General features: G+C 33.7%; 110 protein-coding genes, 1 tRNA gene and 1 pseudogene. 53 read left to right on the plus strand and 59 right to left on the minus strand.

Features of this window, described 5'->3' with window-relative positions:
- Positions 1 to 322 precede the first annotated feature (322 nt).
- The 4 genes and pseudogenes from Q5I06_RS04825 (at position 323) to Q5I06_RS04840 (ending at position 5071) form a co-directional block, all read left to right on the plus strand.
- On the plus strand, positions 323 to 1774 hold the full coding sequence (locus tag Q5I06_RS04825) for an alanine/glycine:cation symporter family protein (RefSeq protein WP_305517019.1): 1452 nt from the start codon (positions 323 to 325) through the stop codon (positions 1772 to 1774).
- 30 nt (positions 1775 to 1804) lie between these two features.
- Positions 1805 to 3247 (plus strand): amidase, encoded by a 1443-nt coding sequence (locus Q5I06_RS04830; RefSeq protein ID WP_305517020.1) that lies wholly within the window; start codon positions 1805 to 1807, stop codon positions 3245 to 3247.
- 107 nt (positions 3248 to 3354) lie between these two features.
- Positions 3355 to 4335 carry a DNA (cytosine-5-)-methyltransferase gene (gene dcm, locus Q5I06_RS04835; RefSeq protein WP_305517021.1) on the plus strand — a complete coding sequence of 327 codons (981 nt, stop codon included), beginning with the start codon at positions 3355 to 3357 and terminating at the stop codon, positions 4333 to 4335.
- A 112-nt stretch (positions 4336 to 4447) separates the two neighbouring features.
- Positions 4448 to 5071: pseudogene (locus Q5I06_RS04840) on the plus strand (PDDEXK family nuclease).
- Here Q5I06_RS04840 and Q5I06_RS04845 read toward each other — a convergent pair.
- A complete protein-coding gene (locus tag Q5I06_RS04845; RefSeq protein ID WP_305517022.1) occupies positions 5064 to 5813 on the minus strand; it encodes a methylenetetrahydrofolate reductase in 750 nt (249 codons plus the stop codon). The pseudogene Q5I06_RS04840 and the gene Q5I06_RS04845 overlap by 8 nt on opposite strands.
- A 45-nt stretch (positions 5814 to 5858) precedes the next feature.
- Here Q5I06_RS04845 and serB point away from each other — a divergent pair, with 45 nt between their 5' ends.
- A complete protein-coding gene (gene serB, locus Q5I06_RS04850; protein WP_305517023.1) occupies positions 5859 to 6488 on the plus strand; it encodes a phosphoserine phosphatase SerB in 630 nt (209 codons plus the stop codon).
- On the opposite strand, the gene mrdA is transcribed toward serB, so the two are convergent.
- The 10 genes from mrdA to Q5I06_RS04900 all read right to left on the minus strand — a co-directional run bounded on the left by mrdA (position 6480) and on the right by Q5I06_RS04900 (position 14658).
- Positions 6480 to 8270, minus strand: a complete 1791-nt coding sequence (mrdA, locus tag Q5I06_RS04855; protein WP_305517024.1) for a penicillin-binding protein 2 — start codon at positions 8268 to 8270, stop codon at positions 6480 to 6482. The genes serB and mrdA overlap by 9 nt on opposite strands.
- Complete coding sequence (locus Q5I06_RS04860) at positions 8245 to 8736, minus strand: hypothetical protein (RefSeq protein WP_305517025.1); 492 nt, start codon at positions 8734 to 8736, stop codon at positions 8245 to 8247. The genes mrdA and Q5I06_RS04860 overlap by 26 nt, the downstream gene beginning before the upstream one ends.
- Positions 8737 to 8860: 124 nt before the next feature.
- Positions 8861 to 9484 carry a ribosome biogenesis GTP-binding protein YihA/YsxC gene (yihA, locus tag Q5I06_RS04865; RefSeq protein ID WP_305517026.1) on the minus strand — a complete coding sequence of 208 codons (624 nt, stop codon included), beginning with the start codon at positions 9482 to 9484 and terminating at the stop codon, positions 8861 to 8863.
- Positions 9481 to 10101 carry a lipopolysaccharide transport periplasmic protein LptA gene (gene lptA / locus Q5I06_RS04870; protein ID WP_370690927.1) on the minus strand — a complete coding sequence of 207 codons (621 nt, stop codon included), beginning with the start codon at positions 10099 to 10101 and terminating at the stop codon, positions 9481 to 9483. The genes yihA and lptA overlap by 4 nt, the downstream gene beginning before the upstream one ends.
- Positions 10098 to 10661 (minus strand): hypothetical protein, encoded by a 564-nt coding sequence (locus Q5I06_RS04875; protein WP_305517027.1) that lies wholly within the window; start codon positions 10659 to 10661, stop codon positions 10098 to 10100. Before Q5I06_RS04875 ends, lptA begins: the two co-directional genes overlap by 4 nt.
- Positions 10636 to 11130: a KdsC family phosphatase gene (locus Q5I06_RS04880; protein ID WP_305517028.1), complete on the minus strand. Its 495-nt coding sequence runs from the start codon at positions 11128 to 11130 to the stop codon at positions 10636 to 10638. The genes Q5I06_RS04875 and Q5I06_RS04880 overlap by 26 nt, the downstream gene beginning before the upstream one ends.
- On the minus strand, positions 11127 to 11711 hold the full coding sequence (gene hisB, locus Q5I06_RS04885) for an imidazoleglycerol-phosphate dehydratase HisB (RefSeq protein WP_305517029.1): 585 nt from the start codon (positions 11709 to 11711) through the stop codon (positions 11127 to 11129). The genes Q5I06_RS04880 and hisB overlap by 4 nt, the downstream gene beginning before the upstream one ends.
- A 2-nt stretch (positions 11712 to 11713) precedes the next feature.
- On the minus strand, positions 11714 to 12673 hold the full coding sequence (locus tag Q5I06_RS04890) for a septal ring lytic transglycosylase RlpA family protein (RefSeq protein WP_305517030.1): 960 nt from the start codon (positions 12671 to 12673) through the stop codon (positions 11714 to 11716).
- Complete coding sequence (locus Q5I06_RS04895) at positions 12670 to 13785, minus strand: lytic transglycosylase domain-containing protein (RefSeq protein ID WP_305517031.1); 1116 nt, start codon at positions 13783 to 13785, stop codon at positions 12670 to 12672. Before Q5I06_RS04895 ends, Q5I06_RS04890 begins: the two co-directional genes overlap by 4 nt.
- A 102-nt stretch (positions 13786 to 13887) precedes the next feature.
- Positions 13888 to 14658, minus strand: coding sequence for a TatD family hydrolase (locus Q5I06_RS04900; protein WP_305517032.1), 771 nt, complete (start codon positions 14656 to 14658; stop codon positions 13888 to 13890).
- A 112-nt stretch (positions 14659 to 14770) separates the two neighbouring features.
- Between Q5I06_RS04900 and ribE the strand changes: the two genes are divergently transcribed.
- The 7 genes from ribE to Q5I06_RS04935 all read left to right on the plus strand — a co-directional run bounded on the left by ribE (position 14771) and on the right by Q5I06_RS04935 (position 20255).
- Positions 14771 to 15391, plus strand: coding sequence for a riboflavin synthase (ribE, locus tag Q5I06_RS04905; protein ID WP_305517033.1), 621 nt, complete (start codon positions 14771 to 14773; stop codon positions 15389 to 15391).
- On the plus strand, positions 15392 to 15670 hold the full coding sequence (locus Q5I06_RS04910; protein WP_305517034.1) for an EscU/YscU/HrcU family type III secretion system export apparatus switch protein: 279 nt from the start codon (positions 15392 to 15394) through the stop codon (positions 15668 to 15670).
- A 180-nt stretch (positions 15671 to 15850) separates the two neighbouring features.
- Entirely contained in the window at positions 15851 to 16861 is a 1011-nt protein-coding gene (locus Q5I06_RS04915) for a methionine ABC transporter ATP-binding protein (protein WP_305517125.1), read from the plus strand.
- The gene (locus tag Q5I06_RS04920) at positions 16851 to 17495 is read left to right on the plus strand and encodes a methionine ABC transporter permease (protein WP_305517035.1); all 645 of its coding nucleotides are present in this window, start codon (positions 16851 to 16853) and stop codon (positions 17493 to 17495) included. The genes Q5I06_RS04915 and Q5I06_RS04920 overlap by 11 nt, the downstream gene beginning before the upstream one ends.
- A gap of 10 nt (positions 17496 to 17505) precedes the next feature.
- Positions 17506 to 18276 carry a MetQ/NlpA family ABC transporter substrate-binding protein gene (locus Q5I06_RS04925; RefSeq protein WP_305517036.1) on the plus strand — a complete coding sequence of 257 codons (771 nt, stop codon included), beginning with the start codon at positions 17506 to 17508 and terminating at the stop codon, positions 18274 to 18276.
- 57 nt (positions 18277 to 18333) lie between these two features.
- On the plus strand, positions 18334 to 19113 hold the full coding sequence (locus Q5I06_RS04930; RefSeq protein ID WP_305517037.1) for a MetQ/NlpA family ABC transporter substrate-binding protein: 780 nt from the start codon (positions 18334 to 18336) through the stop codon (positions 19111 to 19113).
- On the plus strand, positions 19113 to 20255 hold the full coding sequence (locus tag Q5I06_RS04935; RefSeq protein ID WP_305517038.1) for a DegT/DnrJ/EryC1/StrS family aminotransferase: 1143 nt from the start codon (positions 19113 to 19115) through the stop codon (positions 20253 to 20255). Before Q5I06_RS04930 ends, Q5I06_RS04935 begins: the two co-directional genes overlap by 1 nt.
- 19 nt (positions 20256 to 20274) lie before the next feature.
- Here the strand turns inward: Q5I06_RS04935 and luxS are convergent, their stop codons facing one another.
- The gene (gene luxS / locus Q5I06_RS04940) at positions 20275 to 20772 is read right to left on the minus strand and encodes an S-ribosylhomocysteine lyase (protein WP_305517039.1); all 498 of its coding nucleotides are present in this window, start codon (positions 20770 to 20772) and stop codon (positions 20275 to 20277) included.
- 94 nt (positions 20773 to 20866) lie between these two features.
- On the opposite strand from luxS, the gene Q5I06_RS04945 reads away from it, so the two are divergent.
- The 3 genes from Q5I06_RS04945 (at position 20867) to Q5I06_RS04955 (ending at position 22292) form a co-directional block, all read left to right on the plus strand.
- On the plus strand, positions 20867 to 21385 hold the full coding sequence (locus Q5I06_RS04945) for a hypothetical protein (protein WP_305517040.1): 519 nt from the start codon (positions 20867 to 20869) through the stop codon (positions 21383 to 21385).
- A gap of 20 nt (positions 21386 to 21405) precedes the next feature.
- Positions 21406 to 21579, plus strand: coding sequence for a hypothetical protein (locus Q5I06_RS04950; RefSeq protein WP_305517041.1), 174 nt, complete (start codon positions 21406 to 21408; stop codon positions 21577 to 21579).
- A gap of 209 nt (positions 21580 to 21788) precedes the next feature.
- On the plus strand, positions 21789 to 22292 hold the full coding sequence (locus Q5I06_RS04955) for a ferritin (protein WP_305517042.1): 504 nt from the start codon (positions 21789 to 21791) through the stop codon (positions 22290 to 22292).
- Between the two features lie 55 nt (positions 22293 to 22347).
- Here the strand turns inward: Q5I06_RS04955 and Q5I06_RS04960 are convergent, their stop codons facing one another.
- The 5 genes from Q5I06_RS04960 to Q5I06_RS04980 all read right to left on the minus strand — a co-directional run bounded on the left by Q5I06_RS04960 (position 22348) and on the right by Q5I06_RS04980 (position 24515).
- Positions 22348 to 22830 carry a hypothetical protein gene (locus Q5I06_RS04960; RefSeq protein ID WP_305517043.1) on the minus strand — a complete coding sequence of 161 codons (483 nt, stop codon included), beginning with the start codon at positions 22828 to 22830 and terminating at the stop codon, positions 22348 to 22350.
- A gap of 40 nt (positions 22831 to 22870) precedes the next feature.
- A complete protein-coding gene (locus Q5I06_RS04965) occupies positions 22871 to 23605 on the minus strand; it encodes an LEM-3-like GIY-YIG domain-containing protein (RefSeq protein WP_305517044.1) in 735 nt (244 codons plus the stop codon).
- Between the two features lie 340 nt (positions 23606 to 23945).
- Complete coding sequence (locus Q5I06_RS04970; protein ID WP_305517045.1) at positions 23946 to 24140, minus strand: hypothetical protein; 195 nt, start codon at positions 24138 to 24140, stop codon at positions 23946 to 23948.
- A gap of 10 nt (positions 24141 to 24150) precedes the next feature.
- The gene (locus Q5I06_RS04975) at positions 24151 to 24354 is read right to left on the minus strand and encodes a hypothetical protein (protein WP_305517046.1); all 204 of its coding nucleotides are present in this window, start codon (positions 24352 to 24354) and stop codon (positions 24151 to 24153) included.
- A gap of 5 nt (positions 24355 to 24359) precedes the next feature.
- Positions 24360 to 24515, minus strand: coding sequence for a hypothetical protein (locus tag Q5I06_RS04980; RefSeq protein ID WP_305517047.1), 156 nt, complete (start codon positions 24513 to 24515; stop codon positions 24360 to 24362).
- Positions 24516 to 24661: 146 nt separating this feature from the next.
- Here Q5I06_RS04980 and Q5I06_RS04985 point away from each other — a divergent pair, with 146 nt between their 5' ends.
- The gene (locus Q5I06_RS04985; RefSeq protein WP_305517048.1) at positions 24662 to 24913 is read left to right on the plus strand and encodes a hypothetical protein; all 252 of its coding nucleotides are present in this window, start codon (positions 24662 to 24664) and stop codon (positions 24911 to 24913) included.
- On the opposite strand, the gene Q5I06_RS04990 is transcribed toward Q5I06_RS04985, so the two are convergent.
- The 12 genes from Q5I06_RS04990 to Q5I06_RS05045 form a co-directional block, all read right to left on the minus strand.
- Positions 24906 to 26240, minus strand: coding sequence for an MATE family efflux transporter (locus Q5I06_RS04990; protein WP_305517049.1), 1335 nt, complete (start codon positions 26238 to 26240; stop codon positions 24906 to 24908). The two genes, Q5I06_RS04985 and Q5I06_RS04990, sit on opposite strands and share 8 nt — an antisense overlap.
- The gene (locus tag Q5I06_RS04995) at positions 26237 to 26788 is read right to left on the minus strand and encodes a class I SAM-dependent methyltransferase (protein ID WP_305517050.1); all 552 of its coding nucleotides are present in this window, start codon (positions 26786 to 26788) and stop codon (positions 26237 to 26239) included. Before Q5I06_RS04995 ends, Q5I06_RS04990 begins: the two co-directional genes overlap by 4 nt.
- 80 nt (positions 26789 to 26868) lie before the next feature.
- Positions 26869 to 27870 (minus strand): glycosyltransferase, encoded by a 1002-nt coding sequence (locus Q5I06_RS05000; protein WP_305517051.1) that lies wholly within the window; start codon positions 27868 to 27870, stop codon positions 26869 to 26871.
- Positions 27867 to 28760 (minus strand): glycosyltransferase family 32 protein, encoded by an 894-nt coding sequence (locus Q5I06_RS05005; protein WP_305517052.1) that lies wholly within the window; start codon positions 28758 to 28760, stop codon positions 27867 to 27869. The genes Q5I06_RS05000 and Q5I06_RS05005 overlap by 4 nt, the downstream gene beginning before the upstream one ends.
- On the minus strand, positions 28751 to 30055 hold the full coding sequence (locus tag Q5I06_RS05010) for a glycosyltransferase family 4 protein (RefSeq protein ID WP_305517053.1): 1305 nt from the start codon (positions 30053 to 30055) through the stop codon (positions 28751 to 28753). Before Q5I06_RS05010 ends, Q5I06_RS05005 begins: the two co-directional genes overlap by 10 nt.
- The gene (locus Q5I06_RS05015; RefSeq protein WP_305517054.1) at positions 30052 to 31500 is read right to left on the minus strand and encodes an O-antigen ligase family protein; all 1449 of its coding nucleotides are present in this window, start codon (positions 31498 to 31500) and stop codon (positions 30052 to 30054) included. The genes Q5I06_RS05010 and Q5I06_RS05015 overlap by 4 nt, the downstream gene beginning before the upstream one ends.
- The gene (locus tag Q5I06_RS05020; protein WP_305517055.1) at positions 31463 to 32227 is read right to left on the minus strand and encodes a glycosyltransferase family 2 protein; all 765 of its coding nucleotides are present in this window, start codon (positions 32225 to 32227) and stop codon (positions 31463 to 31465) included. Before Q5I06_RS05020 ends, Q5I06_RS05015 begins: the two co-directional genes overlap by 38 nt.
- A 66-nt stretch (positions 32228 to 32293) precedes the next feature.
- The gene (gene glf, locus Q5I06_RS05025; protein WP_305517056.1) at positions 32294 to 33394 is read right to left on the minus strand and encodes a UDP-galactopyranose mutase; all 1101 of its coding nucleotides are present in this window, start codon (positions 33392 to 33394) and stop codon (positions 32294 to 32296) included.
- Between the two features lie 2 nt (positions 33395 to 33396).
- Positions 33397 to 34701, minus strand: coding sequence for a Na+/H+ antiporter family protein (locus tag Q5I06_RS05030; protein WP_305517057.1), 1305 nt, complete (start codon positions 34699 to 34701; stop codon positions 33397 to 33399).
- A 12-nt stretch (positions 34702 to 34713) separates the two neighbouring features.
- On the minus strand, positions 34714 to 35595 hold the full coding sequence (locus Q5I06_RS05035) for a carbon-nitrogen hydrolase (protein ID WP_305517058.1): 882 nt from the start codon (positions 35593 to 35595) through the stop codon (positions 34714 to 34716).
- Positions 35596 to 35760 (minus strand): hypothetical protein, encoded by a 165-nt coding sequence (locus tag Q5I06_RS05040; protein WP_305517059.1) that lies wholly within the window; start codon positions 35758 to 35760, stop codon positions 35596 to 35598.
- A complete protein-coding gene (locus Q5I06_RS05045) occupies positions 35760 to 36419 on the minus strand; it encodes a ThiF family adenylyltransferase (protein ID WP_370692174.1) in 660 nt (219 codons plus the stop codon). Before Q5I06_RS05045 ends, Q5I06_RS05040 begins: the two co-directional genes overlap by 1 nt.
- A 94-nt stretch (positions 36420 to 36513) precedes the next feature.
- Here Q5I06_RS05045 and Q5I06_RS05050 point away from each other — a divergent pair, with 94 nt between their 5' ends.
- A complete protein-coding gene (locus tag Q5I06_RS05050) occupies positions 36514 to 37482 on the plus strand; it encodes an ABC transporter substrate-binding protein (protein WP_305517127.1) in 969 nt (322 codons plus the stop codon).
- A gap of 797 nt (positions 37483 to 38279) precedes the next feature.
- Positions 38280 to 38888 carry a phosphatase PAP2 family protein gene (locus Q5I06_RS05055; RefSeq protein ID WP_305517060.1) on the plus strand — a complete coding sequence of 203 codons (609 nt, stop codon included), beginning with the start codon at positions 38280 to 38282 and terminating at the stop codon, positions 38886 to 38888.
- A gap of 4 nt (positions 38889 to 38892) precedes the next feature.
- On the opposite strand, the gene dcd is transcribed toward Q5I06_RS05055, so the two are convergent.
- Positions 38893 to 39462: a dCTP deaminase gene (gene dcd / locus Q5I06_RS05060; RefSeq protein WP_305517061.1), complete on the minus strand. Its 570-nt coding sequence runs from the start codon at positions 39460 to 39462 to the stop codon at positions 38893 to 38895.
- Positions 39463 to 39572: 110 nt separating this feature from the next.
- Here dcd and accB point away from each other — a divergent pair, with 110 nt between their 5' ends.
- The 6 genes from accB (at position 39573) to Q5I06_RS05090 (ending at position 43882) form a co-directional block, all read left to right on the plus strand.
- Positions 39573 to 40031 carry an acetyl-CoA carboxylase biotin carboxyl carrier protein gene (gene accB / locus Q5I06_RS05065; RefSeq protein WP_305517062.1) on the plus strand — a complete coding sequence of 153 codons (459 nt, stop codon included), beginning with the start codon at positions 39573 to 39575 and terminating at the stop codon, positions 40029 to 40031.
- Between the two features lie 4 nt (positions 40032 to 40035).
- Positions 40036 to 41394, plus strand: a complete 1359-nt coding sequence (locus tag Q5I06_RS05070; protein ID WP_305517063.1) for an acetyl-CoA carboxylase biotin carboxylase subunit — start codon at positions 40036 to 40038, stop codon at positions 41392 to 41394.
- 40 nt (positions 41395 to 41434) lie between these two features.
- The gene (locus tag Q5I06_RS05075; protein WP_305517064.1) at positions 41435 to 42118 is read left to right on the plus strand and encodes a hypothetical protein; all 684 of its coding nucleotides are present in this window, start codon (positions 41435 to 41437) and stop codon (positions 42116 to 42118) included.
- Positions 42118 to 43239 carry a UDP-4-amino-4,6-dideoxy-N-acetyl-beta-L-altrosamine transaminase gene (gene pseC / locus Q5I06_RS05080; protein ID WP_305517065.1) on the plus strand — a complete coding sequence of 374 codons (1122 nt, stop codon included), beginning with the start codon at positions 42118 to 42120 and terminating at the stop codon, positions 43237 to 43239. The genes Q5I06_RS05075 and pseC overlap by 1 nt, the downstream gene beginning before the upstream one ends.
- Positions 43240 to 43287: 48 nt before the next feature.
- Entirely contained in the window at positions 43288 to 43761 is a 474-nt protein-coding gene (locus Q5I06_RS05085) for an HP1233 family protein (RefSeq protein WP_305517066.1), read from the plus strand.
- 43 nt (positions 43762 to 43804) lie between these two features.
- Positions 43805 to 43882 (plus strand) — tRNA-Met (locus Q5I06_RS05090).
- 27 nt (positions 43883 to 43909) lie between these two features.
- On the opposite strand, the gene Q5I06_RS05095 is transcribed toward Q5I06_RS05090, so the two are convergent.
- Both Q5I06_RS05095 and Q5I06_RS05100 read right to left on the minus strand, forming a co-directional pair.
- The gene (locus tag Q5I06_RS05095) at positions 43910 to 45079 is read right to left on the minus strand and encodes a CynX/NimT family MFS transporter (RefSeq protein ID WP_305517067.1); all 1170 of its coding nucleotides are present in this window, start codon (positions 45077 to 45079) and stop codon (positions 43910 to 43912) included.
- Between the two features lie 131 nt (positions 45080 to 45210).
- Positions 45211 to 47379, minus strand: coding sequence for a TonB-dependent receptor (locus Q5I06_RS05100; protein ID WP_305517068.1), 2169 nt, complete (start codon positions 47377 to 47379; stop codon positions 45211 to 45213).
- A 481-nt stretch (positions 47380 to 47860) separates the two neighbouring features.
- Here Q5I06_RS05100 and ileS point away from each other — a divergent pair, with 481 nt between their 5' ends.
- The 5 genes from ileS (at position 47861) to flgG (ending at position 53704) form a co-directional block, all read left to right on the plus strand.
- Positions 47861 to 50647: an isoleucine--tRNA ligase gene (ileS, locus tag Q5I06_RS05105; RefSeq protein ID WP_305517069.1), complete on the plus strand. Its 2787-nt coding sequence runs from the start codon at positions 47861 to 47863 to the stop codon at positions 50645 to 50647.
- Positions 50648 to 50670: 23 nt separating this feature from the next.
- Positions 50671 to 50811, plus strand: a complete 141-nt coding sequence (locus Q5I06_RS05110) for a hypothetical protein (protein WP_305517070.1) — start codon at positions 50671 to 50673, stop codon at positions 50809 to 50811.
- 304 nt (positions 50812 to 51115) lie between these two features.
- Complete coding sequence (locus Q5I06_RS05115; protein WP_305517071.1) at positions 51116 to 52099, plus strand: FecCD family ABC transporter permease; 984 nt, start codon at positions 51116 to 51118, stop codon at positions 52097 to 52099.
- Complete coding sequence (locus tag Q5I06_RS05120) at positions 52096 to 52863, plus strand: ABC transporter ATP-binding protein (RefSeq protein ID WP_305517072.1); 768 nt, start codon at positions 52096 to 52098, stop codon at positions 52861 to 52863. The genes Q5I06_RS05115 and Q5I06_RS05120 overlap by 4 nt, the downstream gene beginning before the upstream one ends.
- Positions 52864 to 52915: 52 nt before the next feature.
- On the plus strand, positions 52916 to 53704 hold the full coding sequence (flgG, locus tag Q5I06_RS05125) for a flagellar basal-body rod protein FlgG (RefSeq protein WP_305517073.1): 789 nt from the start codon (positions 52916 to 52918) through the stop codon (positions 53702 to 53704).
- 59 nt (positions 53705 to 53763) lie between these two features.
- Here flgG and Q5I06_RS05130 read toward each other — a convergent pair whose 3' ends face one another.
- Both Q5I06_RS05130 and Q5I06_RS05135 read right to left on the minus strand, forming a co-directional pair.
- A complete protein-coding gene (locus tag Q5I06_RS05130) occupies positions 53764 to 55971 on the minus strand; it encodes an AAA family ATPase (protein ID WP_305517074.1) in 2208 nt (735 codons plus the stop codon).
- Positions 55972 to 55980: 9 nt separating this feature from the next.
- The gene (locus Q5I06_RS05135; RefSeq protein WP_305517075.1) at positions 55981 to 56280 is read right to left on the minus strand and encodes an ATP-dependent Clp protease adaptor ClpS; all 300 of its coding nucleotides are present in this window, start codon (positions 56278 to 56280) and stop codon (positions 55981 to 55983) included.
- Between the two features lie 68 nt (positions 56281 to 56348).
- Here Q5I06_RS05135 and bioD point away from each other — a divergent pair, with 68 nt between their 5' ends.
- The 5 genes from bioD to Q5I06_RS05160 all read left to right on the plus strand — a co-directional run bounded on the left by bioD (position 56349) and on the right by Q5I06_RS05160 (position 61667).
- Entirely contained in the window at positions 56349 to 57008 is a 660-nt protein-coding gene (gene bioD, locus Q5I06_RS05140; protein ID WP_305517076.1) for a dethiobiotin synthase, read from the plus strand.
- Between the two features lie 55 nt (positions 57009 to 57063).
- The gene (locus Q5I06_RS05145) at positions 57064 to 58392 is read left to right on the plus strand and encodes a DUF3440 domain-containing protein (protein ID WP_305517077.1); all 1329 of its coding nucleotides are present in this window, start codon (positions 57064 to 57066) and stop codon (positions 58390 to 58392) included.
- A gap of 13 nt (positions 58393 to 58405) precedes the next feature.
- Positions 58406 to 58933, plus strand: a complete 528-nt coding sequence (locus Q5I06_RS05150) for an IbrB-like domain-containing protein (protein WP_305517078.1) — start codon at positions 58406 to 58408, stop codon at positions 58931 to 58933.
- 353 nt (positions 58934 to 59286) lie between these two features.
- Entirely contained in the window at positions 59287 to 60969 is a 1683-nt protein-coding gene (locus Q5I06_RS05155) for a methyl-accepting chemotaxis protein (protein WP_305517079.1), read from the plus strand.
- A 17-nt stretch (positions 60970 to 60986) separates the two neighbouring features.
- Positions 60987 to 61667, plus strand: a complete 681-nt coding sequence (locus Q5I06_RS05160) for a DNA/RNA non-specific endonuclease (RefSeq protein ID WP_305517080.1) — start codon at positions 60987 to 60989, stop codon at positions 61665 to 61667.
- Here Q5I06_RS05160 and mqnF read toward each other — a convergent pair.
- The 5 genes from mqnF to Q5I06_RS05185 all read right to left on the minus strand — a co-directional run bounded on the left by mqnF (position 61660) and on the right by Q5I06_RS05185 (position 66016).
- Positions 61660 to 62907, minus strand: coding sequence for an aminofutalosine deaminase family hydrolase (gene mqnF / locus Q5I06_RS05165; RefSeq protein WP_305517081.1), 1248 nt, complete (start codon positions 62905 to 62907; stop codon positions 61660 to 61662). The two genes, Q5I06_RS05160 and mqnF, sit on opposite strands and share 8 nt — an antisense overlap.
- On the minus strand, positions 62904 to 63731 hold the full coding sequence (locus Q5I06_RS05170) for a mechanosensitive ion channel family protein (RefSeq protein ID WP_305517082.1): 828 nt from the start codon (positions 63729 to 63731) through the stop codon (positions 62904 to 62906). Before Q5I06_RS05170 ends, mqnF begins: the two co-directional genes overlap by 4 nt.
- Positions 63724 to 64944 carry an amidohydrolase family protein gene (locus tag Q5I06_RS05175; protein ID WP_305517083.1) on the minus strand — a complete coding sequence of 407 codons (1221 nt, stop codon included), beginning with the start codon at positions 64942 to 64944 and terminating at the stop codon, positions 63724 to 63726. Before Q5I06_RS05175 ends, Q5I06_RS05170 begins: the two co-directional genes overlap by 8 nt.
- 80 nt (positions 64945 to 65024) lie before the next feature.
- Positions 65025 to 65276, minus strand: coding sequence for a hypothetical protein (locus Q5I06_RS05180; RefSeq protein ID WP_305517084.1), 252 nt, complete (start codon positions 65274 to 65276; stop codon positions 65025 to 65027).
- Positions 65276 to 66016: a cytochrome c biogenesis protein CcdA gene (locus Q5I06_RS05185; RefSeq protein ID WP_305517085.1), complete on the minus strand. Its 741-nt coding sequence runs from the start codon at positions 66014 to 66016 to the stop codon at positions 65276 to 65278. The genes Q5I06_RS05180 and Q5I06_RS05185 overlap by 1 nt, the downstream gene beginning before the upstream one ends.
- 301 nt (positions 66017 to 66317) lie before the next feature.
- Between Q5I06_RS05185 and Q5I06_RS05190 the strand changes: the two genes are divergently transcribed.
- From Q5I06_RS05190 to Q5I06_RS05210, 5 genes are read left to right on the plus strand one after another with little or no spacing between them, the layout of a single operon-like run.
- A complete protein-coding gene (locus Q5I06_RS05190) occupies positions 66318 to 67874 on the plus strand; it encodes a DEAD/DEAH box helicase (protein ID WP_305517086.1) in 1557 nt (518 codons plus the stop codon).
- 59 nt (positions 67875 to 67933) lie between these two features.
- Entirely contained in the window at positions 67934 to 68851 is a 918-nt protein-coding gene (locus Q5I06_RS05195) for a branched-chain amino acid transaminase (protein WP_305517128.1), read from the plus strand.
- A 12-nt stretch (positions 68852 to 68863) separates the two neighbouring features.
- Positions 68864 to 69982 carry a prohibitin family protein gene (locus tag Q5I06_RS05200; protein WP_305517087.1) on the plus strand — a complete coding sequence of 373 codons (1119 nt, stop codon included), beginning with the start codon at positions 68864 to 68866 and terminating at the stop codon, positions 69980 to 69982.
- On the plus strand, positions 69983 to 70687 hold the full coding sequence (gene hisIE, locus Q5I06_RS05205) for a bifunctional phosphoribosyl-AMP cyclohydrolase/phosphoribosyl-ATP diphosphatase HisIE (RefSeq protein WP_305517088.1): 705 nt from the start codon (positions 69983 to 69985) through the stop codon (positions 70685 to 70687). It abuts the gene before it with no gap.
- Positions 70688 to 71209 (plus strand): DUF2393 family protein, encoded by a 522-nt coding sequence (locus tag Q5I06_RS05210; protein WP_305517089.1) that lies wholly within the window; start codon positions 70688 to 70690, stop codon positions 71207 to 71209.
- Positions 71210 to 71217: 8 nt separating this feature from the next.
- Here Q5I06_RS05210 and Q5I06_RS05215 read toward each other — a convergent pair whose 3' ends face one another.
- Together Q5I06_RS05215 and Q5I06_RS05220 are read right to left on the minus strand one after the other, a co-directional pair.
- Positions 71218 to 71889, minus strand: a complete 672-nt coding sequence (locus tag Q5I06_RS05215; RefSeq protein WP_305517090.1) for a 16S rRNA (uracil(1498)-N(3))-methyltransferase — start codon at positions 71887 to 71889, stop codon at positions 71218 to 71220.
- Positions 71890 to 71904: 15 nt separating this feature from the next.
- On the minus strand, positions 71905 to 72318 hold the full coding sequence (locus tag Q5I06_RS05220; RefSeq protein WP_305517091.1) for a hypothetical protein: 414 nt from the start codon (positions 72316 to 72318) through the stop codon (positions 71905 to 71907).
- Positions 72319 to 72416: 98 nt separating this feature from the next.
- On the opposite strand from Q5I06_RS05220, the gene hemH reads away from it, so the two are divergent.
- From hemH to Q5I06_RS05240, 4 genes are read left to right on the plus strand one after another with little or no spacing between them, the layout of a single operon-like run.
- Positions 72417 to 73370 carry a ferrochelatase gene (gene hemH, locus Q5I06_RS05225; protein WP_305517092.1) on the plus strand — a complete coding sequence of 318 codons (954 nt, stop codon included), beginning with the start codon at positions 72417 to 72419 and terminating at the stop codon, positions 73368 to 73370.
- A 1-nt stretch (position 73371) separates the two neighbouring features.
- Positions 73372 to 74010, plus strand: a complete 639-nt coding sequence (locus tag Q5I06_RS05230) for a SoxW family protein (RefSeq protein WP_305517093.1) — start codon at positions 73372 to 73374, stop codon at positions 74008 to 74010.
- A gap of 8 nt (positions 74011 to 74018) precedes the next feature.
- Positions 74019 to 76883, plus strand: coding sequence for a cytochrome c biogenesis protein (locus Q5I06_RS05235; protein ID WP_305517094.1), 2865 nt, complete (start codon positions 74019 to 74021; stop codon positions 76881 to 76883).
- Between the two features lie 13 nt (positions 76884 to 76896).
- Complete coding sequence (locus Q5I06_RS05240) at positions 76897 to 78915, plus strand: hypothetical protein (RefSeq protein WP_305517095.1); 2019 nt, start codon at positions 76897 to 76899, stop codon at positions 78913 to 78915.
- 36 nt (positions 78916 to 78951) lie between these two features.
- On the opposite strand, the gene Q5I06_RS05245 is transcribed toward Q5I06_RS05240, so the two are convergent.
- Positions 78952 to 79365, minus strand: coding sequence for a Fur family transcriptional regulator (locus Q5I06_RS05245; protein WP_305517096.1), 414 nt, complete (start codon positions 79363 to 79365; stop codon positions 78952 to 78954).
- Between the two features lie 150 nt (positions 79366 to 79515).
- Here Q5I06_RS05245 and ffh point away from each other — a divergent pair, with 150 nt between their 5' ends.
- The 6 genes from ffh (at position 79516) to rplS (ending at position 83079) form a co-directional block, all read left to right on the plus strand.
- On the plus strand, positions 79516 to 80850 hold the full coding sequence (ffh, locus tag Q5I06_RS05250) for a signal recognition particle protein (RefSeq protein WP_305517097.1): 1335 nt from the start codon (positions 79516 to 79518) through the stop codon (positions 80848 to 80850).
- Between the two features lie 134 nt (positions 80851 to 80984).
- Positions 80985 to 81218, plus strand: a complete 234-nt coding sequence (gene rpsP / locus Q5I06_RS05255; protein ID WP_305517098.1) for a 30S ribosomal protein S16 — start codon at positions 80985 to 80987, stop codon at positions 81216 to 81218.
- Positions 81219 to 81221: 3 nt separating this feature from the next.
- Positions 81222 to 81473, plus strand: a complete 252-nt coding sequence (locus Q5I06_RS05260; protein WP_305517099.1) for a KH domain-containing protein — start codon at positions 81222 to 81224, stop codon at positions 81471 to 81473.
- The gene (rimM, locus tag Q5I06_RS05265) at positions 81457 to 82020 is read left to right on the plus strand and encodes a ribosome maturation factor RimM (RefSeq protein WP_305517100.1); all 564 of its coding nucleotides are present in this window, start codon (positions 81457 to 81459) and stop codon (positions 82018 to 82020) included. Before Q5I06_RS05260 ends, rimM begins: the two co-directional genes overlap by 17 nt.
- On the plus strand, positions 82020 to 82733 hold the full coding sequence (gene trmD, locus Q5I06_RS05270) for a tRNA (guanosine(37)-N1)-methyltransferase TrmD (RefSeq protein WP_305517101.1): 714 nt from the start codon (positions 82020 to 82022) through the stop codon (positions 82731 to 82733). Before rimM ends, trmD begins: the two co-directional genes overlap by 1 nt.
- The gene (gene rplS, locus Q5I06_RS05275) at positions 82723 to 83079 is read left to right on the plus strand and encodes a 50S ribosomal protein L19 (RefSeq protein ID WP_305517102.1); all 357 of its coding nucleotides are present in this window, start codon (positions 82723 to 82725) and stop codon (positions 83077 to 83079) included. Before trmD ends, rplS begins: the two co-directional genes overlap by 11 nt.
- Before the next feature lie 53 nt (positions 83080 to 83132).
- Here the strand turns inward: rplS and traF are convergent, their stop codons facing one another.
- From traF to Q5I06_RS05345, 14 genes are all read right to left on the minus strand, one after another.
- Positions 83133 to 84395: a conjugal transfer protein TraF gene (traF, locus tag Q5I06_RS05280; protein ID WP_305517103.1), complete on the minus strand. Its 1263-nt coding sequence runs from the start codon at positions 84393 to 84395 to the stop codon at positions 83133 to 83135.
- A 55-nt stretch (positions 84396 to 84450) separates the two neighbouring features.
- Complete coding sequence (locus Q5I06_RS05285; RefSeq protein WP_305517104.1) at positions 84451 to 84867, minus strand: universal stress protein; 417 nt, start codon at positions 84865 to 84867, stop codon at positions 84451 to 84453.
- Between the two features lie 12 nt (positions 84868 to 84879).
- A complete protein-coding gene (locus Q5I06_RS05290) occupies positions 84880 to 86106 on the minus strand; it encodes a molybdopterin molybdotransferase MoeA (protein WP_305517105.1) in 1227 nt (408 codons plus the stop codon).
- Between the two features lie 10 nt (positions 86107 to 86116).
- The gene (gene fliR, locus Q5I06_RS05295; protein WP_305517106.1) at positions 86117 to 86881 is read right to left on the minus strand and encodes a flagellar biosynthetic protein FliR; all 765 of its coding nucleotides are present in this window, start codon (positions 86879 to 86881) and stop codon (positions 86117 to 86119) included.
- Positions 86881 to 88083 (minus strand): HD domain-containing protein, encoded by a 1203-nt coding sequence (locus Q5I06_RS05300; protein ID WP_370690928.1) that lies wholly within the window; start codon positions 88081 to 88083, stop codon positions 86881 to 86883. Before Q5I06_RS05300 ends, fliR begins: the two co-directional genes overlap by 1 nt.
- Before the next feature lie 98 nt (positions 88084 to 88181).
- Positions 88182 to 90326 carry a TonB-dependent receptor family protein gene (locus tag Q5I06_RS05305; protein ID WP_305517108.1) on the minus strand — a complete coding sequence of 715 codons (2145 nt, stop codon included), beginning with the start codon at positions 90324 to 90326 and terminating at the stop codon, positions 88182 to 88184.
- Between the two features lie 146 nt (positions 90327 to 90472).
- Positions 90473 to 92626 carry a TonB-dependent receptor domain-containing protein gene (locus tag Q5I06_RS05310; RefSeq protein ID WP_305517109.1) on the minus strand — a complete coding sequence of 718 codons (2154 nt, stop codon included), beginning with the start codon at positions 92624 to 92626 and terminating at the stop codon, positions 90473 to 90475.
- Positions 92627 to 92799: 173 nt separating this feature from the next.
- Positions 92800 to 93501 (minus strand): hypothetical protein, encoded by a 702-nt coding sequence (locus Q5I06_RS05315; protein WP_305517110.1) that lies wholly within the window; start codon positions 93499 to 93501, stop codon positions 92800 to 92802.
- A 56-nt stretch (positions 93502 to 93557) separates the two neighbouring features.
- Positions 93558 to 95321, minus strand: a complete 1764-nt coding sequence (locus Q5I06_RS05320; RefSeq protein ID WP_305517111.1) for a peptidoglycan D,D-transpeptidase FtsI family protein — start codon at positions 95319 to 95321, stop codon at positions 93558 to 93560.
- 10 nt (positions 95322 to 95331) lie between these two features.
- The gene (gene fliE / locus Q5I06_RS05325) at positions 95332 to 95634 is read right to left on the minus strand and encodes a flagellar hook-basal body complex protein FliE (RefSeq protein WP_305517112.1); all 303 of its coding nucleotides are present in this window, start codon (positions 95632 to 95634) and stop codon (positions 95332 to 95334) included.
- 24 nt (positions 95635 to 95658) lie between these two features.
- A complete protein-coding gene (gene flgC, locus Q5I06_RS05330) occupies positions 95659 to 96153 on the minus strand; it encodes a flagellar basal body rod protein FlgC (protein WP_305517113.1) in 495 nt (164 codons plus the stop codon).
- 14 nt (positions 96154 to 96167) lie between these two features.
- Complete coding sequence (flgB, locus tag Q5I06_RS05335; protein WP_305517114.1) at positions 96168 to 96605, minus strand: flagellar basal body rod protein FlgB; 438 nt, start codon at positions 96603 to 96605, stop codon at positions 96168 to 96170.
- Positions 96606 to 96675: 70 nt separating this feature from the next.
- Positions 96676 to 97878, minus strand: coding sequence for a hypothetical protein (locus Q5I06_RS05340; protein ID WP_305520915.1), 1203 nt, complete (start codon positions 97876 to 97878; stop codon positions 96676 to 96678).
- Positions 97879 to 97941: 63 nt separating this feature from the next.
- The gene (locus Q5I06_RS05345) at positions 97942 to 102864 is read right to left on the minus strand and encodes an autotransporter outer membrane beta-barrel domain-containing protein (protein WP_305517117.1); all 4923 of its coding nucleotides are present in this window, start codon (positions 102862 to 102864) and stop codon (positions 97942 to 97944) included.
- Between the two features lie 251 nt (positions 102865 to 103115).
- Between Q5I06_RS05345 and Q5I06_RS05350 the strand changes: the two genes are divergently transcribed.
- Positions 103116 to 104276 (plus strand): FtsW/RodA/SpoVE family cell cycle protein, encoded by a 1161-nt coding sequence (locus Q5I06_RS05350; protein ID WP_305517118.1) that lies wholly within the window; start codon positions 103116 to 103118, stop codon positions 104274 to 104276.
- On the opposite strand, the gene tpx is transcribed toward Q5I06_RS05350, so the two are convergent.
- Positions 104277 to 104774: a thiol peroxidase gene (gene tpx, locus Q5I06_RS05355; protein WP_305517119.1), complete on the minus strand. Its 498-nt coding sequence runs from the start codon at positions 104772 to 104774 to the stop codon at positions 104277 to 104279.
- A gap of 123 nt (positions 104775 to 104897) precedes the next feature.
- Between tpx and Q5I06_RS05360 the strand changes: the two genes are divergently transcribed.
- Positions 104898 to 106295, plus strand: a complete 1398-nt coding sequence (locus Q5I06_RS05360) for a PhoH family protein (RefSeq protein WP_305517120.1) — start codon at positions 104898 to 104900, stop codon at positions 106293 to 106295.
- Positions 106296 to 106299: 4 nt separating this feature from the next.
- Here Q5I06_RS05360 and glyS read toward each other — a convergent pair whose 3' ends face one another.
- Positions 106300 to 108345, minus strand: coding sequence for a glycine--tRNA ligase subunit beta (gene glyS / locus Q5I06_RS05365; protein ID WP_305517121.1), 2046 nt, complete (start codon positions 108343 to 108345; stop codon positions 106300 to 106302).
- A 56-nt stretch (positions 108346 to 108401) separates the two neighbouring features.
- Between glyS and Q5I06_RS05370 the strand changes: the two genes are divergently transcribed.
- Positions 108402 to 109106 carry a hypothetical protein gene (locus tag Q5I06_RS05370; protein ID WP_305517122.1) on the plus strand — a complete coding sequence of 235 codons (705 nt, stop codon included), beginning with the start codon at positions 108402 to 108404 and terminating at the stop codon, positions 109104 to 109106.
- Between the two features lie 27 nt (positions 109107 to 109133).
- Entirely contained in the window at positions 109134 to 110612 is a 1479-nt protein-coding gene (gene gpmI / locus Q5I06_RS05375; RefSeq protein WP_305517123.1) for a 2,3-bisphosphoglycerate-independent phosphoglycerate mutase, read from the plus strand.
- A gap of 459 nt (positions 110613 to 111071) precedes the next feature.
- Here the strand turns inward: gpmI and Q5I06_RS05380 are convergent.
- On the minus strand, positions 111072 to 111533 hold a 462-nt coding region (locus Q5I06_RS05380; RefSeq protein ID WP_305520916.1), incomplete at its 5' end, for a hypothetical protein.

A 111533-nucleotide genomic window follows, 5' to 3' on the forward strand; every position in this document is an offset into this window, starting at 1 on the left:
GCAGCACTAGCAAGTCCTACACCCACTGCACCCATTGTAGCTATAGCTTTTCTTCTTGTTATCATTGTATTTCCTTTCAAACTGGTATTAAATCTTTCAATAACAATCAATATATCTAAAATTAATCATTTATGCCAAACATTACTCTTATAAAATAAGAATATGTAACAAATCGTTATTTATCTTAATTGATGTATATAAATGTAACATATAAGAACATTTTTATGTATTTTTTGGATTATAAAAAGGATAAAAATAAATATTATTTGTAGAATGAAAACTGAAATACTTAATTGACTTAATTTTAATTTTAGGAGAAAATATGGATACGGAAACTCAAAGCTCTGGTTTGATGGATATGATTTCTGCTTTTATTAGTCATGCAGACAATTTTATCTGGGGATACTATTTGGTAGCACTCTTGTTATTGGTAGGTATTTTTTATAGCATCAGACTAAAATTTCCTCAAGTAACTCTCACAAAAGCAGCTTTTCACCTCATAACAGAAAGAGATGCAAATGCAAAAGGCAATAAAGAACATATCTCACCTTATGAAGCACTGATGATTTCTATGGGGACACGCGTGGGTATGGGAACGATTGTAGGCATGGCAGTTGCAGTGGTATCAGGTGGTCCAGGAGCTATTGTATGGATATGGATAGCAGCATGGCTCAATGGTGCTATCGCGATAGCTGAAAACACACTCGGTCAAATTTATAAAAGTAAAGATGGTGGTGCCTTTAAGGGCGGACCTGCATATTATCTCACCAAAGGTTTGAATGCAAAAAAAGTAGCTATTCTCTATAGCTGCATCACCATTGCCATTGGTTGGGCATTTATAGGATTATATAGCCAAACTATTTATAGCTCATTTGAAGGCTATGCAGCAGTAAAAGAAATTCCTAATATGAGTGTATATGTTGGATTGGTATTGGCTATTTTTTCTGGAATCATGTTTTTTGGTGGGGGGCGATATATAGCTAAATTTACAAGCTATGTAACACCTTTTATGGCCTCAGTGTTTCTTATCATTGCTCTTATTAGCATTGGTATGCATTACCATAAAGCACTTGATGTTATTCATGAAATTTTCAGAAGTGCCTTTGATTTCAAAGCAATCTTTGGCGGTTTTGCTGGAAGTGTCATCGTAATAGGTATTCAAAGGGGACTTTTTGCCAATGAAGCTGGGCTAGGCTCTGTTCCTGGTGCTTCTTCTTCTGCACACACCACGCATCCTGTAAAACAAGGTATTGTTCAAGCATTTTGTGTATTTATAGATACAGTAATCGCTACTTTAGCGGTACTTTTTATACTTTTTAGCGATGCTTATGGAACAATCGATCCTGATACAGGTGATAAACTTACTGCCATGCCTCTTGTTCAAGCTGCAATGCAAGAAAGCTTTGGTATATGGGGTAATTACTATGTAACATTTCTTATTGTGGTACTCACCTCAACTGTTATTATCGGCGCGTATTATATCGGGCAGATGAATATGAAATATATCAAAGATAATCCTACTATTGTAGCAATCTATCGAATCATCACCATAATCGTCGTATATCTAGGGGCACAAGCATCATTAGGTCTAGCTTGGGGAGTGGCAAATGTAGTGATGGGTATAGGGGCAACTATCAATATCATCACGATATTCTTACTTGCCAAAGTTGCAAAAACTGCCCTCAATGACTATGTCAAGCAAAGAAAACAAGGCTTAGATCCAACCTTCAGTGCAAAAAAACTAGGTATCAAAAATGCTGAATGCTGGGATTGATAAAATTAAATAAAAATATTAGGATAAAAAATGAAATTTGACAGAATCAAAGAGATTAAAAAAACTCTTCCTACAGTGCCTATTTGGCAATGGAGTGCTACAGATGTAGCACTAGGCATAAGACATAAGGCCATTAGCTCAACAGAAGCTACAAAAAGTGTACTGCAAAGGATAGAGAAAGTAAATCCAAAATACAATGCCATCATCAATCTAATGAGTGAAAAAGCCCTTAAACAAGCAAAACAAGCTGACGAACTTATTGCTCAAGGAATTATTCTCTCTCCATTGCATGGAGTGCCTGTTACTATCAAAGATAATGTAGATGTAAAAGGCGAACGCAACACAAATGGTGGGGTTTTTAAAGATAGAGTATGTGAAGGCGATAGTACGATTGCTACAAATTTTAATACTGCTGGGTGCGTAACTATAGGAATGACAAATCTTCCAGAATTTGCTATCAGATGGTTTAGTGAAAATCCACTTTTTGGTAGAACGCTCAACCCATGGGATGAGTCACTCACTCCGGGTGGAAGTAGCGGAGGAGCAGCTTCTGCAACTGCAAGTGGAATGTGTTTTATCGCTCATGGAAATGATATTGGTGGCTCTATTCGTTATCCTGCATATGCCTGTGGTGTTGTAGGACTTAGACCCACTTGGGGCAGAATACCACAATTTGATCCTAGTAGTCCAGGTGGAAGAACATTTGCTAGTGAATTCTTTTCTATTGAAGGACCTATTGCTAGAAATGTAAATGATATTAGACTAGGATTAGAGGTGCTTTCAAGAGGAAGTATCTATGATCAGGTTTGGGTTCCTGCACCGCTCACTTATGATGATTGTAGAATCAAACGTATTGCTATTGTGACTGAAATTGATGGAATGAGCATCGAGCCATCTGTAAAAGAAAATCTGAAGAAAACAGCTAAATGGCTCATAGAAGATGGTTATGTCGTAGAAGAAATCAAACTCCCTGAATTCAACATCGCTGCAGAAGTATGGGGCAAAATCCTCGTCGCAGAAAAAACAACAACAATCGGACATTATGTAACAGACTATGGCTCAAAAGATGTGAATCAAGCTTGGGAAGGAATGATATATGGAGCACCTGGTGCTAAAGATATGCGTGAGTATATGTTAGCTATTGCAAAAAGAGATGAACTAAGAAGAATCTATAATGAAATTTTAGATACCTATCCGGTAATAATGCTCCCTGTATCTGGAAAAGAACCCTTCAAACACGGAGATGATCTAAAGGGGAATGATTATTTTAAAGAAGTGATTATGCCCGCTCAAATTCCACTCCTTGCACTCGTATGTCTGAATTATCCAAGTATGAGTGTCCCAACAGGACTCAAAGATGGGCATATTCCTCAAGGAGTGCAACTCTTTGCTTCAGATTATCGTGCCGATCTCTGTCTTCAAGTCGCTGAAGATATTGAGCGACATGCAAAAATGCCTTTTAAATTTGATTGATTTTTTGCCTTTCAATCTCTTAGGGTTGCCAAAAGGCAACCCTACAACCTTACTAACTTCAATATTTTTTATGTATCATTTTCAAATTGATTACTCAATGAGGTTTTATGCTTAAATTTATTGATTTTTGTAGTGGGATTGGTGGAGGAAGGTTAGGACTAGAACAAAATGGTTTTAGATGTATTGGTTTTAGCGAAATCGACAAAGTAGCCATCCAGACTTATGAGAGTTTATTTGATACCAAAGAGCCAAATCTAGGAGATTTGACCAAAATATCTGCTGAAAAACTTCCAGATTTTGATGTGATGATTTCAGGATTTCCTTGTCAGAGTTTTAGCATTGTGGGCAAAAGAGAAGGCTTAGCAAACAAAGAAAAAGGTCAAATCATTTACCATCTAGGGAAAATATTAGAAATCAAACAGCCCAGATTTTTTATCCTAGAAAATGTAAAAGGTATCATCAATCACGACAAAGGCAAAACTCTAAAAACAGTACTAGAGATTTTAGAAAAATGTAATTACAATGTATCTTATGAAGTGCTAAATAGTTGTGATTTTTCTCTTCCGCAAAAACGAGAGAGAGTCTATTTTATAGGGATTAGAAAAGATTTCAATCAAAATTTTGATTTTTCTAAAATGCAGCTTAAGCACAAACAAAACATTCCAAAAATTCAGGATTTTCTCACTCCAAATGAGGATAATCTATTTGAAAAAACCTTGCCATCTTATGAGACTTTTTTGAGATATTTACACAATAAGTACAATCTCAATCGCTTCAATCTCAAGAAACTTTTGCAAGAAGATTTTCTTATTTTGGATACTCGTCAAAGCGATTTAAGGCTATATAGGAATACTACTCCAACCCTTAGGCGCGATAGACAGGGAATTTTGTATGTTTATCAAAAAAAACTCTACAAGCTAAGCGCAATAGAAGCACTAAAACTACAAGGTTTTGGAACAATAGAGAACTTAAAAGAAAAAATAAGTCCTCTAAAAAATACAGATATCTTAAGACAATGCGGGAATGCAATGAGTGTGAATGTCATAGATACCATAGCAAAACAATTACTGGAGCAATGCAATGGATAAAATAGCCTTAGGATCAAAAACAGCAAAAGATGGTTTTAGAAATGAATATTTTGTAATAGATATTTTTAATAATTGGAAAAAAGAAATATTGGCTCAAGAATGGCTAGAAGCAATGGGGTACAAAATAGAGGAAATAGAAAATGTGAATGCCCAAAAAATAAGAGGGTTATATAAAGCAGATGTTCAAGTCATTATTTCTATTCAAATCAAACTTCAAAAACTTCAAGATATTCAAAACTTACAGGTCAAGCTTGTTTCTAATCCGCAAGGATTTAATCAAATCGATAAAAGATGACTCAAGTCTTATAAGGATTTGTGGAATATTCCTGAAGATGTACTTGAAATTCTACAACGCTTTGTCGGAGAGCTAAAACCTAATATCAAAAACCCTAAAGATGAAAGAAGAATGTTTTTTGATGAGTTTTCATTACAAGATCAAGATAAAATCTTAAATTTTTTTAGAGAGAATCAGCCATTGATTTTAAATGATATTCTGAAAGGAAGAGGGCAATTTGCTAGTGAATGGTTTTTGGTTATCTTAAAACTATCGGATATAAAATGGATTTTAAAACCTATCAATGAAGTAATTGATTTCTATAGTGGAGATGTCGCTTTTTCTCCAAGAGGAAGTCTTCTCATAGGAAAAATCACTATGCAAAGAAAAGGCGGGGATGGAGGAAGAGAAAGTGCAAAAATGTTGCAGTTCAAAATAAATCCCGCTGCATTATTTAACTAAGATTATCAAAAAACTCTTGTAAAAAAATATTTTTCGCTCCTGAAATATGAATATTTTCACCCAGAGATACAAACGCTTCATAAAGCTTGAGATTGGCTTTTATTGGATTATCTCTGATATTTTGCAAGTAGCTCATAGGAATTTCAAAACCAAGATTATTTTGCATAAGCCTTTCACAAAAACCACTCTCATAAATAGGAAAAAAATTTATCATCGCTTTAGCCTTGCTTCCTTGTGAGATTTTTTCAAAATCATCTAAAAATTTTTGTGCGGTTTTGAGTTCAAAAATAGGTTGGGTAATGATAATATTAGCTCCATTTTCTATCTTTGCTTGTAACTTTACCTTCTCTTGAGTATCTAGCATAGCTTTACTTCCCGAAATAACCACACATTCTTGTCCCAGTATTTCTTTTGCTTTTTTTATCATCTGTATTCCACTTAGATTCCCTTCAATAGGACAATCACCGCCAATAAGGGCAACTTTTTTGACCTGAAGATATGCTAATGACTTCAAAAGACTCTCCACCCTCTCTTCTCTCCTTCCTGAACCCGCAATAGAGGCAATCACATCTAATTTAAGTTCTTTTGACCACAAAGGAGCTAAAACAGAGGCCTCAGGAGTTGGTTTTAGATTTGGGCTATCGGGCAAAATAATAAAATCAGGCTTGATTTTATCTATCCATTTTGAGATAATCTTTATATCAGTATCTTTTTGTTTAGGGATGTATTCTAATCCAATCATTTTTGCCCTTTTTGGCTAAAATTATAACACTTTAGGAGGCAGGAAATGAAACTAGCAGTATTTGATTTTGACTCTACATTAATGGATGGAGAAACGATTGATTTTTTGGCTGAAGAAATGGGAGTAAGCCAACAAATCGCTCAAATCACAAAAAAGGCAATGCAGGGCGAACTTGATTTTTATGAAAGTCTAAAAACTCGTGTAAAGCTACTAGAAGGAATGCCACAAAAAAAGGCTGTGGAAATTTGTCACAACTTGCCTTTGAATCTTGGAGCAAAAGAAACCATCGCTGAATTAAAAAAAAATGGTTATAAGGTGGTTTGTTTCAGTGGAGGATTCAAATTTGCCACTGAATATTTTAGAGATATTTTGGGGCTTGATGGGGAGTTTAGCAATACCCTTCATTGTAAAAATGGCAAACTTACTGGAGAGGTTGGCGGAGAAATGATGTTTGATTTTTCAAAAGGCACTATGCTTTCAGTCATTCAAAGGCTTCTAAACGTATGTCCAAAAAATACTCTTGTTGTTGGAGATGGTGCAAATGATATAAGCATGTTTGCTTATGCAGAGAAAAAAATAGCTTTTTGTGCAAAAGAAATTCTCAAACAACAAGCAAATATAATTATTGATAAAAAGGATTTGCGAGAAATTCTATCTCACATAAAATCACTTTAGATAGCCATTATCATAAAGTGCATTTGCCATTTTTACCAAAATAGGACCCCCTCGTCCTCCACTTTGACCATGTTCGAGCAAAATCGTAATAGCATATTTTGGATTTTTATAAGGAACAAATCCTGTAATCCAGCCGTGCGATCGATGAAAATATTCCAAATCACTCTCTTTGATCCTGATTTTTATTTCTTGTGAAATTTGCACAACTTGAGCTGTTCCTGTTTTACAGGCAATTTTTACCTTTGCTCCCCTCGTCCTCCAATATGCCGTACCTCCCATTGTGCTACAAGCCTCATACATTCCCTTTTGAAGCACAGGTAGTTTTGATTTTTGAAAATCACTCAAAACATCTTTTGGCTCTGATTGGTAATCTTCTTTTCCAAAGGTTTTTGCAAAATGAGGGGTGGGCAACTTTCCACTTGCAAGAAGTGCGGTATATCTAGCAATCTGCATAGGTGTAACCAAAAAAGCTCCCTGACCAATAGAGGTTACAATGGTATCACCTGTATACCAAACCTTGCCATATCGCTTCATTTTCCATTCTGGATCAGGCACGATACCCAAAAATTCATTAGGAATATCAACTCCTGTTTTCTCACCAAACCCAAGCTCCCTAAGAACATTGGCGATATTAGTCATACCCGCATTTTGAGAAAGTTTATAAAAATATACATCTACGGATTCACGAAGCGCTTTTACCAAATCAGTTTTTCCGTGCCCATCAGCCTTCCAATCCCTAAACTTTCTTCCTCCTACTTCAATATAGCCCGGAGTGTCTATTTTGGTATTTTCATTAATACCTGCATATTCCAATAATGCTAGACCTACTCCCATCTTCACAACCGAACCAGGTGGATAGAGTGCATTTACAAATCTATTTAAGAGTGGATTATAAATATCTTCTCTTAGGGTATTCCATTTTTTATAACTGATGCCCCCGACAAAATCATTCAAATTATACTCAGGATAACTCCCGGCAACAAGTATCTCTCCAGTATGGACATCCATTACTATAACACTACCTGTTTTTCCCTCAAACTCTTTGTCTGCAATCTGTTGAAGTTTCATATCAATACTCAAGATCAAATCATTTTGAGTCTCAGGCTTAGATTCTTCTAAAACTTCAAGCTCCTGATTAAAAGCATTTACCGCAACAACCTTATATCCAATTTGACCTTGCAAAAAAGAGTTGTATTCTTTTTCTAATCCTGTTTTCCCAATAATGCCTGTATATTTACTCACTGGGTCTTTTAAAATATCATTTTCATCAGACGAACCTACATAACCGATAATATGTGAAGCAGCTAAATTATTTGGATAAAGTCTTTTGGTTGCTGGTTGTATGAGAATATTTTTATTTTGAATGATTTGAGGATATATCTTTTGCATATCTACATAAGAAATATAATCCACCACTTTAATAGGGGAGTGATTATAGATTGAATTTTGTTTTTTATAAGTTTTGATGATATTTTCTGTATTAATTGAAGGAAAAAAACCCTGAATAAGTTTTATTTGATCATTTAGAACATCATTTTTTAATAAAGGCTGAAGAGAGATTGAAAAACCCAATTCATTGATAGCTAATGGCTCTCCATTTCTATCAAGTATTTGTCCTCTAGCAGGAACCAAAACCTCTTTTTTAGTCATATTTCTTTGGGCTAATTGTTCAAAATACTGGTGGGATTTGACTGTAAGAACAAAAATCTTGGTGAGCAAAACAACCCAAACTATCGTAAAAAAAGCGATGGCGATTTTATATTTGATATTTAATTTTTTCATACACGATTCCCAAACAAGCTTCATAAAAAACATAGGAGATAAAAATAGGTTCTAAATTCGAACTAATGCCCCCTGCAAACATTCCAAGCAAGTACAACACAAAAAAATAAACCGCGTAAATCAATGGCACATAGATGAAAACAAAAAATATATTTTCTTCAAAAAGCAATCGCAATCTTTTTACAACCAACCAATTTGTAAAAACAAATATAAGAGGCAAAATACCTGCTCTCTCATCATGATCGTATTCAAAAAATATCAAACAAGCAACAATAGAAATGCTCACTACCCATCGATTTTCCCTTGAAGTCTGCATATAAAAGATAAACAACAACCCTAACATAGGAGGGAGATACAAATAAATATCGCTCACAGAAATATAAAAGCTAAACCCAACTAAGAGCAAAATAGCTTTTATAAATTCTCTCAAGGTATTATTTCGTTTCAAATTAGAAATTGTCTGCATTCAATATATTCCGTCCCTATTTTATCGTTTGAACTATCAAGGAAATCTTATTTGATTCTTCAAAATACGAAAAATCGCCCTTATCTTATACAAAAAATAAACCTCTAATGACTTAAAATAAGGATTAGTTTGTTTCAATCCCAAGCACACTATCAAGAATCATTTCTCGTATTTTGTCTTTGCCTCCGTATTTTTTATCAATAATTTTATCATTATTTGATGCAACTAATTTACCTTTTTGATAAAGCTTATGCTGTTCATTTTTATTAAGTTTGTCAAATTTGGTATAAATGCTCAACATTTTTTGATCAGGTCTTAGAAGTTTTTGAATAATCTCGCATACATATTCATCACTTTGCAATCCTATGTGTCTAGCATCTATAAGATGGACAAAAAGCTTTATGCTTGTACGATGGTTCAAAAAATTCCAAAGATTGCTCTCCCAGTCCTTCTTGGTCTCTTTAGAAACTTTTGCATAACCAAAACCTGGCAAATCAACAAATCTAAAAGGAATGCTTTGAGAATTCTCTGTTTTTCTCTCCCAAACAACGTTAAAAAAATTTATCAACTGAGTTTTGCCTGGTGTTGAAGAACTTTTTGCAAGATTTTTTTCCAAAATAGTATTGATAAAGGTGCTTTTACCTACATTGCTTCTACCTAAAAATACAACTTCCATCATATCAGGTGGAGGACATCCTGCTAGATTTCTAGCAGAGGTAACAAATTTCGATTCTTTCGCAATAATCATTGCTTTCCTTCTATGGGAGAATTTGTAGTTTGTGTCATATCTGGAGCATCTTGAGTATTTTGGCTTCTTTGAGAATTTTGAGAATTCGCATTGGTTTTATTTTCATTTGAACTAGGGGGTAGTTCGGATTTAGAAGGTTTTGATTTCTTATCTTTGGAGAGATCATCAAGATTGAATATGAATTTAGCAGGTTTGCTATCACTTCCTAATACATTTGCATATCCGCTCTCATTATTAACAACAATCTCTTCTCCTCTGATAGTGTTATCTTTTCCCACTTCCTTGAGTACTGCATTTTCTAAAAGCCTATATTCCCCACTTTTGGCATCATATGTAAGTCTATCAGAATGCCCTTTTATTTCTCTTCCATCTTCCATAAAAATATGAAACTTGACATTTCCTTGTGCTTCATAAGATATCGGCTTCCTATCTTTATCTGTGTAGATGATAACACTATCTGCCTCAAGCGTATCTTTGGATTTTTTAATATGCACATCTCCTTGAATACGTGTAATTCCATTTTTATCATCGCTAGAAAATTTTTTCGCCGTAACTTCGAGAGTTTCTTGAGCAAAAAGCCCTAAAACTAAAAAAAACAAGCACATTACTTTTCTCATTTTTGCTTTCCTTCTTTTGTCTCTAAAATAATCTTTGAAGAGATGTCTTTGGCTTTTATCATTTGAGTTTTTTTGTTATAAATAATATCTTCTCCTTCGAAATAACCTTCGGTTGTGTTGAAAATAAAATCTCCCTCACCTTTAAAAATTTCTTTGCGATAATTATAAACTCCTCCTTCACTCCAAAAACTCCCTCCATCACTTTTGATATAAATAGCTCCTCTTGGAAAGTGATACATATCTCCTTTTTTTATCACTTCATCACCGCTAATATATTCATAAGTGTTTTTAGATTGAGTATTATATCTACTAGCTAAAAATCCGTATAAAATCTCACGATCAGAAAATTGGAATGCCTTAGAACCTTCAATTTTCATATCCACAAAGTCATTATTAACCTGATACATATTAAAGTTAGTCAATTCAATTTTTGCAATATCATTATTTTTATTTTCTTGGAGATATTTTGAAGGTGCGAAGAAAAAAAATGAACACAGAGTAATAACAAGCAATACTAAAAAAAAATTCAGGACGCTATTGGTAGATTTTAAGTACTTCATCTTTGAGCCCATATTCTATCAAGATATACTCAATCATCTCCCTAACCGCACCTTCACCGCCCTTGCTTTTAAGCACCACATCTGCATATTCTTGCAACCATTCATTGCCATCACTTGGAGTAAAACACAAACCACATTCAGCAAACATTGGCAAATCATTGAGATCATCACCTATACAAGCGATCTGTGAAGATTGCAAATCAAAATCTTTTTTGAGTTTTAAAACAATTTCTTTTTTATTTTCTATCCCCATATATAAACATGAAATACCAAGTTCTTTTGCTCTAAACTCAGTGATAGGAGAGTTTCTTCCTGAAATGATGGCGACCTTTTTGCCGAGCTTTTGCCAAGTAACTAGCCCTAATCCATCTTTAACATTAAAAACTTTACTTTCACACAAGTCTTGGTTATATATTATTTTTCCATCTGTGAGCGTTCCATCTACATCAAGTAAGACCAGCTCGATCATAAAACTCCCTTTGTGCTAGGGATTTGATTATTCTTATTAGGAGTGAGAGCTCTTCTAATTGCTAAAGCAAATGCTTTAAAAGTGGCTTCTATAATATGATGAAGATTTTTTCCTCTTTTTAGATAAATATGCACACATAGTCCAGCATTCATACAAACGGCACGAAAGAACTCCTCAACAAGCTCAATATCAAAGTCTCCTACTTTTCCTTTAAAATCTCCATAGCAACTCATATCAAACACCAAAAAAGATCGATTGCATACATCTATATCACACTCCACACAAGCTTCATCCATCACTATAGTAGCATTACCAAAACGTTCAATTCCAATAGCAGGATAGATTTCCTCTTTGAGTAATCCCCCTAAGACGATACCACAATCTTCCACGCTATGATGATCATCAATATGTCTATCACCTTCACAAATCATCTGTAAATCCATCATAGAATGCTTAGAAAAAGCTTCTAGCATATGATCAAAAAAACCTATTTTAGTATCAATATTTCCCCTGCCTTCACCATATATTTGCAAAGTTGCACTGATTTTTGTCTCTTTTGTATCGCGTTTGACTTCTTTCATTTTCACTCCCTGATAATCACACCAACTATGTTTTTGGATTTGGCAAAATCAAGTGCCTCATCCTCACTTTTAAATCCTTCTACAAATACTCTGTAGATAGGCTCTCCATTGCTAGTTTGTTCTTTTATTTCAACTTTATAATCACCCTCTATTGATTTTTGAGTTTGATCTTTTAAAGACAATGCTCCCTCTTTCTTTCTAAATGCACCTACTTGAAGGGAGAATGTCCCCCCTTCAACACTATTTTTAGAATCACCAATTTTAAACTCTTCTTTAAGGGCTGAAGATTTTTCCATGTCTTTTGAAATAGATTTTTCATAATTCTTTGAAATCATTCCACCAAAGCCAAGCACTTCAAGTCTGACTTTAGCTGTACCTTTATTCACCATATCAATATCTCTAGCTGCAGCATTAGAGAGATCGATAATCCTGCCATCTACAAAAGGTCCTCTATCATTGATTCTGACGATAGTTGTTTTGCCATTCTCTTTATTATAAACCTTCACGATAGTATTCATCGGCAAGATTTTAGAAGCAGCTGTATGAGCATGCATATTATAAATCTCGCCATTAGAAGTCTTCTTGGAATGAAAATTAGGTCCATACCAACTCGCAATCCCATCAAAAATTTCTCCTACATCTACACGGGTGGGATAATACCACTTTCCTCCAACTTGATAAGGTCTCATGGTTGCCCTCTGAATCGCTGCTGATTCACGCATTCCATCTAACATAGAATCAGAAGGATTCCCAAAAAGATCGCTCGAAAGATTCCCACTATCAAAACTACCTTCACTATAAGATTGATTAGTATAATTTGAGGTATATTTTTTTGATCGATATGCACTCAAACCTTCATAATCATTAAAAGCACCAACACCGCCCTTATAAACGCTTTGTGGAGAGCAACCCAAAAGCAAAATCGCTCCTAAAACTAGCCCTGCTTCAAGCGAAAATTTCAATTTTTTATCTCATTTTGGACTAATTTACGATAATCTTTTCTAACAACTGGAACAATAAGTTTTTGATTAATAGATAAAAAAGAATTTTTGAGTTTATTGGTAATTTTTATTTCTTGAACGCTAACTTTATATTTTTTTGCAATTGAAGTGAGTGTTTCTCCTTGCTTTACCTTGTGCAAAACAAACATTTCATTTGGATTACGATCTTCCTCAAAATTTTGTTTGAAATATGCTAGTTTTTCATAAGGAATATAAACCGTGTATTCACCATAGCCTGGCGGCAAAAAATTATACCTAAATTGTCGATTGTATTTTTTTAGATCTTCTAGACTCATTCCAGCACCCTCAGCGATTACTGCTAACATTGTTCCAGCCTTTATATTCACACTAGCTAAAGTATTCATCGCCCCACGATTGAGCAAATATTCTCTATCGTCACTTTTAAATCTATCGATGTTGTTAAATGCCAAAGACATACTCAAAATCATTCTAATATAATTTCTTGTCTCTTTGGGAAGATATCTTTTGTGTTCATCGAGCAAAACATCAATATCTGTACTTTTTGCTTGTTTGATAGCTTTTTGAAGTCTTCCTACGCCACAATTATATGCCATCGCTGCTAGATACCATTTTCCTGTAATTTTATACAGAAACTGAAGATACTTGATGGCTGCTTGGGTGCTTTTGATCGGATCGCGTCTCTCATCAATATAATCATTGATTTTAAGACCAAGCTGTTTTGCCGTAACAGGCATAAGCTGCCAAATACCCGAAGCTTTTTTTGGACTATATGCACGGGTAGAAAATTCAGATTCTGCCATCGCTAAAAATAAAAATTCCTGCGGAATTCCAGCTTGTGCCATCATACTTTTAAGAATGGGAATAAATTCATAACCAGAATCAAACTTTTGCACAAAATAATCCCATCTAGCTTCTGCACTGCCAGATTTAAGAGAATTTTTTGCCCTAAGTTCTGCTAAAAAAGTGCCACTCACACCAAAGGAGTTCAATACATTCTCGCTAAATCTGTCATAGATCAAACTATTAAAATCTGCTCTTAGGTTATGAGCACAAAGCAGACAAGCAAACAAAAACGTGGTCTTAATCTTCATCTAATTTCCTGATCGATTTTTTAAATCCAATAGGTGATTGTACTTGAAAAATACTTAAAGGCAAAATCATCTCCACAAATAATATCTTAAAAATACTTCTCATCAAAGTTGTCCAAACAGATCGTAAGCATTTTTTGTGCTCAAATCCTCAATATCTAAAGTATCCATTCCTAACACCTCAGAAAGCTTTGTTACTATGAGAGAAATATAAGAAGGCTCATTGCGTTGTCCTCTATGTGGATGAGGAGTCAGATAAGGAGCATCTGTTTCAAGCAAAATTCTATTTTTGGGTATTTTTGGAAGAATTTCAACAATTTTTCTAGCATTTTTGAAAGTTGAAACTCCTCCGATTCCATAATAAAACCTATCTGCCAACCCCAATAAAATCTCATCAGCGTTAAAACAGTGTAGTACTCCTTTGAGATTTTTATAAGAATTAAGTATCTCAAAAGCATCATTACTAGCTTCTCGGATATGTACGATCAAAGGAAGATTTAATTTAAGTGCAAGTTCAATATGAGCAATAAACATTTCCTTCTGGGCTTTTTTGTATTCATTTCGTTCTTCTAATTCAGGAAGACGATAATAATCAAGCCCACATTCCCCTATAGCTACACATTTTTTATCTGTAACAAAGTGTTCTATATCAACCAGACGATTATTATGTATTTCATAAGGATGGATTCCTAGTGCAAAATAAACATTTGGATAAACTTGTGTTATTTTTATAGCATTGTCAAGATCTTTTGGATCAGCTCCAGGTATGATGAATTTTTTTACTCCATTTTGTTGTGCTCTAAGAATAACCTCTTGAAGATCATCTTGGTAACATTCATTATCCAAATGGCAATGTGTATCAATCAAACAGCTCATTTTTACCTCACCTTTTTATGGTAAAATTCTAGGAATTTAAAGAGAAAATATTCTATTCCAAAAATTTGAGTATTTGGCAACATAAAAAACTCTTATCTCAAAGGACTTGATTTTGTTTAGTGGGTTGGTGCGTGAAATAGCAAAAGTAAAAAAATTTCAAAACAACATTCTTTATATTCAAACTCCCTATAAACCAAAACTAGGCGATAGTATTGCCGTAAATGGAGCTTGTCTCACAGTTGTAACAATCACTTCTGATGGTTTTGGAGTAGAGCTTAGCAAACATACTCAAAAGTGTGTAGCTATGGAAAATTATCACGATTTAGTACATATTGAACCGGCATTATTGGCAAACTCTAGGCTTGATGGACATTTTGTGCAAGGACATATTGATAGTATTGGAACAATTGTAAATATTATTCCAAATGCAAATCAGACCGATTTTATCATCAAAGCCCCAAAAGACACACTCAATCTAATTATTCCTCAGGGTTCTATCACGGTTGATGGCATCAGTCTGACTATCTCAGAGGTTTTTGAGGATAGTTTCAAACTCACCATCATTCCTTATACTATAAAACATACACTCATAAAAAACTACAAGGTTAATAGACGTGTTAATATTGAAACAGATATACTTGTAAGAAGTATTGCTCATCTACTAAAAAAACGAGATAAAAATCTCAAATCAAATTCTTGGAAAGAGATTGATTCGATATTGTTAGGATATTAGATGAAACATAAAACACTCAAAGCTATCGCTCTAGCTTACAACAATCAAACAGATACATCACCTAAAATTCTAGCCTCTGGACTTGGAGAAATCGCTAAAGCCATCATCGAAAAAGCCAAAATATTCGATGTACCTATTTTCGCAAATCCTACTCTAGCAAACTCCCTAGCAACATTACAGATTGATGAGAATATTCCTGAGGAACTCTATAGTAGCGTCGTAGAAGTTTTTATTTGGCTAGATCGCACTCAACATTCCGCACAACTAAGCAAAAACTAAAAACCTTCTCGATTGTTTAGACAAAAATACTCCGAATGATAAAAATAAATTGAGAATAATTGTAACATTTTATAATGATTTATATAACATATTTTATAAATACATATCGTGTTTATAAAATATCTAGTAAAATTCATTCCAAAATTCGCATATAGTATTTAGGCATTATTCAAGGAGGCTATCATTATTACACTAAAGAACATTACAAAAACCTACCCCAATGGCTTTTGTGCAATAAAAACACTAGATCTTGAAGTAAAAGCAGGGGATATTATGGGAATCATAGGATATTCAGGAGCAGGTAAATCTACTCTTATTCGTATTATCAATCGTTTAGAAGATCCTAGTTCTGGAGAAGTGATTGTAGATGGGTGTAATATTTTGGATCTGAATTCAAAAAAACTTCAGAAAACTCGCCAAAAAATCGGAATGATATTTCAACATTTTAATCTACTTAGTTCTAGAAATGTATTTGGAAATGTTGCTTTTGCCTTAGAAATAGCAGGTTGGGATAAACAAAAAATATCTACTCGAGTATATGAGCTCCTTGAATTAGTAGGATTGAAGGAAAAAGCAGACTTTTTTCCATCCCAATTGAGCGGAGGACAAAAACAAAGAGTGGCTATCGCTAGAGCATTGGCCAATCATCCTAAAATACTCCTGTGCGATGAAGCAACGAGTGCCTTAGATACAAAAACAACGAAGTCTATTCTTGAACTTTTAAAAGACATACAAAAAAAATTCAATCTCACTGTTGTGCTTATTACGCATCAAATAGAAGTTGTCAAAGAGATCTGCAATCAAATGTGTGTGATGAGTAATGGTGAGATTATCGAAAGAGGTGTGGTTCACCAAGTTTTTGCCAATCCAACTCACGAAGTAACTAAAGAACTAATCTCATATTTGCCTCCTAGTGATAAAAGTCATATCCTATCTCATATCAAAACTCAAAATCAGGTTTATAAAATTATCTTCACTGGAGAGAATGCTGATGAGCCTCTCATATCCGACGTAATCAAACGTTTTGGAGTAGATGCAAATATTCTTTCAGGAAATATAGAAGAACTTGCTACAGAAAATGTAGGGCATCTTATTATTGAATTCAGTGGCGAAAAAATCGCCCAATCATTAGAATATCTAAAGCAAAAAGGCTTGAGTATTCAAAAACTGGAGAAAAAAAATGATCTTTGATATGATTTATAACTCTACGCTTGAAACCCTCTATATGGTATTTTGTTCTTGTATTTTTGCTGTGATTTTTGGGTTACCACTAGGAGTTTTTTTGTGCATCACAAAAGAAGGATCAATTCTTCCAATGCCATTAACAAACAAAGCACTGGGAGCTATTGTAAATACAGCAAGATCTTTTCCTTTTATTATCCTGATTATTCTACTTTTACCATTATCTCGACTCATTATTGGCACAAGTATTGGCAGTACAGCAGCTATTATTCCACTATCTATCTCTGCGATTCCATTTGTAGCACGACTTTTTGAAGGAGCTCTTCAAGAAGTGGATAAAGGTCTTATTGAGGCAACTTTGAGCATGGGTGCAAATAAACTAACTATTGTAAAAATGATGATAGCTGAGAGTCTTCCTTCACTCACTAACGCTCTTATTATTACAACTATTTCACTTATCGGTTATTCTGCTATGGCTGGGGCAGTTGGTGCTGGTGGATTGGGTGATTTGGCGATTCGTATCGGGTATCAAACTTACCGCCCTGATGTGTTATTTTATTCTGTAATTACCATTATTATCTTAGTTCAAATTATCCAAACAAGTGGTGATTTAATCGTCAAAAAATTGAGAAAAAACAAATAAAGGATTCAACATGAAAACATTAAAAATCATCGCATTATCAACCCTTCTAAGTTCAAGTATTTTTGCAGGGGATTTAAAAGTTGGAGCTACTCCTGTTCCTGCTGCAGAAATATTAGAATTTGCCAAACCGATCCTAGCAAAACAAGGAGTAAATCTCATTGTACAAAGCTTCACAGATTATGTAACCCCTGATATTTCACTCAATGAAGGATCAAGCGATGCAAACCTTTATCAACATAAACCATTTTTAGACAAAATGAACAAAGATAGAGGATTCTCTCTTGTGGCTATAAAACCAATATATATTGTTCCTTTGGGATTTTATTCCAAAAAATACAAAAGTATTGCAGAGATAAAAGATAAATCCACAATTGCTCTTCCTAATGATCCTACAAACTACTCTAGGGCACTGATACTGCTAAATGATAATGGGCTTATTAAACTCAAAGATCCTAGTAACTTAGACTCCACAGAATTTGACATCATAGAAAATCCCAAAAAACTCAAATTCAAACAAGTTGAAGCCGCTATGCTCCCAAAAGTGCTTGATGGAATAGATGCAGCTGTCATCAATGCAAACTACGCACTTCAAGCTGGAATGAGTCTAAAACAGGCATTTTTTCACGAAAATGGAAAATCAATCTATACTAATGTTTTAGCTGCTAGAAAAGATAACGAGGATAATCCTGATATCAAAAAACTAACAAAGGTCTTAAGTAGCAAAGAAGTAAAAAATTTTATACTCAAAAAATACAAAGGTGAAATCATTCCGGTAGAATAAAATCTTTGTTTTTGCGATTTTTTGACATTATTTAAAAAACTACATAAAGGAAAATAAATGAAGAAATTCAAATTAATCATCAGCTTTTTGGTTTTATTTAGCGGTTTTCAGGTGGCTTTCGCAGAAGTCTTAAAAGTTGGAGCAACACCCATTCCACACGCACAGATTTTAAACTTTATTGTTCCTGCGCTGAAAAAAGAAGGGATTGATCTTAAGGTTATTGAATTCACTGATTATGTAACACCAAACCTTGCCTTAGCAGACAAATCTCTGGATGCAAACTTTATGCAACATGAACCCTATTTGAAAAAATTCGACCAAGATAGAGGGCTAAATCTAATCGCCATTGCAAAAATCCATGTAGAGCCATTGGGATTTTATTCCAAAAAAATAAAATCTATTGACGAACTCAAAGATGGGGCAACTATTGCCATTCCAAACGATCCAAGCAATGGCGGGAGAGCTCTTATTTTGCTTCATAATCACGGGCTTATCAAATTAAAAGATCCTACTAATCTTTATGCAACAGAATTTGATATCATAGAAAATCCCAAAAAAATAAAAATTCGCCCCCTTGAAGCAGCAATGCTTTCAAAATCTCTGAATGATGTTGATGGAGCCGTTATTAATGGTAACTACGCTCTCCAAGCTGGACTTAAAACCAAAGATGCTATTTTTACAGAGGGTCCTGAATCTCCCTACGCCAATGTTCTAGTAGTAAGAAAGGGTGATGAGAATAGACCTAGCATAATCAAACTAAAAAATGCTTTACAAAGTGAAGAAGTGCGAAAATTTATTTTGGATACCTATCAGGGCGAGATTGTTCCTGCATTTTAATGAATATCAAATTTTTAGATCTCGCCAAAGAATATCAGGACTTGAAAACTGAGCTAGACTCAGCGATATTTAAAACCCTCAAAAACAGTTCTTTTGTTGGTGGAAAAAATGTAGAGGACTTTGAAGTTAATTTTGCTAATTTTTTAGGTGCGAGGGGTTGTGTAGGAGTCGGCAATGGTACAGATGCACTAGAAATTGCACTCAGGGCTTTGAATTTACCAAAAGATAGTGAAATTATCTTACCTGCAAACTCATTTATAGCATCTATAGAAGCTGTTCTCAACAGTGGATATAAAGCTGTATTAGTTGATTGTGCGGATGATTTTTTAATCGACACTGATTGCATAAAAAATGCACTGACCTCAAAAACTACTGCTATATTGCCAGTACATCTTTATGGAAGAGCATGTAATATGCAAAAAATATTAGACATTGCACATGAAAATCATCTCAAAATCATTGAAGATTGTGCTCAAGCACACGGAGCAAAAAGCATTATAAATGAAAAGCTCCGAAACGTTGGTCATATAGGTGATATAGGATGCTTTAGTTTTTACCCGGGTAAAAATTTAGGAGCATACGGTGATGCTGGAGCTATCAGTAGCAATGATATAGAATTGCTTGAAAAATGCAGAAGCATAGCCAATCACGGCGTCAATACAAAAGATAGATACAATCATAGGTTGCTTGGTCGGAATTCTCGTCTTGATGGGATTCAAGCTGCCATACTTGATGTCAAACTCAAATATTTATCTACTTCAAATCAACATCGCAGATATATTGCTCATCTTTATACCCAAAAACTCTCTGAAATTCCATACATCATAACTCCACCATCGCCATTATATGAAGATCATTGTGTATGGCATTTATATACCATTATGATTCCTAGCACTTCTGAAAAAAGAAATCAACTCCAAGAATACTTACAAAACAATGGCATATCCACAGGCATCCACTATCCAAAATCATTAAGTCAAATCAAAGCAATTTATGAAAATCCTAACTGTATTTTACACCCATCTCCTAAAGCCGAACAATATGCACAAAGCACTCTAAGTCTTCCTATAGGAAACCATATCGAGGAAAAAGAGGTAGATTATATTTGTAAGGTGATTGAAAGGTTCTGCGAGACTAATTAAATCCCCGCAGAATGAATGATTATTTAAAATCTTTGAGCAATAAATCCTGTGTATTCATTACACCAATGCCATGATCTAAAAGTTTTCTAGCAATATCTTGAGCTTCTTTTAAAGAGTGCATTTTTGCTGTGCCGCACTGATAGATGTTGAGCTCTGGAATATCCTTTTCATCTTTTACCCTCAAAACATCTCTCATACTTGCCTCCCAAGCATCTCTAACATCATAAGAATCAGGTTCTCCAATAAGGCTCATATAAAATCCTGTGCGACATCCCATTGGTGAAATATCAATAATTTCTACTTTGGAATTATTCAAATGTTCCCTCATAAATCCTGCAAACAAATGCTCAAGTGTATGGATTCCTTTTTCACTCAAGATATCTTGATTTGGCTTACAAAAACGCAGATCAAAAACTGATATTTTATCCCCCTTTGGGGTTTGCATACTCTTTGCAAGTCTAACTGCAGGAGCTGGCATAATGGTATGATCAACCTTGAAACTATCTAATAAAGGCATAAAAACTCCTTTGAAATAATAAAATAATATCACTCTCAATTATATCAAAATTGAGATATAATTGAACCCTACTAAGTAAGACAAGGAGAAACTTATGAAACATTATTTTTTTAGCATATTAGCACTATTTTTTGCGTTCGGTTGTGCTCAGATACAAAGTCCTCAAATCACTCAAACAGAACCAAAATGTCCCGCTCCACTTGCAAAAATCCATATTGAATCTATCAAAGCTGGGCAAAATGATCTCAATATAGCTCCTGATCAAATAAAAAAACTACTTGATGAAAATCTAAAAGATAATTGCTTTGTATTAGAAGATAGCGATGATGGATATATTGGAAATATTTCCTATAGCACATCGTTAAAAAGCTCTTCTGAAGAAAAAATTGCTAGTTCAAAACAACAATCTCAAGCAACTTCAGAGGTCAAAATCTCACTTAAAAAAGGTGGGATCACTAGAACTTTTTCAGGAAAAAGCAATATTGAGCTTAGTGGAAAAAAGATTCTAAGTATTGGTTCTAATGCAAACATAACTCCAGAAATCAAAAATGAATCTATTTCTAAGGCACTAAAAGCAGCTTATGAAAGTGCCATTAAGAGTTTTGAACAGTAATTAAAAAATAAGGACAAAAGATGAAGCCTTTCAAGATCTATTTTTTAGTAGCTATCTGCACAATCCTTGTATTTATAGGATGTGCAGCTAAAAAACCAAAACCTCAAACAACCTACACAACAATAAAATGCGAGACTATCTGCAAAAATAATCATTGCAATCAAAAATGCATAGGAGTTGAAGAAGTCAAATAATTAAATAGATTTTTCTCTTTAATTTAAAAATTACTTATTTTTCAAATCTTTTCAAAAAATAAAACCGCTTTTTAAAGCCCAAAAAGCGGGTTTTTCAATATTTATTCCAAAAAATTATCCTAAAAAATCACAGAATTTTCTTCTCATTTACTTTTCTATTCTCATTTTTGATACAATTATGATACAAATTTAAATTACAAGGAGTTTTTATGTTATCAAAAGAAGTTATTAAATTGTTGAATTCTCAAGTTCAGAAAGAAATGTTTTCTTCAAATCTTTATCTCAGTATGAGTTCTTGGTGTTATGAAAATAGTTTTGATGGTGCAGGGTTATTTCTCTCAGATCATGCAGAAGAAGAAAGAGATCATGCAAAAAGAATCATTACTTATTTAAATGAAACTGATTCACATGTAGAGTTGGCAAAAATAGATGCCCCTGAAAACAAATTCAAAAGTTTAGTTGAAGTGTTTGAGAAAACTTATAAACACGAAAAAGAGATTACTCTTTCTATTAATGAACTTGTAGATCATATGCTCAAAAACAAAGACTATCCAACTTTTAATTTTTTACAATGGTATGTCAATGAGCAACATGAAGAGGAGGCTCTTTTTAGAGGTATCGTAGATAAACTAAAACTTATCGGCGACAATGGAAATGGTCTTTATCTTGCAGATCAATACATCAAAAATATTGCTCTTTCAAGAAAAAAATAACCCTTTTGAGATGGCTAAGCCATCTCGCTTTCTGAAAAAATTCTCTACCTTATTTTCAAAGAAATAGACGACGGAAGAATGTATGCATTTTGTGAAAAGCATTTGCAAAATCAAAACTTACTTTTACCTCTACAGATTTTCCTTGTAGTGCCGTTCTTTTTGCCTCATCAAGAAGATAATCTCCTTTTATAAAATATTCATAGTAATGGTCATTATCAGAACCGTTTAAAAGCTTCAATCCATGCCCCAAATCAATATCTTTATTTAAAAAATCCTCTCCAAAAATATTAGGAGACATCAAATAGTTGTAGTTAGATTTTTTGATACCAACTGATAAATGGGCGTTGAAAATATCTTTTTGATGAGATAAAAGAATGCTCACGGCACTTTTATCTGTTTTTATAGGCTTAATACAACCTTTTGCTTGGTCATTAGAGAGAGTGCAATAGAGATTATTTTCATTTGTTTGGCTACCAAAACCATCTTCTACAGAAATAAAAAATGTCACTAGCAATAAAATAAATATTTTATTATTCATAGCATTCTCCACTTATTTTAACGATTATATTACATTATCATCAATATAGATATCTTATAGGATTGGCACTTCCTTTGAGTTTGTCTGGAAGTTTTTTATCCAAATACAACTCACAAATCTCTTTTTCTTCAACTCTATTGCCTTCAAAACAATATCGATTATATTGATCTTTTGAATAAAAATACCATCCCCTACTATTAACCTTAAATATAGCCCGAATAATCCCTTTATATTCTGCGACAACATAATCTGCCTCATTTGCCTTATCAGGATTTAACACCCAACTTTTTCTTGTGGCTTCATAAATATCAGTATATCTATGATAGGTCTTATTAATATTAATACAGAGTAATTTATGGGGCTTATTGTGTATATCTAATAATTTGCAATTGTAGATTTGTTCTATTTCTCCAACACTTTTAATGCCCTTGTCCCATTGATGATGCCCTGCTATTATGTTTGTGATATTGGCGACAGATTTAAAATCCCTGAAAGTCAAAAAATCAATAAAGCTTGACTCCACAATAAAAGCCTCTTTTTCGCTTAGTCCATGTCGCAAAATATAATATTTTACCTTTTGCCCTTTAGCAATAATCTCTCTAATAATGTCAAGCTTATCATTTGTTTCCAAATCCAAAAGAGACGCTTTTGCATGTTCAAAAACTCGATTTTTTTGTCCCTTTCCAACATAAAAAATCTTGTTATCCAAAGGATTTATTAAAAGATACACATAAAAACCTATGCTTTCTTGAGTTTTTTGAGAAAAAACCTCCAACTTGAACTCCTTTCAAAGTTACTTTCAATCAAAAAGAATATCTAGTGCGAGATAAAATGTTCCTGAGGAGAGCTTTTTTTTGCTTTTGTATGGATTCTCTCATATCTTGTTGAAGTGGCTTGTTTTACAGATTCTAATTGATAAGCTCCATTAAAATACCTATAAAACAACAACTATAACCCAAATCAATACGTACTCTTCTTAGGATTGTTTGAGAGATTCCTAAGTTCATATATACACCTGAATTGCTCGTATTTGTGCTATCTTTTTCTTTGATTTTTTTAAAGATTTCTCCGAAATTATAATCATATCCTATACCTAAAAATACCCCGAAAGGAGATCACCCCTTGGTAAAATCAAAAAGATAATCCACTCCAGCAGAAACGGTATAATGGGAATTATCGCTAGAGTCTTGGAATAGAACGTATTGATTTGGAGTGATTTTTAAATTTTCCATCTGAAACATAGAAATAAATCTTAATCCATTTCTTGGAGTGAAAAAATAGTTATAGCCAAATCTTCCTCCATAACTCATTGATGATTCGCTAGTAAAAATTTTTCTGATAAGGTTGTAGTACTAGTTGAACTCCCACCACTAGTAATGTAACTCCTCCTGTCGATGAACAAACGGTTTCTCCAGTAGGTTTTTTTGTGCAAGTGAGTGTGCTTACACTTCTAGGTGTTGTATTTATTTCTTCCTTAAATCGATCTACCGACAAATCTTCATCAAAAAAGGCAACCCCAAACATACCCCCTATAAAAACCCACTTTTATCCCTAGCAATACTTCCATTGCCTATTGTTTCATCTGCAGACTTACCGGAGTTTAGCATACCAACAAAATCTTCAGTATTTTCTGTTGCTGATAAAAGTAATACGATAGATAAAATAATTACTATCTTTTTAAGCATAAAAACATCTGATATATTATTTTTTAATACAAAATTATATTAAAAATACAATTAATATTTTCTTATTTTGTTTAATTATTTTTATATGGATTTATCATAAAATAATGGTTAATATATGTCTAAAAGATAATTCAAAAAGGAGATTGATGAAAAGAGTTCTGTTGTTTCTGTTTATATGTTCGATTTTATCAGCAAATAGTTCCATGCCAATGCCCATTCAAGGAAAATTTCCCAAACATCTTGATGAATGTATAGATGGATATTTATATCGCGTATTTATTGATGATAAAGGGCAAATTATTCCAAGTTCCATTCATCAGGTCTTAGAGAAAAGCTCTTTGCACGAAAAAATTCTTCCAAAAACTTGCAAGATAGAAACACAAAAACCTGTTAAATAGTCTTACCTGGACGTTTCCAGGTTCCTTTAGAAAAAACTACCCAAAAGATAATAGCTCTAATATAGGTTTCAATAAATATCATCACAAAAATCCATTTCACGCCAAAACCTAAGTACAGCAACACCCACATAGGAAGGATTCTAAATACCCAAATACTTACTGCATTTATACAAAGCGAGATCTTAGTAATCCCAGCACCTCTAAGTGCCCCATCAAGCACAAAAACCCATATTAAAGGTATCTGAGAAAGTCCTACTGCCAAAAGATACATTTTTGATACATGTATTACTTCCTCTCCTGTGGCAAAAATAGATGAAAAAAATCCTGCGAAAATAGCCATCACCAATCCCAAAATGCCCATAATAAAAGAAGAAATTTTTAAAATCGTTTTAACAAAATCACTTGCAATATCCACCCGATTTGCACCTAGGCTCTGTCCAACTAATGCCATTGCTGCTACCATAAACCCAAATCCAGGCATAAATGAAAATGCTTCGATCCTTGTGCCGATCTGTGAACCTGCCAAAACATTATCTCCATACTCTGATAAAAATTTCGTTGTAAGCACCAAAGAAAATAGGGTTAAAAGTCTCTCGAGTCCTGCTGGAATACCAATCCTTAAAGCGTTTCTAAAAAATTTAAAACAGAATTTAAAACAGAAACTTAAATAAGCTTTTTTCCGAAACATTAATCCAAATAAAATAGCTAATTCCAGATAGGCGATGATAACATTAGAGTAAGCTGCTCCTACAATTTCCAATCTAGGAAAACCAAATTTTCCAAAAATAAGAACATAGTTTAATAAAATACAAAATGATGTTGTAAAAACTCTCATCAAAAAAGGTGTGATCGTATCCCCAATAGCTGCAAGTGCTGAAATCATGATATTTTTCAAAAACATTGCAGGTAAAGAATAGATAACAATTTTTAGATAAATCTCTCCTAATCTTCTAGCCTCTACTCCCATGCTAATCCAATCCAAAAACTTTGGATACCCCCAAATAGCAATCCCAACCATAGGGATACAAACAAAAAATGAACCTATCAACAAAGTAGAAAACACTAAATTAGAATTCTTTTTGTCCTTTGCCCCAAAAAATCTTGATATTTGTGCATTTGTTCCGATGTAAAAAATCGCGTTGATAGTGTAAAACAGCATAAAAAAATTCAGGCCTACCCCCACTGCAACGATATGTTCGCTCGAGAGTTTGCCCATAAAAAACATCGAAATGGCGATGACAAAAATATCCAAAAAAGAATTTGCCCCTGAAGGAAGGGCAATATTCATAATTTTTTTTAGTTTTTGCTTGAAAGTATAGTGAATCATTTTGATTTCTTTCTGGCACAAAATTGCAGTGCTTTAGTCTTCTCTCCCAAACGTTTTATGTATATTTCGTCATGAAATAAAATTTCAAAATCATTAAATATTTCTTCAAGCTCACCCTTATATAAAATTTTTTGTTCAGAAATATCAATAGGATAATCCTTATCTGCAACAAAAGTTTCCATCAAAAATACACCTCCTCTTTTCAAGCCTCTCTTGATACCATCAAAAAGTCTTCGATCTAAAAAATAAAAATCTAAAATCACATCATAGCTATCAGGAGTAATTTTATATTCATCTAAGTCAAGGCATACAGGAATGATTCCTTGTATATTCTGAAGTTTTTTAATAGCTACAGATGAAATATCCACGCATTCGCAAATAAAACCTCTACTTGCTAGGAATCTTGAATTTCTACCATTTCCACAAGCAATATCCAAAACCCTCCCTAATGGCAAAATATCCACAAATTTTATCAAAAGATCACTCTGTAAGATTGGCATAACATCATCAGTATGCCTTTTGTTCCACTTAAGTGCATCTTCTTTCATTTTTTGCCTTAGATATTTTAAAAATCATATCGCTAATTAAATTTATACTACCTTAGAAATTTTGACCAATCAGACAATATTCATTTTAAAAATCTATATTTTATCCATCTAAGCACACTATATAAATGATAAATCACTCCTAATGGAAAAAATCGTAGCGACAAAAATCGAAGTTTGAGCATTTTTGGCATTTTAAAATTTTCGATGATATTATCAATCAAAATATAAATTTCAGATTCTATTCTACTATCGGGTATTTTTTGATTTTTGGCTATATAAATACTTAACAATAAATATCGGATATATTTTTTTAAAATAAGTACAAAAACTAAAGTTGGCATCTCCTTGTGATGAATCAAAAATTCATTCATATCTCTCATTCGCTCTAAGGGAACTGAAAAATTTATCAAATTGCTTGAAGAATTAGGATTGCTTTGTCGATAAAAATAATAAGGCTTTGTTGTATAAGAAATTTTTTTGGCTAAACACATTGTTTGTATAAAAAAAGGATTATCCACCCAAGATGCGCCCTTTGCCTCAACAAATCTAATATTATTTTCCATCAAAAACTCTCTTTTATACACCCCTGCCCAAATACTAGGATGATAAAAAAGCAATGAAGGAAATTCTTTTGTATCAAAAACTTCATTCGATGGGGTTATGTTTTGAGTCCATCGTGGCAAAACCATGTAACTATCTTTTTGTTTTGTTGAATCAAAATATTCATAATAAGCACATTTTACTATATCTAAATCAGCTCTTTGAGCTATTTTTATAAGATTTTCATACATTGATAAATCAATAAAATCATCAGGTTCTAAAATAGCTATATATTTTCCCAAAGCTTTATGGATTCCAATATTACAGCTATGGCCATAGCCTGAATTTTTTTTATCAACAACTTCGATTCTTGCATCCCTTCTAGCATATTCTAAAATTATAGACAGGGACTTATCAGTTGAACCATCATTGATACAAATAATCTGAATATTCTCAAGACTCTGGGAGATAACACAATCCAAACATTCCCTCAGATAATCTTCCACATTATAAATTGGAATAATCACACTCAAATCAATCATTTTATACCCATATGAACTATTTTTTGAACTAGATTCTTTATCCAAAATCTACGTTTAGAGCCTATAGGAAATAATATTTTTATCATAAAATTTTTGAACCCTTGTTTGAACTTAAACTTTAGGGTTTTTTGTTCCTGAAGATAGTCTTTTATCATTTTTCTGCGCTTACGCATCGCTTGTTTTTGAATAAAAAAATAAGAATCCCTTTCCCACCAAGAATTTCCATAATGATGAACCAAAACTGATCTCTCAGTAAGATCTTCTAAAATTGGAGTTTTACCATAAGAAATAGCTGAAAAATAATCTTTGGGATAGATTTTCACCCTATTGGCAATAATAGGATCTTTAAAACCAAAAATATAACCTTTTGTTTGCGTAAAACTTCCATTGTCCAAAAAATATAAAGCTGTGATTTTTGGTCCTATAAGAAGCTCTTTACGAGCTAAATAGATTTTTCCCAAGTTTTCATAAATTTCACACATAAAATTAGAAATTGCGGAATTAGGTTTGCTCGCCATAGAATGACTCGTATAACCTCCTTTTTCGTTTGATTCTATTCCAATAATAGCATCATATTCTTCTGAGATACTAAGCTTATCAAGCAAAATATCTAATGCTTCCTTATTTATAATCTCTATATCTCCATCTAAATAAATCCCTCCATATTCTCTTAAAACCCACCACCTAAAATAATCACTCAAAAAAACCCCATCTTGAAGTTCAACCATCGCTTTTACATAAGGATTGATATCCAAAGGAAGATTATTTGCATTCCAATGTCTAAATTCATAGCCTTCAAGTTTTTCTTGCCAGTTTTGAAAATACTCTAAATAAATATCCTTCTCTCCACCAAAGCCGAAAAATATTCTATGGACAACTTTTAAAGACATTTTGAATCCAAATTTTTTTGCTCCAATACAGCTTTCATTTTTTCTATCATCTGTGTGGCACATTTTTTCCAACTAAACTTTTTGGCTTGTTTGATCCCTTTCAAAGATAACTCCTTGGCAAAAGCAGAGTCAAAATAGATTTTTTTAAAAGCATCTTGCAATGCCAAATCATCACTTGGGGAAATAAGCACTCCCCCATCTCCAACAACCTCAGGAATAGAGGTAGCATTAGAAGCTATCAATGGTGTCCCACAAGACATCGCCTCAAGTGCTGGTAATCCAAATCCCTCATATGTGGAAAGATATACGCTACATAAACTATGTGAATATAAATTTGCAAGATCTTTATCATCAACATAACCTGCACGAATAATTTTATTTCCATACTCCCCTAAGTCTTGAATTTTGTCTTGTAGTGTTTTGATAAACTCCTTCCAATGTGCACCACTAAGAACAAAAACAACATCATTAATTTGATATGTTTGAACAAATCTTATGAAATTTTCCACTGCAAATAACAGATTTTTTCTAGGCTCAATAGAACAAAGGCTAAAAATATATTGTTGGTCTTGTGGGATATGATATTTTTCTTTGATGAGTCGATTTTTTTTCTCATCTTTATTGGGATAAAAATTTTCATTCGCTCCTAGATAAGTCACTGTGATCTTATTGGCATCAATACTAGAGCAGTATTTGATAAAATCTTTTCTGGTATAAACTGAGTTGGCAAAATAATAATCATTTGGATTTATAGAATCAAATAGCTCACAAAACCAATCATTTTTTTTGAGAGTATAGTGTTTTTGACCTAGTATAGGAATCACATCATGCAATAGGGTAAATTTAATCACTTTGTCATTATTGTGGAAAAAACTAGGGATTTTCTCCATAGGAGAAAAAAATACATATTGTTCATTTTTAGATAAATTAGACTTATCGAAAATACAAAACATTCTTTTGAGTATCAATAACACTAAAGTAAAAAGCTTAGCAAAAAAGATTTCTATGATGTTTTTGGGCAAAAATCGCATACGCAACCAAAACCCATAAGAGACCCATTGCGTGAGCTTAGAATATTTGAATACATTCTTAATATCTCTAAAATTCTCATCATATTGAGAATATTTTTTTATCGCATAAAATGCCTTGACATCAGAATAAAGCAATACTTCTATATCTTTATTTCGCGACATTTCTAAAAATAAATTATAAGCACTAAAAAAAATTCCTGTTCTAGTCATATTTTTGTTCTGGATATTTCCCAACACCCTCCCATCAAAAATAATCTTCATCATTGGCAACTATCTCTTCTGTGAGAAATGCCTAAAAATATTCCCAAAAGAGCGAAAAATGTATAATTTGTGTTTGAGAAACTGATTATCGAATCAAAAAACATACTGATCCAAAAGCCTACTAAGAATAAAATGCCAGAAGATACTAAAAGTTTCTCATATAGATTATTTGTTCTATGTAAAAATAAAATAAAGCTTCTAAAAATCGCAAAAAAAATAGCTATGATGAGCAAAAATCCAACTATGCCCAACTCAAATAAAAACGATAAAATCATATTGTGCATATGAGTATAATACCCTGCATTAGTATATTTATCTCTAGGATAAAAATAATCCATCGAATCTGGCTTGATAATATTAGAAAGGTTTTTATTAAAAAATCTTGAATAAAAACCATTAGGAATTAAGGGGTTTTTCATAATCGCCACATAAGCACTCTTCCACAAGCTTAAGCGATTCAAAGAGTTTGATTCAAAACTAAATCTTTCATCTAGCTTGTCTCCGCTCAATTTTGAACAATTGTAATCCGAATCTTCTTTGAAGCAATTTTTATCAAATCGACCCATCTGTGCAGGAGCATAACTCCAAACAGTCCCTATATGACTAAATATTTTTTTAAAATTAAAACGTTCGCCAAAATATGTACTACTAAAATACCCTCCTAATAGCACTAAAAACATACTTAGAGAAATAGCCACAGAAATCTTTTTGTTTATTTCATTTCTAAACAAAACCATCATTGCAAAAACCATCACCACAACACACAAAATCAAAGCACGTGTTCCATTGGCATACATAGCAAACAAGCTCACACACAACAATAAGCAAGAGAAAATTTTGAATCTACCTTTAAGATAAATTATCATTGAAACACAAAGAGCAAAGCTAAGAAGCAAAAATAAGCTATAAGGAATAATAGAAACATCTCCAAAGCCTACAACTCGATCTGAATTTATCGTAAAATAATGATAAATCGTAGCAAAAGGTTGCGAAAGAATAGCTACACTAAAGAAGAAGGAAAATAAATAGAAGGCTTTTTGTTCTAAATTTTTCACTAAAACATAAAAAAATAACATCAAAAAGAAAGGTAGAATCAAAAAAATTTCGATCTTATCTAATGTGCCAAATTTATCTGCAGAAAAATAAACCGAAAGCAAAGCCATAAAAAGAACACCTATATAACTCAAAATGCCAAACCAAATGACCGAAATATCTTTTAAAAAAATTCCAAAACAAAAACGATGATGACATAAATAAATAATCATTGCTAAAAAAACAAAAAATGCCCCGAATCGAAAAGAGACCACTCCAAGCAAGAAATAGGCAAGAGTGGCTAAAAATGAAATTGCAAAAAAATAATTTTTCTGTAATAATGAAACTGAGTTGTGAAAAAATCGCTTTAAGAACATATCATCGGCCAAAATAAGAAAATCGCTTCTTAACCCCATAATAGGCATAATTAACGAAATAATACAGACTTTTGAAAAAATCGATTTTTTCTATTTGGCGATAAACCTGCCATTGACGTTTGCAAGATTTTAATTTATCATAGGTATCGCTACCCTTTCGAATGCGAACAGAAGCTAGAAAAATTATATTAGCAATGGGGGGGGGGGTGAAGGATTTGTGTTTTTTGAGAATTTTTAACCAAATTTCATAATCATGTCGTATGCTTCCACTATGTATTTTGCCTAGAATATGGCTGTCATAAATAGCTGTTGAATTTCCTATATCACAAGTTTTGAGCGTATCTACATAATCAACAGCATTTCTTGGCATAAAAGATCCGAGTTTATTGTTTTGCTCATCAATTACAAGATAAGGGGTGTGTGAAAATACAATATTTTTGGAGAGCATAAATTCTATTTGAATCTTAAGTTTATCTCTATGCCACACATCATCTGAATCCAAAAAAGCAATAAACCTCCCTTTTGCCTTTTCTAAAGCAATGTTTCTGGCCTTAGAAACGCCAACATTTTCTTGAAGCAAAACACAAAAAACTCTACTATCTTTTTTGACAAACTCTTGAATAATATCTGCACTTCCATCATTTGAAGCATCATCTACAATCAAACATTCAAAATCTTCAAAACTTTGAGAAATTACCGAATCGATCGCGTAACCTATAAAATCAGAGGTATTATAACTAGGAATAATAACCGAAACTAATGGCATTAAATGACCTTTTGAAATTTTTGTGTTAGATATTGTTATTTGTCATTACTATGTAGTTATTATACCCTATTTTCTTTTCAAGATAACCTCAAACAAATCCAGAGCCTTCAACACGGCTTGATCTATATCATAATATTGATATTCTCCAAGCCTACCAACAAAATAAACATCTTTTAATTGCTTAGCTTTTTTTAAATATCTCTCATATAATTTTCTATTTTTATCATTGGGAACTGGATAAAATCTCTCCATACCTCTTTGGTAATTTCTGGGATATTCAAACCCAACGATCGTTTGCGGATTCTTTTGATCTAAAAAATATTTATATTCAATGATTCTAGTAAAATCATAATTATTAGGATAATTTACAACGGAATTGGTTTGGAAGTATTCTTTTGCGAATTTTCTGATATCAAATTCCAAACTCCTATAAGGTAATTCTCCATAACAATAATCAAAATACTCATCAATGCCCCCACTATAAAACACTCTGTCATATCCAATATCAGACATATTTTTAAAATCCTGATTCAAGAGTAATTTAATCAAAGGATTATCAATCATTTTTTCACACATCTTGGTATATCCATCTATGGGAATACCTTGAAATATATCTTTAAAATATCTGTTATCTTTTCCTATACATACAGGAACCCTACTCATCACAGATGCGTCAAGTTCCTCTGGTTGACACTGCCATTGTTTCAATGTGTAGTGATAAAAAACATTTTGATAGATAAAATCACTCAAAAATTTTAACTCTCTAACCTTAGAGAGTTCTAAAATAGATACCTTACTCTCATAAGGATAGAGTTTAAGAAGCTGTCTTTCTAGTTTTTTATACAAACTTTTAGGGAATAAGATAGCTAATGAGTTTAAATTAAAAGGAATCGGAGCAAAATGACCATTTATAAAAGCTTTTACTTCATGCATATAAGGATAAAATCTAGAAAATGAATTTAGATATTCCCATACCCTATAAGAGTTTGTATGGAAAATATGTGCTCCATATTTATGCACCAAAATCCCTTCACTTTCGTAATCATACAGATTTCCACCAATATGATCTCTCCTGTCAATAATCAACACTTCTTCATTGAGTTGATTAGCCAATCGCTCTGCTAAAACCAGACCTGATATTCCTGCACCAACAACAAGATTTCTCATCATTATCCTAAAATCATCGCACCAACAACACCAAATATCATTAAAGGGATATTATAAGCAATAAAAGTTGGCACACAAGTATCCCAAATATGATTATGCTGACCATCAACATTCAAACCTGAAGTAGGTCCCATGGTGCTAGATGAAGCCGGAGAACCTGCATCCCCCAATGCTCCTGCGATACCCAAAAGTAATATCGTAGCACTCATCCCAAACCCCAACTCCACACACAAGGGACAATAAAAGGCTGCGATAACAGGAATAGTCCCAAATGAAGTCCCAATGCCCAAAGTTACCAAAAGCCCTATAACTAGCATCAAAACAGCTCCTCCAAGCTTTCCTCCAACCATATTTGCCGTAGCACTCACAAGATCGCCTATCGCCCCACTCTCTTTGAGAACTTCTCCAAAACCAGCGGCGATAAGCATTACAAAAGCGATGAAAGCCATCATCTTCATCCCTTCATCAATCACCATATCCATTTCATTCCATTTAATAACCTTCCCCACAAGCATCACGATAAGCCCAACAAATGCACCGAGCGGAAGAGAACCTGTATATATCTGCACTCCAAAGGCAATGATAGCCCCCACCATCGTAAAATAATCCGAAATTCCCAAATGGGCATTTTGCAGTTTAACTTCTTCTTTAGCAAAAATCTCTTCTCTATATTCTCTGGGCTTTCTATACAAAATGAGTATCGCGACCACAAGCCCTACCAACATGCTCAATCCACCTATCCACATCACACTAGCAATATCTGAAAGAGAGACTTGCATACCATTTTGAATCATTTGATCTCGTAAAATAGTATGAAAAATAAGTCCAAATCCTACTGGTATGCAAATATAAGGTGCTTCAAGTCCAAAAGTAAGAGCACAAGCTATAGCTCTTCTGTCAATTTTGAGTTTATTCATTATTCCTATCAAAGGAGGAATTAAAATGGGTATAAAAGCAATATGGACAGGAATAAGATTTTGAGAGAAACAAGCAATAAAAGCAATAAAAAAACACAAAAACAAAGCTCTTCCGTTGATAAGTTTGGTCATTTTAAAAATCAAAACTTTTGTGAGATTTCCTCGTGCTATCGCTACAGCTAGAGCACCTAGCAGAATATAGCTCAATGCGGTCTCAAGATTTCCCTTCATTCCAGCTATCATAATATCAATAGTCTCAATCACTCCCATACCTGATACAAGTCCAGCAACTATGGAAGCACTAATAATAGAGAGCAAAACATTCATACGAAATAAGCACAAAATACTCATCACAAATACAGCGACTACGACCGGATTAAATAAAATCAAATATCCCTTCCTCTAATCACAAAATCTTTTTAAAATATCTGCATACGCATCAATACGTCTATCTCGCAAAAAAGGCCATATCCGACGAACTTCTTCGCATCTATCCATATCAATTTCAACACTTAAGATTTCATCATTTTCAACGCTTCCAAGAGCAAGTAACTCCCCTTGAGCCCCAAATGCAAAACTAGAACCCCAAAACCTAATTCCAGCTAGAGTTCCGCTAGAATCCTTTTCAAATCCAGTCCGATTTACAGATACTACCGGCAGAGAATTCGCAACGCTATGACCTCTTTGTACTGCAATCCAAGCATCTCTTTGACGTTCTTTTTCTCTTTCATCATCTCCATCAAACCAACCAATAGCAGTGGGATAAATCAATATCTCTGCTCCTTTGAGTGCCATAATCCTAGCAGCTTCAGGATACCACTGATCCCAACATATTAGCACCCCAAGTCTTCCAACACTTGTATTGATAGGTTCAAAGCCCAAATCTCCGGGCGTAAAATAAAACTTTTCATAAAAACCTGGATCGTCAGGAATGTGCATTTTTCGGTATTTTCCTGCTATGCTGCCATCTTTTTCAAACACAACTGCTGTGTTGTGATACAATCCACTACTACGTTTTTCAAAGAGCGAAGTCACTAAGACAACTCCACATTCTCTAGCAATCTTTGCAAAAAATTCCATATCATCGACATAGTCACGAGCATAATCGAACAAACCAACATCTTCAGTTTGACAAAAATACTCCCTAGAGTGCAATTCTTGTAATAAAATAAGTTGAGAACCTTGTGCAGAAGCGTCCTCTATCATTTTTCGAGTGTGCTCAATAGTAGCAATTCTATTGCCTTTAAAGCTATGCTGCAAAGCAGCGATTTTTAATTTTCTCATTTATTCTTCTTCATATTCTTCATCTGCATTTTGATAGTCATCATCATCATACCCATTATAAGAGGGAACTTCATCTTCATCATCACAATCTTGATATTCATCATCAAAGCCTTCATCTTCTATTTCATCATCTTCATACATTTTATAGGTATATGTCTCTAACATTACTTTCTCCTACTCAAAATATCTCTAATCACTTCACTGCCTATTTGCAAACCAAAACTTCCTGTCACTGCACTAAAACTACCTAAAGGCTTACATCTAGGATTTTCAGGACTAAATATTACCTTAAAATCTCCAGAAAAATTCTCTTTTTTTAGTAAATCTCTAAATTTTCTAGCAAATTTATCCCCATAGCTTTTCCAAACACTATCTACTTTTATCTCTAAAGGATTGAGTTTTTTTGCACTGCCCGTAGAGCTAATATAAGTTCCATATGGCATTTTTGAACATTTCTTTGCTAATAGTACCTTTGCAGGAATATCATCAATCGCATCAATAACATAATCATATTCTCTCACATCAAAATCATCTAAAAAATCCATATCTACAAGTTTTTTAATAGGAGTGATTCCTGGATAAATTTCAGCTAAAACTTCAACCTTATCTTCTCCAACCTTATGTGATCCAATCTGCCTATTTTGATTTGTAATATCAAAAGAATCTTTATCTACAATAGAAATATGACCTATCCCTGTGCGATAAAGACAATCTAATGCAAATCCACCCACGCCCCCTATACCAAAAATAATCACTCTCTTATCTGTAAAAAGTTCAAAATCTTCTCCAAACAAAAACCTTGTTCGTGTAAATCTATCTTCCATTGTCTTTTCCATCATTTTTTTTCATTATTCTATCATAAGCTATGTTCTTAAGATACCATTAATCAAGGATTTATTTGTGAAAAATCATCTCCTCATAAAAATATTAGTGTCACCGATTTTCATACTGACTCTAAGTTATGCATCAAAAGAAGTTGAAGTTAAAGACTACTTTGGCGTTCAAAAGATTTCACAACCTATCAATAGAGTTATTTATCTAGGAAGTTTTGCAGAAGTTCCTGCAATGCTTGGAGACTGGGATAAAGTCGTCGGAATGGCTTCTTATGGATTCAAAAGTGATATTGTCAAGCTCACTGCCAAAAATCTAAAAAACATCAAAGAACTCAGTGATGACCACTATGCTGCCCTGAATATAGAAAAACTCAAAAGTTTATCCCCTGATCTCATTATCACTTATGTGGGAAACCCTCAGGCAATAGAGTTTGCAAAAAAATTTGGTATTGAATTCCTTTCTTTTCAAGACAAAACCGTTCAAAATGTGATAGATGATATTTCTATTCAAGCAAAAGTGCTAGGGGAGGAAGTATCATCAAAACCAAAAATAGCTAAAATGCAAGAAATACTCGATTTTATTCGTAATAAAACCCAAAATATCTCTGAAAAAAAACGCGTGATCGAAATCTTTCACCAGCCTAATGAAATCAGCGGTAAAAATAGCTTAGATTCAGATATTCTAGCAAAGGCTGGGGTGGAGAATATAGGACTAAAATATATCAAAAATACTCGAGCACAAATCAGTTTGGAAAAAATTGTTTCTGAAAACCCTGATATTATTTTTATATGGTGGCTCAGCCCTTATAGTCCAAAAGACATTATAAACAATCCGCAATTTCAAACTATCAATGCAGTCAAAAATAAACAAGTCTATAAACTCCCTCCTATTGACATAGGAGGACCTAGAACGCCTCTTATTTCTTTGTTTATAGCTCTGAAAGCTTATCCAGAAGCATTTAAAACTACAAATATTAACAAAATATTGATTGATTATTACCAAAGCATCTTTAATCTCAAGCCTTCAGAAGTAAATGCTTTTTTGTGGAAATAATACAAAGAGATCAAAAAAAATATCCATACTATTATTCATCGCAAATATTGAGTGCAAACTTGCCAATAAAATAATAAGTGCAAGAGTATGGATCGCCTCTTTTTGAGAAATACCTCTTCCAAATTCTTATTTCAAAAAACTACAAAAGAATTTTAGAAAATAATATGCTAAAATTAATTTTCTTAATAATTATGATCAATCATTGTTGGGCTAGTGCTTGTGGATTTTTTGGTGGAGATTTAATAAAAATCCCATCAATTTAAAAATTGAAACAAAGGATATTATTGCAGATTTAACCATAAATAATAAGGGATTTTACTGCGGAAATATCAACTACCAAATTCTATCGAATAAAAATATCGATCTTTATATAATGATTATGAAAAAATATTTCAGCTTCAATGATATTAATTTATTCTTTATATTCAAAACAATCCTTAAAACTGAATCACAAGTATATCTTCTTATCTCCTATTCTATCCTATTTATACCCTTATGCTGGATATTGTTTCTCATCAACATAGTTGCCCAATATAAGAATTCAAAAAAGAGAAGAGAAAAAGAAGAATCTAGCATAACTTCACATTAAGAAGAATCTCCATAAAGTTAAAGCCCCTAAAAATATCTTCAAGAATGCTTGGGAAAATACTACAAAACAAAGCAAGGATAAATTAGATGAATTTGCACACAAGGTGGTGTGGGAGTAGAAAAAAAAGGGGGGGGGTTAGAGATGAAATCTCCATTAAAAATCCGAATAATTATGCGATAATTCTAAAAATATAACTCTTGGAGGTATTATGAGAAAGTATTCTAAAATATTTTTGTTTATCTTCCTTTTGGTATCTCTGATATCTCAAGCACAGGCAAGAAAAAGAGATGCTTTTGAAATCTATGGGGATATCTTTCAGTTTTTGCCTCTAGCTGCGGCAGTTTATACCCTTACACAAAAAGATTATGAAGGATTAGCTCAACTTGCCATAGGATCAGGAAGTGTTCTAGCAACTACATTTGCTATCAAATACAGCTTTGTGGGTATTTCTAGAAATCACCCCAATTGGGCAAAAATCAGTCAAAGACCAGACAATAAGGACTCTTATGAAGGTTTCCCATCAGGACACACTTCGTTTGCATTTTCAGCTGCAGGTTTCATGCAAAGACGTTATGGTTGGCAATGGGGAGTTCCCACGACAGTTTTAGCAACTTTGGTGGGAATTTCTAGAATCACATCAAAAAGGCACTCTGTCACTCAAGTTATTGCTGGAGCAATACTTGGATATGGAGTTTCTTTTCTAGTCTCAAGCAAATTAGATAAAAACATAAACATAGATGTAGATGTGGGTGATCAAGAGATTTCAAGAGGAGTGTATCAAAATACATATGGATTATCTGTGAGCTATCGATTCTAAAGTTTTATTTCAAAATCCTTGGCAATGTGATTCCTTTTTGACCTTGATATTTTCCTTGTTTGTCTTTATAGGTAACTTCACAGGCCTCATCTCCTTGCAAAAATAACACTTGTGCGATGCCCTCATTAGCATATATTTTTGCTGGCAATGGCGTTGTGTTAGATATTTCTATAGTAATATGTCCTTCAAACTCTGGCTCAAAAGGTGTTACATTTACAATAATTCCACATCTTGCATAAGTGCTCTTTCCTAAACAGATCGCAAGAGTATCTTTTGGCATTCTGAAATATTCCATTGTCCTAGCAAGAGCAAAAGAATTTGCAGGTATAACGCAAAATCCATCTTCTGAAGCATCGACTTCTATCACATTGCTTTGATGAAAATCTTTTGGATCCACAATCGTTGCACCAATATTTGTAAAAATCATAAACTCGCTTCCAACCCTAATATCATATCCATAACTACTAAGCCCAAAACTTACGACATTTTTGCCCATCTGCTTTTCACAAAAAGGATCTATCATTTTATGCTTGAGACTCATTTCTTTTATCCATTTGTCAGATTTTAAGCCCATAAACACTCTCCTTTATATTTAAATTAAACTTATGGTATTATACCAAAGACAAAAAACAACCCTCAAAAAGTTAGGGATTTTAAAATTCAAACAAAAAGGATAGGTGCATTATGAATCTTGCAGAACTAAAAAAACTCATCGAAATGTTTGATAATTCAGACATTGCTAGGCTCTCTTTAAAACAGAGTGATTTTGAAATAAAATTAGACAAGCAACCTGGCTATATCCAATCAACTCCGATTGTTAATACCCAAATCATACCTTCAGAATCTTCTATTCCAACACAAACAATCTCTTCTACTCCTGTCTCTAGCTCAGGGAGTGAAAAAGGGGATTTCATTACTTCTCCTATGGTTGGAACTTTCTATAGATGTCCTTCTCCAGATTCTGCACCATATATCAATGTAGGTGATACTGTAAAAAAAGGTCAGACTATAGGGATTATTGAAGCAATGAAAATTATGAACGAAATTGAAGCGGAATACGATTGCAAAATAATTGCCATAGAGGTGAATGATTCCCAGCCTGTAGAGTTTGGAAGCAGACTTATCAAAGTAGAGAAAATCTAGCACTATGAAACAAGTAGAAAAAAAATCACTCCAAAGAATCCTCATAGCTAATCGAGGAGAAATAGCCCTAAGAGCTATACGTACTATTCAAGAAATGGGCAAGGAAGCTATAGCGGTGTATTCAACCGCCGATAAAGATACGCATTATCTAGATATTGCAGATGCAAAGGTTTGTATTGGAGGACCAAAATCTTCTGAAAGCTACCTGAATGTTCCTGCAATTATGAGCGTAGCAGAACTATTTGATGCAGATGCGATTTTTCCTGGATATGGATTTTTGAGCGAAAATCAAAATTTTGTAGAAATTTGTTCTCATCACGGAATAGAATTTATAGGACCTAGCTCTGAAGTGATGATAATGATGAGTGACAAATCCAAAGCAAAAGATGTGATGAAAGAAGCTGGAGTTCCTGTCATACTAGGAAGTGATGGTGCACTCAAAAGTTACAAAGAAGCTGAAAAAGTAGCTGAAGAAATCGGTTATCCGGTCATTATCAAAGCTGCTGCAGGTGGTGGTGGCAGAGGCATGAGAGTGGTTGAAGATCCAAAACTTCTAAAAAACCTCTACTTGGCAGCTGAAAGCGAAGCACTCAGTGCTTTTGGGGATGGCACAATCTATATGGAAAAATTCATTCGCAATCCTAAGCATATTGAAGTTCAAATACTAGCAGACAAGCACGGAAATGTTATCCACATAGGAGAGAGAGACTGTTCAGCACAACGAAGACAACAAAAGCTCATCGAAGAAACCCCAGCTAGTGTTCTTACCCCTGAAGTTAGAAAGGCCTTACTAGAAACTGCTGTAAAAGCAGCAAAATACATCGGTTATGTGGGTGCAGGGACTTTTGAGTTTCTTTTAGATGCAAATTATAGAGATTTTTACTTTATGGAAATGAACACAAGACTTCAAGTTGAACATACAATCAGTGAAATGGTCAGTGGTCTAGACATGGTAGAATGGATGATAAGAATTGCAGAGGGAGAAACTCTCCCAAACCAAGAAGAAATTACCTTTAAGGGTCATTCTATCGAATGCCGAATCACTGCTGAAGATCCTGAAAAATTCTATCCTTGTCCAGGAAAAATCACTAAATGGGTAGCACCTGGTGGAGCAAATGTGAGAATTGATACACACGCTTATGCTGGATATGTTGTACCTATGTTTTACGACTCAATGATTGGAAAATTAATCGTGTGGGGAGAAGATAGAACCCGTGCTATAGCAAAGATGAAAAGGGCTTTACGAGAATTTTGTATTGAAGGAATCAAAACCACTATTCCTTTTCATCTTAAAATGATGGATAATGCCGATTTTAAACATTCAAAAATACATACCAAGTATTTAGAACAAAATATGGAATAACAAGTGCTTATCACTTATAAAATAAGCCAAAGGACTGGTAATGAAGATCACTCCGCACAATACTAGTATTAATGATAAGACTTCCACTAATCAAAGCCTAAGCAAACGTTTGGAAAGCCAAAATAATTCCCCAATAGGTTCCAAAGCAAAGCCTTTGGCAAAAAATGAGGATTCTGTTGTTATCAATGAAAATGAATTGTCAAAATCCACAAAAGAAATCAACAACACCATTGGAGCATTACAAATAGCTATAAAAGGTATGAACAAAATCAGCCAAGACGCCGAAACATTGCTCAAAAACTCTAAAGAAATTCATTCAAAAAACTCTCAGGTGTCTCAAACTGCTTTGAAGGAATCTGAAAATATCAAATCAGATATTTCAAAAATTTTTGATACTTCAACCTTTGGTGGAGAAAATGTATTCTCAAAAAAATACAGCCTAATAGAACCAAAAATAAAGTTTCAAGCCAATTCTATCAATCCTGATAGAATTGAAATAAAAAACACTAAAAATCTAGCAGATTTTATCAAAGATCTCAATCTACAAAAAAAATACGCTAAAGAGGCAATCGAAACATTGAGCGATAAAGTCGGAAATGTTCTTCCAGCAACTGATGAAAAATATGAAGCCCTTGATAAAAATGCTCTAAACAAAGATCAATTCAAGGCTTCACACAACACAGAAGGAATCACTTTAGAACGTTTAACAAAGTTGCTTGGCTAATGAACCCATATAGCACTCAATTTATCGAAGATGATGATATACAAGCCGTTATAAATGCCTTACAAGGACACTCTCTCACTCAAGGTAATCTCACACATGAATTTGAACAAAAAATTGCTGATTTTATAGGAGTAAAATATGCTCTTGCATTCAACTCCGCTACAAGTGCATTATACGCTAGCTACAAAGCTATCAACTTAGATGAAAATCACCGTGCAATTACATCACCTATTAGTTTTGTTGCCACTGCCAATATGATGTTAGAATGTGATTCTAAGCCAATATTTTGCGATGTAAAAGCAAATGGAAATATAGATGAAAAATCCATAAAGTCATATATCAGCAATGAAACAAAAGCGGTTGTAAGTGTTGATTATGGTGGAAATAGTGTAGAAGCTGATGAAATACAAAAAATTTGCAAAGAAAATAATCTCGTATTTATTTCAGATAGTTCTCATGCCTTTGGAAGTCGATATAAAAATCAAAAAGTAGGCACACTTGCAGATATAACTATTTTTAGCTTTCACGCAATCAAACCTATCACTACAGCAGAAGGCGGAATGCTAGTAACCAATGATTCTCAAATTTACGAAAAAGCCAAACTCATTAGATCTCATGGAATGATCAAAAAAGAGCTATGGAATTGTGATGTTAAAAGTAGTGGTTTTAACTTTCGTATGACTGAACTTCAAGCAGCACTTGGAATGTCCCAACTTAATAAAATTGATAGATTTTTGAACATCCGCGAAGAAATTGCAAAATTTTACGACAAAGCATTTGAAGGAAATCCTTATTTTTTTACCCTTCATCAACATATCAAATATTTTAGCACAAATCATCTCTATCCCATCATCCTTGCTCCAGAATTTTGGTGTTCAAAAGAGGATATTTTCAAATCCCTACAAAAAGAAGGACTTGGGGTGCAGGTGCATTATAAACCCATCAATGAGTTTAGTTTATATAAAGATATTTTAGGAGAAACTAATCTCTATAATGCAAGAGATTTTTATCGTGCAGAGATTTCCATTCCCTGTCATCAAAAAATGAATCTTGAAGATGCAAGAGTGAGTGCTGAAAAAATCTTGAGTGTATTTGAAAAATTCAAAGTCCCATCACACTAAAAAGGAATAATTTTTGCTAGATATTCCAAAACAACTTGGAGTTCTAGCGTGGAAATCAATTCACAATTACCGCAAACATCATTATACAATCTATTCAATGCACAAAAAGAACAAAATGAGACTGCACAAACTCAAACAACCCCCACAGAACCTATAAAAAAAATATCTTCGCCTATCAAAGAAGATAATACCCCTACAGATTCTCAATCAAAGCAAAGAGAAACCTATGGTCTTCTTGTGCTTGAACTGATGAGCAATGATGAATACAATGCCTTCAAAAGAGCGACTGCTGGAATGAGTGAGGGAGATAAGATGTTAGCTGCTCAATCCTTGTATAGTTTGACAAATTTTTACAATGGAAAATACAATCCCGAACTACAACAAAACACAAAAATAAGTACCAATCCTTATGAAAAAAATGCACAAAAAGCATTTGGCATACAAACTCAAAACCTCAACAGTTTTTTAGAAAGATACAAAAATGCCTACCAAAGCTCTAATGAATTTGATATCATGCTTTGATTATTGACTTTTTAGGTGTTTTCTCTTATAATTACGAGCTTTTGTCAAGGTAGCTCAGCTGGTTTAGAGCGCTGGTCTCATAAGCCGGAGGTCGGGAGTTCAAGTCTCCCTCTTGACACCAAATCTTCATTTTTTAATTATCTTCCCCTCAAATAACTTTAGAATTATTCGCTTTGTATCCAAAAAATATTAGCAATAATGTCAGACACACAAATAATACCAATGGTACATTCCAAGAATGTGCCAAATCATAGACAAAGCCAAGCAAAATAGGTCCAATAGCAGCTATTAAATACCCCAAAGACTGTGCCATACCAGACAATCTAGCTACCTTTTGAGGATGTGAAGCTTTTGTGGAGACAAACAAAAGAGCGATTCCGAACATCCCCCCCATGGGAAAAGCCAGAAAAATCGTTGCAATAACCATTGACCATAATCCATCACAAAAAAACAAAACACCAAAAGCAAATGCATACATCAAGCACAAAAAACCTGTCAAAAGATGTTTATGCTTATTTCTAATTCTAGCCACCATCATCGGAGCAAATAAAGCAACAGGCATCGAGCATATTTGATATAAAAGTGTCATATTTGAAGCAAAATGAATATCAAACCCTTTATCCATCAAAATAGAAGGAAACCAAGCAATGACACTATAAAAAACAAGTGATTGTGTTCCCATAAAAAATGTTATCCACCAACTTGTAGCATATTTATAAATAGGAACAGAGGCACTAGAGTGTGTTTTATTATTTTTATACCTTCTTCTGCCACCCAACTGTGGTATCCACAAAATAACTGCAATAAGTGCAACAATCGACCAAACCGCTAGAGTATTTTTCCATCCCAAATTAAGAGAAAGTGCTAATGGCACAGAGATTCCCGCTCCAATAGCTGCAGAGATGACCAAAACCAAAGAATAAATAGACATAATTTTTCCAAAAGTCTTAGGAAATCCTGATTTGATAATGCTAGGAAGCAAAACATTAGCAACTGCAATCCCTACCCCCATAATAGAAGTCCCAACAAAAAGTCCCACTTCTCCAAAATACGATCGTATTATTTCTCCCAAAAATATCAATAACAACCCATAAAACATGGTAGTAATATATCGAAATCTCGCAACGATTGGAGAAAATATAGCAAAAGCCAAAAGAGGTAGAGTTGTAATAAACCCTGCAAGAGAGCTTGATAGATGGTACTGTTCTTTTATGAGTTCTATAATTGGACCTACGCCCGTGATAGGTCCTCGTAAATTCAAAGTAATCAAAATGATGCCCAATAAAATGAACAACTCTATCTGTTTTTTGCTATGCATTTATAACTCCAAAATTAAAAAATGAATTATTTTATCAGAATAGATTTAATTCTAAAGTTTATTTTCATAATCTCATATCGCTTTTATCAACAAATACTCCACATTTCTGACATTTTAAGAAATATAGGAATTTAAAAATCATATCGAAGTTCAATATAATAACTCCTACCTGGTGCTGGGATATAGCTCGCAGGAATAAATGAATCAGAACTAAGTGCTAAATGGTAGTCAAAATATTGCGTATTAAATAAGTTCTGCACCCCCGCATCAAATCTAAAATGCTTGAAAGAATAATTCAATCCTAAATTGTTCAAAATGTAAGCATCTACTTTTGAATAACTATTATCAACAGAAGGTCCGTAAAAGGCATTATTGAACATCACGCTCAAAAGTTGATTATCACTCTTGACAACATCAAAAGCAAGATTTAAGGTAAATTTATAATCCTGCACTAAAGGAATATGTTTGCCCTTATTGATACCTTTTAATATTTCATTATATATATAAGAAATAGATTCATTTAGATGAAAGCGATCGCTAAATAAGTCTTGATAAGCTACGATTTCAAGTCCTAGTCGTTGTGTTTGATCTAAGTTGTTGTATTGCCAATTTGATCCATGCTCAATTTGATTATAATAAATCTCATCTGAAGTAAGGGTATAATAAAGCGTTGCTTGAAGATAGCTAAAACTATATTCGTCCCTATAGCCTAACTCAAAAGTATCATAGTTTTCTGGCTTCAACCCATTATAGCTAAGTCCATTTTTGGGATCTGAATTCATCATTTGATTAGGAGAAGGCGTGATGAAGCCTCTTTCGTATTTTAAATACACATTTCCAGTATCAGAATATTTAAAATTTGGAGTGAGTTCTAGTGCATAATTATTTCGATTAGTATCCACCGTAAAGTGAGGCGAAGATCCACTTTTGATACTCTTGCTAAGAGGGCCACTTGCTTGTGTATTTTTATCATCATATAAGTCATAAAGACTATTTTCATATCTTGCTCCTCCACTCAGCTCAAACCAATTCGTAAATTCATATTTATCAAACACATAAATAGCATTTGCAATTTTACTAGCTTCCAGATCGGTTTGCCAAGCGTGATCTAAGGCAGTTGTTGGTGTAAAATCCATAGCTTTAGGTGCAGGTTTTGAAGCACTCATAGCAGCTACTATTTTATCAAGAACAAATTTGGGCATTTTAACTACGTAATGGTTGTTTGATTTTCTACTTGTATTTTGATAAAGAATATCATATCCCAATATCAAAGTATTTTTATTTGCACTATATTTGAGTTTCAGATTGCCTCCAGCTCCCTGATTAAAAAATCTACTCCCACTCTCATCAAATGGCACAGTAGAACCTCTTTGGGTTACACTGGTGATTTCATATGGGTAAGCAGTATTATTCATCTGATAAAATCCTAGCAAATCAAAGTCCCATTTATCAGATAATTTTGCTTTATAATTCAACGAGGTGTTCACAAAATTATTCTCAGAAGTGATTCTTCCTTTCCCTGCACTTCTTCTATTTGCTTTGAGTTCAGCAAGGCTGATGCCAGGTGATGTGTTTTGTTTGGAATAAGAATAGCCCACATTAACATCCAAAGATTGGTTCTGATTAAATGAATATAAAGCCTCGCCATTAAGGTAATAATTAAACAAACTATCGCCTATTCTATAGCCATTAGTATTAGCAACACTCGCATCTGCTTTTAAAAATAAATGTCCTATATTTTTACCTACAGAAAGATCAGCTCTACCAAAAAGACCATCACTCACCTCATAACTTCCACCTTTTAAATTAATATTGACAGAATCTTTTTTATTGGACTTAGTAACAATATTCACAACTCCGCCCCTAGTGCCATTTCCATAAACTACTGCCCCACCACCAGGAATAATTTCTATGGACTGCACATCTTCGAGATTGATTTCACTCAAAGGTGTAATACCATGACTTGAATCCAAAAGGTTAATAGGGACACGATTTACTAAAACCTTTACAGCTTGATTTGCACTCCCTCCTTGTCCTCTCAAATCTATGTTACCTCCAAATCCATTGTTTGAAAAAGTAATCAAAGGAGACATCTTCAATGCATCATCTAAAGTCTGATAACCTTTATTTGTCAAAGTATTCTTATCTATTAGTACAACATTTCTTGCTTCATCTTTAAGAGCCATATCAAATCCAGTAGCTGAAGTGATAATCTTATTGAGTGTAGTACTAGATTCATTTTCTGCATTTAACCAAGTATAAAACAGCAAAACAACAAAGAGAATTTTATATATTTTCATCATTTATCCTTAATTTTAGTAATTGTTATCATTATATTTTATATAAACTTATAAATTGTTTAATAGAAACTTTTAATTAAATTAAATAATATATTTGATTTTTTATGCGATTTATTTGTATTAATATGATGAATAAATATAAATAGTAGTGAAAAATATTCACTTTTTTGAAATCAAACATAACCTTAAGAAGATATTAAAAACCTAATCACAATTGACATGGTCTAATACAATATATCAACTCTAGCATTAAAGAATAATAGGCTAGAAACAAATAATTTAATAACTGAAATAAGGCTTTATTTATATTCATATTTGTATTTATATATAATTATTGATCGCATCAAATAAAATGTTGTCACCATTTTATTGTTTCGTTCTAAAAATCTTGTGAGATTTCGATAGAATATTTTTAGAATAAATAAATCTTTCAGTGCATTTTTTGTACAATCGGACATAAATTCTATCCATAAGGATTCTGATGGACTACAAAGACACCCTTATACTCCCGCAAACAGATTTTCCAATGAGAGGAAATCTACCTGTTAATGAGCCCTTGCGATATAAAAAATGGCAAGAAAACCAAGTCTATAACACAAAAATGAAAAAAAATCGCTCTAAAGCAAAAGAGAGTAACCAAAACTTCAATCTTCATGATGGCCCTCCTTATGCAAATGGACATCTGCATATCGGACATGCTCTAAATAAAATTCTAAAAGATATCATCATAAAATATCATTATTTTCAAGGGTATAGTGTTCGCTATACACCCGGATGGGATTGTCATGGACTTCCTATCGAACAGCAGGTAGAAAAAAAAATCGGTAAAGAAAAAAAAGATACTCTCCCTAAACAAAAGATTCGAGAACTTTGCAGAGCACACGCTAGTGAGTTTATTGCTATACAAAGTCAAGAGTTTCAACAACTAGGAATTTTAGGAGATTTTGAAAACCCTTATAAAACGATGGATTTTAGGTTTGAGAGCGATATTTACAAAGTCTTATGCGAAGTGGCTAAAAATGGATTACTTTGCGAACGCAGTAAGCCCATCTATTGGAGTTGGGCTTGTGAAACTGCACTTGCGGATGCAGAGGTAGAGTATAAAGACAAGGAATCTGATTCTGTTTTCGTAGCTTTTAGTCTTAAAGATGATGCATTAAGGGCTTTGGGGATAGATAATGCCTCTATTGTGATTTGGACAACAACCCCTTGGACGCTTCCTGCTAATGCCGGGATTGCATTAAAACCAGGGGAGAGTTATGTTTTAACCAAAAAAGGCTATATCGTTGCCAAAGAACTTCACAACAAGCTCTATAAAAATCAAATCATAGATGAAGAAATATCAAAAGAATTCCTCGCTGATACTCTTGAAGGGCTTAAAGCTATCAATCCTCTAAATGGAAGGGATTCTCTGATTATATTAGGCGATCATGTGAGCATGAATGATGGAACTGGAGCTGTTCATAATGCTCCTGCACACGGCGAAGATGACTATCATGTAGGATTAAAATACAATCTACCTATCATTATGGCTGTAGATGACAAAGGTTGCTTTAATGAAGTCATACTCAAGGAAAAAATTCTTCCTGAAGAATTTGTCGGTATACATATCTTTAAAGCACAAGAGAAGATCATTAAAATGCTAGGAAATGCTCTTTTAAAACATAGCAAAATCACTCACTCCTATCCACATTGTTGGCGATCTCACGAACCTGTTATTTATAGGGCAACAACTCAATGGTTCATCTCAATGGACAAGCCCTTTAAAGATGGAAAAACACTGCGAGAAGTGGCTTTAGAAGCGATTGATGAGACCAAATTTTATCCACAAAGCGGAAAAAATAGAATCAGGACAATGGTGCAAAATCGCCCAGATTGGTGCATTTCCAGACAGAGGGATTGGGGAGTACCTATCGCATTTTTTAGAGATAAGAAAAGCGGTGAAGTTATCTTTGATACAGAAGTTTTGGAACATTTAAGTGATATTTTTGAAAAAGAAGGTTGTGATGCTTGGTGGAGCAAGGAAATAAAAGAACTGTTGCCAACTTCTTGGGCACATAGGGCTGATAATCTTGAAAAAGGGAAACATATCTTAGATGTATGGTTTGATAGTGGTAGCACTTGGAGTGCTGTACTCAAAAATACAAAAAATAATCCCAAATATGATGCGGGAGATTATCCTGCTGATGTTTATTTGGAGGGAAGTGATCAGCATAGAGGCTGGTTTCAAAGCTCACTTCTTTTAAGCTGTGCACTCAATGGAAAAGCTCCTTTTAAATCTGTCGTGACACATGGATTTACAGTGGATGAAAATGGCGAAAAAATGAGTAAATCTAAGGGCAATGTAATCGGCCTAGACTCAATCCTCAAAGAGTATGGAAGTGATATTTTGAGGCTTTGGGTGGCGATGAATGACTATCAAAGCGATCTCACTGTATCGGTGAATTTTTTCAAACAAATCGCTGAACAATACCGAAAAATACGAAATACCATTAGATTCCTACTCGCAAATATAGATGGGCTTGAATCACTTGTAGAATATAATAATCTTGGCGAAATTGATCGCTGGATAGTTAAGAAAGCTGATGAAATATTTTCCCAAGTTCAAGCTTCTTTTGATGAATATGAGTTTGTAAAAGGCTTGAGTTTGTTGATGGGATTTTTGACCAATGAACTCAGTGGAATTTATTTAGATCTATGCAAAGATAGTCTATATTGCGATGCGAAGAACTCTCCTGAGCGTCAAGCTCATCAAAGTGCTATGACCATTATCACAAGAAACTTGCTTCATCTTTTAGCACCTATTTTGACCTATAGTGTTGATGAAGTTTTGGAATTTGCTCCAAAAGTTCTAAAAGGTGATATTAACGATGTCTTTGATTTAGAAAAACTCGATCTAAAAAAATCATTTAATTTAGAGCTTAAAACTGATTTTGAGGAACTTTTGAAAATCCGCGAAGGATTTGGAGAGGCTGTTGATGGACTTAAAAAAGATAAAATTATCAAATCATCCCTGGAACTTTGCATCCAAACAAAAAACAATGTGTTTAAAGAACTTGACAAATGGCTCATTATAAGCGAAGTGAAAAATGAGGATAAAAAAGATGAACCACTCAAAAGTTTTAAAATATCTAATAATGGAATTGAAAAAACATTTTTGATATTCAAAACCTCAAAACACAAATGCCCAAGATGTTGGAGATATCTCTGCAAAAGTGAAGAAGAACTTTGTGTAAGATGCCAAGAGGTATGTAAAGGTGCAGTATAGATTTGGAGCATTAGGAGTATATGATGGGATTTGAAGTTTTTGGATTGAGAGTTTTTGATTTAAGCCAACCTTTTGGCTATGTTGAAGCGTTTAGCACAATCATTGTAGTCTGTGTGTTAGCTTATATCGGATTTTGTATTCTAAAATTTAAGGCCAAAAAATAAAAAACTACTGGCCAAATAAAGTTCTCACAAGAAATAACTTATTAAATCCCACTTTTAATATCTATATACCCTCTAAACTTTATGAATACAAATCATAAACCTAAAAATACCAAGATTTATATTTTTTACCATTGCTATATTGCACATTTACAACAATATAGATTTAAAATTTTTTAAAAGAAATAGCATTTGAATGAGTGTTACCAAAATACCGATATTAAGATTTTCTAGGTATGATTTTTTAAATGATTACATTGAAGGGTTTTTGTGAAATTTTTGAATCCCATTTCTGCTAGGCTATAAAGTGAAAAAAATATCCGTTTATGCTTTGGTAGTTATACTCGCTTTTATTGTGCTTTTTCTAGGTGCTAGTGATATAGCATGGAATCATGTGTGGGGCAATATTTATCAACATATTTTTTATGGCGTACCATTAAACTCTGATGGGGTGATAGTGTATGAAATACGATTACCTAGAGTGATTTTGGCTATCATTGTTGGTGCAATTTTATCGGGTTCTGGAGCCATAATGCAAAGTATGTTCAAAAACCCCTTAATTGATCCTTTTTTACTTGGAATATCTTCTGGAGCAGCTTTTGGATGCGCGTTATCTATTGGACTGTTTGAAAATCTACCACTTGGGATTTTAGCATTTGCTGGAGCGTTAGGGACTTCTTTGCTTGTGATTTTTATTGGGAAATTTGCAGGAGGTTCTAGTGTTTCTTTGGTCTTATCTGGGGTAATTCTTTCGGCATTTCTGAGTGCTCTAAGTGGAAGTATCAAATTTTTTGTCGATCCACAAAAAGCTCAAGCGATTGTTATTTGGCTTTTAGGAAGCCTTTCTCTTGCAAGTTGGGATAATGTAAAAATTGCCCTGCTTGGAGTGGTGATAGGGTTTGTACCTTTATTTTTACTTCGCTGGAAAATCAATATTTTAGGACTTGGAGATAGCGAATGTCTCTCACTGGGCATCTCACCTTATAAAATGCGCTTTATCTGTATTGTTTGTGTAAGCTTTGCTTGTGCTTTGGCAGTAAGCGTAAGTGGGACCATTGGATGGATTGGTCTTGTTGTGCCACATTTAGGACGTATACTTTTTGGATCAGATATGAGAAAATTATTACCCGGATCTCTAGCGCTAGGTGCCTTGTTACTTTTAGGAGCAGATACCATCGCTAGGACATTAACTTCATACGATCTACCAGTAGGAATAGTAACCGCTATCTTGGGGGCTCCCTTCTTTATATTTTTACTCAGTCAATTTTCAGCCAAATGGAATGGTCGATGAATGTTTTAACCATCAAAAATCTTAGCTTTAATTATCCAAAATTAAGCATTTTAAATGATATTTCTTTGATTTTAAAAGAAAAGAGTATCACGGCTGTTTTAGCACCAAATGGCACAGGAAAAACAACTTTATTTTACAATATTTTAGGAATACTTAAACCCACTAAAGGTCAGATTTATACGCAAGAGTGTGATATACTCGCTCTCAAACCAGAACTTAGAGCTAAATATATCTGCTATGTGCCTCAAGAATGGCAAAGTCCATTTAATTATAATGTTGTAGATGTTGTGATGATGGGTAGTACTCGAAAAATGCGGATATTTGGAACACCTCAATACCAAGATGAAAAAAAAGCCTTAGAATTAATGGAAGAAATGGGAATCATTCATCTAAAATTTCAAGGTATCAACGAGATAAGTGGGGGACAAAGACAAATGGTTCTTCTTGCTCGAGCACTCCTACAAGATGCTCCAATCTTGTTGCTTGATGAGCCTACCTCCCATCTTGATATTAAAAACCAAGCATTACTTTTTAGAGAGCTCAAAAAACAAGTTGATAAAAAAAATCTCTCGGTTTTGATAAATATTCACGATCCAAATCTAGTGAATATTTACGCTGATGAAGTCTATATGCTCAAAGATGGAAAAAATTTCCGCAATGGACAAGTTAATGAAGTGATGAATGCTAAAAATTTGAGTGAATTGTATGGGCTTGAAGTTAAAACAGGAATGATTGATTCTCGATCTTTTGTATATGTTTATTAATTGGTATTATTTTTGCTTGAACCTCAATAAGATTCTTATTAAGGATATAGAAATGATGCGTTCATTATACACTGCAACAACAGGGATGTTGGGGCAACAACTTCAGATTGATACCACTTCAAACAACATCGCCAATGTGAATACGAGTGGTTATAAGAAGCAGAGGGCAGAATTTAATGATTTATTTTATCAGGTATTACAATACGCAGGAACAGCCACAAGTGAAACAACACTTTCGCCTACCGGCATAGAAGTCGGTCTAGGGGTACGTCCAGGAGCTGTAAACAAGATGTTTTCTCAAGGTAGTCCTAAGGAAACAGAAAATAATCTAGATATTGCTATCACGGGCAAAGGATTTTTCCAAATTCAACTTCCAGATGGAACAACTGCTTATACAAGAAGTGGGAACTTCAAGCTCGATGATCAAGGAAATATAGTTACAAGCGAAGGTTATTTACTGCTTCCGCAAATTACCGTCCCCCAAGATGCAACTCAAATCAACATTGGAACAGATGGAACAGTAAGTGTAGTTCAGGGTAATCAAGGCTTGAGCAATGTATTAGGACAAATAGAAATAGCTAACTTTATTAATCCCGCAGGACTTCACGGACTAGGAGATAATCTTTATATGAATACAAGTGCTTCAGGAGATCCCATTGTGGGTGTAGGCGGTACAGACGGACTAGGTCAATTAAGACAAGGGTTTTTAGAACTTAGTAATGTCAAACTTGTAGAAGAAATGACCGATCTTATCACCGGACAACGTGCTTATGAAGCAAATTCTAAATCCATCCAAACAGCAGACTCAATGCTCCAAACAGTGAATAATCTCAAGCGATAATAAGCTACTACACTCAAACTAAACTCTCTTGAAACTAAGAAATTTCGATCACTATATAACTATAGTGATTTTTTCAAAAAATTGACTTTTAACCCATTCTTATCGGTAGTTATCTTTACCTCTCCTCCATTTTTAAGCCTACCAAATAAAATTTCATCGCTAAGTTTGCGTTTGATTTCATTTTCAATAATTCTACGAATTTCCCTAGCCCCTAGTGAATTATCTAAACTTCTTGAAGCAATATTACTCAAGCCTTTAGCATCAATACTCACGGAAATATTCTTTTCTTTTAGTGATATGCTAATATCTTGAATATATTTATTAGCAATCTTTTCAAATTCTTTTTTGCCCAATGTAGCAAAATCAATCACGGCATCAAGCCTACTTCTAAACTCTGGACTAAAAATATCCTTCAAAGCCTTTTGATGTTTGCTACTCTCGACTTTATTAAACCCTAATATATTTGCTTCCTTGCTCCCTGCATTAGAGGTCATAATCAAAATAACATTTTTAAAATCAGCTTTATTGCCACTATTATCAGTAAGTGTAGCATTATCCATTACTTGCAAAAGAATATTATAAATATCGCTATGAGCTTTTTCAATCTCATCAAGCAATAAAACACAATGAGGATGTTTTTTAATAGCATCAATAAGCAGACCCCCTTGTTCAAACCCTACATATCCAGCAGGCGATCCAATAAGCTTAGAAACGCTGTGAGATTCCATATATTCGCTCATGTCGAACTTTTCAAAGTGAAGCCCAAGAACTTTTGACAATTCTTTGCTAAGCTCTGTTTTTCCCACTCCGCTGGGACCTACAAACAAAAAACTCCCAATGGGTCGATGTACCTCTCCAAGACCTGCTTTGTTCATCTTGATAGCATCAACAAGAACATCAATAGCTTTATCTTGGGCATAAATTCTAGTTTTTAATTTTTGAGCTAGTTTTTTTAACAATCCTCTTTCATCGCTACCGATCTGAGATTTTGGAATATTGACACTTTTTGAAATAATATTCTCGATGTCTTCTTTAGTGATGAGTTTAGGCTTTTTACCCATATGAGCATGAATTTTATAATTAGCTCCGACCTCATCCATCAGATCAATGGCCTTATCTGGAAGATATTTTTCACTAATATAACGATCAGATAAATCTACACATGCCTTCAATGCTTCAGGGGTATAGCTAATATGGTGGTATTTTTCATAAATAGGTGCTAATTCTTTGATAATAGCATAAGAATCAGTAAGGCTAGGCTCATTCACTTCGATCTTTGTAAAACGTCTTGAAAGTGCCTTGTCTTTATCAAAATGAGTTTTGTACTCACTGTAAGTGGTAGCTCCAATACATCGCAATAATCCATTAGCTAAAGCTGGTTTGAGCAAATTAGAAGCGTCCAAAGAACCTCCGGAAGTAGATCCCGCACCTACAATTGTATGAATCTCATCAATAAACAAAACAGCATCTGGAATCTGTGAAATTTCATTCAATATACCCTTAAGACGCTTTTCAAAATCACCTCTGTACTTACTTCCTGCGACCATATCTCCAATATCAAGTGCAAATATCTGGGCACTATGCAAAGCCTTAGGGGCTCTTTTATGTGCAATCTCTAATGCAATCCCTTCAGCAATAGCAGTTTTACCAACACCAGGCTCACCAATTAAAATAGGGTTATTTTTCTTGCGGCGACATAGAATTTCGCTTACCCTCTCTATTTCTTGTCCTCTTCCAATAACTGGATCTATTTTCCCTTCTTTGGCAAGTTGAACAAGATTTTTGCTATATTTTTTCAGATAGCTATCGGCATTTTGTTGAATATCTTGATATTTTTCTTCATTAGCAATCATCTCTAAAATATCCAATCGGGTAATACCTTGTGCATTCAAAAGTTTTGCACTATAGCTTTCCTCTTCTTGAAGAATAAAAACCAATAAATCCGCAATTTCTAAAATCTTTTGATTAGAATTTGCAGCATGTTCAATCATAGAACTAAAAACTCTATCAAGAGCTGGCGTTTGGGTTGGCAAAGACACTTCTTGAGCCTGCGATATAGGGATATGATTGGCAAGATAAATACGAATGAGTTTTTCCATCTGTGAAGTATTTGCACCAAAAGCTTTTAGCAACTCTTCGCCTTTTGCATTGTGCAATATGGCTAAAAATATATGCTCTATGGTGAGCATCTCGTGTTTCATTTCCCTAGCATTTTCAACAGCTGTATTGATAGTTTGGGTGAGATTGGGGCTGATAAGATGGTTCAAATTTTTCTCCTAATTTAAATCTTGCATAATAACTCTAAGAGGAAAACCATTTTTTTTAGCTTGCATCCTAGCTTGTTTTGTCTTGAATTCTGCAACATCATAAGGATATACTCCACACACAGCACTTCCATTGCGATGCACACTAAGCATAATCTCCGTAGATTCATTATAGGTTTTTCCAAAAATTTGCATCAAAATTTTTATCACAAATTCCATTGTTGTGTAATCATCATTGAGTAAAATTACTTTAGACATTTTAGGTTCTTGAAGCAAAAGATCAGTTTCAACTTGTGTGCTATTTTGAGGCATTAAATTCCCTAAAAATTATTTTGGTTTGAGTATAATTTTACCAAATTTTATTAATTTAAAGGCACTTTTTGAAAAGCTTATTTATCACAGCAACAAACACGAATATTGGTAAAACTTACAGCACACATCTTCTAGCAGATTATATGAACTCCCAGGGGATCAAAACCATCATTGCTAAGCCCATTGAAACAGGTGATAATGGGAATGAAATACTAGATTGCCAAAGACACTCCCAATATAATCTTAAAATCGATCAAAGTCTATCTATAGAGGATATAAATTTTTATCGTTACAAACTACCTGCCTCACCTTTTGTGGCAAAAAAATATGAAAATATTTCTACAGAAATTGATTTTGATATGATTTATCAAAAGCTCTCTAACTTGGAATCAAAATGTGATGTGTTACTAATAGAGGGTGCAGGTGGATTAATGGTGCCTATTAATGAAGAATATAATATGTTAGATCTGGCTAGATTTTTGAAGGCTTCCATGTGTCTAATAAGCTCTGATAAGCTAGGAATGATTAATGATCTGGTATTGAACATAGAATTTTTAAAATCCAAAAATATTCCCTGTATTTATGCCATCAACCTCATCAACGAGGAGAATTATAATACTATCAGCAAACCATATATTGAATATTTAAACACAAAACTTCCAAATCCTATTTATATACTGCAAAAAGATATTTCTAAAATCACTCATGATTTTTTGTCTTTTAGCTAAATTTTATTTTTTTATTATACGATAATGCTCGAAAAACTAGGACAAAGGAACTAAAATGACTCAAGCTGTTGGCAAAAAATATCGCAATATTGATGTTTATCTTGCTTCACAAGAAAGACTTGATGTTATATTTGCAAACTTTAAACGCATTATCTTGAGTTTTTCAGGTGGAAAAGACAGTGGTGTGATGCTTAATTTGGTGCTAGATTATATGAAAACTCATAAAATCCGCAAGAAAATAATTCTATTTATTGTAGATCTTGAAGCACAATACTCTTATACAATCGAATATATCAAAAAAATGATTAAAAATAACGAGAAATATTTGGAGGTTCATTGGTGTTGTTTACCACTAAATCTTAGGAATGCCACAAGTGTTTTTAATCCCTTTTGGACTTGCTGGGACAAGGACAATATGGATAAATGGGTAAGGGAATATCCTCAAGAAATGCACAATCCCAAAAGAAATTCTTATGTTTGGACGCTCGAAAATCACCCTTTTGATTTTTTTAGCTACAAAATGGAATTTGAAGAATTTACCAATGCCTTTGTACGTTTTCAAGCCAAAGAAAGTAAGAGTACTGTTTGCCTTGTAGGAATTCGAGCTGACGAAAGCTTTAATCGTTTTAGGACAATTGCCAATGCTGCCAAACGCACTTTTGAAGGCAAGAAATGGACCACCCAGATAGGTAAAGATTCTGAAAATGTATATAATGCCTACCCAATATATGACTGGACTACAGAGGATATTTGGGTCGCAAATTATAAATTCAAATGGGATTATAATGAACTTTATGATTTATTTTACAAAGCGGGGATGTCTTTGTCAGAAATGAGAATTTGCCAACCTTATGGCGATGATCAAAAAAATGGCTTAAACCTTTTTCGAGTAATCGAGCCTTATACTTGGGTAAGTGTCGTAAATCGAGTTAGTGGTGCGAATTTTGGCAATATTTATTGCAAAGACAAGATAATGGGGTATTATGATGTAAAGCTCCCTGAAGGGCATACTTGGAAGAGTTACACAAAAATGCTCTTAGCAACACTACCTGTAGAACTTAGGAATCATTATGTGGAAAAATTTATAAAATTTATCAGATACTGGAACAAAAAAGGTTGCTATATAAGCGAAGAAGGAAGAAAGGTTGAAGGGGTAAAACCTCTTAATAGGTTAAGCAATAAAGGCAAGGAGCTCTTTGTATTTACAAAAATCCCAGATACTGCTCCTAGAAAAATAGAAGCGAACAAAGAAGTCCCCTCATGGAGACGAATGGCAGTTTGTATCATAAAAAATGATGTACTTTGCAAGGGATTGAGTTTTGCACAAACAAAAGAGCAAAGAAATAAAATTGCCAAGATAATGGAAAAATACAAAGATTTCTAGTTAAAGGACTCCTATGAAAACTAAAGAAAAAGATAATTTTAAGTCTCCTGTGTATAATGTAATATCTGTTCCATTTGAAAAGATACGATCAAATACCTACAATCCCAATCATATTGCCACCCCAGAAATGGAACTTTTATACCAATCTATTTTAAATGATGGCTACACGATGCCTATTGTGTGTTACTATATAAGCGATGAAGATATATATGAGATTGTTGATGGCTTTCACCGGTATATCACAATGCGAGAACATAGAGATATATATGAACGAGAAAATGGATTTTTACCAGTTGTTGTGATAAACAAAGATATTTCTCATCGTATGGCTTCTACAATTCGCCATAATCGTGCTAGAGGAAGCCACTCCGTAGAATTGATGCAAAACATAGTAGCTGAACTTGTAGAGTGTGGCAAAAGTGATGAATGGATTATGCGAAATATTGGTATGGACCCCGATGAATTGCTTCGTTTAAAGCAAGTTACTGGATTAGCATCTTTGTTTGCAGGAAAGGATTTTAGCAAAAGCTGGAATGCTTAAAAGCCTATATTGCCAAACTCTCCTTATTGATAATATACCTATAAATCCATTAAAAAATAAACCGTACGGATTTTATTTTATACCGTAGGTTTGCCTCTATCTAATATACACAATATTTTTTTCTAATTCCTATAGCCATTCTTATAAAAATAACCATTATTTTTCCATCTATTCCCTTATTTATTCTTTCTATATCCATTATTGAAAAAATATATCTTTATATAATTTTTATTAAATATTATTTATTATTCCTAGATACTTTCAAGGGTGGCAATTCTTCGCTTAAATGGCAATTTTATTCTGAGTTTGTCTTATCCAAAGTATTTATCTTAATAAATTTTTAAGGAGTAATTATGACTATATCATCTCGCATCATTGCTATGATTTTACTAGCACTTTTTGTCCTCTCGAGTATTATTATTTATTCCTCATTTTCTATGGCAAAAAATTTAGAGGGATTTTTTGCCATGAAGGTGAGAGATGGAAAGATACAAGAGAGAAAACAACAGCTCAAAGATACTTTTGAACTGCTCACTTTAATCCAATCTGTAATGAAAGATTCATATGCAGAAGATGGAAGATTAAAAAAAGTCAATAGTGATATTTTAAAATTCCTGCAAAAGGTTCAAGATGGCGAGAATGGTCTAAATGTAATGGTTGTTACAGAAGATGGAAGATTAGTCTTTAATCCAATTTCTCCAGAATTAGTTGGGAAAAACGTATTAAATCTAAAATCTGCTGACAATATTTTTATTGCTAGAGAATTTATCAAAATCGCCAAAAATGGTGGAGGATATATTGAATATAAAATGCCTAGAGAACATGGAAGCATCCCTGAAAGCAAAATTGCGTATGTAAAACAGGATAAAGCCGACAATATAGTTGCAATTACAACTTATTTTAGCGACATTCAAAGAGATGCGGAAATCATTAAAAATAATGTCGCCCAGAGAACCAAAAACAACTTTATAAACTTCTTTTTGGTTGCAGTTGTAGTTGTATTGGTAATTTTGGTGGTTTCATTTTTTTATATTCGACTTAACCTTGTGCGTCCTATCAGAGATCTTATCACACGTGCAAAAAATCTCTCCAGCGGAGATGGTGATCTTAGTAGAAAACTAGAGATAAAAGGAAGGGATGAAATCGCACAAGCTAGTAGTGCTATCAACAGCTTTATAGAAAAAGTTAGGGTGCTAATTGTGGATGCCAAGCAACTTTCTTCAGAAAATTCTTCGGTGGCACACGAACTTAGCTCAACATCATTAAGCACAGGAAAAAGAGTAGAAGATTCTACAGCTATCGTAAGTGAAGTAACACACAAAAGTCAAAAAATTGAATCTGAAACTCTCTCTTGCATTGAGATCGCCCAAGAAGGCAAAGAAGACTTACAAAAAGCCAAAATTTATGTGGAAGATACAAATGAATCTATCCGTATCTTAAGCAATCAAATCATAGTTTCTGCAAAGACTGAAGCAGAGTTATCCATAAAAATTGAACGTTTGAGCCAAAATGCTGAAGATATTAAATCTATCTTATACATTATCGATGAAATTGCCGAACAAACCAATCTTTTAGCACTTAACGCTGCTATTGAAGCTGCTAGGGCTGGAGAACATGGTAGAGGGTTTGCTGTAGTTGCTGATGAAGTAAGAAAACTTGCAGAAAGAACCCAAAAAAGCTTGAGTGAAATTAATTCCACCATCAGTGTGATTGTTCAAGAAATTTCAGATGTAAGTACAGAAATGCATCTAAACTCCAAAAAAATCCAAGAATTAACCTCCGTATCAAGTAGCGTTCAAGAAAAGATTTCGCACATGGACGATGTAATGACCAAAGCATTAACGACAACTGATAAAACTCTAAACAATTATGTAGAAACAGGTAAAAATATCAAAGAAATCATAAAAGGTATTTCAAATATCAATGGTATATCTACTGAAAATGCTCGAAGCGTTGAAGAAATTGCGAGCGTATCTGAACATCTAAACAAAATGACAGAAATGCTCAATAAAAAACTTTCAGAATTCAAGACTTGAAAAATAGGGGATAACTTATGAAAATAAAATTTTTTGTTTGTTTATTCTGTTTGGGAGTGTCGATTTGTTGTGCACATTTTATCTATGAGTATTATAAACTTCATAAAGCCTTTGAAAAATATTTTACTAAAGATAATTGTTCTTTGGTGATGGATAAATATTATTATATTAATTGCTATAGCTTTGAGCACAAAGGCCCAAAGGCTATAGCCTACGAGCTTGAAGAATCTATACTTAATCTTCGAGAAACAAGCGAACGTTCTAAATATAGATACGATTTAGAAGTCCCTGCGGCTTATAGAACCTACAAGGAAAATTATATTGATAATAAATATGAAAAAGGTCATATTCTCTCAAGCAAATCGATGGCTTCTACCTCTCACTCACAAGATTCTACATTTTTGATGAGCAATATTGTCCCTCAAAATTATCAAGTCAATCAAGGTTTATGGGAAAAAGCTGCTCAAAGGGAGAGAAGGGTTGCAAAACTTCAAGGAAGTGCTCATATTCTAAATATCATTTTATATCCAAAAGAGCCATCAGAAATACAATACATCAAAAACCGCATCGCGATACCTAAATACTTTATAAAAATTATAAAAACTACAAACACTGAAGAATGTTATGCAATACCCAATGAAAATTTACAAAATCAAGATCTGCAATTTTACAAAGTGGATTGCAAGTGGTTTATTTAATGATATCTTTACCATTTATATACAATGTCTTAACCTTTTGAGAATGCAAGAGAAACTGCAATGGCGACTGGGAGCTTTTATCTATCTGCGGACATTGAAAAACAGAAATATCAGCAAGTTTTCCCATCTGCAGTGTCCCGCATTCTAATCCCAAAGCCCTAGCTGGGTATAAGGTTGATCCTAGTATTAAAATTTTGCTCAACTCATCTATATCGACTGAAAAATAACCAAATAATGCACTTCTAAGTTCATCAAGCATATTCAAATTATTATTAGAACTTTTGCCATCAGTAGCAAAGATAGGATGAAGATTACGGGAAGCTAGAAGAGAAAAGTCAATATAAGCATTATTCAAAAGACGATTTGATCTTGGGCAAGAGATGATATGACCATTTTTGGATATAAAATCAAGATCAGAACCACTGGCAAAAAGGCAATGCACAAACAGGGTATCTAGCCCTTCAAACATCTCAAGAAATTCGGTTATATTATAGAGAGGTTTTGGTGATTTGATACCCAAAACTTCCTCATAAAAACTCTTGAACCATCCATTGGAAGATTCTAGCCATTCTCGTTCAAACTTAGATTCCAGAAAATGCACAGATGTTTTTACATTATCTGCTTTTGATATCTGTAAAACTTTTTTTGCCAACACCTTATGAACAGAATATGGCGAATGGATCGCAATAGCAGGAATAAACTTATTTGATTGTAGTTCTTTAGAGGCATTGTATCTATTTAAAAAATCGCTGTACAAAAAATCAATCGCTGAAGGTGTGCTACCAATAGCCTCATTAAAATATATCACTCTCAAAGGAGAATTTGCCAAAATCTGCATATCATTCCCATAGCTACTGATAGCTCCTACGCTTCCTACACCACTTTGGAGCTGCTCATCAACACCTAATTTGACACATTCTGAAATATTACTAAGCACATCCTCGCGTTTTTTCATAACACTGCCTAACCATCTATCAAAGCCTCCATATTCAAAGCTTGAAATATTATTACCAAACTCAAAATGGATATGTGCATTTACAAAACTTGGAAGAATAATTGCGTCTTCATAAAATAAGGCATTGGGGTATTTTTGTTTGAGATCTTTATATTTTCCAATTTCAATGATAAAATTTTGTTCATTTTGTGTATTAAATGCAACTCCGCCATCATCAATAATCGTAAAACCCTCATCACAAACAAAAACCTTACTTCCGCCAATAAGCCTAATTTCTTGATTCATTTTTCATCCTTGATTTGACTTAGTATGGTTATATCAAGCTTTTGAGGAGGAATCTGTATATTTTTTTTATCAAGGGCTATTTTTGTATTTTCTATAAGCTCACTGCGAATTCCAAAGACATTATCCTGTAATTTTGCCCATATTCTAATAGTAAAATTCAAAGAATTTTGTCCAAAGTCTGTAACCCCTATAAATGGTGCGATGCTCAAATCAACCTTGTCCATTTTGGCAATGACATCTTTGATGATATTGCGAATTTCCTCAATATCGTTATCATACTTTACGCCAAAAACCCATTCTATACGACGTTTATGGCTATCAGTACAATTAATAATATTAGCATTGACCACATTTCTATTGGGCAAAATGGCGAGTTTATCATCAGGCATTCTAATCATCGTATTAAAAAGATTTATCCCTTCAACATTCCCTGTTATAGAACCTAACTCAATAGTATCATTTTTTCTAAAAGGTCTTAAAACAATCAATATAATCCCCCCTGCAATTGAAGAAAGAGAATCTTTAAGAGCTAGAGCAATAGCAACCCCTGCAGTCCCAAGAACAGCTAGAATTGATCCTATTTGCACCCCAAGATTTGCCAATATGGTGACAATGGTAATGATAAGAATAGCTATAGAAGCAACCTGAGAGGTAAAATTACCCAAGATTTCATCTTTTTTGCTGATGACCTTTGCTATTTTTTTACGTGCAAAATGTGCTAGAAAAAGCCCTACGACAAAAATAAATCCCGCCTTTAAAAGAAGCAAAAAAAAGCTTTCTGTAAAGGGCAAAGCAATCTCCAAAAAATCTAAAAATCTATTCATAAATTTTTCCGCCAATAATGACTGAATCTATCTTTGAAGATAATGTTTGATTATAGTAAGGAGAAAAACTATCAGTAATCTGAGTATGTCCATGTAAATCTATGATCGCCAAATCCGCATCTTTTCCCAAACTAATCTCTCCTTTATTTAAACCTAAAAAATCAGATTGGTTTTTTGAACTCATCTTCACAAAAGAACTCATGTCCAAGACCCCTGTCTTAATAAGATAAGTATAAGCAAGAGGAAAATAATAGCTGATTGCATCGATTCCAAAACTTGCTAATTCAAATACTTGATCTTTTTTTGAATTAAAATCCGCACACTGAAGACTTGTGAGCATATCTATTTTATTATTTTTTAGTGCTTCTAAAAGCTTTTGTTTAGAATCATCATCTTTTAGTGGTGGATTGAGTTTAGCTCTAGTATTATATCTTTGGATAGCACTTTCATCCAGAATTAAATGATGAATAGAAGTTTGAACATTGATATTTGCATTTTTATTGTTCCTAAAATAATCAACAATTTCCAATCCTTCAGGCTCTGTTAGGGTACTGAATAAAAACTGCGTATTTGTATACCGTGCAACTTCAGAAATTTTTGCGATCTCCTTAGTCTGAGAAAGTGGAGAAATGCTTGGTAATCCTAATTTTGAGGCCAACTCGCCCTCATTGACAACACCATTAGCAATCTGTGAATCTTGAGCAAAACAAATAATTGGAATCTCCAACATATGTGCATATTGAGTGATTCTAAGCAAATTATTTCCATCAATAGAGCTATCAATATAAATCGCCCTGCCTCCTTGTGAATGAAGAATAGAAATATTGTTGAGCTTTTCCTCAGCATTAATTGGCTTGATGCTTGGAATAATATTAACCTCTATGGTGGATTGGATGCTTTTTATAAGCTCTATTATGGCTTCATTTTCACAGGCAGGAAAAGTATCAGGTAAAACAAGCATAGTCGCTACCCCGCCCTTGATAGCCTTTTTGGAGAGAGAAGTAAGAGTTTTTTGAGAAAGAGTCTTTGTCTTTGGATATACATTCAAATCAATAAGTGCTGGGATAATGATTTTTTCTGCACAATCAATCACTTCTTCTTGTATTTTTGCAGAAATTTGGGCATCAATCTCTACAATCTGACCTCCCTCTATACGAAGATCTGCTTTTTGATTGTGAGAAAAGTCACAAATAAAGCCATTTTTTAACAACATTATTTATCCTTAAAGTGCTTTTTGCTATTTTAACCAAACTCTATTTAAAAAATATCCCTAATTCCGCCCACAGCAATAAATCATTTTGAAGAATTCACAAAGTTTTTTAGATCACTAAGCTTTTTTTCCTCATTGGGAGATGTTGATGATGCACTATCATCAAAACTTTGAACTCTATTTTCACAAGATTGACCAACTAGTTTATCTTTATTTAAAAAACTTCCTTTAAGCAACGAAGAATTTTCACTCTTATCATCACAACTTTGGGCTTTGATATCTGTTGCGAAAACAAAAGAACTCATCAAAACCAAAAATAAAAATATAGCCTTCATTAGATACCTCCTAATTTTTGCATCAAAATTTCGCTAATATCTCTCATAGAACCGCTCAAAATAATGATACCAATAAAAATCAATAAAACACCTGATATGATTTCTATAGTTCGAGCATATTTTTTTATCTTATTTAAAATTCCTAGTGCCCTATTGAGCAATATTGCAACAAGTAAAAATGGAATTGCTAATCCGAGTGTATAAGCACTCATCAACCCTAAAGCATATCCTTCTTGTGTCCCCCCTAAAAATAATATACTTGAAAGTATGGGGCCTACACAAGGCGTCCATCCTAGTGCAAAACTTATTCCCAAAACAATCGGAGCAAGGAAGCCCAAAAATTTATTTTGAGTGGATTTGATTTCAAAATTCACCTTCTTGGTTTTATATAAAAATCCAATCCTGAAGATACCTAAAAAATGTAGTCCAAAAATAATAATAACCGCTCCAGAGATGTAATTAAGCCAATCTCCTGCTTGATGGATCAGTTTAGCTAAAGGAACTCCCAAAAGTATAAATGTAAGCCCAAAACCCAAAATAAACAAGATAGACTTAAAAATAACTCTCCATCTATTTGCTGATCCAGACTTAATATCCTCTAAAGAAACACCTGATATATAAGACATATAAGCAGGAATCAAAGGCAAAATACAAGGACTAACAAAAGTCAAAACTCCCGCAAAGAATGAAACACTAAGAGGGGCGGAATAAAAAAATTGTAGCAATAAATGATCAAACATAACAACCTCACTAATCTCTATTAATTTCCTATTAACTTTATGGATATTTTATAGAAAGAAAAAGTAAAACATAAAAAAATAAATATATAGCATTCATTGTTACATTGATCAACCTTCTTTGTTTTCTGTAAAGATTTATCTTAATAAACCTATACATATTTTAAATTTCAAATAGTTGTAAAATCCCTATATATTTCAATTACTCCAATAAAACTGAAATACTCTGTTATAATGTCAGAGCAAAAAGTCTGGTTGAGAGATTTTTGGCTTTTTGCAATCAAACTAATTCAAGAGAGCAAAAATGCCAAAAGAAAATTTAGACAATTCAGAAATCCAAAAAGAGGAGTTAAGCTTTGAACAACTTGGACTAAACCCTCAAGTGCTAAAAGGTATCCAAGAAGCTGGTTTTACAACTCCTAGCCCAATCCAAGCAGATGCTATTCCTGCTGTTTTACAAGGAAAAGATGTAATCGCACAAGCACAAACAGGTACTGGAAAAACAGCGGCTTTTGCACTACCTATCATCAATATGCTTACAAATGATAAAACCGTTGAGGCGCTCATCATTACTCCCACAAGAGAACTTGCGATGCAAATAAGCGATGAAGTTTTTAAGCTTGGTAAGTTCGCAAAAACTAGAACTATCTGCGTCTATGGAGGACAAAGCATCAAAAAACAAATTGAGTTTATGCAAAAAATGCCTCAAGTTATGATAGCCACTCCCGGAAGACTACTTGATCATCTTAAAAACAACCGATTTGAAAATTTTGTACCTAAAATTGTGGTTTTAGATGAAAGTGACGAAATGCTTGATATGGGGTTTTTAGATGATATTGAAGAGATTTTCAGCTACTTACCTAGTAACGCTCAAATTCTTCTTTTTTCAGCGACAATGCCCAATCAAATTCGCTTATTAGCTGACAAAATATTAGAAAATCCTATCAATATCAAAATAACCCCCACAAATATGACTAATGTAGATATTTCTCAAAGATTTTATGTTATCAATGAGGCAGAAAGAAATGATGCGATTACAAGACTTCTTGATACACAATCGCCCTCTAAAAGCATTATTTTCACACGAACAAAAAAAGAAGCTGACGAGTTAAATACTATTCTTAGCTCTAAAGGCTACCGATCCATAGCCCTGCACGGAGATATGGAACAAAGAGAAAGAAGAGAGGCTGTAAATGCATTTAAAGCAAATAAATCAGATATTCTTGTGGCTACAGATGTGGCAAGTAGAGGACTAGATATAAGTGATGTAAGCCATGTATTCAATTACCATATTCCCCTAAACCCAGAAAGCTATGTACATCGAATAGGCAGGACAGGAAGAGCGGGTAAAAAAGGTGTTGCTATAACACTTGTAACGCCTCTAGAATATAAAGAACTCAAAAGAATTCAAAATGATATTGGATCTAAACTTGAACTATATGAAATACCTACAATGAATTTAGATGGCGATAAAGTGCTTCAAAATATCCTAAAGGTAAAAGTAAGCGATGAAGTTTTGAACATTTATGAATCACTCAAAGATAAAACAGAGCTTTCTCAACTCTGTCTAAAACTCCTAGCGCTCCACCTAAAGGGAGGTAAAATAGGATTAAGCAAACAAGAGATTCAAAAAATCGAGGAACAAAAATCTAATCCAAAGACAACTAGAGGTAGAGATCGTTCAGGCTCTAGTGATAGAAATAAAAGATTTTCAAAACCTTCAGGAAATTCAAGAAGAGGGTCAGATTCAAGAGGATCAGGCTATGGTTCAAAACCTTCAGGAGGCTATGGAACTTCTAGCACTAGGAGCAGTTCGACTGGACAAGGTCGAGGGGATTACAAAGGAAATAAAAAAAGATAAAAGCTAAATTAAATTAGCTTTGATAGAATATTCATATCAAAATTCGGAGAAATCAGATGATAAAAGAAGCTAAATATATTTGGAAAGATGGAGAATTAGTCCCTTGGAAGGAAGCCACCATACACATTCTCTCTCACACTCTTCATTACGGAAATGCCGCTTTTGAAGGTGTGAGGGCGTATATGACCGAAAAAGGTTTGGCGATCTTTCGTCTTAATGATCACACCAAAAGACTATTAAATTCGACCAAAATCGTTGCAATTGATTGCCCTTATAGTGAAGATGAATTAAATCTTGCACAGATCGAATTGCTTAAATCAAATGACTTTCAAAACAATGTCTATATTCGCCCTTTGGTTTATTTGGGATATGGTGCGATGGGTGTAAGCCACAAACAAGCCCCTGTAAATGTAGCTATTGCCGCTTGGGAATGGGGTGCTTATTTGGGTGAAGATGGTATTATCAATGGCATCAAGGTCAAAACAAGTTCTTTTACAAGAAATTCCATCAAATCCACAATGGGAAAAGCGAAAATCGCCGCTAATTACCTCAACTCACAAATGGCAAAACACGAAGCACTAAACTGTGGATGCGAAGAAGCTTTGTTGCTTGATGATAGTGGTTTTATTGCCGAAGGAAGCGGGGAGTGCTTTTTTATTGTTAGGGATGGGGTTCTTATCACTCCTCCTTATGACAATTCGTTAGAATCTATCACTCAAGAAACCGTGATAGAAATTGCAAAAGATCTAAATATACCTGTAGTGCAAAGACGCATAACAAGAGATGAAGTATATATTGCCCAAGAAGCTTTTTTTACAGGAACTGCTGCTGAGATCACCCCTGTTAGAGAGCTTGATTTTAGAGTTATTGGATCTGGAAAAGCAGGGCATATCACTCAAAAACTTCAAAAAGAATTTTTTGATCTCGTAATGGGAAAAAACCAAAAATACACTCACTATCTAACTTATATTAAATAAACAAGGAGAAATATGCCTATTGATTTAAATGAACACCTAAAAAGAAAAAATGAGCAAAGAGGGAACGATAATAATTTTAAAAAAGAAAGCAAGGAAGACAAACCAAATTCAAGCAATTCTGGAGGCTTTAGACCTCCAAATATTCCTCAAAATTTTTTTACAAATAAAAAAATTACAGGTCTTATTGCAGTTATAATTATTGTTTTGATATTTCTGATAGCCAAACCCTTTGTTGTTATCAAATCAGGTGAAGTAGGTATCAAAGTTACTGCAGGGAAATATAACAATATTCCTCTGCAGCCTGGTATCCACTTTTTCTTACCCATTATTCAAGATGTAATTGTGGTAGATACAAGAGTTAGAACAATCAATTTCTCTCGCACAGAAGATATGGGAGTCGTGGGCAAGAATCAAGGAATTTTCAGAAATGATGCCATCAATGTAATGGATTCTAGGGGTTTGACAGTTTCTATTGAACTCACTGTCCAATACAGACTCAATCCTCAAACTGCTCCGCAAACTATTGCAACATATGGACTGAGTTGGGAACAAAAAATCATAAATCCTGTTGTACGAGATGTGGTTCGAGGTGTTGTAGGTCGCTATCCTGCTGAAGATCTGCCTACCAAACGCAATGAAATCGCTACACTTATAAGTGCAGATATCAGTAAAGAAATGGCAAAATTCCCAAATTCTCCTGTAGAGCTAAGCTCTGTACAACTTAGAGAGATTGTTTTGCCTCAAAATATCAAAGAACAGATTGAAAAGGTACAAATCGCCAGACAAGAATCAGAGCGAGTGCGATATGAAGTTGAACGTTCCAAGCAAGAAGCCGAAAAAGTCGCTGCTTTAGCAAAAGGTGAGGCACAAGCCAATCGCATAAAAGCACAAGGTGTGGCTGACGCAATTGTAATTGAAGCAAAGGCAAAATCTGAAGCCAACAAAAGCATCGGTCAAAGCTTGAACGATAAATTATTAAGGCTAAGAGAAATAGAAACTCAAAATAAATTTAACGAAGCACTCAAAACAAATAAAGACGCTCAAATATTTTTAATGCCCGGAGGAGCCGTGCCTAATATATGGGTGGATTCTAAAACAAAACAAAAAAGTGCAGTTACTGGCACAAAGTAAATGACTCAAGCTCAAATACAAGAAATAACTGCTAAATTGGATTGGGGAAAGTCTCCCCTTATTCCAGTGGTTGTTCAAAATTTTGAGGACAACAGTGTTTTGATGTTAGGTTTTATGAATCAAGATGCCCTAAGGTTGAGTTTTGAAACAGGTTTTTTACATTATTTTTCACGTACGAAAAATCGTATTTGGAAAAAAGGTGAGCAGAGTGGTCACACCCAAAAAATAATAGAAATCTTCTTAGATTGTGACAATGATACTCTCTTGGCAAAAGTAATTCAAAAAGGCGTGGTTTGTCACACAGGAACACAAAGTTGCTTTTTTAAAAAAATAGATATTCAAGATAGCTCTATAAGTAGCATCTATGAATCTCAAGATATAAACGAAAAATATAACTTTATAGATATTCTCTATCATACACTGCAAGATAAAAAAACTCAATCTCCACAAACTTCTTATACCGCTTCACTATACGCAAAAGGGGACAATGAAATTTGCAAAAAAATCATAGAAGAAGCTGGGGAACTAACTTTTGCACTTAAAGATAATGAAAAAAAACAGATTATCTATGAGTGTTCTGATCTTATTTATCATATTCTTGTAGCACTGAGCTATAAGAATATTGATCCTGATTTAATCATAACTGAACTCAAAAGACGATCTGGAATGAGCGGTATTGATGAAAAAAATAGCAGGAAACTCTAAATGCAGGAGATCAAAAAAAATCTAATAAATGTTTTTTATCATTTGGGCTACATAGAGATTGGAATCTTCTTGGCGATATTTGTTTTGTTCTTGCTTATTTTTATACTCACACTCTTTTCTTATCAAAAAAAAATACTATTTACTTTTCTATTTATTCTGTCTTTTTTTGTCCTTTTTTCGACGCCTTTTGTTATCCAAATTGCTATGGACAAAGGTTTTTATAAAACCTTAATTTCATACAACAAGGCCTCTCCGCTTCAATATGCAAATGCATTTTTAATAGATATGGATGTCAAAAATATCGGGAAAAAAGATATTTCTAAGTGTTTGGTAAGTGTAAATGTTTATCATCCAAGCAAAAATACCTTAGAAAAACTAAAAAACCTTATTCAACCAAAGGCAATTTTTAAACATATGATTTTTACAGCATTAAAAACAAATCAAACCAAAAACTTCGTAGTGATGATTGATAGGTACTATTACAGAAATTATCCTTATAAAATAAGCGTAAATTGCCATTAGAATTACCATTAATAGCCAATACTTGAAAGAAATAATGCTCCGCATTCACTTTTGAGAATAAAATCTTCGTTCGTGGAATAAATTAATCGATCTTTCATTAATTCTTTTTCCTCATTATTGAAACCACCTTCTGGACCCAAAAAAATGCCTCTTGAAAAATTCGGAATACTGTGATAAATATTTTTACCACCAAAATCAAATACACAGGCGTCTGGATAGAGTTCAAGTGCTTTGGAAGTGTTAAGAATAACCTCCAAATTCATAAAATCAGTCCTTCCGCATTGCTCACAAGAGTGGATAAGAATTTTATGCAGTCTTTCCAAGTTTATTTTTTCATTTTTCTGACTTCGTGCGGCATAAAAAAAGCTGATTTTCATAACTCCAAGCTGATTAAGATAAGGCAATGTTCTTTCGATATTTTTTCCCTCAATAATCGCCCAAATAAGATGTATCTTTTTCTTTGATGAATTTGGACTTTCTGAATGATTCACAAGCCTTAGATCTGCTTGTTTTTTTGAAATCTGAACATGTTCATAAGTATAAATATTTTCATCTCTAAGATTCCTCATTTGCAGATTTTCTTGAAATTTTGTGCGTCTGACTTGATAAATATGATTATAGAGCTCCCCTTGAATGCTTATGAAATCATTTCCAGCATCAGGATGATAGGTAAAACGCATCACTACCCTTACAAACTAACCAAATATCAGGAGAAGACAAAGAAGCAAATCTATAAAATAAAGTACTTTGCAAAATTTCAGATAAGCAATCATAAATTCTTCTTTTGTTTTGGCAATTTTTAACCGTTTAATCCGAACTATCTCCCCCACAAAAATCACAACCGTAGCAATCACCATCAAAATAACCTTGGCATTGAACATAAAATGTCCCATTGCCATCAAAAAAATCCCTGTAAAAAAAGCAACCGCTATCAAAAAAAAGATGATAGGCATCACAAACCAAATTTTTCTATTCACCCTAACATAGTCCCTCTGATTAAAAAGCGTATAAAGATTGATTATAAATGGAACAGGCATAAAATACATAAAAAAGCTATGAAAAAATACTGAGTCATTGAAGGCTTTAGCAATCGTATTTATTTCTTCCATAAAAACTCCTAATGTGTATTATTATAAAGCAATTCTAGCATTATTAACTTTATTTGAATATTATTTCTTACTTACAAAACTAAAGGATCAATCTCAAAATGCCTAAAGAAGCGGTGTTGCTATTAAATATGGGGGGTCCTAGCAGTCTTTATGAAGTGGAAGGGTTTTTGACTAATATGTTCTATGATCCCCACATTCTTTCAATAAGGAATAGTTTTTTTAGAAAAATGATAGCAAACTTTATCGTATCAAAAAGATCTGAAAAGTCTAAAAAAATATATTCTGCTATCGGTGGAAAATCTCCTATCACTGAGATTACTTTTTCCCTAACTCAAAAACTACAACAAATGGATGAAAGCAGACTATACACCTATGTAATGCGCTACACTCCTCCATATTCAAAAATGGTCTTAGAAGATCTAAAAAATAAAGGAATTAAATCACTCGTACTTATAAGTATGTATCCGCAATACTCTAAAACAACAACTCTTTCTTCAATCACAGATATTTATGATTCGCTCAAAGATTTGGATTATCATCCTGATATTAGGATTATTGATAGATTCTATGCAAACCCAGCATTTAGTCAAGCTGTTTTAGAAGACATTAAAAAATCCTTGAACGGAAAGGATAGTACTGAATTTACATTGATTCTCTCTGCTCATGGTATTCCAGAAAGTGTCGTGAAAAGAGGTGATGCCTACCAAAAAGAATGCGAAGAAAATTTTGAAATTATAAAAAACAAACTCCAAGAACAAGGTATTATTTTTAAAGATATTTTTCTTTCATACCAGTCAAAAGTTGGTCCTATGAAGTGGATCGGTCCTGATACTGACCAAATAATCCAAAAATGTAAAAAAAGCAAGATTATTATCTATCCTATTTCATTCACTATAGACAACTCTGAAACAAAATACGAACTCTCTATACAATACAAACAACTCGCCCAAGAAATTGGGATCAAAGATTATATTGTGTGTCCTTGTCTGAACGATTCAGATTTGTTTGCTAAAATGATTTTACAATACGCTCAACCAAACCGAAAGGATTGAAATGAAAAAAATATTTTTGATGGCAATAACTCTAGTAATTTTAGGTATGTTTTCCATATCTTTATCTGGCTGTAATAGTGATAATAAAGTCGATTCAAGCATTATTTCTGATGGAAGTAACACATCTTCAAAAGTCAGTCAAGAGAGCGAGAATCTGGATAAAAATAGCTATGCAGGACTTGAGGATGTGTTTGGCGATACAAAATTCATAACTCCAAATGGAAAATATATGATGATGGTATTTGGAGCTAATGGTTGCCCTTATTGCGAAGCTCTTAAAAAAGATATTAAAGACACACCTAGTTTGAAAAAGTATATCCAAGATAACTTCACTGCCTATTATATCAACATGAGCTACTCAAAAATACATGATTTTAAAGTCGGAACACCTAATGATCCAAAAGAAATTCAGGTCTCAACTGCACAACTCTCTCGGATGTATGATATAAGACCTACTCCAACAATTGTTTTTTCAGATACTGATGGCAAGACTATTTTAGAATTTCCTGGCTATATGCCTGAAAAACAATTTATGGCGATGCTTGAATTTATTGCTACTGGTGAATGGAAAAAAGCCAAAGATCAAAGACAAATCAATCAGCTACTGCAAGAATATGTTATGAAAAAATCTAATTCATAGGGGTTTTTATGAAAATATTCAAATTATTGTTTTGTTCGTTTTGGGTAGCAATCCCCCTATTAGCAATATATGCAATTGCTTGTGCTATTGCTACTTTTGTTGAGAATGACTATGGAACTGCTTTTGCAAAATCCGTAGTGTATGACACTTGGTGGTTTAATTTTATTCACGCTTATCTCTTTGTGGTACTTATAGGAACTTTAATTGTTTCAAAAGCTTGGAGTCGCAAAAAATACTCTAGTATTTTATTTCACTCTTCCTTGATTGTAATTATATTTGGTGCAGGGGTTACTAGATTTTTCGGCTTTGAAGGCACAATGCATATTCGGGAGGGACAATCAACCTCAATCATTAAAAGTGCTGATAGCTCTATAAACATCACAGCAGTTTCCTTAGATGGAAAAATACAAAAAGTATTTTTCAAAAATCCTATTTTTAGTCATTTTTCTTGTAAATCAGATGAAGTTTCAAAAGAACCCTTGCTAGGATATCCTAAAAAATCTGTGAAGATTTTTGGAAAACCTCTAGAACTCAAATTCATAGCTGCTTGTAAAACCACTCAGGATAAAAACAATAATACTTCATATTTGGTTGTTGAAGCTACTTATGATGGAGTTTCAAAAACCTATAACATTGTCGGAGGACCAGGAATACAAAGTGCTGATGTGCAACTCTCATTTGGAGATACTCTTATTTCGATGAACTGGGGAGTCAAAAATATACATTTACCTTTTGCACTCAAGCTAAATAAATTTGACCTAGAACGTTATCCAGGGTCTAATAGTCCTTCTTCATATGCCTCTGAAGTAGAAATATTAGACACGCAAGGAAACATAATTATGCCTTATAAAATCTATATGAACCATGTCCTTGACTATGATGGCTATCGATTTTTTCAATCCTCTTACGACATGGATGAAAAAGGAACTATTCTTTCTGTTAATAAAGATCCCGGAAAGCGTCCAACGTACATTGGCTATGGAATGCTAATATTAGGTGCTATTTGGATGCTCTTTGCTCGTGAAGGTCGGTTCAAAAAACTGGCTAAATTTTTGCAGAGTCAAAAAATCGCTGGTTTTGCACTAGTGATACTTTTAAGTATGGGCAGTGGATTGTATGCACAAGAAGGAAAAATAGACACTCACGGATCAGCAAACTCACAAACCCTTCCAAACAGCTCGAGCATAAACAGTTCAAATATGCAAAATGATCTGTTTTATAAGTTGCCAAAAGAACAAATTCTTCAAAGATTTAAAAATCTTAAAGAAAACTCTCTAGCACATACAAGAAAATTTTCCCAACTTCAACTTCAAGATTTTGGAGGCAGAATAAAACCTGTAGATACGGTAGCTATGGATATAGTCCATAAGATAACCAAATCAGATGGTTTTAAGGGACTTAGTAACGATCAAGTATTTTTAGGGATGATGCTCTATCCTGATGATTGGAGAGAAATCAAAATTATCTATACAAAAACTCCAAAAATTAGAGAGATATTAGGCACTCCTAGCAATGAGAAATACATTTCCTTTAATGATGTATTTGATTCTAACGGATACAAGTTGCAAAATTATGTCGAAGAAGCAAACCGTAAAAAACCTAACGAAAGAAGCACTTTTGATAATGACATTTTACAAGTAGATGAACGTGTAAATCTTGCTTTTATGGTCTTTACTGGACAAGTTTTAAAAATATTTCCTGATCAAAATTCTCACAAATGGTTAGCTCCTCTAGAAGCAATGGAACATTCCTCGCCTTCTGTCGCAAAAGAAATTCAAAGTATTCTAAATGACATCTATACAGGCTTTGATTTGGGGATTGAAAAAAATGAATGGAAAAATGCAGATATTGCTCTTGATAGACTTGCAAAGTACCAACAAGTTTATGGAAAAGATCTCTATCTTACTAAAACAAAAGTAGATTCAGAAATATTCTTAAACCATATGAATTTTTTCAATAAGCTGACTTTACCTTATATTATTTTAGGGGTTGTTCTTTTTATAGCTGTTCTTGTTAGTATTTTGCGTGATAAACCCATAAATATCTGGTTTGCTCGTGCTACATATACACTAATGCTTATATGCGTAGGCATTCATAGTATAGGACTTATTTTACGCTGGTATGTAAGCGGTCATTCGCCTTGGAGTAATGCTTATGAATCGATGCTCTATATTGCTTGGGCAGCAGGGATAGCTGGAGTGATATTTTTCAGAAAATCAAAACTTGCATTATCAGCAGCAAGTTTTCTAGCAGGAATTGCTCTTTTTGTTGCAAATTTAGGATTTATGGATCCTCAAATTGGAAATCTAGTACCTGTTCTAAAATCCTATTGGCTCAATATTCACGTTTCTATTATTACTGCAAGTTATGGATTTTTAGGGTTATGCTTTATTTTAGGTGTTATCACTTTGGTAATGTTTATTTTTAGGAATCCAAAGCATCCTAACTTAGACTCAACTATTTTATCTTTGAATGCTATTAATGAAATGAGTATGATACTTGGTTTATTGATGCTAACTGTAGGAAATTTCTTAGGAGGAATATGGGCTAATGAATCTTGGGGAAGATACTGGGGTTGGGATCCAAAAGAAACTTGGGCATTAATTTCCATTGGAGTTTATGCTATTATTTTGCACTTAAGATTTTTGAAATTTCGGTTTATGCCATATGTTTTTGCAACTTCTAGCGTGATTGGGTTTTATTCTATTTTGATGACTTATTTTGGTGTAAATTACTATCTATCTGGTATGCACAGCTATGCCGCTGGAGATCCTGTGCCTATTCCTGTATTCTTATATTATTTTATAGCCTTAACTATCATCTTGATTGTTCTAGCTTCTTTGAAAAGAAAGCTAGAGATGCCAAAAATTTAGTGAGGAAAAATAATTGAAAAAAATCATTTTTTTCATTCTGCTTATATTGATTGTATTGCTTATTTTTGGGTATGTTGTAGCATTTACCCAGATTGGCAACAATCTCTTAAAACCTTTTCTTCAATCAAAAATTAATCAATACTCTCCTATCTCTTTGGAACTGAAAGATTTTTCACTCAGACCTACTTATATTAAAATTTCTGCAATCCACAATCATTCTATGGATGTCAAATTAAAAGCCCACTTTTCTCTTTGGAATCAAAATTTTCAGGGCAATCTTCTTGCCAATGGAAAAATTTTTTTTGAATCTGAAATAAAAAATTTCAATATAAAATCAAACTTCAAGGGAAATATTCGGAATTTTATTATTAACGCATCTAGCAATATTGCAAACTCTAACAGTCATATTCAAGCAAAAATAGAATCCTTCAGACTTGAAGAACTTAAAGCTAAAATAATTGGATTAAAAATAGATGATCTCTTAAGTTTTCTAGAAAAATCTCCCTATGTTGGGGGAAATATAGATATCAATGCAGACCTCAAGGGAAACTGGCATACTGCAATGAGTGGAAAAATAAACGGCCAAATTCAAAAAGGCACAATAAACTCAGAATTAGCAAAAAAGAACCTTCACATTAATATTCCTAAAGATACTTTTTCACTAGACCTAAATGCAGATTTTGAAAATCAGACAATCAAAAATAATTTAAAATTTACTTCAAATTTTGGAAATATAAGCACAGATGGCGAAATACAAATTCCAACTTTTGAAATCAACAACCACTACAACATCTCTTTAGTAGATATAGCACCGCTAGGATTAATTCTATCTCAAAACATCAGAGGTGGTTTTAAATCTACAGGGATTTTAAAAGGTAATGAGAAAAATCTTCTTATTCAAGGATATACCGATATTGCAAATTCTGATAGCAAATACTCTTTTAACCTAAGTAAATTTATCCCTCAAAAATTTCAATTTGATGTCAAAAAAATCTCTGTTGATAAAATGCTATGGATGTTTTATAAACCACAATACATACGTGGTGTTGCAACTTTTATGGGGAATATGAGCAATTCTAGGAGCTTAAGCATTTCTGGGAGAGTAAAAGCAAATACTAACCCCAGTATCATCAAAAAATACACTCAGGTAAATATTCCTGATGTCTTTTTTACAGTGCAAACTGGGGCTATGATTACTGATGGGATAGGAAATTTTGATTTTAATGTAGAATCAGCACTTGGATATTTTAGGTTAAAAAATGGAGACATTGATTTCAATAATGCCTATGCAAATGGAAACTACGATCTGCTAGTGCGAGATTTGTCAAAACTAAAAGGACTTATAGGAAGAGACCTAAATGGAAAAATAGAGGCTGATGGAATTATAAAATACGACAAAGGCATCAGTGCTAAGTTTCAAACAACAAGTTTGGATGGAAAAATAAATGGAAGAATCAATCCAAAAAATCTGTACGCTAACTTTGATGGTGTAAATATAGATAAACTCTTTGATATGCTTAAGATCCCAGCTATATTAAATGGAGATATTCAAGGAGATCTGAACTATGATATCACATCTGAAAAGGGTAAAATTTCAACTTCCATTAAAGATGCCAAAATCACTCATCCACAAATAACTAATATTTTTAGAAAATATAGAGGCATTGATACAGATGTACAAGTTTTTGAAGGAGCAAATTTCTTCTCAAACATTGATAAAGGCAACCTTGATGCAAAATTAACGATGCAAAGCACTGATATAAATTTAGATTCACAATACCTAAAAATAGATATTATAAAGAATAAAATCTCTTCTAAATTCAAAATTTCATCTCATCAAGATTATATATATATGTTCATTGATGGAAACCTAAACGAACCTATAATACAACTAGACCCAAGTGAGCTCATTAAAAAAGCGACTATGAAGAACATCCAAAAAAATGCTGATAAAGCTATCAAAAAAATACTCCGTCCAGATAACCAAGAAAAAGTAAAAAAATTTCTTGATGATGTGAGGAAAAACTTTTAAATATCCCAATAGCTTTGGAAATCTAAAAGTTTCAAATTATTTTTTGTTTCTGCTTGCACATTCTGGGCATAGACCAATAAATACAGCTGATGCATCATGTAAAATATAGCCTGTCATCTTCGAACATTTATCTGAAACTTCAGAAACATCTACCTTAATATCTTCAAGTTTTCCGCACTTCTCACAAGCTACATGCAAATGATGATCATAGCTAAGCTCGTAACGTTGCTTTTGAGCTGGGGCTTTTATTTCGCGTAAAATATTCACCTCATACAATGCCGTGATATTTTTATACACCGTTGCAAGGGAGATGGAAGGATAATCCTTTTTGATGTTTTCATAAATATCATCCACTGCAATATGCCCATTTTTCTGAATTTCTCTCAAAATGGCTATCCTTTGGGGTGTAACTTTAAGATTTTTCTCTTTTAAACTCATTTCAAAGTCCATAATCATATCCTCGTTCAACTAAATCAAATTTTTAATTTAAATATGACGGATTGTATCAAAAAATTTTTAATGGATTTTTTAGATTTTTACAAGTTGTTTTCTTGTAAAATAATCCAAACAATCAAATTGCAATACACAAGGAGTTTTGAGTTGTTTGATACATTAAGTGAATCATTTAAAACTGCATTGAACAAAATACGTTTCAATGATGATGAAAAAGCTCTCACAAAAGCATTAGAAGAGCTGAAAAAATCTCTTTTAAAAAATGATGTTTACCATAAAGCCACCAAAGATTTATTGAAAAATATCGAGACACAGACCAAACAAGCTGGAATCGGTAAACAAAATTTCCTAAATGCTCTTCAAAATGCACTTGCACAAATCTTGGAATCTAATGGAAACTATGGCTTTAACTACTCCAATAAACCTCCAACTATCGTTCTTATGACAGGCTTACAAGGAAGCGGAAAAACAACCACCTCTGCCAAACTTGCAAATTATCTAAAAACACGAAATAAGAAAGTTTTGCTCGTAGCCTGTGATCTAGTCCGTTTGGCAGCAGTAGAACAACTAAAGCAATTAGCTTCACAAATTGAGGTTGATGTCTTTTATCTTGAAAACACATCCGCTTTAGAAGTAGCAAAAGCAGCTAGAGAAAAGGCAATTGCTGGGCAATATGATGTAATGATAGTAGATAGTGCTGGAAGATTGGCTATCGATGAAGAGCTCATGGATGAACTTAAATCAATCAAAACTACACTAGAACCCTATGAAACCTTTTATGTTGCAGATTCTTTAAGTGGTCAAGATGGGATAAGGAGTGCAGATACTTTTAATCAAAAAATAGGTATTACTGGAGTAATTTTGAGTAAATTTGATAGTGATACAAAAGGGGGTATCGCACTTTCTATTGCCTATCAACTAGGTATTCCGTTGCGTTTTATTGGAAATGGGGAAAAAATCCCCGATCTTGATGTTTTTATGCCCGATAGAATTATATCTAGACTTATGGGTGCTGGAGACATTGCCTCTTTAGCTGAAAAAACAGCCACTATATTAGATGAACAAGAAGCAAAAATTTTAAGTAAAAAAATCAAAAAAGGTCAATTCACATTCACTGATTTTCTAGCACAAATAGAAAACATCAAAAAACTAGGCTCAATGAGTTCCATTGTTTCTATGATTCCTGGTCTTGGAAATATGGCAGGAGCTCTAAAAAATGTAGATTTGGATAATTCTGGAGAAATTAAAAGGATCAAAGCTATGGTCAATTCAATGACCCCAAAAGAAAGAGATAATCCGGATTTACTTAATGGAAGTCGCAGAAAAAGAATAGCACTTGGAAGCGGACTAGAAGTCAGTGATATAAATCGCATCATCAAACAGTTTGACAACGCTGCTAAAATGGCTAAAAAACTCAGTTCCAAAGGTGGAATGCAAGATCTAATGAGTATGATGGGGCAAATGAAAGGAAAAATCAGGTAGTTTAAGAATTTTAATTTAAAATAGAGTTCTTTTTGGTTATAATTCAGGTTTTTTAAAAGTTGAAAGATAGGATATAGTCCGAAATCTTAAATTTAGAAGTATCAAAATATTACAAAGTCTTCAAGGAGAAACATATGGCAACAGTCATTAGATTAACAAGAATGGGAAGAAAGAAAAAACCATTTTATCGCGTTGTAGTTACAGATTCTAGAAAAAGAAGAGATGGTGGCTGGATTGAATCCATCGGCTTTTACAACCCACTAGAAGAACCTGCCGTAGTAAAAATCGACACTGATAGATTAAACTATTGGAAAAGCGTAGGTGCTAAAATGAGTGAAAGAGTAGCAAAACTATCCTCAAGCAAGTAAAAGATGGTAGAACAATTCTTAGAAAACTATGTAAAAAAAATAGTTCAACATCCTGATAAAGTGAGTATCTCTGTTGCCCCTACCATGGATGGGTGTAGAAGTATCGTTATTTATACTTCACCTCTTGATATTGGTCGAGTTATTGGTAAAGATGGGAAGATGATAAGTGCCTTGAAAACTTTCATATCTGGAGCAAAAGCAAAAGATGGTCTAACCTACAAAATAGTCGTTCAAGCTAATGATTCCAAAAAATGATTCATCTTTAGTCCAAGTAGGCAAATTAGGTAGAACGATTGGTCTTGATGGTGGATTAAAATTTATTTTAAACACTGACTTTCCTCAAAGCATTCAAAAGGGACTGAATCTGACTCTGGTATTTCCTGATAATTTTTCATCTTCTGATTCTTCTTATACAATCAAAAGCTTTAATCCAAACAAATCTGTTGTATTTTTTGAAGGTATTGATGAGATAACTCAAGCAAAAACACTCACGAATGCTATAGCATATGTAAGCATAGAAGATACCAAAAGGCTATGCAAACTAAATGAAAATGAATATTTTTGGTTTGAACTCATTGGTTATACGATCGATGAAAACAACGAAATATTAGGAAAAGTAGTAAATATTGAACGTATTGGAGCAATAGATTATCTCATTATAGAAACTTCAGAAAAACTTGTCTTAGAAAAATTGCCAAAAAAATTTTTGATACCCTATATAGAAGTATTTATAATACAAGTCTCAAGGGAAGAAAAAAGTATTTTTGTCAAAGGTGCAAAATCTATATTAGAAGCAAGTTAATGCAATTTACTTTTCTTACACTTTTTCCAAATCTCATCAATTTTTATTTTGAAGATTCTATCTTAAAAAATGCTGTCTCTAAAAACCTTATTAAAATCAATATTGTCAATATCAGAGATTATTCAAAAGACAAGTACAAAAAGGTCGATCATGCACAAATTGGAGGAGGAGCAGGACAAGTCCTCTCTCCTGATGTCATAGAACATGCCATAAGAGACTTAAAAAATCCTAAACACACTATTTTTTTATCTCCTGCAGGAAAACCCTTCAAACATAATGATTCTGTGAGATTAGCTAACAAAAGTCACATTGTGCTTGTTTGTGGTCGATATGAAGGGTTTGATGAGAGATCTATTGAAATGAATGCTGATGAAGTCTTTTGCATGGGAGATTTTGTGCTAACAGGTGGAGAACTACCGGCTTTATGTATCTGTGATAGCATTTCTAGACAGATACAAGGGGTGCTTGGAAATCCAAATTCACTTGTTGGAGAGAGTTTTCAATCCCATCTTTTAGAAGCACCCAATTTTTCCAGAGTGATGAATTTAAAAAAAGAATTTCAAAATTTTATTCCACCTTCAGAGTTTTCAAAGGGAAATCATAGTAAAATTGCCGACTTGAAAAATAATTTGGCAGTTTCAAAGACAAAGTACTTTAGGCCAGATTTATACCAAAAATGGAAAGCAACAAAAAGGGTGCAAAATGAAAAATAGATATATTGAAAGCTTTGAAAAAACTCAAATTGGCGACAAAAAAGTTCCAACATTCAAGGCAGGAGACACTGTAAAGCTAGGTATTAGAATAAAAGAAGGTGAAAAAAGTCGTATTCAATATTTTGAAGGTATTTGCATTTCTATTAGAGGAAATGGCGTAGATAGGACATTTACTGTTAGAAAAATGGGTGCAAACAATATTGGTGTGGAAAAAACCTTCCCTGCTTATAGCGAAAGTCTTGATACAATCGAGGTTCTAAGAATCGGTAGGGTCAGAAGAGCTAAGTTGTACTACCTAAGAGATAGAAAAGGAAAATCTGCTAGAATCAAAGAATTACGAAAATAAAAAACTTATTAAGAGAAGATGCAATCATCATTTTCTCTTAATTTTTCATTTTATCAGAATGAAAAACTCCCACCTAGCTTCAAATCTAAGTATCTTGGGATTTTGTAACCTTTGGCTTCTCCTATTTTTGTTCCTGTTTGTATAGAAATATCAAAAAGCCCTAGTATATTAATCCCTCCTGTCAATATCACCCCATCATCTTGTCTAATATCCTTCATAAGCCCTGCTCTTAAATCAACATATTTCAGATCAAATTTAACCCCGCCCCCAATCATCTGGCTTTGTTGTTTTTCATAGCTGAAATTCAACATATCATTGGGCAAAATATCTGCATCCAAAGCAAGTGTAAAATAACGTTCATTGTAAGCTATACCAATTCGATACTGAGGCTTTATCATAATATTTTCGGTAGAATATTTAAAAATTGGACTATTGACATTTTTTGCTACAATTCCAAGTGTAAGATAACGAAACTTCGGAAAATCAATTTCATACATCATCCCCAAATCAACCCCAAAGTTTGTAGAGGATTCATAGCTTCCTTTAGAAAAGGGGTTCTTAAAATTATCTTGGCTAAATGAGTTGCCTAGATAAATATTATCTACGGAAAATACACCATTCATCAACTTTAATGCAACTCCAAAGTTTAAATTAGAATTTTCCAGATATAGAGTTTTTGCATATGCAATCGGTATTTCAGAAAGAACAAAAGTAGAGGTCACAAGCTTATGCACATTCCCCTGCTGAAGTGCATAAACAAGAGAATGAGCCTGATAATCAGCTTGAGTAGTGGGCACTGAATCATAACCCCCCATTCCATTTGTTATAAGTTTGTGATAATTGGCACCATCTTGGACAATCAAATCCATACGATCAGGATCTGTTGCAACAGAAAGATTTGCATAAGCTGATCCAAAATACGCTAAGGATACAACACCAAATTCTTCCCTAATAACAGAAGATGAAAGTTGAAAAACAATTCCATTTTGACTGATGATGCTTAAATTATTATCAGTCAAGATATCCTTAAAAGATTCTAGGCTCTCAGGAGAAGATGCGATATTTCGAAAATCTACATTAGCGAGTTTATCTATATTCTTTTGCCTATACTGAACGCCAATGCTATACCCAAATTTTGTTTTATTATCAGCACTCAAGAGTGCGGGATTATAATATATCCCATAAGGAGAAGAGCTCAATGCCACTCCCGCTCCACCCATACCAGCAGAGACATTTCCCATTCCCCCAAACTCAAGTGCAGCAACATTTGAGAAAAATGTTCCTAAAGCACCTAAGAATATAAGGATCTTTTTCAATGAATACCTCTAATTGAGTATATATATTTCATAAAAACTCAAGGCTTTATCAAATTTATTTTGCAACCAAAACAGGAATAGGCGATGAGTTGATAAAACTATTTTGATGGGAGCTGAATATTCGATGCAACAATGATGACTCACTCGCACCAATTACCAACAAATCATATTGATCGGCAATCTCCAAAACAACATCAATAGGATTACCTGTTTTAAGAATCTTTTCACATTTTAAGCCTTCTTTTTCAAAGGTTTTTTCAAACTCATCAAGAATCTCATTTGATTTTTCTTTTTCGATATTTTCAATTGTTCCATAATCCACAATCCCACTTTCAGCATAGACCAAAACTTCAGGAGTTACATGCAAAAGAGTCAGAGCAACTTTATCCTGACTACCAAATATATTAATAATGGTTTTTATGGCTCTCCTGCATTCTTCTGTATCACTCACACCAAATAATAGTTTTACCATTTTGAACTCCTCTTATTCATTGATAATATCAAATATTGTATCAGAAAATTCCATAACATAAGGCAAAATTTTTATGTCCTCTTGTATCTGAGAAATCTTCTCTCCTATAATTGCAATACTGTCGCATTCATTAATCACACTAATAGCATTTGATCCATAATTTCCACCCTTATAAACTTCAAACTCTCCTTTAGTATATCTACCTAAAACCATATTTACTCTTCCATTTTTTAGCTTAATAGGGGCTTTTAACTTTGCAAAAATGGGTTTTGGATAGATTTTATTTGCTCCAGAGAGTTTTTGAATCGTTGGCAAAATAATAGTGTTGAGAAGAGTGATTGCACTAAGTGGGTTTCCAGGTAAAGAAAAAATCGTAGAATTTCCCAATACGGCTAACATAATAGCACGTCCAGGCTTGATATTTATTCCGTGATATTTGATTTGAGCACCAGAATTTTTCAGAGATTTTTCGAAAAAATCAGCCTCCCCAACGCTCACTCCACCACTAGTAATAACAATGTCGTATTTTTGAAACACTTCAATTTCTTTTTTTAAAACATCAAGATCATCCTTCAAAACACCTAAATATTCAGCCACATATCCATAAGCTCGTAATAAAGCTATGATAGAGACCGCATTGATATTATATATTTGATGTTCTTTTGCACTCTCCCCAGGTTCAATGATTTCATTTCCGCTAGAATACACGGCGATTTTAAGTCTCTTATAAACCTCCACATTTTTGACACCCTGAGAAGCTATGAGGCCAATAAGTCCATGAGTAAGTCTATCCCCCTTTTTTGCTATTAGATCTCCTATAGATTTTTCCTCACCTTTAAATCGAATATTTGCATTTGGTTTGAAATCTTTTACAACTCTTATATAACCATTATCCTTGAGTTCCACATCTTCAAAAGGAACAACTACTTCACTCCCCTTAGGTAGCATCCCCCCTGTCATCACTTTTATACATTCTCCATCTAAAATCTCTAAATCTCGTGCATCATCTCCAGCTAAAACCCTGCCATTAATTTTAATATTCTTTTTGATGTCTGAAATTTTCAGTGCATAGCCATCCATAGCAGAATTATCAAATGCTGGAAGAGATTTTTCACAGATAATATCTCTTGCCAAAATCTCTCCAAAAGCCTCATAAATACTTTTTTGTATAACTCCTAGCACTACAGCACGAATGGATGAATTGATTTCTTGTGCTTGTTTTAAAGAAATTGCATCCATATACTTCCTTTCAAAATAATTTTTTTAATGCTAAAAATGCCAAATTCAATTCATCTTTAAAGCGAATCATAATTGCAGGAATAATCAATATAATCACTACCAAAGCAATACCTATTTTTACAGGAAAACCAATTGCTAAAAGATTGAATTGTGGGTGAGTTTTCATGATCATGCCAAAAATAATATCACTCAAAAGCACTAACCCCAAAATAGGAAACGCCATTGCAAAACCGATTAGAAACATATCTGTGAATGCCTTTGTCAAATAAGATACAATATCATTACTCAATACAAACCCTCCTAGAGGAATACTTGAAAGAGTATGTGCGACAAACATTAACACAAAATGATGAAAATTAGCACTAAGTGCGATAACAATTGCCAAAAGAGAGATTGCTTGACCTACAATAGGTTTTTGAGATCCACTCATTGGATCATATGCACTTGCCATCGTAAGCCCCATCGAGAAACTAATAGAATCTCCTGCAAAACTAATCGCTCCAAATACAATCTGCAAAGCCAATGAAGCCACAAAGCCCAAAAGTATCTCCATCGCTCCAGCTATAAGAAAAGTATCTATAGTAAAATTAAATGCAGGATGTGGAAGAAGAGGAAAAAATAACACTGTCATAAAAAAAGTCAAAGCTCCGCGAACAGAGATCGGAACAAGCTGATTATCAAAGAATGGGAAAAAAGTAAAAACTCCTGCAAATCGCAACAATAGTAAAAGAAAATTTCCCACATTCCCATCAGTGAGAGTGCTTAGAAGTTCCATTATTCAAAATCCCTAAAAATAGACCCTATATCTACATCAGCAACAACATAACTAGAACATTTTTGAAAAATACTCTTTGCCCCATCACTAAGTTCAAGGCTTGATATACCATGAGAAATAGATATTTTTGCTTCCAAAAAGGCACTCAGATTGTCGCATATTTTCAAAAACTCTCCATAAACAGGGCTATACTCATCATAATTATAATTTTCCATTAAATCTTTTGCGTCTTTGGCAACTTTGGTAAAACACTCCACCTTATAACGATTACTAAACTCATTTTGGGTGAAATATACAATATCATCAGCAATATTATGAGGCACAATAGACAATATCTTACTCCTAACAGCTTCTTCTTCTATTTTTTTAATATGATCATCTAGCCCCATCACATTGCGCTTGATAGGTGAAATAATATCCCTTGTGAGTATCTCTGGAAGATCATGAAAAAGACCTCCTAAGAAATGGTTGATTCGCATTTGTTTGCAGGTTTTAATATCTAAACTGAGCAAATATGCACTGATTGCCACTATCAAGGTATGTCCCAAAACACTTGTAGCAGGAACTCTTGGAGTTTGACTCCAACGTTTTTGAAATCTAAGTTGTCCAAACATTGTGACAAGCTCACGTACCTTCTGAAACATCACAATCTTTTGTACTCCAGACAAATGATAATGTTCCTCAACCTCATCATCAATAATTTTTTTGATATTTTTCATATCATACATATAAGGATTAAAATTATATATAATATCAAACTCCCATTTAGAAGCATAAAAATGTGCCGCTCTAAGTATCTCAACTTCTATAGAAACAGTAGAGGTGGATAAATACTGCTCCATCTCAACAAAAAACTCATACTCGCCTAGCTCTTCTTGTAATTCAGCAATAACATAACGGGCAAGTTCGGTTTGATGGTGTTTTTGGAGTTGATGAAAAACAGGGGGTTTAATATCAGTAAGAACTACACGTGCAAAAAATTCAAAACAAAAGTATTTAATAAGCTTTTCCCAATCAATACAAATCCCTCTTTCTTGTTCTTCATATCTTGCTAGAAGATAGGCGATGACCATTTTATGGGCTTGTTTGTCAAGCTCGACAAACTCCACTGGACAAGCCTGATCATTCCATCTACGTATAGAAGCTGCTACAAAAAGCCGACGTAAAAGCTTTGATTTCAAACGAGGTTTTGAAAGTTGCATAGGTATTTCCATATATTAAATATTGTTTAATTTTACCATAGTTTTATAAGGCATAAGAAGTGCTAGAGATGGAAGGGGCAAAAGCCCCAAAAAAAGATTTAGAAATTATAACTTACATACACACTTACAGATCTTCCAGGTGCTGCTTGTCTTCCCACAGGAGAAGTACCAATACCCCTAAAATAGTACTTCATGTTAAAAATATTATTCATAGCCAAACTTCCACTGATGCTTTGTCTTCCAGACTTCCAAAGAGTTCTTGAGACTTGAGCATTCCATACCCAATACCATGGGAGTTTTCCGGCACTGCCTGAAGAATTTTCAGCAACTGTATTTAAAATATCTGTATATGCAGGACTATAAAAATAACTAGAAACTCCAAAACTTGTTTTTCCTAATGTATAAATTCCATCAAATACAAACTGATGAGGAGAAACATAAGGAAGCTCTTTGCCTTTGATATTTACACCTGCTTTATTTGCTTTATTATTTGCAACCGCAGCATTTGTATAGGTATATGCTGCATGGAGAGTTAGATTTTCAATAGGTGAATAATATCCCTCTAATTCTACCCCTTGAGATATAGCAGATATAGGTTCTGTAGCGAATTTTCCAGTGCGATAATTATCTGCAAAAACTGCAAAATAATTCACATTCATAGATAACATATCATTTAGAGCATATCGTGTCCCAACTTCTGCTGTTTGAAAGGTGGTTACATAATTTGTATCTGTGCCGTCAATATCGCCTGTTTGAGGTGGAATAAAACTTCTTGTATAATTGGCATAAAAAAGTAAGTCTTTGATGGGCTTGAACCCGATATTAATCGCAGGGTTGAATTGATTATCAATTCGATGATAAATACTTGTAGTAGATTTTGATTTATCGGTTTTTTCGTTTGTATAGTTTAAAAGTTCATAACGCAATCCAGGAGTTACGCTAAACATACCATCTAAAAAACTAAGCTCATCGCTGAGATAAAGTGCTGTATAGTTGTTATGCAACACATAAGGTTTGGGATCTGTTATCGTTCCTGTTGCATAGGTAGTCTTATATCCATGTCCATAGATATCTTCAGTGAGAAATCTTGCTCCAGCAATGATGTTTTGCTTCAATACACCAGAGTTAATCGTCATATTCACTTTAGGTTCCACTCCATTAACTACAAATCTTCGAACATTATCTGAAACATCTGCCGGATTTTTATCATAACCTGCAGAAATCTTATTGTAATTAGAGTCAATAGTAAAATTTCTCGTCATATCGTGGTTGAAATAGGTAAAAGTAAAGTTTCCACCGACTTTGTCTATATCTCCAAAATAATTCGTATAAGTCACTCCAAATCGCTTTGCCACGCCATCATCACTATTGTTTGGACGTTTATTTTGGAATCTATCAATTTCATAATCCTCTACGCTCAAAGAACCTGGATCCTTAGCAAAATAGCTATAGTATTGGTAATACATTTTGATATTATTTTCTGCATTGATCTTATAAATTGCATCTAGCATATAGTTCTGCACACTTGTATTGCTATTTTCACGAAAACTCTGACCGCCTACATAGTTTGCTTGTGCCTGGATACCAAAATGTTCATTTATCATTCCGCCCGTTTTGAGATAGGTATCAAAAAGCATATTGTTTGCCACAGGTTCGCCATTTTTTCTAAAAGGTGAGCCCGTGTCTTTTCCCCAAAATGTAATCCTTTCAGAGATCTGATTTTGCCACTGCTCAGGTATATCTTTGGTGATAATATTAATAACCCCACCAAAGGTGTTAGGTCCGTATTGCACACTTGCCCCCCCCTTGATAACATCGATGCGATCAACGGCTTCAAAAGTAACAGGAAAAATAGCTAATTCAAGATTGGAATAAGGACCCCCGTAAATAGGAATACCATCTAAAAGAATCATACCTGTATTGCTATGTCCATTTCCAGCACCACCAAAACCTCTAAAACTTATCTTTGGCAAAACGCCTGTTCCACTATAATCCCTAATCTGAACACCAGGTATATTCTGCAACGCCTCATCTACAGTTTGATTTGCAGTTTCTTTGAGTTGTTTTCCTGATATAACAGTTCTAGATCCCATATAGTTTTTGACCTCATCAGAACGCCAACTCTCTGGAGCACTATCAACTCTCTCAGCAGAAGCCTCAACCTTTTGGAGAGTATAATCTTGTGTAGAATCGTCTGCATTAAGCCCTACCAATAACCCTAATCCTAGAAACACTAGTTTCATTCTCATATAAATCCTTAACTATAATTTTGATAATTGATTTTGAAATAATATAAAAATGAAAATTAATATCAGTTTAAAAATTAATCACTTATAAGAAGAATCGCCTATTGCAGATTTTTATAGGCGAAATAAAATGCTAGGATAGACTAAAAATTCATACTCAATGATATCCAAAATCTCCTGCCCTCTTGGGTAACATTGTATCGATTTACAATAATATCGTGTTTTTTACTATCTTGTTTTACATAAGTGTAGTCTTGGAAATTTTTATCAAATAGATTATAGACTCCAAAACTTCCTCGCAAGTTTTTGCTAAATGAATAACTTGCAACCAAATCAAACACCGCATAAGGATTATAATGCCCAATAGCTGTTGCAATCTCTGAACCTTTTGCACCATTTATTACTGAAGTGGTAGGCAAAATTGCTCTTGAGGATTTGTAATTTCCCATAAAATAAATATCAAATGCCTTGTATGTATAATCAAGCTTTCCATAAACTTGATGTCTTGGAGTATCTACAAGCGGAGAATTTTTATACACGCCACTTGTATAATGACTGTCTAAAAATGTATAAGATGCCTGAAGAGAAAATCCAAAAAAACTTTGCGAATCAAAATGTAGCTCTACACCCTGCACATAAGCTCTATCTTGATTGGAGAAAAGAAAACAATAATTATAAGATGTCGTGTCATAAGGCACGCAAGTAGGATTATCAGATGGACTGACTGAAACTTTTGCTATCTTATCTCTAAAATCATTATAAAAATAAGTCAAACTAGCTTGTCCAGCTTTTGGAACATCAAATACTGCTGAGATTTCATAGTTGATACTGTGTTCGGGTTTTAGATTTGGATTACCTATATAAGGAAATGCTCCTTGTGATCCATAGCCATTGACACCATTTACAAGTTCATTAATATAAGGAGCCTTGTAACCTGTAGAAATTCCGCCCTTGATAGTAAAAAAACTAACAGGCGTATAAGCTGCATAAACTCTAGGAGAAAAATTTGAATGGTAGGTCTGATTATAATCATAACGCAAACCTAATGTAATAGCAAGAACATCTAAAGGATCCCATTCATCTTCTACAAACAAAGCTCCTGTATTTTGTGCAAACTCTGAAGGCTCTACTAGCAAATCACGCATCCATTGAAACCAATATCTTCCCCCAACAGTGAGATTATTACTATACCAATCCTTACCAAGTGCAGAAACAAGCTTGGTATCTACAATAACATCGCGTCCCTCTAGTCCTCTGTTGTTATAATTTTTGGTTTTACCTGGCTTATGCCCTATAATACGACCTTTGTTAGCCGTATCATTGTATTGTATGGAGGTATTCCATTTTCCAAAATCATAACTCCCCTCGTGTGCTAATATAAAATTTGCCCTAGCATTGACATAATCTTTTGTAGCACTCAAAGCCCCTCCTAGCTGTTCATTAGAGTTATCATAGTCATCATAAAAATACTGGGCATCTATATAAGTATAGTTTTTGTCATCAATTTGATAAGCCAATCGCCCACCAATATCATAAATATTTGATTTTGTAGGAAGTCCTATATAAACAGGCGTAGTGGGTTGTCTTATGAGGGTTTGATCTCCTTTGGTATAAGGCACACTCGTATCCCAAGCGGTACGAAAATATTCTCTGCTTCTAAGTGAGAAAGAAAGCTTGTCTTCAATGATGGGTGCAGATAAATACATATCTTGAGAATATTGTGAACCATATTTTTCAAAGTGCTGGTTTTGCACACTTGAAAGATTCATTGCTCCTTCAAAATGTTTCATATTGGGTTTTTTGAGGATAATATTCACAATCCCTCCAATCGCATCGCTACCATAAAGAGTACTCATAGGTCCTCTAATAACCTCTATCCTATCAATAGAAGATGTCGGGGGAATAAAACTTGTAAAGGCTTCTGACCATCCCACATTATCTGTAGCTACATTGCCTCCAGCATCTTGTCTGTGTCCATCCATCATTATAAGTGTATAATCACTAGGCATACCACGAATACTAATATTAAGTCCCCCTGTTTTTCCCATCTCCGTACCAATATCAACGCCCGGTACTCCATTTACTGCACCAGCTAGATCAAAAAACTGCTTTTGGGTTAGAGATTTTCCAGTAATGATAGAAATACTTGCTGGAGCCTCTTGTATGTTTTGTTCAAATCCACTTGCAGATACAACTGATTTACCTAATGTGTAAGTCTGTGTATCGCCCACTAGATTATCCTCAGCAAATAATAAAGATAATAAAAATAAAAACGATAGCCATACCTGTTTTTTCATAAAAAAACTCCTTCAAAAATTAAAATTTTTGAATACTATAATAACAATTCTTATATTCAAATTAATTTATCAAGAAATTATGGATAAAATATGAGGAAATTAAGAGTAGGAATAACAATAATACTATGTGTAGATAGTGGAAGATTGACCCAAAAATGGGTCAAAATATAAGATTATTTTTTTATGATATAAGGAACAGCATTCACTCCAGCTTGAGCAAGTTCTCTGCCAATAATCATCATTTTTGAAATATCCACACCTCCTTTTGGTTTGTAGCTCTTCTCAAAAGCTTCATGGATTAATTTTATTTTATCTTTTTGAGATTTTTTATCTTTTATTTCCTCATAAAAAGTTGCGGCTTTTTTTACAGAATCCATTCCTAATGCCCCGATAACAAGCATATAAACGTTTGAATTTTCCAATGTCTCACCAAGCTTTTGAATTTCTTGATGGCAATAAGGACAATTAGGATCAACCACCATATAAGTAATTTTTGATTTATTTTTTCCTTCAAGCTTTATAACTTTATCATTGTGTTTTTTGAAAACTTCTAATACTGATTTTTCTCTAATATTATCGTTATGTTTAGTTATTTCTTCATAAATTTTCTGCAAGGTATCTTTAAATTTTTCGTTCCCAGAAATCAATAAATCAGGAATTCCTATAACCGTTTTTCCATCTTTACTCGATAACACAGGTATGCGAAAACCATCAGGTTGTTCCAAAGTGGTGATGTTAAGTCCATCTACCCCACTATCAACAGAATCTATGACTTTAATATCAATACCCTGATCTTCCTTGAGAGTCTTTTCTATAGGAAGATTTGCATACAATACACAAAAACTGATAAGTAAAAATACGAGAGTTTTTTTCATTTTTGTCCTTTTTAAATTGATAAATCAAATCATATTCAAATTTGGTAATCAAAACTTCATTTTGATACTTTCAAGTAGCCTTGTGATTTTAAAAGCTCCACGATTTCCTTAAAAATTGGGGCAGCGGTTTTGCCTCCATAATAGTCCTCGTTTTGATGAGAACCAAAGGCCACCACTCCAATTGTATAAATATTTTCGCTGTCTCTAACAAAACCAAAAAATGATCCATTATATAAACTATCATATTTTCCTTGTTTTGCAATTCTTGCCGTACCTGTTTTTCCTCCCACAATAAGCCCATCTACCTTTGCAGGTTTTCCTGTTCCAACATTCACCACTTTAATAAGCGTATCTTGCATTTTTTTAGCCGTAGCAGAAGAAATAACTTGTCTATTTGGAGGGAGTTTTGGAATATAAATATCTCCATTAGGTGCTTTGAGATTTTGTGTGAGATGCGGGGTAATGAGATAACCACCATTGGCAAATACGCTATATGCTCTCAAAAGCTGTATAAAAGTAGTTCTCAGTCCATAGCCATAAGAAGCACTAGCCTTATAAGTCTCTCCACTCAATAATCTAACACTTGGAATCAGACCATTTTTTTCATAAGGCAAGTCAATCCCAGTATTTTCAGATAGTCCAAAACTCTTGAGTCCATCATAAAATTCCTTGCCACTCAATCGTTGTGTGATTTTTATCATTCCTACATTGCTTGAACGAATCAAAATATCCTCAATAATAGGATTTTTTAGAGGAATAGTATCATCACGAATTGTGTATTTTCCAAGCTTATACACACCTTTATTTAAATCGATGCTTTGCAACGGGTTGATGAGATTTTTATCTAGCAGTATCGAATACACTATAGGTTTTATGGTGCTACCAGGCTCATAAGAAGTTTCAATCGCATCAACATTCAAAGAAGAGTAATCTGTTTTTTTGATATTTTTAGGATCAAAACGTTTGGTCGTTGCCAAAGAAAGAATCTCCCCTGTTTTGGGATTAATAATACCCACTACAATTTCTTTAGATTTATATTTTTCATTCGCATTATCCAAGATTTCCTCTACCCTTTTTTGGAGCTTCAAAGGAATGCTAAGCTGGACATCAAAACCATCTTGACGAGCTTTATATTTAGAATCTTTATTTTGAATGATATTAAATCCTATATCACGTTTCCCCTCAAGTTTTCCATCTTGTTTGGGAGATAAAATCCCATCGCGATATTTTTCAATACCCTTCACGCCTTCTGTTGTAGTAATCCTTCCATTTTCGACTTTTTTGGTGTAGCCTATTACTGGTTCAAGAATATTTCCATAAGTGTAAATACGGCTCACCCCACTTACCTCAATTCCGATGCCCATTTTTTGTACAATCCGTCCATTTTTATCCTCATATTCTCTAAAAACATCATAAGCTAGAAGCTTAGAATTCAGCTCTCTTAGATTTGCAGCGGTATTTGGACTGATGTTATAGGAAATCACAATATAGCCTTTTTGTGATATTTTCTCTAAAATAATAGGCTTTGGAATATCACTATAAATGGAAAAAAGATTTACAAAAAGCTGTTTCTTATCAGGATCGATTGATTCGGTATTCACACTGACTTTATAAAGTTTCTTGCTAGAAGCGAGATCAAAGCCATCTTGACTATAAATAGAACCTCTAGTGGCAACATCAGTTTTTGTAACAATAAGAGTGGGAATTTTACGGGGAATGATGATTTTGGTATAAACGATAATGGCAAAAATACCAAAACACAATACGAGAACTAAAAATACAAGGAGGACTTTTTCTGATTTTCTTGATCTTTCATCCATCTATATAAACTTAAATTTGTGTCCTCAATATCTCTTTGTATGCACTAATAGCTTTATTTCTTACTTCTAGCATCAACTTCATGCTTGTCTCTGCCTTGCCAATAGCTATGGCAGCTTGATGCAAATCTTTTATCTGACCACTTGCCATATCAGCAAGAGCCTTATCAGAAGTTTCTTGAGCTTGATTAAGTTCATCAATAGACTTCTTCAAAAGCTTGGAAAACTCTCCGCCCTCATCTGGCTTCACAGGAGAGCTAGAAGAAACACCTGACAATGGCTTGGTAAGAGAGATATCATTTTTGATATTTTCCATTTTGCTTCCTTAAACTTTAAATTCTCAAGCTTGTAACATCACAATAGCGTTACTTGCCATATTTTTAGCACTTTGAAATGCAGCTACATTTGCCTGATATGCTCTTGTAGCTTCAATCAAATCAGCCATTTCGACGACGGGATTGACATTTGGATATGCCACATAACCTTCGGCATTTGCATCGGGGTTACTAGGATCATACTTCATCAGAGGCTCTCTGTCGTCTCGAACGATTTTATCAACATACACACTCATTATAGCAGGTTTTGGCAACTTTCCAAAATCTCCCTCATCAAGAGGATCTTCATACTCTGCATTATTGTTATTCTTAGCAAGTTTTTCATTCAATACTTTATTAAAATCAAATGCCCTAAGTATCACTTCTTGTCGTCTATAAGGTCCTCCCTCATCAGTTCTAGTAGTATTAGCATTAGCAATATTTGAAGAAATAACATTGACTCGAAATCTTTGTGCAGATAATCCATACCCACTGATATCAAAACTAGATAAAAAAGCCATTAAAACCCCTTTAATTATAAATTCTTGCCTGAATCGATCGCATAAGCAAAAATTCCTTTATGCTTCTTCAGTGCCACTGTAAGTGCTTGATACATCACGCTGTTTTTTCCCATCTCACTTGTCTCGACATCTAAATCTACGCTATTGCCATCATTTCTAGCTAAATGTCCATCACGAAAAAACATTGAGGCTCTATTATCTTCAAAATCCTTCCCCTGAAGGTGTTTTGAAGAAGTTTGTGCCATCTTGAGTTCTAGATCTGGCTTGGCTTGAAGAATTTTTGCCTCCTCTTTAGCGAGATAGGATTCAAAATCAATATCTTTAGGTCTATAAAAAGGAGTATCCACATTTGCGATATTACTTGCTATTAAATCTTGCCTAACAGATCGATAGTCAAGTGCTTTATACACAAGAGGATATATCTTAGAAGACTCAAAATAAGACGAATTCATCACAAACTCCATAGATTTTATATCCTCTTATCAAGCATTTTTTATTCCATTTTTTATGATTTTTTAGAGACTATTTAGATTCTTTGAAAAAATTTTCGATATGTTTTTTGTCTTTTTTGAAATTCAAAAAAAGATTATCCCAAAATCCATCATAATCACTTTTATAAACTGCTTTGGTTTGTATTTTTGGCTTTAAATCTTCAAAAGTGGCATTCAAAAAATCTCTCAAATTAATATAATCTTGATAATATTGTCCTGAAACAAAATAATTTCGCTTGATCATTCCTAAATGAAACCAAAAATAACCCAAATTCCTAAAACCTGCATTTCCGACTAAATTCTGCATTTCAACGCCATGATCTTTGAAGTAACAAAATAAATTCTTAGAGTTTGGAGCAAATATACAAGTATCCACTCCACCATTTGTGCAGTAAAAACGATTGTAATGAAGAGATAGAGGGATAAAATAATCAAAGAGTTCTTTTTTATAAGTTTCTGATCTAAGGGTTGTTAGAGTTTTATTATTTGCACCAAGTTGCCCCCCCCCCCCCCGCAAGGTAAGCTGGAAACCACTCATTCCAAATAAACATTTTTTATTAATCCAAGTCACAAATGAAATATACACTCTAGTAGGCAATATGGAATAAAGAAAATTATAAAAGGGTCTAAAAAGTCTCCCAATAACTCTATTGATAAAACTCCGATGTGATTTAGCAAATCTATCTGCATACAGAATATTATCTCTTAATTCTTTGAGTTTATCAGTCCAATAGATTTGATCTGCATCAATTTTCATATAGTATTTATATGAAATCTCTTTTAAACCAAAATTAGTGTAATGGGAAAAACTATGGATGGAATTATTTGGAATATCATCTTTCAAATCATTGGTATCATAAATATCAGTATCTTTAAAATGAGCAATAGTGGCAACTTCTGGGGTGTAATAAAATAATTTTATTTTCTCTGGATATTTTTGTTTCTTTTGTTTGCAAATTTCATAAGTTTCATCTATACCCCCATCATTGATATATGGCTGAACAGTTATAATAAGCTCATCTAAGGCAGGAATAGCAGTTTCTATCGCCTCTGAAACGCTATAGCTTTCATTTTTTGCTCTCAAATGGCCACTAATACCTAATTTTCTAGGATTATCAAGTCTTCTTATCTCTTCAGTTCTTATGCTAAATGGAGAGTTTTCCTCAAGAGAAAAATATTCCTTATTTAAATCATACTCATCAAAGACTAAATTAGGACTCTTCTTTAATTCCATCTCATCTCTCCGCTCAGATTATTTCTCAAGCCAATTATATCAGAAATGAGATTTTTGAAAAACTTACTTTATCTCTTTTAGTATCGCTTTTATATTTTTCTTATTCAAAATTTCTGCAATTTTATTGGCGATATTTTGATTTTTTAACGCACCTTCTTTTGTTTTAAACCCACCCAAAAGATAATATCTAAATAGGATTTTTTTTGATTTCCCTGAAGCATCTTTAATGGTTTGATATTCATAAGAAACTTTATAAGGATATTTTCTTATGAATTTTTCCTGATTTGGAGTGAGTTTTGAATTGTTTTCCAAAGCATATACTACCCAATAATACCCCGATGGAAGTTTTACATCATTGGAAGATGTTTCTTTTTGAGGCTCTTGCATCTGTTTGGCTTGTTTTATTTTAACGCTCTGTTTATTTAGAGTTTGTTTTCCAAAAGCATATCTTCCACCCACAGAAACAAGGTAGGTTTGATTGTAATATTTACCTAAAAAAGAAGTATCAATATCTGCATACACTCTCCACTTTTGAGAAAGTATAGAATTTACTCCAAAACTTAGCATTGCCATTTGATTGGATGATACGCTCTGTTGTGCTTGTGAAAAATTTGTTTTTAAATAAATATTCCCTCCACCTGCAACATCGCCCACATAAGAAAGGCCGAGCCTAAAATCTGTTTGATTTGAAGCGGTTTTGAGAGCATAGCCTACTACTCCCCCCACTCTTCCTCTGAAAGCAAGAATATTATCAATCTTTGAATTCAAATAAGATCTTCCATTGATTTGATCAAATGATCCATTACCTACATATCCGAAAACAAATTCTGCTTGAGGCTCTAAATATAAAGAATGTCTAGAAGTTTCTAAATCCTTAAGCAAAAAATTCCATCTGTAGCCAAATTCTTCGCCCAGAGAAATCGTAGAAGAATTCAAATTATTATCAATATTTTGATTCTTTGGTAATGAAAGTTTATTCATAATGAATGCGTATTTCAAAATAGTGTCAGTATAAAACCCTTCTTCAGAAACAAACGAATAATAAGCTCCCAATTCTATAGACTGAGCCTTTCCTGTAAAATCAGTGCCATTTAAAACATTATAGCCATAAGAGAGTGCTGCACCAAAATAAGATCTCGCACCACTATGAGGAATAGAAAAATCATAACCCCCCTGTATATTTGTAGCGTAAGTTGTAACTTCCTCGCCTCTATTGCTCGTACTCATTCCATTAAATATTCTTCCCCAAGCACCCTGTGCATTTGAATTCCCCCTGAGTTCACCAAGTCTTTTATTTAAATCATTGATATTAGATAAGAAAATATTATAGTTAGTGCTAATAGCTGCTTGTGTCATATCCTGATTGGCTTTGTTGATATGAACATCAGCAGACTTTATATAATAGTTCGTCCAAGGAAGAATAACAGGAGTTTTATCCGGGGAATCTGTTGATTCATCTGTGGGTGATGTTGTAGCATCTGCTCCAACTAACATTTTCGCTGAAGAAACTGCTAAATCGGTACTTTCAGCAGGGGGGGGGGCTATAACAGGATCACCACTAGAAGAATTTTCTTGTTTTGATTGAAATGTTGTATAAATAACATCATAACCTTGTTGAACACTAGAACTCTCGTTAAATTTTATATTTGGATTGCCCGTACTAGAATCATTAGCAACAGATAGAACAATGATATTTTTCTTACTCAAATCACCTACCAAAAAATGTTCAGAATTTTGAAATACTTGAAGGTAATTTGTCAATTCTTGATCTGTTGAATTACTGACCTTATCGATAATAATATGATCGGCTTTTTTATCTGTGGTTTCACTCGTATCTACATTGGGATTGTATGCCAAACGAAACACCGTATGACTTAGATCGTCGACTTCTTTTATATTCAAAGTTGAAAATGAAGTTCTGATATTTGAAGTACTAGAAGGAATACCCTGCGTCGCTAGATCAACCACGGCATTTTTTTGATTTAAGGTATCTCCAATAATATTGTCAAAATCTACAGAACTTGGAGCATTATCGTCATTAGATGAGAGTTTTGTAATGTTTGAGTTCCCTAAAAGAATCAGTTTTGAACCTTTGGAAAATTCAATAGAAATATTTCTATCAGAGATATTGAGATTCCCGATAAATGCAGCATTTTCATCAAGCACAGCTTCGTAGTTTTTTGGGGTTGTGGAGCCTGAAGAGTTCAAAGAATCGACCTCTCCTACTACCACTCCAGATATTTTAGCACTATAAGTTGTGCTATCAGTAATTTTATCAATATGGAAAGTCGCCATATTCGAGCTAAAAACATCTCGATAAGGAGCAAGAATTGATTCTGCTTTGGCTGCATCTAGTCTAATAAGCAGACCATCTTGGAAAATATGCCCATTGACTTTAACTTGTGTTTTAGTTGTGTCAGATGAAGTAGGATCAAAGGAGGCTGGATCGTTAAAATCTGTTGTATCGCCTATAGACTTTGAAGTTGCCGAAACAGCTGTAGTTGTATCTTTTTTGATCGTATCAGAAAAAAGTATGTTGGTGTTTCCGCCAGTATAGTTGAAATGTGCGATACCTTTAATATCTCCTGAGAGTGCAATGTTACTAGTCCCTGAAGAAGTATTCACAAAAAACTCTGGACCACTGCCTTCATATAAAAAAGCTTTTGTGAGAGGATTGCTTTTGAGTTTAGTGATAAGTTCATTGGAAAAAGATAAAGTAATATTAGCAACCCCTCCAGTTGTGTTTATAGCTCCTCCCAAATACAAAGAGTCTTGGAAATCAACTTTATTCACGCCACCTTGCGTGTCAATCATCCCTCCATAATTTGATATTCCTGAAGCATTCAAATAACTAGTAAGCATAGCAGGTGTGATAGAAGAAATCAAAGCTGATTTTTCATCATCGCTCATGGTGCTAACATCAACTGACGAGCCCGAATCTGACTTTGGAAAAAAGGTATCAGTACTAGCAAAAGAAATTTTACTAACATCTGAAGAAAAAATCGCATTAGAACTCCCAGCTAATCCAACCAATGAGCCTAGCATACTCGTGCCATTTTCAAAAGAAACATTAGAATTTCCATTATTGGTAACTAAATTACCTTTAAGAATAGATGTATTTTTAAAGTCTGCACTCAATGTGCCGCTATTACTAAGATCGCCATCAATATTTGAATTATCCGCACTGATAGTTGTACTTCCACTGATTGTGCTTATAGAGCCTGTTTGAGAACCATTTGAAAGACTTAAAGTTGTATTTCCTCCAGTGTTAGAAATATTCTTTGTATTTGTTTTGTCAAAAACAGCATTCAGCGTACCTGCAAAAACGACATTGCCGATACTTTGATCGCTCATAGAGCTAAGAGTCAAAGAAGCTTTTGTGTCATTATTAGTAATATCACCAGTAGAAGAACTAGAGATAGCGAGTTTATTAACATTGGAAATATTTCCCACCTTTGATGAAGTGATAGTCATATCTGTATCAGATGAATTGTGATTGTTTATATCTCCAACATTATAGTATTTGATCTCACCAGTAAGTTTGCCGTTAAAATCAATACCACCAATCTGCAAACCACTACTAGAAAGATCTGTTGGGGGAGTAGTTAAGGTATCTTTAAATGTGATAGTAGAAGAAACATTTGAGTTTTCAATATTTCCTGCTGAAGAACCATCTAAGCTCAAAGTAAGCATACCACTACCTGCAAAATCGCCCAATGAGGATTTATTTAAAGTCGTAATAGTTGTGCTTCCACCGCTTAGATTAAAAGTCCCCGTTTGATAAGAAGTATCAAAATCCAGTTTCAATGTGCCATCAGCATTGTTTATATCTCCTCTTATAGCAGATGATGGTTTTATTGTTATCGCCGTAGTGCTAGAATTATTGAGTGCAACGCCACTATCATCACCTTCCCATATTGCACCTGCATCTAAAATAGCGCTTAAATCCCCTCCTTGATTAGTAATGCTCCCCTTCATTGCATACCCGTCTTTGCTTTGGTTTCCACTAAAGCTTATAAGCCTTTTACCTGTTTTGTCTTGAGTAATATTTCCAGTAAGAGAAGAGTTTGTGAATTTGAGTTCAGTGCTATGAGATGGGGTGGGATCTTTTCCATAAGGAATCATTTTTCCATCTTCTGACATTTTAACATCGCCTATCATCCTAGCATCATTAGAAAAACTGACATTCATATATCCAGCTATTGTAGAAATGTCTCCTTTGAGTGCATAATCAAATGTTTTAGAGTTTCCAGAAAAACTGATCGTTTGAGAAACTCTTTGAATTGAATTGGCGGAGGGAGTAGAATTTATACCATTACTGATGTTTCCATTCAAAGAAGAGTCTGTAAAAGTAATTGTATTCATACCTTCGGAAGTTCCTGAGGCATTTGCTTGAATACTGCCTTGCATATTAGCGTCATCTTTAAATGTCCATATAGAAATACCATTATAATTTTTAATATTTCCAGAAAAGGCAATCCCAGAACCATCTTCATCAGAATGACCCACGAAATCCATTTTGGTTGGAACATCAACTGCAGGAGGTCCAGATTCATTGTAGTAATCCCCATAAAGAGAGGCATTTGTAAAAGTACCTTGCTTGATGCCTGAACCACTAAAGCTACCTTGAAGTATCAAAATCTTGCTTTTAACATTTAAAGTCTCTATAAAAGCTGTATCTCCATAAAACTTAAAGCTTAAAATTTTAGGTCCTGGCTTGAATTCCAGTTCTCCGTAATAGGATGTATGTTTTGGATCGTCTCCTTTGGCTATTTTATCATAAGTTCCACCTATACATGAATCAGAACTCGTGCTACTACAAGTAGAACTGCCAAAAGACACTATCTCTGCTCTAAGATAAGTTGGGAATAGAAAAGAAGTTATCAAAACTAAAACACCCAATAAAAAAGAAAGATTTCTCATACTTTCTGGTGTAATTTTGATCGTAGAAGTAGGCATTTTGCCATTTAAATCACGATAATTCATTGTGTTGTCCTTAATTTTTCGCAGGTTTCAGGATTTAAAACAATCGACTTATTTTATAAGATATTTAATTATATTTATATAAAATTAATATTAAAAACTTAAGTTTCATTTAAAATTTTCTAAACAGTTCCGACAAAAAACATATTCTTGCTAGTTTTAATAAAATTTGTCTAGATCGCAAATTTCTAATTAGGAGATTTTTAATAAAAATATAGGATAATACCGCCAAGAATATAATATTTCGAGGTGCTATGGCTGATACAAGATTATTTTTATATGCAACAATACTGATTAGTATTGGTGTGATTATGAGCTACTCACTTTCTGCATACACTGTTATCATCTATAATTATAGTGAGTTCCATTTTCTAGCTAGGCAATTGTTTTCTGCAATTATTGGAATATTATTGATGTGGATACTCTCTCAGGTTGATCCTAGCAAGGGGTTTATCAAAATAGGTTTTTTTCTATTTTTGGCCACTTTGGGATTGATGATAATCATGCCATTTTTACCCGATAGTCTTGCTAGTAGTGCTGGGGGTGCCAAAAGATGGATACGATTACCCGGATTTTCACTAGCTCCTTCGGAATTTTTTAAGCTTGGATTTATTTTTTTCTTATCATGGAGTTTTTCAAGAAAATTTGCTTTTGGTGAAAAACGTTCTATCAAGGAAGAATTCCTTATTGTTTTGCCATACTTGGGGGTATTTGTAGTTGTAGTATTTCTTATTGCAGTTATGCAAAATGACCTAGGACAAGTAGTCCTTCTAGCCATTACATTAGGGTTAATGTTGATTTTTGCTGGAGGAAGTTTGCAACTTTTTGGAATTCTATTCTTTGGGGTTATTGGATTAGGAACACTTACAATCATCACTAGTTCTCATAGGATTTTAAGAGTTAAACTCTGGTGGGCAAATGCTCAAGACTCTATCCTTGCTATTTTGCCACATAAAATAGCTGATTTTATCCGTGTAGATAATCTTCCAGAGCCATATCAAATCCATCACGCTACAAATGCTATTTACAATGGAGGGTTTTTTGGTCAAGGTCTTGGGGAAGGACTTATCAAATTAGGTTTTTTGAGCGAGGTGCATACAGATATGGTTCTAGCGGGTATTACAGAAGAACTTGGTTTTATAGGATTATTGGTTTGTCTAGGATTATTTTGTGCGATTATCTATCGAATATTTAAGATTGCAAATAGAATAAAAGACCAATCCTACTCATTATTTTGTATCGGGGTGGCACTCTTAATAGGATTCTCACTTATTATAAACTCATTTGGAGTAAGTGGTATAACTCCAATTAAGGGGATTGCCGTTCCTTTTCTAAGCTATGGAGGCAGTTCGCTGATTGCTAACTGCATCGCTATAGGGTTAGTACTCTCTCTGTCTAGGCAATCAAGAATTTGATTATTTGATTGCTTCTAGGGGCTTATTATAATCAGGCTCTTGAGTGATTTCCTCGCAAACTTCTTTATACACTAATTTTCCATTTGGATCAACAACAAATACTGCACGAGTCAAAACACCTTCTAAAGGACTTCCTGCAAGTAAAACGCCATAATTTTGACCAAATGTTTTACTCCTGAAATCACTTGCAACTACTAGATTTTCAATCCCTTCAGTTGAGCAAAATCTTCCTTGTGCAAACGGAAGGTCCATAGAAACAACCATTACCACAGCATTACTAATAGAAGCAGCTTTCTCATTGAATTTTCTAGTCTGTGTTGCACAAACACCAGTATCTAAAGAAGGCACGACATTAATAATCTGATATTTGCCACTAGCCCCGCCGACTTTGACCTCACCAAGATCTTTTCCCACAAGTGTTACAAGAGGAGCATTTTCTCCGACATTAATTTGTTTTCCACTTAGAGTTACTGGAGTTCCTTTGAATTTTACTGACATGACTTTTCCTTAATATTATGTTTGGGGGAACATTGTAGTAGATTTATTTAAATACTTGTTTATGAAAGGTTTTAAATAAAAGTTGTTAGAATTTAAAATCTAAAATCCAAAGGTATTTGTTTGATGAAAAAATCTTATTTGCTAGATACTTCTATCATCCTTGATGATGTCGAAAATATTCTCCACCTCTATCAAGACGGTCATAACCATCTTTTTATCAATGATGTTGTTATTGATGAGCTTGACAAGAAAAAAGAACTTCAAAATGAAACGGGTTATTTTGCTCGAGAATTTTTTCGATCTATTAATAGTGATAATTCAATCAAGCCTCATCATAGGGTGCGAAATATGGAGGGAGATTTTTTCAAAGAAATCAATTTTTCAAAAAACTCACAAACCATTCCTATAACACTCATCTACAGACAAAAGTACAAAACTCCGCAAAATGAATATTCCTTCAACGATACAAGAATAGCAGAAATTGCGAGTGATTACGGATTTATTCTCTTAAGCAATGATATTTCACTCAAAATCAGATCACTTGCACGAGGAATATCCACGCAATCACTCTTTCGCGACAGGGTAGAAAATCCTAGCGATATTAACTTTTGGAATTATTTTGATATACATAAAGACGATGATTTTACCTCGCTAAAAGAAAATGAAGCTTTTGGAAAACTAAAAAACTGGAGCTTGATTGAAATCAATGAACAAGATAATACTGAAAGTTCGCTTTATCTTACAGGGAAAAAACATTTTGGAATCAAGCTAGATGGGGAGTTTGAAGAATTTATGCTAGATGATATTTTAGAAGAATCAAACCCTTATATCAAACCCATAAATCTAGAACAAAAAATGCTCTATGCGATGCTTATTCATCCAAAAAATCAGGTCAGTATAGCTACAGGCTCTACTGGCAGTGGAAAAACACTCATTGCTCTTCAAGCCGGGATTCACCTAGTAAAAAAAGGGGTTGTAGATGGCATTATCTATATGCGCAACACAGTCACAGCAACTGATAAAGAATCCGAACTTGGATTTAGAAAAGGTGATGAATCCCAAAAACTTAGCTATTTTATGTATCCTCTTTATAGTGCGATTAATTTCACTATAGATAGATTGCAAGAACAATCGATTGCAAAAAGAATTGAATATCGTGGCGATGTCAATACAATTGAAAAAAAAGATGCTACAGAATATTTTTTGCAAAAGCATAACATAGAAGTGATTGATATTGCCCATGCTAGGGGAATTACCATAGGTAGAAAATTTGTAATATTTGATGAAGTTCAAAATGCGTCTAATGCCACAATAAAACTAATTGGAACGCGCATTGGAGAAGGAAGCAGAATTTTATTTTTAGGAGATTGGGCACAAATAGATCATCCCTACTTAAGTAAATTTCGAAATGGGGCTGTGAGCTTACTGCAAAAAGCACTCAAAGATGATATTATAGCTGGAATCCAGCTCACACAAACCATTCGGAGTGATGTTGCGGCATATTTTGGAGAAAGCTTCTAATAACTTAAAAAGCTATTTCCTTAATATCACCCACCTCTAAGAATTTTTGGTAAATGCTAAAAATAAGATTCTTTCGATTTTCTCTATTTTTTTCATCAGGATCATTTACCATCACATTATCAAAGAAGTCATCTAAAGGTTTTTTCATCGAAAACAAAGCCTGAATTTTTTCGTCAATACCATCAAATTTTTGGCTTAGAATTGCCTGATAAGATTTGTAAAGTTTGATTTCTTCTGGGAGTTTAAACAACTCCTCATTTATATCTCCTATATTTTTTATATCTTTTGTAATGTTAGCAACACGTTTAAATGTGCTTACAAAAGCTTCTTTGTCAGATTTTTCAAAAAAACTATCCAATGCTTTGGCTTTATCTACAATCACGCAAACATCTCGATCAAAACCACAAAGAACACTTCTCAAAATAGAAGGATTTACAGCCACAATACTTTCTAAACGTTCAATAAAAAATTCTTGAACGATTTTAATATCAAAAGGTTTATACCCAACTATTTCAAAAAGATTTTTCAGATCTATATCTAGATTAAAATGAAGTTTTTTATCAAGTACAATTTTTATCACCCCACTACTAGCCCTTCTAAGTGCAAAGGGATCTTTAGAGCCTGTAGGTAGTTTGCCAATGCTAAAAAGAGCGAAAATGCTATCAAGCTTATTTGCCAATGCAACAATGGCAGAAAATATATTCGAAGGAAGATTAGCATCCTCTCCATCTGGAAGATATTGCTCCTTGATAGCTACACAAACATCACTATCTTTACCCTCAGATTTTGCATAATAATAACCCATCAAACCTTGTAATTCCGGAAATTCATAAACCATTTCAGTCAGTAAATCTGCTTTTGCTAAGCAAATAGCCTCTTGGATAAGTTCTTTTGTCTTAGGATTTGGGAAAAAATTTTTATATTTATCAAACAAATAAAAAGCTATTTTCCTCTCTCTTTGCACTTTATCTGCCATACTTCCAAGTCCCTGCACAAAAGCAATTTCCTCAAGCTTAGTAGAATCCAAGCCATTTTTAAGGTCGTTGTGATAAAAAAACATAGCATCAGATAGACGTGCTTTGAGAACTTTTTGATTACCTAAAATGATTTGGTCGCTTCTGCTTGAAGTAGCATTGCTCACTGCAATAAAACTATTATGAAGGGTGTTTTTCGCAAAAGTAGCAAAATACCGTTGATTTTCTTTCATTGAAGTAATGATGACTTCTTTAGGGAGCTCTAAAAATCTTTCTTCAAATTCTCCATAAAGTGCTTTTGGATACTCTGTAATGGAAATAATTTCATTTAAAAGATCCTCGTCGATTTCAACTTGAATATTTTGTTCCTTTTCAATTTGTGAGATTTCTTGAAGAATTTTTTCTCTTCTTTCTTTTTGAGAGAGAATCACATAACCCTTTTTAAGCACTTCAAGATATTGGCAAACAGAACTAATTTCTATCCAATCAAAGCTCACATCCGTATGAATTTTCGTAGCAAGTTTTCCATTTATGCCATATGCCTTTATAGGAATATGCTCATCTCCCAAAAGAATACAAATATTTCTAATAGGACGAATAAAGCTTTCACTCAAACTTCCCCATCGCATTGATTTCCCAAAATTCAGGCTCTCTATGAATTCTTGGATAATTTTAGCAAGAATCTCTTTTGAAGGAATCGCTTGAGTTTGTTTTGAGCAATACAAAATATCCTTGTTATCTTTAGATGTTATCTGGACTTCTTCTGCAGAGATTTGGCATTTTTTGCAAAACCCCTCCCCTGCCTTACTCAAACCCTTTGTCTTATCTCCATCTATATAAGCTATAGATATTGGAGGACCAAAAAACTCTTCTTTTTTGCTTGAGGTCATTGTTGGGAATGAATCATCTATGATAACAATTCTCCTAGGAGTATAAAATATAGATGGATTGGTTTTTAGATCGTATTTTTGGACAACCATACCCCACTTGATGGCAATATTAGGAAGTTCTTTTAAAAAAGGAATCGCGGGAAGTTCTTCCACAAGAATTTCAACTAATAAATCTTTTGTATTCAAATTTATTCCTTTATTTGTATAATGCTTCATAGAATTTTAGCAAATAAAGGTCGTTATTGATTAGAATATTTTTTGTATTTTTTACACTATATACATTTATAGCATCTGGAGCTATTCCTTTAGATAAAATCCAGGCTAAATGCGGGGATCCAAAAGATTTCAACGCTAGGCAAAAAAAAGTTATTTTGTATGCTTACAACTATGGAAGCACAAATGGCTTGGGATATACAATGGCAGCAATTGCTTGGCAGGAATCCTGTGCGGGGGAGTATATGGTAAATTTTTCCGATCCAAGTGCAGGAATTTACCATGCTCATATTCCTGGAGTTATCAAAAAATATACAAAATACAAAGATACAAGTTTTGTAAGAAATCTAGTTGGAGAACTTTTGATGCGTGATAATGAATTTGCCTCAAGAGTAGCTTTAGACAATCTATTATTTTGGCAAAAAAACCGCAAAGGTAACTACAAAAATATTATAAAATCTTATAATAAAGGCTTTAGCTGGGAAAAAAGTAAGAGTAAAAACAAATCTGCAGAAGCATACTATCAAGATATTCGGATGAAGGTTTTAAAACTAAGAAGTTATATCCCAAAATACAGCAAAGCACTGAATAATTCGCTAAAAATTGAACTTGAAGATAAAAACCAAAATATAAAAAATACGCTCAAAGATCTTCAAGATTCTAAAAAACAGCAAAAAATTCCTGTTTCAAAACCAACCAAAAAAGATAAAGTCTTTATAATGCCAGAGCCTTGAAAAATTAAATCAAATTAGGAAAAGTAAATGGGACAAAAAACAATTTTGATTATTACTGATGGTGTGGGTTATAGCCCAAAAACCAAGTACAATGCCTTTTATCAAGCAAAGAAGCCCACTTATGATTGGATGTTTGAACATCTTCCACATTCGTTAATAAAAACCTATGGAATGAATGTGGGGCTTCCAGAAGGTCAGATGGGAAATTCTGAAGTTGGACATATGTGTATTGGAGCAGGGAGAATTTTATATCAGGATTTGGTAAAAATATCTCTTGCGTTCAAAAATAATGAAATTACAGAAAATTTAGCTTTCAAATCACTCTGTAAAAATTCACAAACTATTCACTTATGTGGATTATGTAGTGATGGTGGGGTGCATTCTCATCTTGATCATCTTTTGGATATGGCCACAATGCTTGAAAAAATGGGCAAAAAAGTTTGGCTTCATTTAATCAGCGATGGAAGAGATGTGTTGCCAAAAAGTGCAAAAAAATACCTCGAAAAAACCTTTCTTATCTGTTCTGAAAATATCAAAATTGCGACCCTATCAGGGAGATTTTATGCGATGGATAGAGATAAAAGATGGGATAGAATCAAACTAGCCTATGAAAGCATTGTGGAAGGAAAAAATCAAACCTCTCTTTCGCCTATAGAATATGTAGATAAAATGTATGCTGAAAATATCACTGATGAATTTATTTTACCCATCTGTTTTAGCGAATATAGCGGAATAGAAGATGAAGATGGGTTTGTATTCATAAACTTTAGAAGCGACAGAGCTAGAGAGATTGTTGAAGCTATCGGGGATGTAAATTTTAAAGAATTTATACGAGAGAAAAATCCAAAAATATATCTTACCACAATGACACCCTATGACAAGAAATTCTCCTACCCTGTTTTATTTCCTAAAGATAAAATCTCTAACACCTTAGCTGAAGTGATTTCAAATGCAAATCTAACGCAAGGACATACAGCAGAAACCGAAAAATATGCCCATATCACATTTTTTCTCAATGGGGGTATAGAAGAGCCATTTGTTAATGAAACTCGAGTGCTCATACCTAGTCCAAAAGTTAATACTTATGATCTTTGTCCTGAAATGAGTGCAAAAGAAGTCTCTAAAGCAGTAAGGGATTTTATGGAATTAGGTACAGATTTTATTGTGGTAAATTTTGCCAATGGAGATATGGTCGGGCATACTGGGAATATGAACGCAGCTATCAAAGCAGTCGAAACAATCGATAAAGAAATCGGAAATATTTTAGAAATGGCAAAAAAACTAGATTATGCCATCGTTATCACAAGCGATCATGGGAACTGCGAGGAAATGAAAGATGATGAAGGAAATATGCTAACCAATCATACGATCGGAGATGTATATTGTTTTGTAATGGGTGAAGGCGTGAGCAATATTAAAAATGGAGGACTTGATAATATCGCACCCACAGTTTTAAAACTAATGGGATTATCAAAGCCTGATGAAATGAGCGAAGCACTTTTTTGAAATCAAACATAACCTCAAGAAGATATTAAAAATCTAATCACAATTGCCATCTCTAATACAATATATCAACTCTAGTATTAAAGAATAATAGGCTAGAAATAAATATTAAAGAATAAAAAATAATTGTTTTGTGATAAATCACAGATAATTGTTTCCTGCAAACAAATAACTCAACAACCAATAAAAGTGAGTTTGTTTGTCAGTATAGCTCCTCCCCTTATCCTGCGAAAAATAATGACAACTAGCGGGTAATAACGGAGCGTGATGTTTGTTTTGTTTGTCTTTATCACTTATATATTTATGAATCTCATTTGGGTTTGCTCAATCTCTTATTTTTAACTGATTTCACCCATACAAGCAATCATATAAGCACTAGATTTAGCCTTAGCTTATTATTTTTGTTTGTTGCTATGGTTTTTAGTGCTTATCTCAAAGAATCTTATTTCTTCCTCCTTCAGTTTATTTGACTTCATACATAATCGCATAAGATTTTTTATTCTTATCAATATCTTGAACAATACTATCTGCTAGATTTTTGTTTTCATAGACCTCATGCAAGTTTTTAAAAGGTCCAATAAGATACCTAGTAACTTTCTCTTTTTTCTTATCTTTGCCTATAAGTTCAAACTCATAAGCCCTATAAGAGTGTTTAGAGATTTCTTTAATAGCTGAAGAATCTTTTTTACCTAACACAGCTACTTGCAGATAAAGTCCTGCTTCAGGCAGACATCCTTGACATCCAACCTTCGCTCCTTTGGTATCTAGTTTAATGGTCTTTTTCTCTTCTAGGAGTTTGGCTTTTTGCTGTGCTTCTTGTGAATCTTTGGTTTGTTGTTTATTAGATTGTTTATTTTTACCCTCTGTAATTTGTTTTTCTAAATCACTTACTTTTTTACCAAAGCTAAATCTTGCTCCGACATT

Origin of the sequence: Helicobacter cappadocius (assembly GCF_030688855.1) — a bacterium.
GTDB lineage: Bacteria > Campylobacterota > Campylobacteria > Campylobacterales > Helicobacteraceae > Helicobacter_J > Helicobacter_J cappadocius.

Bases quoted from the DNA above. Each gene is read 5' to 3' on its own strand.
- Q5I06_RS04825 (WP_305517019.1), top strand. From the start codon at position 323: ATGGATACGGAAACTCAAAGCTCTGGTTTGATGGATATGATTTCTGCT.
- Q5I06_RS04830 (WP_305517020.1), top strand. From the start codon at position 1,805: ATGAAATTTGACAGAATCAAAGAGATTAAAAAAACTCTTCCTACAGTG.
- dcm (WP_305517021.1), top strand. From the start codon at position 3,355: ATGCTTAAATTTATTGATTTTTGTAGTGGGATTGGTGGAGGAAGGTTA.
- Q5I06_RS04845 (WP_305517022.1), bottom strand. From the start codon at position 5,813: ATGATTGGATTAGAATACATCCCTAAACAAAAAGATACTGATATAAAG.
- serB (WP_305517023.1), top strand. From the start codon at position 5,859: ATGAAACTAGCAGTATTTGATTTTGACTCTACATTAATGGATGGAGAA.
- mrdA (WP_305517024.1), bottom strand. From the start codon at position 8,270: ATGAAAAAATTAAATATCAAATATAAAATCGCCATCGCTTTTTTTACG.
- Q5I06_RS04860 (WP_305517025.1), bottom strand. From the start codon at position 8,736: ATGCAGACAATTTCTAATTTGAAACGAAATAATACCTTGAGAGAATTT.
- yihA (WP_305517026.1), bottom strand. From the start codon at position 9,484: ATGATTATTGCGAAAGAATCGAAATTTGTTACCTCTGCTAGAAATCTA.
- lptA (WP_370690927.1), bottom strand. From the start codon at position 10,101: ATGAGAAAAGTAATGTGCTTGTTTTTTTTAGTTTTAGGGCTTTTTGCT.
- Q5I06_RS04875 (WP_305517027.1), bottom strand. From the start codon at position 10,661: ATGAAGTACTTAAAATCTACCAATAGCGTCCTGAATTTTTTTTTAGTA.
- Q5I06_RS04880 (WP_305517028.1), bottom strand. From the start codon at position 11,130: ATGATCGAGCTGGTCTTACTTGATGTAGATGGAACGCTCACAGATGGA.
- hisB (WP_305517029.1), bottom strand. From the start codon at position 11,711: ATGAAAGAAGTCAAACGCGATACAAAAGAGACAAAAATCAGTGCAACT.
- Q5I06_RS04895 (WP_305517031.1), bottom strand. From the start codon at position 13,785: ATGAAGATTAAGACCACGTTTTTGTTTGCTTGTCTGCTTTGTGCTCAT.
- Q5I06_RS04900 (WP_305517032.1), bottom strand. From the start codon at position 14,658: ATGAGCTGTTTGATTGATACACATTGCCATTTGGATAATGAATGTTAC.
- Q5I06_RS04910 (WP_305517034.1), top strand. From the start codon at position 15,392: ATGAAACATAAAACACTCAAAGCTATCGCTCTAGCTTACAACAATCAA.
- Q5I06_RS04920 (WP_305517035.1), top strand. From the start codon at position 16,851: ATGATCTTTGATATGATTTATAACTCTACGCTTGAAACCCTCTATATG.
- Q5I06_RS04925 (WP_305517036.1), top strand. From the start codon at position 17,506: ATGAAAACATTAAAAATCATCGCATTATCAACCCTTCTAAGTTCAAGT.
- Q5I06_RS04930 (WP_305517037.1), top strand. From the start codon at position 18,334: ATGAAGAAATTCAAATTAATCATCAGCTTTTTGGTTTTATTTAGCGGT.
- Q5I06_RS04935 (WP_305517038.1), top strand. From the start codon at position 19,113: ATGAATATCAAATTTTTAGATCTCGCCAAAGAATATCAGGACTTGAAA.
- luxS (WP_305517039.1), bottom strand. From the start codon at position 20,772: ATGCCTTTATTAGATAGTTTCAAGGTTGATCATACCATTATGCCAGCT.
- Q5I06_RS04945 (WP_305517040.1), top strand. From the start codon at position 20,867: ATGAAACATTATTTTTTTAGCATATTAGCACTATTTTTTGCGTTCGGT.
- Q5I06_RS04950 (WP_305517041.1), top strand. From the start codon at position 21,406: ATGAAGCCTTTCAAGATCTATTTTTTAGTAGCTATCTGCACAATCCTT.
- Q5I06_RS04955 (WP_305517042.1), top strand. From the start codon at position 21,789: ATGTTATCAAAAGAAGTTATTAAATTGTTGAATTCTCAAGTTCAGAAA.
- Q5I06_RS04960 (WP_305517043.1), bottom strand. From the start codon at position 22,830: ATGAATAATAAAATATTTATTTTATTGCTAGTGACATTTTTTATTTCT.
- Q5I06_RS04970 (WP_305517045.1), bottom strand. From the start codon at position 24,140: ATGAGTTATGGAGGAAGATTTGGCTATAACTATTTTTTCACTCCAAGA.
- Q5I06_RS04975 (WP_305517046.1), bottom strand. From the start codon at position 24,354: ATGTTTGGGGTTGCCTTTTTTGATGAAGATTTGTCGGTAGATCGATTT.
- Q5I06_RS04980 (WP_305517047.1), bottom strand. From the start codon at position 24,515: ATGCTTAAAAAGATAGTAATTATTTTATCTATCGTATTACTTTTATCA.
- Q5I06_RS04985 (WP_305517048.1), top strand. From the start codon at position 24,662: ATGAAAAGAGTTCTGTTGTTTCTGTTTATATGTTCGATTTTATCAGCA.
- Q5I06_RS04990 (WP_305517049.1), bottom strand. From the start codon at position 26,240: ATGATTCACTATACTTTCAAGCAAAAACTAAAAAAAATTATGAATATT.
- Q5I06_RS04995 (WP_305517050.1), bottom strand. From the start codon at position 26,788: ATGAAAGAAGATGCACTTAAGTGGAACAAAAGGCATACTGATGATGTT.
- Q5I06_RS05000 (WP_305517051.1), bottom strand. From the start codon at position 27,870: ATGATTGATTTGAGTGTGATTATTCCAATTTATAATGTGGAAGATTAT.
- Q5I06_RS05005 (WP_305517052.1), bottom strand. From the start codon at position 28,760: ATGTCTTTAAAAGTTGTCCATAGAATATTTTTCGGCTTTGGTGGAGAG.
- Q5I06_RS05010 (WP_305517053.1), bottom strand. From the start codon at position 30,055: ATGATGAAGATTATTTTTGATGGGAGGGTGTTGGGAAATATCCAGAAC.
- Q5I06_RS05015 (WP_305517054.1), bottom strand. From the start codon at position 31,500: ATGGGGTTAAGAAGCGATTTTCTTATTTTGGCCGATGATATGTTCTTA.
- Q5I06_RS05020 (WP_305517055.1), bottom strand. From the start codon at position 32,227: ATGCCATTAGTTTCGGTTATTATTCCTAGTTATAATACCTCTGATTTT.
- glf (WP_305517056.1), bottom strand. From the start codon at position 33,394: ATGAGAAATCTTGTTGTTGGTGCAGGAATATCAGGTCTGGTTTTAGCA.
- Q5I06_RS05035 (WP_305517058.1), bottom strand. From the start codon at position 35,595: ATGAGAAAATTAAAAATCGCTGCTTTGCAGCATAGCTTTAAAGGCAAT.
- Q5I06_RS05040 (WP_305517059.1), bottom strand. From the start codon at position 35,760: ATGTTAGAGACATATACCTATAAAATGTATGAAGATGATGAAATAGAA.
- Q5I06_RS05045 (WP_370692174.1), bottom strand. From the start codon at position 36,419: ATGGAAGATAGATTTACACGAACAAGGTTTTTGTTTGGAGAAGATTTT.
- Q5I06_RS05055 (WP_305517060.1), top strand. From the start codon at position 38,280: ATGAGAAAGTATTCTAAAATATTTTTGTTTATCTTCCTTTTGGTATCT.
- dcd (WP_305517061.1), bottom strand. From the start codon at position 39,462: ATGGGCTTAAAATCTGACAAATGGATAAAAGAAATGAGTCTCAAGCAT.
- accB (WP_305517062.1), top strand. From the start codon at position 39,573: ATGAATCTTGCAGAACTAAAAAAACTCATCGAAATGTTTGATAATTCA.
- Q5I06_RS05070 (WP_305517063.1), top strand. From the start codon at position 40,036: ATGAAACAAGTAGAAAAAAAATCACTCCAAAGAATCCTCATAGCTAAT.
- Q5I06_RS05075 (WP_305517064.1), top strand. From the start codon at position 41,435: ATGAAGATCACTCCGCACAATACTAGTATTAATGATAAGACTTCCACT.
- pseC (WP_305517065.1), top strand. From the start codon at position 42,118: ATGAACCCATATAGCACTCAATTTATCGAAGATGATGATATACAAGCC.
- Q5I06_RS05095 (WP_305517067.1), bottom strand. From the start codon at position 45,079: ATGCATAGCAAAAAACAGATAGAGTTGTTCATTTTATTGGGCATCATT.
- Q5I06_RS05100 (WP_305517068.1), bottom strand. From the start codon at position 47,379: ATGAAAATATATAAAATTCTCTTTGTTGTTTTGCTGTTTTATACTTGG.
- ileS (WP_305517069.1), top strand. From the start codon at position 47,861: ATGGACTACAAAGACACCCTTATACTCCCGCAAACAGATTTTCCAATG.
- Q5I06_RS05110 (WP_305517070.1), top strand. From the start codon at position 50,671: ATGGGATTTGAAGTTTTTGGATTGAGAGTTTTTGATTTAAGCCAACCT.
- Q5I06_RS05120 (WP_305517072.1), top strand. From the start codon at position 52,096: ATGAATGTTTTAACCATCAAAAATCTTAGCTTTAATTATCCAAAATTA.
- flgG (WP_305517073.1), top strand. From the start codon at position 52,916: ATGATGCGTTCATTATACACTGCAACAACAGGGATGTTGGGGCAACAA.
- Q5I06_RS05135 (WP_305517075.1), bottom strand. From the start codon at position 56,280: ATGCCTCAAAATAGCACACAAGTTGAAACTGATCTTTTGCTTCAAGAA.
- Q5I06_RS05145 (WP_305517077.1), top strand. From the start codon at position 57,064: ATGACTCAAGCTGTTGGCAAAAAATATCGCAATATTGATGTTTATCTT.
- Q5I06_RS05150 (WP_305517078.1), top strand. From the start codon at position 58,406: ATGAAAACTAAAGAAAAAGATAATTTTAAGTCTCCTGTGTATAATGTA.
- Q5I06_RS05155 (WP_305517079.1), top strand. From the start codon at position 59,287: ATGACTATATCATCTCGCATCATTGCTATGATTTTACTAGCACTTTTT.
- Q5I06_RS05160 (WP_305517080.1), top strand. From the start codon at position 60,987: ATGAAAATAAAATTTTTTGTTTGTTTATTCTGTTTGGGAGTGTCGATT.
- mqnF (WP_305517081.1), bottom strand. From the start codon at position 62,907: ATGAATCAAGAAATTAGGCTTATTGGCGGAAGTAAGGTTTTTGTTTGT.
- Q5I06_RS05170 (WP_305517082.1), bottom strand. From the start codon at position 63,731: ATGAATAGATTTTTAGATTTTTTGGAGATTGCTTTGCCCTTTACAGAA.
- Q5I06_RS05175 (WP_305517083.1), bottom strand. From the start codon at position 64,944: ATGTTGTTAAAAAATGGCTTTATTTGTGACTTTTCTCACAATCAAAAA.
- Q5I06_RS05180 (WP_305517084.1), bottom strand. From the start codon at position 65,276: ATGAAGGCTATATTTTTATTTTTGGTTTTGATGAGTTCTTTTGTTTTC.
- Q5I06_RS05185 (WP_305517085.1), bottom strand. From the start codon at position 66,016: ATGTTTGATCATTTATTGCTACAATTTTTTTATTCCGCCCCTCTTAGT.
- Q5I06_RS05190 (WP_305517086.1), top strand. From the start codon at position 66,318: ATGCCAAAAGAAAATTTAGACAATTCAGAAATCCAAAAAGAGGAGTTA.
- Q5I06_RS05200 (WP_305517087.1), top strand. From the start codon at position 68,864: ATGCCTATTGATTTAAATGAACACCTAAAAAGAAAAAATGAGCAAAGA.
- hisIE (WP_305517088.1), top strand. From the start codon at position 69,983: ATGACTCAAGCTCAAATACAAGAAATAACTGCTAAATTGGATTGGGGA.
- Q5I06_RS05210 (WP_305517089.1), top strand. From the start codon at position 70,688: ATGCAGGAGATCAAAAAAAATCTAATAAATGTTTTTTATCATTTGGGC.
- Q5I06_RS05215 (WP_305517090.1), bottom strand. From the start codon at position 71,889: ATGCGTTTTACCTATCATCCTGATGCTGGAAATGATTTCATAAGCATT.
- Q5I06_RS05220 (WP_305517091.1), bottom strand. From the start codon at position 72,318: ATGGAAGAAATAAATACGATTGCTAAAGCCTTCAATGACTCAGTATTT.
- hemH (WP_305517092.1), top strand. From the start codon at position 72,417: ATGCCTAAAGAAGCGGTGTTGCTATTAAATATGGGGGGTCCTAGCAGT.
- Q5I06_RS05230 (WP_305517093.1), top strand. From the start codon at position 73,372: ATGAAAAAAATATTTTTGATGGCAATAACTCTAGTAATTTTAGGTATG.
- Q5I06_RS05235 (WP_305517094.1), top strand. From the start codon at position 74,019: ATGAAAATATTCAAATTATTGTTTTGTTCGTTTTGGGTAGCAATCCCC.
- Q5I06_RS05245 (WP_305517096.1), bottom strand. From the start codon at position 79,365: ATGGACTTTGAAATGAGTTTAAAAGAGAAAAATCTTAAAGTTACACCC.
- rpsP (WP_305517098.1), top strand. From the start codon at position 80,985: ATGGCAACAGTCATTAGATTAACAAGAATGGGAAGAAAGAAAAAACCA.
- Q5I06_RS05260 (WP_305517099.1), top strand. From the start codon at position 81,222: ATGGTAGAACAATTCTTAGAAAACTATGTAAAAAAAATAGTTCAACAT.
- rimM (WP_305517100.1), top strand. From the start codon at position 81,457: ATGATTCCAAAAAATGATTCATCTTTAGTCCAAGTAGGCAAATTAGGT.
- trmD (WP_305517101.1), top strand. From the start codon at position 82,020: ATGCAATTTACTTTTCTTACACTTTTTCCAAATCTCATCAATTTTTAT.
- rplS (WP_305517102.1), top strand. From the start codon at position 82,723: ATGAAAAATAGATATATTGAAAGCTTTGAAAAAACTCAAATTGGCGAC.
- Q5I06_RS05285 (WP_305517104.1), bottom strand. From the start codon at position 84,867: ATGGTAAAACTATTATTTGGTGTGAGTGATACAGAAGAATGCAGGAGA.
- Q5I06_RS05290 (WP_305517105.1), bottom strand. From the start codon at position 86,106: ATGGATGCAATTTCTTTAAAACAAGCACAAGAAATCAATTCATCCATT.
- fliR (WP_305517106.1), bottom strand. From the start codon at position 86,881: ATGGAACTTCTAAGCACTCTCACTGATGGGAATGTGGGAAATTTTCTT.
- Q5I06_RS05300 (WP_370690928.1), bottom strand. From the start codon at position 88,083: ATGCAACTTTCAAAACCTCGTTTGAAATCAAAGCTTTTACGTCGGCTT.
- Q5I06_RS05305 (WP_305517108.1), bottom strand. From the start codon at position 90,326: ATGAAACTAGTGTTTCTAGGATTAGGGTTATTGGTAGGGCTTAATGCA.
- Q5I06_RS05310 (WP_305517109.1), bottom strand. From the start codon at position 92,626: ATGAAAAAACAGGTATGGCTATCGTTTTTATTTTTATTATCTTTATTA.
- Q5I06_RS05315 (WP_305517110.1), bottom strand. From the start codon at position 93,501: ATGAAAAAAACTCTCGTATTTTTACTTATCAGTTTTTGTGTATTGTAT.
- Q5I06_RS05320 (WP_305517111.1), bottom strand. From the start codon at position 95,321: ATGGATGAAAGATCAAGAAAATCAGAAAAAGTCCTCCTTGTATTTTTA.
- fliE (WP_305517112.1), bottom strand. From the start codon at position 95,634: ATGGAAAATATCAAAAATGATATCTCTCTTACCAAGCCATTGTCAGGT.
- flgC (WP_305517113.1), bottom strand. From the start codon at position 96,153: ATGGCTTTTTTATCTAGTTTTGATATCAGTGGGTATGGATTATCTGCA.
- flgB (WP_305517114.1), bottom strand. From the start codon at position 96,605: ATGAATTCGTCTTATTTTGAGTCTTCTAAGATATATCCTCTTGTGTAT.
- Q5I06_RS05340 (WP_305520915.1), bottom strand. From the start codon at position 97,878: ATGGAATTAAAGAAGAGTCCTAATTTAGTCTTTGATGAGTATGATTTA.
- Q5I06_RS05345 (WP_305517117.1), bottom strand. From the start codon at position 102,864: ATGAATTATCGTGATTTAAATGGCAAAATGCCTACTTCTACGATCAAA.
- Q5I06_RS05350 (WP_305517118.1), top strand. From the start codon at position 103,116: ATGGCTGATACAAGATTATTTTTATATGCAACAATACTGATTAGTATT.
- tpx (WP_305517119.1), bottom strand. From the start codon at position 104,774: ATGTCAGTAAAATTCAAAGGAACTCCAGTAACTCTAAGTGGAAAACAA.
- Q5I06_RS05360 (WP_305517120.1), top strand. From the start codon at position 104,898: ATGAAAAAATCTTATTTGCTAGATACTTCTATCATCCTTGATGATGTC.
- gpmI (WP_305517123.1), top strand. From the start codon at position 109,134: ATGGGACAAAAAACAATTTTGATTATTACTGATGGTGTGGGTTATAGC.